This window comes from Mycobacterium sp. NGS57 (genome assembly GCF_059812405.1).
The window spans coordinates 171,833-282,042 of record NZ_JCALCP010000003.1 but is presented as its reverse complement, the minus strand read 5'-3'; the positions used below and the strand labels follow the sequence as shown (position 1 = coordinate 282,042).

115 protein-coding genes and 2 pseudogenes (2 of these 117 running past the window's edge) are annotated in these 110,210 nt (G+C 69.0%); 62 read left to right on the top strand and 55 right to left on the bottom strand.

Annotated features, from left to right (window positions below; translation table 11 throughout):
• Positions 1-497, bottom strand: partial view of a peroxiredoxin gene (locus tag AC5Y43_RS07755; protein ID WP_499971073.1) — the 5' portion only. 91 nt of this gene lie to the left of the window's left edge; the window shows 497 of its 588 coding nt (coding positions 1-497); it begins with the start codon at positions 495-497; its stop codon lies beyond the left edge, outside the window.
• A gap of 101 nt (positions 498-598) precedes the next feature.
• On the opposite strand from AC5Y43_RS07755, the gene AC5Y43_RS07750 reads away from it, so the two are divergent.
• Genes AC5Y43_RS07750 through AC5Y43_RS07735 form a run of 4 tightly spaced genes read left to right on the top strand, consistent with a single transcriptional unit; the run spans position 599 to position 3,477 of the window.
• Positions 599-1,534: a hydrogen peroxide-inducible genes activator gene (locus AC5Y43_RS07750; protein ID WP_499971071.1), complete on the top strand. Its 936-nt coding sequence runs from the start codon at positions 599-601 to the stop codon at positions 1,532-1,534.
• Between the two features lie 26 nt (positions 1,535-1,560).
• Entirely contained in the window at positions 1,561-2,265 is a 705-nt protein-coding gene (locus tag AC5Y43_RS07745) for an EthD domain-containing protein (protein ID WP_499971069.1), read from the top strand.
• Positions 2,262-2,705, top strand: a complete 444-nt coding sequence (locus AC5Y43_RS07740; protein WP_499971067.1) for a TIGR03618 family F420-dependent PPOX class oxidoreductase — start codon at positions 2,262-2,264, stop codon at positions 2,703-2,705. The genes AC5Y43_RS07745 and AC5Y43_RS07740 overlap by 4 nt, the downstream gene beginning before the upstream one ends.
• Before the next feature lie 22 nt (positions 2,706-2,727).
• Complete coding sequence (locus AC5Y43_RS07735; protein ID WP_499971064.1) at positions 2,728-3,477, top strand: enoyl-CoA hydratase/isomerase family protein; 750 nt, start codon at positions 2,728-2,730, stop codon at positions 3,475-3,477.
• Positions 3,478-3,569: 92 nt separating this feature from the next.
• Here the strand turns inward: AC5Y43_RS07735 and AC5Y43_RS07730 are convergent, their stop codons facing one another.
• Complete coding sequence (locus tag AC5Y43_RS07730; RefSeq protein WP_499971061.1) at positions 3,570-3,755, bottom strand: (2Fe-2S)-binding protein; 186 nt, start codon at positions 3,753-3,755, stop codon at positions 3,570-3,572.
• Positions 3,756-4,017: 262 nt separating this feature from the next.
• Between AC5Y43_RS07730 and bfr the strand changes: the two genes are divergently transcribed.
• From bfr to AC5Y43_RS07680, 10 genes are all read left to right on the top strand, one after another.
• Complete coding sequence (gene bfr / locus AC5Y43_RS07725) at positions 4,018-4,497, top strand: bacterioferritin (RefSeq protein ID WP_499971057.1); 480 nt, start codon at positions 4,018-4,020, stop codon at positions 4,495-4,497.
• Positions 4,498-4,545: 48 nt separating this feature from the next.
• The gene (locus AC5Y43_RS07720) at positions 4,546-6,639 is read left to right on the top strand and encodes an MDR family MFS transporter (protein ID WP_499971054.1); all 2,094 of its coding nucleotides are present in this window, start codon (positions 4,546-4,548) and stop codon (positions 6,637-6,639) included.
• Complete coding sequence (locus AC5Y43_RS07715) at positions 6,614-7,108, top strand: carboxymuconolactone decarboxylase family protein (protein WP_499971051.1); 495 nt, start codon at positions 6,614-6,616, stop codon at positions 7,106-7,108. The genes AC5Y43_RS07720 and AC5Y43_RS07715 overlap by 26 nt, the downstream gene beginning before the upstream one ends.
• Before the next feature lie 17 nt (positions 7,109-7,125).
• Positions 7,126-8,007 carry a TIGR03854 family LLM class F420-dependent oxidoreductase gene (locus AC5Y43_RS07710; RefSeq protein WP_499971046.1) on the top strand — a complete coding sequence of 294 codons (882 nt, stop codon included), beginning with the start codon at positions 7,126-7,128 and terminating at the stop codon, positions 8,005-8,007.
• 18 nt (positions 8,008-8,025) lie between these two features.
• Positions 8,026-9,378 (top strand): type I glutamate--ammonia ligase, encoded by a 1,353-nt coding sequence (locus AC5Y43_RS07705; protein WP_499971043.1) that lies wholly within the window; start codon positions 8,026-8,028, stop codon positions 9,376-9,378.
• 5 nt (positions 9,379-9,383) lie between these two features.
• On the top strand, positions 9,384-10,493 hold the full coding sequence (locus AC5Y43_RS07700; RefSeq protein ID WP_499971536.1) for an amidohydrolase family protein: 1,110 nt from the start codon (positions 9,384-9,386) through the stop codon (positions 10,491-10,493).
• Positions 10,494-10,524: 31 nt separating this feature from the next.
• Positions 10,525-11,358, top strand: coding sequence for a lysophospholipid acyltransferase family protein (locus AC5Y43_RS07695; RefSeq protein ID WP_499971041.1), 834 nt, complete (start codon positions 10,525-10,527; stop codon positions 11,356-11,358).
• Positions 11,358-11,792, top strand: coding sequence for an SRPBCC family protein (locus AC5Y43_RS07690; RefSeq protein ID WP_499971038.1), 435 nt, complete (start codon positions 11,358-11,360; stop codon positions 11,790-11,792). Before AC5Y43_RS07695 ends, AC5Y43_RS07690 begins: the two co-directional genes overlap by 1 nt.
• A gap of 140 nt (positions 11,793-11,932) precedes the next feature.
• Positions 11,933-13,537, top strand: coding sequence for a putative alpha/beta hydrolase (locus AC5Y43_RS07685; protein WP_499971036.1), 1,605 nt, complete (start codon positions 11,933-11,935; stop codon positions 13,535-13,537).
• 10 nt (positions 13,538-13,547) lie between these two features.
• Positions 13,548-14,057, top strand: coding sequence for a hypothetical protein (locus AC5Y43_RS07680; RefSeq protein ID WP_499971034.1), 510 nt, complete (start codon positions 13,548-13,550; stop codon positions 14,055-14,057).
• 239 nt (positions 14,058-14,296) lie between these two features.
• Here the strand turns inward: AC5Y43_RS07680 and AC5Y43_RS07675 are convergent, their stop codons facing one another.
• The 8 genes and pseudogenes from AC5Y43_RS07675 to ag85B form a co-directional block, all read right to left on the bottom strand.
• On the bottom strand, positions 14,297-14,746 hold the full coding sequence (locus AC5Y43_RS07675; protein ID WP_499971032.1) for a VOC family protein: 450 nt from the start codon (positions 14,744-14,746) through the stop codon (positions 14,297-14,299).
• Positions 14,747-14,768: 22 nt separating this feature from the next.
• A complete protein-coding gene (locus AC5Y43_RS07670; protein ID WP_499971030.1) occupies positions 14,769-15,227 on the bottom strand; it encodes a nuclear transport factor 2 family protein in 459 nt (152 codons plus the stop codon).
• An 89-nt stretch (positions 15,228-15,316) separates the two neighbouring features.
• Positions 15,317-16,648: a cytochrome P450 gene (locus AC5Y43_RS07665; protein WP_499971028.1), complete on the bottom strand. Its 1,332-nt coding sequence runs from the start codon at positions 16,646-16,648 to the stop codon at positions 15,317-15,319.
• A gap of 8 nt (positions 16,649-16,656) precedes the next feature.
• Positions 16,657-17,076: a lipoprotein LpqH gene (locus AC5Y43_RS07660; protein ID WP_499971026.1), complete on the bottom strand. Its 420-nt coding sequence runs from the start codon at positions 17,074-17,076 to the stop codon at positions 16,657-16,659.
• A gap of 12 nt (positions 17,077-17,088) precedes the next feature.
• Positions 17,089-17,922, bottom strand: coding sequence for an SDR family oxidoreductase (locus AC5Y43_RS07655; RefSeq protein WP_499971024.1), 834 nt, complete (start codon positions 17,920-17,922; stop codon positions 17,089-17,091).
• Positions 17,923-17,928: 6 nt separating this feature from the next.
• Positions 17,929-18,400, bottom strand: a pseudogene (locus AC5Y43_RS07650) (SRPBCC family protein).
• A 37-nt stretch (positions 18,401-18,437) separates the two neighbouring features.
• A complete protein-coding gene (gene rpfC, locus AC5Y43_RS07645) occupies positions 18,438-18,851 on the bottom strand; it encodes a resuscitation-promoting factor RpfC (protein WP_499971021.1) in 414 nt (137 codons plus the stop codon).
• A 227-nt stretch (positions 18,852-19,078) separates the two neighbouring features.
• Positions 19,079-20,068, bottom strand: a complete 990-nt coding sequence (ag85B, locus tag AC5Y43_RS07640; protein WP_499971017.1) for a diacylglycerol acyltransferase/mycolyltransferase Ag85B — start codon at positions 20,066-20,068, stop codon at positions 19,079-19,081.
• Between the two features lie 652 nt (positions 20,069-20,720).
• Between ag85B and AC5Y43_RS07635 the strand changes: the two genes are divergently transcribed.
• The gene (locus tag AC5Y43_RS07635; protein ID WP_499971013.1) at positions 20,721-21,830 is read left to right on the top strand and encodes a DUF7159 family protein; all 1,110 of its coding nucleotides are present in this window, start codon (positions 20,721-20,723) and stop codon (positions 21,828-21,830) included.
• Here the strand turns inward: AC5Y43_RS07635 and AC5Y43_RS07630 are convergent.
• From AC5Y43_RS07630 to AC5Y43_RS07620, 3 genes are read right to left on the bottom strand one after another with little or no spacing between them, the layout of a single operon-like run.
• Entirely contained in the window at positions 21,827-22,375 is a 549-nt protein-coding gene (locus AC5Y43_RS07630; RefSeq protein WP_499971010.1) for a YceI family protein, read from the bottom strand. The genes AC5Y43_RS07635 and AC5Y43_RS07630 overlap by 4 nt on opposite strands.
• 12 nt (positions 22,376-22,387) lie before the next feature.
• Positions 22,388-23,401, bottom strand: coding sequence for an alcohol dehydrogenase catalytic domain-containing protein (locus AC5Y43_RS07625; protein WP_499971008.1), 1,014 nt, complete (start codon positions 23,399-23,401; stop codon positions 22,388-22,390).
• A 10-nt stretch (positions 23,402-23,411) separates the two neighbouring features.
• Entirely contained in the window at positions 23,412-24,695 is a 1,284-nt protein-coding gene (locus AC5Y43_RS07620; RefSeq protein WP_499971007.1) for a cytochrome P450, read from the bottom strand.
• Between the two features lie 208 nt (positions 24,696-24,903).
• Here AC5Y43_RS07620 and AC5Y43_RS07615 point away from each other — a divergent pair, with 208 nt between their 5' ends.
• From AC5Y43_RS07615 to AC5Y43_RS07605, 3 genes are read left to right on the top strand one after another with little or no spacing between them, the layout of a single operon-like run.
• On the top strand, positions 24,904-25,308 hold the full coding sequence (locus AC5Y43_RS07615) for a hypothetical protein (protein WP_499971005.1): 405 nt from the start codon (positions 24,904-24,906) through the stop codon (positions 25,306-25,308).
• Between the two features lie 12 nt (positions 25,309-25,320).
• On the top strand, positions 25,321-25,611 hold the full coding sequence (locus tag AC5Y43_RS07610; protein WP_499971003.1) for a hypothetical protein: 291 nt from the start codon (positions 25,321-25,323) through the stop codon (positions 25,609-25,611).
• A gap of 57 nt (positions 25,612-25,668) precedes the next feature.
• On the top strand, positions 25,669-25,902 hold the full coding sequence (locus AC5Y43_RS07605; protein ID WP_499970999.1) for an Rv1893 family protein: 234 nt from the start codon (positions 25,669-25,671) through the stop codon (positions 25,900-25,902).
• 8 nt (positions 25,903-25,910) lie between these two features.
• Here the strand turns inward: AC5Y43_RS07605 and AC5Y43_RS07600 are convergent, their stop codons facing one another.
• Positions 25,911-27,041, bottom strand: a complete 1,131-nt coding sequence (locus AC5Y43_RS07600) for a nitronate monooxygenase (protein ID WP_499970995.1) — start codon at positions 27,039-27,041, stop codon at positions 25,911-25,913.
• Between the two features lie 272 nt (positions 27,042-27,313).
• On the opposite strand from AC5Y43_RS07600, the gene AC5Y43_RS07595 reads away from it, so the two are divergent.
• The 3 genes from AC5Y43_RS07595 to AC5Y43_RS07585 all read left to right on the top strand — a co-directional run bounded on the left by AC5Y43_RS07595 (position 27,314) and on the right by AC5Y43_RS07585 (position 32,105).
• Positions 27,314-28,981 carry a PE family protein gene (locus AC5Y43_RS07595; protein WP_499970991.1) on the top strand — a complete coding sequence of 556 codons (1,668 nt, stop codon included), beginning with the start codon at positions 27,314-27,316 and terminating at the stop codon, positions 28,979-28,981.
• Positions 28,982-29,137: 156 nt separating this feature from the next.
• On the top strand, positions 29,138-31,069 hold the full coding sequence (locus tag AC5Y43_RS07590) for a flavin-containing monooxygenase (RefSeq protein ID WP_499970987.1): 1,932 nt from the start codon (positions 29,138-29,140) through the stop codon (positions 31,067-31,069).
• Positions 31,070-31,079: 10 nt separating this feature from the next.
• Entirely contained in the window at positions 31,080-32,105 is a 1,026-nt protein-coding gene (locus tag AC5Y43_RS07585; protein WP_499970984.1) for an alcohol dehydrogenase catalytic domain-containing protein, read from the top strand.
• Positions 32,106-32,111: 6 nt separating this feature from the next.
• Here AC5Y43_RS07585 and AC5Y43_RS07580 read toward each other — a convergent pair whose 3' ends face one another.
• Both AC5Y43_RS07580 and dtd read right to left on the bottom strand, forming a co-directional pair.
• Positions 32,112-33,026 carry a class I SAM-dependent methyltransferase gene (locus tag AC5Y43_RS07580; protein ID WP_499970979.1) on the bottom strand — a complete coding sequence of 305 codons (915 nt, stop codon included), beginning with the start codon at positions 33,024-33,026 and terminating at the stop codon, positions 32,112-32,114.
• Positions 33,027-33,037: 11 nt separating this feature from the next.
• Positions 33,038-33,472: a D-aminoacyl-tRNA deacylase gene (dtd, locus tag AC5Y43_RS07575; protein ID WP_499970974.1), complete on the bottom strand. Its 435-nt coding sequence runs from the start codon at positions 33,470-33,472 to the stop codon at positions 33,038-33,040.
• Between the two features lie 40 nt (positions 33,473-33,512).
• Between dtd and AC5Y43_RS07570 the strand changes: the two genes are divergently transcribed.
• Positions 33,513-33,815, top strand: a complete 303-nt coding sequence (locus AC5Y43_RS07570; protein WP_499970971.1) for an MTH1187 family thiamine-binding protein — start codon at positions 33,513-33,515, stop codon at positions 33,813-33,815.
• Here AC5Y43_RS07570 and AC5Y43_RS07565 read toward each other — a convergent pair.
• Positions 33,812-34,306 carry a macro domain-containing protein gene (locus AC5Y43_RS07565; protein WP_499970966.1) on the bottom strand — a complete coding sequence of 165 codons (495 nt, stop codon included), beginning with the start codon at positions 34,304-34,306 and terminating at the stop codon, positions 33,812-33,814. The two genes, AC5Y43_RS07570 and AC5Y43_RS07565, sit on opposite strands and share 4 nt — an antisense overlap.
• A gap of 83 nt (positions 34,307-34,389) precedes the next feature.
• Here AC5Y43_RS07565 and AC5Y43_RS07560 point away from each other — a divergent pair, with 83 nt between their 5' ends.
• Together AC5Y43_RS07560 and AC5Y43_RS07555 are read left to right on the top strand one after the other, a co-directional pair.
• On the top strand, positions 34,390-34,647 hold the full coding sequence (locus AC5Y43_RS07560; protein ID WP_499970962.1) for a hypothetical protein: 258 nt from the start codon (positions 34,390-34,392) through the stop codon (positions 34,645-34,647).
• A gap of 23 nt (positions 34,648-34,670) precedes the next feature.
• The gene (locus AC5Y43_RS07555) at positions 34,671-35,948 is read left to right on the top strand and encodes a competence/damage-inducible protein A (protein ID WP_499970956.1); all 1,278 of its coding nucleotides are present in this window, start codon (positions 34,671-34,673) and stop codon (positions 35,946-35,948) included.
• A 193-nt stretch (positions 35,949-36,141) separates the two neighbouring features.
• Here the strand turns inward: AC5Y43_RS07555 and AC5Y43_RS07550 are convergent, their stop codons facing one another.
• Positions 36,142-37,479, bottom strand: coding sequence for a sialate:H+ symport family MFS transporter (locus tag AC5Y43_RS07550; RefSeq protein ID WP_499970954.1), 1,338 nt, complete (start codon positions 37,477-37,479; stop codon positions 36,142-36,144).
• On the opposite strand from AC5Y43_RS07550, the gene AC5Y43_RS07545 reads away from it, so the two are divergent.
• Both AC5Y43_RS07545 and AC5Y43_RS07540 read left to right on the top strand, forming a co-directional pair.
• Entirely contained in the window at positions 37,469-38,533 is a 1,065-nt protein-coding gene (locus tag AC5Y43_RS07545) for an amidohydrolase family protein (protein ID WP_499970952.1), read from the top strand. The genes AC5Y43_RS07550 and AC5Y43_RS07545 overlap by 11 nt on opposite strands.
• A 423-nt stretch (positions 38,534-38,956) precedes the next feature.
• The gene (locus AC5Y43_RS07540; protein ID WP_499970950.1) at positions 38,957-39,346 is read left to right on the top strand and encodes a phage holin family protein; all 390 of its coding nucleotides are present in this window, start codon (positions 38,957-38,959) and stop codon (positions 39,344-39,346) included.
• Between the two features lie 4 nt (positions 39,347-39,350).
• On the opposite strand, the gene AC5Y43_RS07535 is transcribed toward AC5Y43_RS07540, so the two are convergent.
• From AC5Y43_RS07535 to AC5Y43_RS07525, 3 genes are read right to left on the bottom strand one after another with little or no spacing between them, the layout of a single operon-like run.
• Complete coding sequence (locus AC5Y43_RS07535; RefSeq protein WP_499970947.1) at positions 39,351-40,133, bottom strand: enoyl-CoA hydratase/isomerase family protein; 783 nt, start codon at positions 40,131-40,133, stop codon at positions 39,351-39,353.
• On the bottom strand, positions 40,130-41,107 hold the full coding sequence (locus tag AC5Y43_RS07530; protein WP_499970945.1) for an FAD-dependent oxidoreductase: 978 nt from the start codon (positions 41,105-41,107) through the stop codon (positions 40,130-40,132). Before AC5Y43_RS07530 ends, AC5Y43_RS07535 begins: the two co-directional genes overlap by 4 nt.
• 12 nt (positions 41,108-41,119) lie before the next feature.
• Positions 41,120-41,578, bottom strand: a complete 459-nt coding sequence (locus tag AC5Y43_RS07525; RefSeq protein ID WP_499970943.1) for an Rv1352/Rv1906c domain-containing protein — start codon at positions 41,576-41,578, stop codon at positions 41,120-41,122.
• Positions 41,579-41,683: 105 nt separating this feature from the next.
• Between AC5Y43_RS07525 and AC5Y43_RS07520 the strand changes: the two genes are divergently transcribed.
• Positions 41,684-42,007, top strand: coding sequence for a hypothetical protein (locus AC5Y43_RS07520; RefSeq protein ID WP_499970941.1), 324 nt, complete (start codon positions 41,684-41,686; stop codon positions 42,005-42,007).
• Here the strand turns inward: AC5Y43_RS07520 and AC5Y43_RS07515 are convergent.
• From AC5Y43_RS07515 to AC5Y43_RS07505, 3 genes are all read right to left on the bottom strand, one after another.
• Positions 42,004-42,471, bottom strand: a complete 468-nt coding sequence (locus tag AC5Y43_RS07515; protein WP_499970938.1) for a DUF4262 domain-containing protein — start codon at positions 42,469-42,471, stop codon at positions 42,004-42,006. The genes AC5Y43_RS07520 and AC5Y43_RS07515 overlap by 4 nt on opposite strands.
• A gap of 70 nt (positions 42,472-42,541) precedes the next feature.
• The gene (locus AC5Y43_RS07510) at positions 42,542-43,036 is read right to left on the bottom strand and encodes an SRPBCC family protein (protein WP_499970935.1); all 495 of its coding nucleotides are present in this window, start codon (positions 43,034-43,036) and stop codon (positions 42,542-42,544) included.
• Positions 43,037-43,053: 17 nt separating this feature from the next.
• On the bottom strand, positions 43,054-43,677 hold the full coding sequence (locus AC5Y43_RS07505) for a nitroreductase family protein (protein ID WP_499970932.1): 624 nt from the start codon (positions 43,675-43,677) through the stop codon (positions 43,054-43,056).
• Between the two features lie 174 nt (positions 43,678-43,851).
• On the opposite strand from AC5Y43_RS07505, the gene AC5Y43_RS07500 reads away from it, so the two are divergent.
• The 3 genes from AC5Y43_RS07500 to AC5Y43_RS07490 are packed head-to-tail and all read left to right on the top strand — an operon-like array spanning position 43,852 to position 46,759.
• On the top strand, positions 43,852-44,568 hold the full coding sequence (locus tag AC5Y43_RS07500; protein WP_499970930.1) for a hypothetical protein: 717 nt from the start codon (positions 43,852-43,854) through the stop codon (positions 44,566-44,568).
• A 4-nt stretch (positions 44,569-44,572) separates the two neighbouring features.
• Positions 44,573-46,030, top strand: a complete 1,458-nt coding sequence (locus AC5Y43_RS07495) for a class I adenylate-forming enzyme family protein (RefSeq protein ID WP_499970928.1) — start codon at positions 44,573-44,575, stop codon at positions 46,028-46,030.
• A gap of 15 nt (positions 46,031-46,045) precedes the next feature.
• Positions 46,046-46,759, top strand: coding sequence for a hypothetical protein (locus AC5Y43_RS07490; protein ID WP_499970926.1), 714 nt, complete (start codon positions 46,046-46,048; stop codon positions 46,757-46,759).
• A 5-nt stretch (positions 46,760-46,764) separates the two neighbouring features.
• On the opposite strand, the gene AC5Y43_RS07485 is transcribed toward AC5Y43_RS07490, so the two are convergent.
• Complete coding sequence (locus AC5Y43_RS07485) at positions 46,765-47,370, bottom strand: TetR/AcrR family transcriptional regulator (RefSeq protein WP_499970924.1); 606 nt, start codon at positions 47,368-47,370, stop codon at positions 46,765-46,767.
• A 59-nt stretch (positions 47,371-47,429) separates the two neighbouring features.
• Between AC5Y43_RS07485 and AC5Y43_RS07480 the strand changes: the two genes are divergently transcribed.
• Complete coding sequence (locus AC5Y43_RS07480; RefSeq protein ID WP_499970922.1) at positions 47,430-48,992, top strand: phytoene desaturase family protein; 1,563 nt, start codon at positions 47,430-47,432, stop codon at positions 48,990-48,992.
• Positions 48,993-48,998: 6 nt separating this feature from the next.
• On the opposite strand, the gene AC5Y43_RS07475 is transcribed toward AC5Y43_RS07480, so the two are convergent.
• The 4 genes from AC5Y43_RS07475 to AC5Y43_RS07460 are packed head-to-tail and all read right to left on the bottom strand — an operon-like array spanning position 48,999 to position 51,971.
• A complete protein-coding gene (locus AC5Y43_RS07475) occupies positions 48,999-49,856 on the bottom strand; it encodes a lipase family protein (RefSeq protein ID WP_499970920.1) in 858 nt (285 codons plus the stop codon).
• Entirely contained in the window at positions 49,856-50,446 is a 591-nt protein-coding gene (locus tag AC5Y43_RS07470) for a YbhB/YbcL family Raf kinase inhibitor-like protein (protein ID WP_499970918.1), read from the bottom strand. The genes AC5Y43_RS07475 and AC5Y43_RS07470 overlap by 1 nt, the downstream gene beginning before the upstream one ends.
• A 39-nt stretch (positions 50,447-50,485) precedes the next feature.
• Positions 50,486-50,929 carry an SRPBCC family protein gene (locus AC5Y43_RS07465; protein WP_499970916.1) on the bottom strand — a complete coding sequence of 148 codons (444 nt, stop codon included), beginning with the start codon at positions 50,927-50,929 and terminating at the stop codon, positions 50,486-50,488.
• A gap of 37 nt (positions 50,930-50,966) precedes the next feature.
• A complete protein-coding gene (locus AC5Y43_RS07460; RefSeq protein ID WP_499970914.1) occupies positions 50,967-51,971 on the bottom strand; it encodes a zinc-binding dehydrogenase in 1,005 nt (334 codons plus the stop codon).
• A gap of 165 nt (positions 51,972-52,136) precedes the next feature.
• On the opposite strand from AC5Y43_RS07460, the gene AC5Y43_RS07455 reads away from it, so the two are divergent.
• The 3 genes and pseudogenes from AC5Y43_RS07455 to aceA all read left to right on the top strand — a co-directional run bounded on the left by AC5Y43_RS07455 (position 52,137) and on the right by aceA (position 55,237).
• The gene (locus AC5Y43_RS07455; RefSeq protein ID WP_499970911.1) at positions 52,137-52,532 is read left to right on the top strand and encodes a limonene-1,2-epoxide hydrolase family protein; all 396 of its coding nucleotides are present in this window, start codon (positions 52,137-52,139) and stop codon (positions 52,530-52,532) included.
• Between the two features lie 58 nt (positions 52,533-52,590).
• Positions 52,591-52,761 (top strand): annotated as a pseudogene (locus AC5Y43_RS07450) (MBL fold metallo-hydrolase); the annotation flags it as partial.
• Between the two features lie 187 nt (positions 52,762-52,948).
• Positions 52,949-55,237, top strand: a complete 2,289-nt coding sequence (gene aceA / locus AC5Y43_RS07445; RefSeq protein WP_499970909.1) for an isocitrate lyase ICL2 — start codon at positions 52,949-52,951, stop codon at positions 55,235-55,237.
• A gap of 4 nt (positions 55,238-55,241) precedes the next feature.
• Here the strand turns inward: aceA and AC5Y43_RS07440 are convergent, their stop codons facing one another.
• Positions 55,242-58,172: a PPE domain-containing protein gene (locus AC5Y43_RS07440; RefSeq protein ID WP_499970907.1), complete on the bottom strand. Its 2,931-nt coding sequence runs from the start codon at positions 58,170-58,172 to the stop codon at positions 55,242-55,244.
• A gap of 399 nt (positions 58,173-58,571) precedes the next feature.
• On the opposite strand from AC5Y43_RS07440, the gene AC5Y43_RS07435 reads away from it, so the two are divergent.
• The 3 genes from AC5Y43_RS07435 to AC5Y43_RS07425 all read left to right on the top strand — a co-directional run bounded on the left by AC5Y43_RS07435 (position 58,572) and on the right by AC5Y43_RS07425 (position 60,577).
• Positions 58,572-58,985 carry a hypothetical protein gene (locus AC5Y43_RS07435; protein WP_499970905.1) on the top strand — a complete coding sequence of 138 codons (414 nt, stop codon included), beginning with the start codon at positions 58,572-58,574 and terminating at the stop codon, positions 58,983-58,985.
• Positions 58,986-59,098: 113 nt separating this feature from the next.
• Complete coding sequence (locus AC5Y43_RS07430) at positions 59,099-60,262, top strand: LLM class flavin-dependent oxidoreductase (RefSeq protein WP_499970903.1); 1,164 nt, start codon at positions 59,099-59,101, stop codon at positions 60,260-60,262.
• 63 nt (positions 60,263-60,325) lie between these two features.
• A complete protein-coding gene (locus AC5Y43_RS07425) occupies positions 60,326-60,577 on the top strand; it encodes a hypothetical protein (protein ID WP_499970901.1) in 252 nt (83 codons plus the stop codon).
• Between the two features lie 30 nt (positions 60,578-60,607).
• On the opposite strand, the gene AC5Y43_RS07420 is transcribed toward AC5Y43_RS07425, so the two are convergent.
• Complete coding sequence (locus AC5Y43_RS07420; protein ID WP_499970899.1) at positions 60,608-61,066, bottom strand: SRPBCC family protein; 459 nt, start codon at positions 61,064-61,066, stop codon at positions 60,608-60,610.
• Between the two features lie 116 nt (positions 61,067-61,182).
• Between AC5Y43_RS07420 and AC5Y43_RS07415 the strand changes: the two genes are divergently transcribed.
• Both AC5Y43_RS07415 and AC5Y43_RS07410 read left to right on the top strand, forming a co-directional pair.
• A complete protein-coding gene (locus tag AC5Y43_RS07415) occupies positions 61,183-63,018 on the top strand; it encodes a fatty acyl-AMP ligase (RefSeq protein ID WP_499970897.1) in 1,836 nt (611 codons plus the stop codon).
• Between the two features lie 19 nt (positions 63,019-63,037).
• Entirely contained in the window at positions 63,038-63,691 is a 654-nt protein-coding gene (locus AC5Y43_RS07410) for a hypothetical protein (protein WP_499970895.1), read from the top strand.
• A 5-nt stretch (positions 63,692-63,696) separates the two neighbouring features.
• Here AC5Y43_RS07410 and AC5Y43_RS07405 read toward each other — a convergent pair whose 3' ends face one another.
• Complete coding sequence (locus tag AC5Y43_RS07405) at positions 63,697-64,464, bottom strand: SDR family oxidoreductase (protein WP_499970893.1); 768 nt, start codon at positions 64,462-64,464, stop codon at positions 63,697-63,699.
• Positions 64,465-64,507: 43 nt separating this feature from the next.
• On the opposite strand from AC5Y43_RS07405, the gene AC5Y43_RS07400 reads away from it, so the two are divergent.
• Positions 64,508-64,984 (top strand): nuclear transport factor 2 family protein, encoded by a 477-nt coding sequence (locus tag AC5Y43_RS07400; RefSeq protein WP_499970890.1) that lies wholly within the window; start codon positions 64,508-64,510, stop codon positions 64,982-64,984.
• A gap of 75 nt (positions 64,985-65,059) precedes the next feature.
• On the opposite strand, the gene AC5Y43_RS07395 is transcribed toward AC5Y43_RS07400, so the two are convergent.
• Together AC5Y43_RS07395 and AC5Y43_RS07390 are read right to left on the bottom strand one after the other, a co-directional pair.
• A complete protein-coding gene (locus AC5Y43_RS07395) occupies positions 65,060-65,800 on the bottom strand; it encodes a DJ-1/PfpI family protein (protein WP_499970887.1) in 741 nt (246 codons plus the stop codon).
• Positions 65,801-65,817: 17 nt separating this feature from the next.
• Entirely contained in the window at positions 65,818-66,768 is a 951-nt protein-coding gene (locus AC5Y43_RS07390; protein WP_499970882.1) for a GlxA family transcriptional regulator, read from the bottom strand.
• 109 nt (positions 66,769-66,877) lie between these two features.
• Here AC5Y43_RS07390 and tpx point away from each other — a divergent pair, with 109 nt between their 5' ends.
• A complete protein-coding gene (tpx, locus tag AC5Y43_RS07385) occupies positions 66,878-67,372 on the top strand; it encodes a thiol peroxidase (protein ID WP_499970878.1) in 495 nt (164 codons plus the stop codon).
• On the opposite strand, the gene AC5Y43_RS07380 is transcribed toward tpx, so the two are convergent.
• Positions 67,369-68,304: an NAD(P)H-dependent flavin oxidoreductase gene (locus tag AC5Y43_RS07380; RefSeq protein ID WP_499970876.1), complete on the bottom strand. Its 936-nt coding sequence runs from the start codon at positions 68,302-68,304 to the stop codon at positions 67,369-67,371. The two genes, tpx and AC5Y43_RS07380, sit on opposite strands and share 4 nt — an antisense overlap.
• Positions 68,304-68,681: an NYN domain-containing protein gene (locus AC5Y43_RS07375; protein ID WP_499970871.1), complete on the bottom strand. Its 378-nt coding sequence runs from the start codon at positions 68,679-68,681 to the stop codon at positions 68,304-68,306. Before AC5Y43_RS07375 ends, AC5Y43_RS07380 begins: the two co-directional genes overlap by 1 nt.
• A gap of 46 nt (positions 68,682-68,727) precedes the next feature.
• Here AC5Y43_RS07375 and AC5Y43_RS07370 point away from each other — a divergent pair, with 46 nt between their 5' ends.
• The 4 genes from AC5Y43_RS07370 to AC5Y43_RS07355 are packed head-to-tail and all read left to right on the top strand — an operon-like array spanning position 68,728 to position 71,701.
• Positions 68,728-69,912, top strand: coding sequence for an acyl-CoA dehydrogenase family protein (locus tag AC5Y43_RS07370; RefSeq protein ID WP_499970869.1), 1,185 nt, complete (start codon positions 68,728-68,730; stop codon positions 69,910-69,912).
• Between the two features lie 17 nt (positions 69,913-69,929).
• Positions 69,930-70,832 (top strand): NAD-dependent epimerase/dehydratase family protein, encoded by a 903-nt coding sequence (locus AC5Y43_RS07365; protein ID WP_499970867.1) that lies wholly within the window; start codon positions 69,930-69,932, stop codon positions 70,830-70,832.
• 6 nt (positions 70,833-70,838) lie between these two features.
• Positions 70,839-71,285 carry a helix-turn-helix transcriptional regulator gene (locus tag AC5Y43_RS07360; RefSeq protein ID WP_499970864.1) on the top strand — a complete coding sequence of 149 codons (447 nt, stop codon included), beginning with the start codon at positions 70,839-70,841 and terminating at the stop codon, positions 71,283-71,285.
• Positions 71,286-71,290: 5 nt separating this feature from the next.
• A complete protein-coding gene (locus tag AC5Y43_RS07355) occupies positions 71,291-71,701 on the top strand; it encodes a VOC family protein (protein ID WP_499970862.1) in 411 nt (136 codons plus the stop codon).
• A 71-nt stretch (positions 71,702-71,772) separates the two neighbouring features.
• On the opposite strand, the gene AC5Y43_RS07350 is transcribed toward AC5Y43_RS07355, so the two are convergent.
• Positions 71,773-72,027, bottom strand: coding sequence for a hypothetical protein (locus tag AC5Y43_RS07350; protein WP_499970860.1), 255 nt, complete (start codon positions 72,025-72,027; stop codon positions 71,773-71,775).
• 125 nt (positions 72,028-72,152) lie between these two features.
• Here AC5Y43_RS07350 and AC5Y43_RS07345 point away from each other — a divergent pair, with 125 nt between their 5' ends.
• Entirely contained in the window at positions 72,153-72,509 is a 357-nt protein-coding gene (locus tag AC5Y43_RS07345; protein ID WP_499970858.1) for a limonene-1,2-epoxide hydrolase family protein, read from the top strand.
• On the opposite strand, the gene AC5Y43_RS07340 is transcribed toward AC5Y43_RS07345, so the two are convergent.
• Together AC5Y43_RS07340 and AC5Y43_RS07335 are read right to left on the bottom strand one after the other, a co-directional pair.
• Positions 72,479-73,909: an amino acid permease gene (locus AC5Y43_RS07340; RefSeq protein WP_499971534.1), complete on the bottom strand. Its 1,431-nt coding sequence runs from the start codon at positions 73,907-73,909 to the stop codon at positions 72,479-72,481. The genes AC5Y43_RS07345 and AC5Y43_RS07340 overlap by 31 nt on opposite strands.
• 3 nt (positions 73,910-73,912) lie before the next feature.
• On the bottom strand, positions 73,913-74,935 hold the full coding sequence (locus AC5Y43_RS07335) for an NADP-dependent oxidoreductase (RefSeq protein WP_499970856.1): 1,023 nt from the start codon (positions 74,933-74,935) through the stop codon (positions 73,913-73,915).
• Between the two features lie 58 nt (positions 74,936-74,993).
• Between AC5Y43_RS07335 and AC5Y43_RS07330 the strand changes: the two genes are divergently transcribed.
• The 3 genes from AC5Y43_RS07330 to AC5Y43_RS07320 are packed head-to-tail and all read left to right on the top strand — an operon-like array spanning position 74,994 to position 77,365.
• Positions 74,994-75,662 (top strand): hypothetical protein, encoded by a 669-nt coding sequence (locus AC5Y43_RS07330; protein ID WP_499970854.1) that lies wholly within the window; start codon positions 74,994-74,996, stop codon positions 75,660-75,662.
• Positions 75,663-75,680: 18 nt separating this feature from the next.
• The gene (locus AC5Y43_RS07325) at positions 75,681-76,526 is read left to right on the top strand and encodes a class I SAM-dependent methyltransferase (protein WP_499970849.1); all 846 of its coding nucleotides are present in this window, start codon (positions 75,681-75,683) and stop codon (positions 76,524-76,526) included.
• Positions 76,523-77,365, top strand: a complete 843-nt coding sequence (locus AC5Y43_RS07320; RefSeq protein WP_499970845.1) for a class I SAM-dependent methyltransferase — start codon at positions 76,523-76,525, stop codon at positions 77,363-77,365. The genes AC5Y43_RS07325 and AC5Y43_RS07320 overlap by 4 nt, the downstream gene beginning before the upstream one ends.
• Before the next feature lie 6 nt (positions 77,366-77,371).
• Here the strand turns inward: AC5Y43_RS07320 and AC5Y43_RS07315 are convergent, their stop codons facing one another.
• Complete coding sequence (locus AC5Y43_RS07315) at positions 77,372-78,196, bottom strand: glycoside hydrolase family 16 protein (protein ID WP_499970840.1); 825 nt, start codon at positions 78,194-78,196, stop codon at positions 77,372-77,374.
• 712 nt (positions 78,197-78,908) lie between these two features.
• Here AC5Y43_RS07315 and AC5Y43_RS07310 point away from each other — a divergent pair.
• The 5 genes from AC5Y43_RS07310 (at position 78,909) to AC5Y43_RS07290 (ending at position 86,176) form a co-directional block, all read left to right on the top strand.
• A complete protein-coding gene (locus AC5Y43_RS07310; RefSeq protein WP_499971532.1) occupies positions 78,909-80,108 on the top strand; it encodes an IS30 family transposase in 1,200 nt (399 codons plus the stop codon).
• A 148-nt stretch (positions 80,109-80,256) separates the two neighbouring features.
• Complete coding sequence (locus AC5Y43_RS07305) at positions 80,257-82,533, top strand: acyl-CoA dehydrogenase family protein (RefSeq protein WP_499970838.1); 2,277 nt, start codon at positions 80,257-80,259, stop codon at positions 82,531-82,533.
• Positions 82,534-82,551: 18 nt separating this feature from the next.
• Positions 82,552-83,922: a 4-hydroxyphenylacetate 3-hydroxylase N-terminal domain-containing protein gene (locus tag AC5Y43_RS07300; protein WP_499970834.1), complete on the top strand. Its 1,371-nt coding sequence runs from the start codon at positions 82,552-82,554 to the stop codon at positions 83,920-83,922.
• 116 nt (positions 83,923-84,038) lie between these two features.
• A complete protein-coding gene (locus AC5Y43_RS07295) occupies positions 84,039-85,238 on the top strand; it encodes an LLM class flavin-dependent oxidoreductase (RefSeq protein ID WP_499970832.1) in 1,200 nt (399 codons plus the stop codon).
• Entirely contained in the window at positions 85,235-86,176 is a 942-nt protein-coding gene (locus tag AC5Y43_RS07290; protein ID WP_499970830.1) for an LLM class flavin-dependent oxidoreductase, read from the top strand. Before AC5Y43_RS07295 ends, AC5Y43_RS07290 begins: the two co-directional genes overlap by 4 nt.
• Here the strand turns inward: AC5Y43_RS07290 and AC5Y43_RS07285 are convergent.
• The 5 genes from AC5Y43_RS07285 to AC5Y43_RS07265 all read right to left on the bottom strand — a co-directional run bounded on the left by AC5Y43_RS07285 (position 86,123) and on the right by AC5Y43_RS07265 (position 89,874).
• Entirely contained in the window at positions 86,123-86,881 is a 759-nt protein-coding gene (locus AC5Y43_RS07285; RefSeq protein ID WP_499970828.1) for an SDR family NAD(P)-dependent oxidoreductase, read from the bottom strand. The two genes, AC5Y43_RS07290 and AC5Y43_RS07285, sit on opposite strands and share 54 nt — an antisense overlap.
• Entirely contained in the window at positions 86,878-87,558 is a 681-nt protein-coding gene (locus AC5Y43_RS07280) for a GntR family transcriptional regulator (RefSeq protein ID WP_499970826.1), read from the bottom strand. Before AC5Y43_RS07280 ends, AC5Y43_RS07285 begins: the two co-directional genes overlap by 4 nt.
• A 10-nt stretch (positions 87,559-87,568) precedes the next feature.
• Entirely contained in the window at positions 87,569-88,210 is a 642-nt protein-coding gene (locus tag AC5Y43_RS07275; RefSeq protein ID WP_499970824.1) for a carboxymuconolactone decarboxylase family protein, read from the bottom strand.
• Positions 88,211-88,296: 86 nt separating this feature from the next.
• Positions 88,297-88,842: a TetR/AcrR family transcriptional regulator gene (locus AC5Y43_RS07270; protein WP_499971531.1), complete on the bottom strand. Its 546-nt coding sequence runs from the start codon at positions 88,840-88,842 to the stop codon at positions 88,297-88,299.
• A 258-nt stretch (positions 88,843-89,100) separates the two neighbouring features.
• On the bottom strand, positions 89,101-89,874 hold the full coding sequence (locus AC5Y43_RS07265) for an enoyl-CoA hydratase/isomerase family protein (RefSeq protein ID WP_499970819.1): 774 nt from the start codon (positions 89,872-89,874) through the stop codon (positions 89,101-89,103).
• Positions 89,875-89,930: 56 nt separating this feature from the next.
• On the opposite strand from AC5Y43_RS07265, the gene AC5Y43_RS07260 reads away from it, so the two are divergent.
• Positions 89,931-91,082 (top strand): LLM class flavin-dependent oxidoreductase, encoded by a 1,152-nt coding sequence (locus AC5Y43_RS07260; protein WP_499970816.1) that lies wholly within the window; start codon positions 89,931-89,933, stop codon positions 91,080-91,082.
• A gap of 79 nt (positions 91,083-91,161) precedes the next feature.
• Here the strand turns inward: AC5Y43_RS07260 and AC5Y43_RS07255 are convergent, their stop codons facing one another.
• Positions 91,162-91,821: a cutinase family protein gene (locus tag AC5Y43_RS07255; RefSeq protein ID WP_499970814.1), complete on the bottom strand. Its 660-nt coding sequence runs from the start codon at positions 91,819-91,821 to the stop codon at positions 91,162-91,164.
• A gap of 75 nt (positions 91,822-91,896) precedes the next feature.
• Between AC5Y43_RS07255 and AC5Y43_RS07250 the strand changes: the two genes are divergently transcribed.
• Positions 91,897-92,544: a class I SAM-dependent methyltransferase gene (locus tag AC5Y43_RS07250; RefSeq protein WP_499970811.1), complete on the top strand. Its 648-nt coding sequence runs from the start codon at positions 91,897-91,899 to the stop codon at positions 92,542-92,544.
• Here AC5Y43_RS07250 and mmpH read toward each other — a convergent pair.
• From mmpH to AC5Y43_RS07230, 4 genes are all read right to left on the bottom strand, one after another.
• A complete protein-coding gene (gene mmpH, locus AC5Y43_RS07245; RefSeq protein WP_499970809.1) occupies positions 92,531-93,601 on the bottom strand; it encodes an MMP endo-(1,4)-3-O-methyl-alpha-D-mannosidase in 1,071 nt (356 codons plus the stop codon). The genes AC5Y43_RS07250 and mmpH overlap by 14 nt on opposite strands.
• Positions 93,588-94,346: a class I SAM-dependent methyltransferase gene (locus AC5Y43_RS07240; protein ID WP_499970807.1), complete on the bottom strand. Its 759-nt coding sequence runs from the start codon at positions 94,344-94,346 to the stop codon at positions 93,588-93,590. The genes mmpH and AC5Y43_RS07240 overlap by 14 nt, the downstream gene beginning before the upstream one ends.
• A complete protein-coding gene (gene manT, locus AC5Y43_RS07235; protein WP_499970805.1) occupies positions 94,340-95,569 on the bottom strand; it encodes an MMP alpha-(1->4)-mannosyltransferase in 1,230 nt (409 codons plus the stop codon). Before manT ends, AC5Y43_RS07240 begins: the two co-directional genes overlap by 7 nt.
• Positions 95,570-95,729: 160 nt before the next feature.
• Positions 95,730-96,356 carry a TetR/AcrR family transcriptional regulator gene (locus AC5Y43_RS07230; RefSeq protein WP_499970803.1) on the bottom strand — a complete coding sequence of 209 codons (627 nt, stop codon included), beginning with the start codon at positions 96,354-96,356 and terminating at the stop codon, positions 95,730-95,732.
• Between the two features lie 107 nt (positions 96,357-96,463).
• On the opposite strand from AC5Y43_RS07230, the gene AC5Y43_RS07225 reads away from it, so the two are divergent.
• Genes AC5Y43_RS07225 through AC5Y43_RS07215 form a run of 3 tightly spaced genes read left to right on the top strand, consistent with a single transcriptional unit; the run spans position 96,464 to position 99,602 of the window.
• Positions 96,464-97,453 (top strand): hypothetical protein, encoded by a 990-nt coding sequence (locus AC5Y43_RS07225; protein WP_499970801.1) that lies wholly within the window; start codon positions 96,464-96,466, stop codon positions 97,451-97,453.
• A 5-nt stretch (positions 97,454-97,458) separates the two neighbouring features.
• Entirely contained in the window at positions 97,459-98,574 is a 1,116-nt protein-coding gene (locus AC5Y43_RS07220) for an ABC transporter substrate-binding protein (protein ID WP_499970799.1), read from the top strand.
• Entirely contained in the window at positions 98,571-99,602 is a 1,032-nt protein-coding gene (locus AC5Y43_RS07215; protein ID WP_499970796.1) for an NAD(P)H-dependent amine dehydrogenase family protein, read from the top strand. The genes AC5Y43_RS07220 and AC5Y43_RS07215 overlap by 4 nt, the downstream gene beginning before the upstream one ends.
• Before the next feature lie 7 nt (positions 99,603-99,609).
• Here AC5Y43_RS07215 and AC5Y43_RS07210 read toward each other — a convergent pair whose 3' ends face one another.
• A complete protein-coding gene (locus AC5Y43_RS07210; RefSeq protein WP_499970795.1) occupies positions 99,610-102,285 on the bottom strand; it encodes an ATP-binding protein in 2,676 nt (891 codons plus the stop codon).
• Between the two features lie 9 nt (positions 102,286-102,294).
• On the opposite strand from AC5Y43_RS07210, the gene AC5Y43_RS07205 reads away from it, so the two are divergent.
• A complete protein-coding gene (locus AC5Y43_RS07205) occupies positions 102,295-103,101 on the top strand; it encodes a DUF1906 domain-containing protein (protein WP_499970793.1) in 807 nt (268 codons plus the stop codon).
• Positions 103,102-103,236: 135 nt separating this feature from the next.
• Here AC5Y43_RS07205 and katG read toward each other — a convergent pair whose 3' ends face one another.
• The 3 genes from katG to AC5Y43_RS07190 are packed head-to-tail and all read right to left on the bottom strand — an operon-like array spanning position 103,237 to position 107,200.
• Positions 103,237-105,456 (bottom strand): catalase/peroxidase HPI, encoded by a 2,220-nt coding sequence (gene katG / locus AC5Y43_RS07200; RefSeq protein WP_499971529.1) that lies wholly within the window; start codon positions 105,454-105,456, stop codon positions 103,237-103,239.
• A 31-nt stretch (positions 105,457-105,487) separates the two neighbouring features.
• Positions 105,488-105,928 (bottom strand): Fur family transcriptional regulator, encoded by a 441-nt coding sequence (locus tag AC5Y43_RS07195; protein WP_499970789.1) that lies wholly within the window; start codon positions 105,926-105,928, stop codon positions 105,488-105,490.
• A 54-nt stretch (positions 105,929-105,982) separates the two neighbouring features.
• Positions 105,983-107,200, bottom strand: coding sequence for a L,D-transpeptidase (locus AC5Y43_RS07190; protein ID WP_499970787.1), 1,218 nt, complete (start codon positions 107,198-107,200; stop codon positions 105,983-105,985).
• A gap of 56 nt (positions 107,201-107,256) precedes the next feature.
• Between AC5Y43_RS07190 and AC5Y43_RS07185 the strand changes: the two genes are divergently transcribed.
• The gene (locus tag AC5Y43_RS07185) at positions 107,257-107,973 is read left to right on the top strand and encodes a hypothetical protein (protein WP_499970785.1); all 717 of its coding nucleotides are present in this window, start codon (positions 107,257-107,259) and stop codon (positions 107,971-107,973) included.
• A gap of 63 nt (positions 107,974-108,036) precedes the next feature.
• Complete coding sequence (locus AC5Y43_RS07180; protein WP_499971528.1) at positions 108,037-109,527, top strand: FAD-dependent oxidoreductase; 1,491 nt, start codon at positions 108,037-108,039, stop codon at positions 109,525-109,527.
• A gap of 88 nt (positions 109,528-109,615) precedes the next feature.
• Here the strand turns inward: AC5Y43_RS07180 and AC5Y43_RS07175 are convergent, their stop codons facing one another.
• Positions 109,616-110,210, bottom strand: the 3' portion of a protein-coding gene (locus AC5Y43_RS07175; RefSeq protein WP_499970783.1) for a class I SAM-dependent methyltransferase. Its footprint extends 446 nt past the window's final position; only the last 595 of its 1,041 coding nucleotides appear in the window; its start codon lies off the right edge, out of view; the stop codon is at positions 109,616-109,618.

Sequence of the window (110,210 nt, the reverse complement as noted above, 5' to 3'; positions counted from 1 at the left end):
TCCAGGACCCGCAGCACCTCGTCGACATTACGCCCCACCGATCCGGCGGTGGCCGAGACGAATTGGATTTCGTTGTTGGGGTCGACGATGAAGGTCACCCGGTCCGCGACGCCCTCGTCGTTCAGCACGCCGGTCGCCAGCGCAAGCTCCCGCTTGATGTCCGAGAGCATCGGGAACGGCAGCTTCTTGAGGTCTTCGTGCTGCGCGCGCCACTGGAAGTGGACGAACTCGCTGTCGATCGAGACGCCGAGCACCTGCGTGTCGCGGTCGGAGAACTCGTCGTTCAGCTTGCCGAACGCGGCGATCTCCGTCGGGCACACGAACGTGAAGTCCTTGGGCCAGAAGAAGACCACGCGCCACTTGCCGGGGTGGTCCTCGTCGGTGATGGTGGTGAAGTAGTCACCGGGTTGCTGGGCGTCGACCTTCGACAGGTCGCCACCGATCAGCGCGGTGAGCTGGTAGGCGGGGAATTGGTCGCCGATGGTCAGCAGGGACATGACACTCCTTTTTTGGATCTATTCCAGTTTAGCCTTCTGCTCCCATGATGCCTCGCGCGTGACTTGAAGTAAAGGTGATATATGGCACTATACTTATAGGTATGTCCGATAAGAATTATCAGCCCACCCTCGCTGGGCTGCGCGCGTTCGTCGCGGTGGCCGAGAGGCAACACTTCAGCGGCGCCGCAACCACTCTCGGTGTCAGCCAGTCGACGCTGTCGCAGGCGCTGGCGGCGCTGGAGAGCGGTCTCGGCACGCAGCTGATCGAGCGCTCGACGCGGCGTGTCTTCTTGACGGCCGAGGGCGCGCAGCTCCTGCCGCACGCGCTCGCCGTCGTCGAGGCCGTCGACGCGTTCACCGCCGCCGCCGCGGGGACGTCGGATCCGCTGCAGGCCACCGTGCGGCTCGGCCTGATTCCCACCGTGGCGCCCTACGTGCTGCCGACGGTGCTGGCCGGGCTGGCCGAACGACTGCCCGCGCTGACCCTGCGGGTGATCGAGGACCAGACGGAACGGCTGCTCAGGATGCTGCGCGAAGGAGCGCTGGACGCCGCGCTGATCGCCCTGCCCGCCGACGCACCGGGGATGACCGCAATCCCGATCTACGACGAGGATTTCGTGCTCGCCCTGCCACCCGGGCACAAGCTGGCGGGCAAGCGCCGGGTGCCGGCGACGGCGCTGGCCGAGTTGCCGCTGCTGCTCCTCGACGAGGGCCACTGCCTGCGCGACCAGGCGCTCGACGTCTGCCAGAGCGCCGGCGTGCGGGCGGCGCTGGCCAACACCCGCGCGGCGTCACTGGCGACCGCGGTGCAGTGCGTGACCGGCGGACTGGGGGTGACGCTCATACCGCAGAGCGCGGTGCCGGTGGAGTCCGCGCGTAGCCGGCTGGGGCTCGCGCACTTCGCCGCGCCCCGCCCCGGCCGGCGAATCGGGCTGGTGTTCCGCTCCTCGAGCGGCCGCGAGCAGTCCTACCGCCGGCTGGCCGAGACGGTCGGCACGCTGATTGCCGCCGAACATCACGTGCGTCCCGTCAAATAGCCGGGCGCCGGCGGTAGGTTCCACGTATGGAAAAGGTGATCGCCGTGCTGAGGCGTGCCGACTCGACCGACGACTGGTGCGCGCGGCAAAGGGGTCCGGTCGCCGACGCGCTGCTGGAATTGGGCCTGCCGGGCCTTGCCGTCAATGTCCGCGACGGCGCGGTGCGCCACTCGCTGATGACGCTGACGACGCTGGACCCGCCGGTCGTCGCGGTGGTGAGCCTGTGGACCCAGCAGTGCTACGGCGAACAGGCGACGGCCGCGCTGGCGCTGCTCGAGGCCGAATGCGAACACCTCGCCGCATACCTGGTGACCGAGTCGGTCCCGCTCGCCGCGCCACTCGAGCTCGGTTGCCGCACAACGGGTCTGGCCAACATCGCGCTGCTGCGCCGGCCCAAAGACATGGACCAGGCGACCTGGCTGACCCGCTGGCAGCACAACCACACCGCGGTGGCCATCGAAACGCAGTCGACGTTCGGTTACACCCAGAACTGGGTGGTGCGACGGCTGACCCCGGACGCCCCGGAAATCGCCGGCATCGTCGAGGAGTTGTTCCCCGCCGAGGCGATCACCGACCTCAAGGCCTTCTTCGGCGCCGCCGACGACAACGACCTGCAGCACCGGATCGGCCAGATGGTCGCCAGTACAACGGCATTCGGCGCCAACGAGAACATCGACACCGTGCCGACCAGCCGCTACGTCGTCAGGACGCCGTTTGGGGGACAACCATGACGACACTGAGCGAGGCCGTGGCGCTGGCCGCCGCCGACCACGGGCTGGCCGTGGTGTCCACCGTGCGCGCCGACGCGACGGTGCAGGCGTCACTGGTCAACGTGGGCCAACTGCCGCACCCGGCGACGGGCGAGCCGGTCCTGGGGTTCACCACCTACGGCAAGGTCAAGCTGGCCAACCTGCGGCAGCGGCCGCAACTGGCCGTCACGTTCCGCAACGGCTGGCAGTGGGCCACCGTGGAGGGCCGCGCCGAGCTCGTCGGCCCCGACGATCCGCAACCCTGGCTGGACGACCCCGACCGGCTGCGGCTGTTGTTGCGCGAGGTCTTCACCGCCGCGGGCGGCACCCATGACGACTGGGACACCTACGACCGGGTGATGGCCACCGAGCGGCGCGCGGTGGTGCTGATCGCCCCGACCCGCGTCTACAGCAACGGCTGAACCCAACCGTTACGCTGCACCGGTGACGCTGCAGATCGACGACCAAAACCGGGTGCGCACCCTCACCCTGAACCGGCCCGAGGCGCTCAATGCGTTCAACGAGGCCCTCTACGACGCCACCGCCGACGCGCTGCTGGCCGCCGCCGAGGACCCCGAGATCGCCGTCGTCCTGCTGACCGGCGCGGGGCGCGGGTTCAGCGCGGGCACCGATCTCGCCGAGATGCAGGCAATGGTCACCGACCCCGACTTCACGCCCGGCAAGCATGGCTTCCGTGGCCTCATCGACGCGCTCGCCGCGTTCCCCAAGCCGCTGATCTGCGCCGTCAACGGCGTCGGCGTGGGGATCGGCGCCACCATCCTCGGCTATGCCGACCTGGCGTTCATGTCGTCGACGGCCCGGCTGAAGTGCCCGTTCACCAGCCTGGGCGTCGCCCCCGAGGCGGCGTCGTCGTATCTGCTGCCGCAATTGGTGGGCCGGCAAAACGCCGCCTGGCTGTTGATGTCCTCGGAATGGGTCGGCGCGGACGAGGCGCTGCGCATGGGCCTGGTCTGGCGGGTCTGCGACCCCGAGGAGCTGCTACCCGAGGCGCGACGGCACGCCGAAGTGCTTGCCTCCCGGCCGATTTCGAGCCTGATGGCCGTCAAGCACACGATGCTGGAACCGGTCCGTCCCGAGATCGTCGCCGCCAGCGCGCGGGAGAACGCTCACTTCGCCGAGCTGCTGGGCACCCAGACCAACGCCGCCGCGCTGGCGGACTTCAACAAGCGCTAACGGGGACCCATTCGCCGCGAGCCGAACCACACCGCGAAATCCCGAGCGCAGATTCGCAGTGACGTTGGGTTCGCGAACTCGCGGCGAGAAAGCTAGCGCGACCGGACGGGCTGGCGGTCGTGCTCGGCGGCGAGGATCGCGCGCAGCGTGCGACGGCAGCGCCCGCAGTCACCGCCGGCCCCGCAGGCCTCGGCGATCTCCTTGGACGTGGACGCGCCCCGGGCGACGACGTCGCAGACGGTCTGATTGGTGGCCCCGACACAGAGGCATACGTACATCAGCACACCCCCGCATCAGCCGAGTGAAACCACCGCATATTAGTGGAGTCTAACCTAACTTCCTTTGGCGAGTCTAACCTAACTAAGAGTGATGTAAGTCATTCCTAACCTCACTGAGCCCAGCCAAACCTTGCTGGAAGATTCGATATTTGCGTGGCAAAGTGCTGGTCGTAACCCCGAACGCCCCGGACCGGTGCGCTCCAGCCCAGCCACCTTCGGTGCCGTCTGGGGCCAGCCGATGCCTCACACCCTAGGAGTGATCATGCAAGGTGACCCGGACGTTTTGCGCCTGCTCAATGAGCAACTGACCAGCGAGCTCACCGCGATCAACCAATATTTCCTGCACGCCAAGATGCAGGAAAACTGGGGTTTCACCGAGCTGGCCGCGCACACGCGCGCGGAGTCGTTCGACGAAATGCACCACGCCGAGGAGCTCACCGACCGCATCCTGCTGCTCGACGGGCTGCCCAACTACCAGCGCCTCTTCTCCTTGCGGATCGGCCAGACGCTGCGTGAGCAGTTCGAGGCCGACCTGGCCATCGAATACGAGGTGATGGACCGGCTCAGGCCCGGCATCATCATGTGCCGCGAGAAGCAGGACAGCACCAGCGCCACCCTGCTGGAGAAGATCGTGGCCGACGAGGAAAAGCACATCGACTACCTCGAGACCCAGCTGGAGTTGATGGAAAAGCTGGGCGAGGAGCTGTACTCGGCCCAGTGCGTCTCGCGGCCCCCCAGCTGACGGCCGCGTTCCGAGCGGTGAGCTCCTGCCCGCAGTAGAAAGGCAGGCATGACAGGCTCGGACACCGCGACCCAGCCACGACCCGCCGCCGAGCTGGGCAACGCGCCGCTCAGCCCGCAGCGGCGCAACCTGATCTTCGCCGCCATCGTGCTCGGCATGCTGCTCGCGGCGCTGGACCAGACCATCGTCGCGACCGCGCTGCCGACGATCGTCGCCGACCTGGGCGACGCCGGGCACCAATCCTGGGTGGTCACCAGCTACCTGCTCGCGTCGACGATCGTCACGGCGCTGGTCGGCAAGCTCGGAGACCTGTTCGGGCGCAAGCGCGTATTCCAGGCAGCCGTGGTCTTCTTCGTCGCCGGATCCGTGTTGTGCGGGCTGGCGCAGTCGATGACCATGCTGGTGGCGGCGCGCGCGCTGCAGGGGATCGGGGGCGGCGGCATCACCGTCACGGCCAGCGCGCTGATCGGCGAGGTCGTCCCGCTGCGCGAGCGGGGACGCTACCAGGGCATCCTGGGCGCGGTCTTCGGCGTCACGACGGTCATCGGCCCGCTGCTGGGTGGCTACTTCACCGACTACCTCACCTGGCGGTGGGCGTTCTGGGTGAACGTACCGATCTCGGTGGCCGTCATTGCCGTTGCGGCCGTGGCCATCCCGTCGCTTGCCGCTGCGACAAAGCCGGCCATCGACTACGCCGGCATCGCGTTCGTCGGCCTCGGCGCCGCCGCACTCACACTCGCCACCAGCTGGGGCGGCACGCTGTACCCCTGGGGATCGGCGACGATCATCGGGCTGTTCGTCGGCGCCGTGGCCGCGCTGGGCGCGTTCGTGTGGGTGGAAAGCCGTGCCGCCGAACCGATCCTGCCGATCAGGTTGTTCGGCATCCCGGTGTTCGCCGTGTGCTGCGTGCTGTCCTTCGTGGTGGGTTTCGCGATGTTGGGCGCCATGACGTTCCTGCCGACGTACATGCAGTACGTCAACGGCGTCTCGGCGACCACTTCGGGGCTGCGGACGCTGCCGATGGTCATCGGAATGCTGATCACCTCGACGGGCAGCGGCACCATCGTCGGCCGCACCGGCCGCTACAAGGTCTTCCCGGTGGCCGGCACGGCGCTGATGGCGATCGCGTTCCTGCTGATGTCGCGGATGGAACCGTCGACGTCGGCGCTGGTGCAGTCGATCTACCTGCTCGTCCTCGGCGCCGGCATCGGGCTGTCGATGCAGGTGCTGGTCCTGATCGTGCAGAACACGTCGCATTTCGAGGATCTCGGCGTGGCCACCTCGGGGGTGACGTTCTTTCGCACCATCGGAAGTTCCTTTGGCGCGGCGATATTCGGCTCGCTGTTCGTGAACTTCCTGAACGCCCGGTTGGGTCCGGCGCTGGCGGCCAGCGGCGTACCGCCCTCCGCCGTCAGCGCACCCGGGGAGCTGCACCGGCAGCCGCACGACGTGGCCGCGCCGATCGTGGCGGCCTACGCCGACTCGCTCACCCAGGTGTTCTTCTGGGCGGCGCCGGTCGCGGTGCTCGGGTTCGTGCTGGCGCTGTTCCTGCGCGAGGTCCCGCTGCGCGACATCCACAGCAGCGCCGTCGATCTCGGCGACGGGTTCGGGATGCCGACCACCGACAGCTCGGAAGTGTTGTTGGAGAACGCCGTTGCGCGGGTGCTGCGCGGCGATGCGGGCATGCGGCTGCGCAGCATCTCGATGCGACCCGACTGCCGGCTCGACGTGGCCGGGCTGTGGGGCGTGCTGCGGATCAACCGTTACCGGCAGATGTACGGCGTGGCCCGCCTCACTGATATGGGTGAGTACCTGCGCATCCCGTTCGAGGTGCTCGAGCCCACGTTTTCGCGTCTGGTCGCCGCCGGCTACGCGCAGGGTGACGGCGACGAGATGTGGCTGACACCGGCCGGGGCTCAACAGGTCGAGTACGTGCATTCGCTGCTGCTGGCCTGGCTGGTCGACAAGTTGGCCCGCTCACCCGGCTTCGAGGGCCGGCCCGACCATCGCCAGGTGCAGGCGGCGCTCGAACGCGTCGCGCATCGGGTTCTGGCCCAACGCGACTGGCACGACGAGGCCCCGACGGCCGCCGTCACCGCGGGCGTACCATCACGCCATGAGCCGAATCGGAACATTCGCTGACGACGACATCTACGGCTGGGCCGCCAAGTCCCCGGACCTCGGCGGCGCGATCGCCAACTTCAGCCAGGCGGTCTACACCAAGAACCGGCTGCCCATGCGCACCCGCGAGCTCGCCCGCGCGGTGATCGCCCACGACAACGAATGCACCGTCTGCCAGAACACCCGTGACGCCGACGGGCCCGCGGAGGGCGTCGACGAGGAGCTCTACGAGCACGCGCTGGAGTGGCGCACCTGGCCCGGGTACAGCGAACAGGAGCGCCTGGCCGCCGAATTCGCGCACCGCTTCGGCACCGAGCACACCAAACTGCGCGACGACGAAGACTTCTGGAGCCGCGCCGGCGAGCACTTCTCCGAGGAGCTGCTCGCCGACCTCGCCATGTCCTGCGCCCTGTGGGTCGGCATGGGACGGATGCTGCGGACCCTCGACATCGGCCAGGCCTGCAAGCTCACCCTGCCCAGCCGCGCGTAGCCGACCGCGTCCGCCCGGTGAAAATCCGCTTCGGTGTCGGGCTGGGCGCCGACACCGCGCCGGATCGGCTCGCCGGCATCGTCGATCACCTGGAAAGCAGCGGGGTCGATTCGCTGTGGTTCTCCGAACTCGTCTACTCGACGGCCGTCGATCCCGTCGTCGGCATGGCCTACACGCTGGCCCGGACCACCCGGTTGAAGGCGGGCACCTCGGTGGCCGTGCTGCCGGGGCGGCACCCGGTGCTGGTGGCCAAGCAGCTGGCGTCGCTCGCGGCCGTCGCGCCCAAGCGGGTCCTGCCCGTCTTCGGCCTGCGGTCGGCGATCCCGGCCGAGCGTGAGGTGTTCGTCGTTCCCGACGGGCAGCGCGCGGCGGTGTTCGACGAGTCGCTGCGGGTGCTGCGCGCGGCGCTGGTCGACGACGACGCCACCTACCGCGGCCGGTATTTCACCGTCAGCGGCGCCGCGGTCGCACCCCGGCCCGTACCGCCGCTGGACATCTGGCTGGGCGGCTCGGCGCCGGCGGCGTTTCGGCGCATCGGTGCGCTGGCCGACGGCTGGCTCGGCAGCTTCCTCACCCCGGCCGAGGCGCGGGCGGGGCGCGAGGCGATCGAGCGGGCCGCCGAAAACGCCGGCCGCAGCATCGAACCCGACCACTTCGGCATCTCGCTCGCGGTGGTCGACGGCGAGCTGCCCGACGAGCTGGCCGTAGCGGTCCGGCGGCGCCGGCCGGACCTCGATCCCGGCGACCTCGTCGCCGCCGGCTGGGATCGGCTGCACCGCCAGCTCGACGCCTACCTCGACGCGGGGCTGACGAAGTTCGTCATCCGGCCGGCCGGCAACGCGCCGCTGGAAGCCTTCATCGAGCGGTTCGTCACCGAGCTCGTCGCCCGCCAGAACTGAACCTGCACAATTACTGCCATGGCCGCCACGCCCCTCGCCGCCGCCGCCATCGCCCAGCTGGAGGCCGAAGGCGTCGACACCGTCATCGGGACCGTCGTGAACCCCGCCGGCCTCACCCAGGCCAAGACCGTCCCCATCCGGCGCACCAATACTTTCGCCGACCCCGGCCTGGGCGCCAGCCCCTCGTGGCATGCCTTCGCCATCGACCAGACCGGCATCGCGTTCACCGACGACGCCGGAGTGGTCGGCGACCAGCGCCTGCGCATCGACCTGTCGGCGCTGCGGATCGTCGGTGACGGGCTGGCCTGGGCGCCCGCCTCGTTTTTCGAGCAGGACGGCACCCCGGTGGCGGTGTGCGCCCGCGGCACGCTGGGCCGGATCGAGGCCGCGCTGCGGGAAGCCGGCATCGAGGCCGCGATCGGCCACGAAATCGAATTCCTGCTGGTGGGCCCGGACGGGGCCCGGCTGCCGGCCGCGCTGTGGGCGCAGTACGGGCTGGCCGGTGTGCTCGAGCACGAGAGCTTCGTGCGCGACGTCAACGCCGCGGCAACGACGGCCGGCATCGGCATCGAACAGTTCCATCCCGAGTACGGCGCCAACCAGTTCGAGATCTCGCTGTCGCCGTTGCCGCCGGTGGCCGCCGCCGATCACCTGGCGTTGATCCGGCTCATCGTCGGCCGCGCCGCCCGCCGCCACGGGCTGCGCGTCAGCCTGTCGCCGGCACCCTTCGCGGATAGCGTCGGATCCGGTGCGCACCAACACTTCTCGCTGACACGCGCGGACGGCCCGCTGTTTTCCGGAGGGACCGGCCCGACCGGCATGACCCCGGCGGGGGAGAGCGCCGTCGCGGGCGTCATCGCCGGCCTGCCCGACGCCCAGGGCATCCTGTGCGGGTCGATCGTGTCCGGTCTGCGGATGCGGCCCGGCAACTGGGCCGGGGCCTACGCGTGCTGGGGCACCGAGAACCGGGAGGCGGCGGTGCGCTTCGTCGTCGGCGGTCCGGGCGCCCCGTACGGCGGCAACGTCGAGGTCAAGATCGTCGACCCGTCGGCGAACCCCTATCTGGCGTCGGCCGCGATCCTCGGCCTTGCGCTGGACGGGATCAAGCGCGAAGCGGCGCTGCCGCCGGAGGTCACGGTGGACCCCGCGCAGCTGTCCGAATCGGCTCGCCACGACGCCGGCGTCGTGCGCCTACCCGAGGCCCAGCCCGAAGCGATTGCCGCGCTTGACGGTTCGGCGTTGTTGCGGCGCATCCTGGGTGACCCCGTGGTCGACATGGTGGTCGCGGTGCGCCGCCTGGAGCAGGACCGCTACGGCGACCTGGACTCCGAGCAACTGGCCGACCGGTTTCGCATGGCGTGGAGCCTGTGACGGGCATGTCGTCCGAGCCGTCGGCGCTGGCGCACCACATCGCCGGCGTGGCGCTGATCGATCAGCACGCGCACGGCTGCTGGTTGATGGCGGGCGACCGGGCGCGGTTCGAGAACGCGCTCAACGAGGCCAACACCGAGCCGCCGGTGGACTCGGGTTTCGACTCCCAGCTCGGCTTCGCCGTGCGCGCCCACTGTGCTCCCGTCCTGGGCCTGCCCAAACACGTTGAGCCCCAAGACTACTGGGAGCGTCGGACGCAAGACGGCGAAGCCGAACTGGCTCGGCTTTTCTTGGCGGCGGCCAACGTCAGCGACTGGCTGATCGACACCGGCATCGACGGCGACACGGCCGGCACCGATGCGATGGCCGAGCTGTCCGGCAACCGCGCCCACGAAATCGTGCGTCTCGAGCAGGTGGCCGAGCAGGCCGCGCAGGTGCCGGGCGACTACGCGTCGGCGTTCGAGGAGATCCTGCAGCGACGCGCGGCCACCGCGGTCGGCACCAAGTCCATCCTGGCCTACCGCGGCGGGTTCGAGGGCGACCTTTCCGAGCCGTCAGCTTCGGAGGTGGCCGAGGCCGCCGGCCGGTGGCGCGACGCCGGCGGCACCCGGCTACGGGACCGGGTGCTGCTGCGGTTCGGGCTGCACCGGGCGCTGCGGCTGGGCAAGCCGCTGCAATTCCACGTCGGCTTCGGCGACCGCGACTGCGATTTGGCCAAGGCCAATCCGCTGCTGCTCCTGGATTTTCTGCGGCAATCGGGCGGCACGCCGATCGTGCTGCTGCACTGCTATCCCTACGAGCGCGACGCCGGGTATCTGGCGCAGGCCTTCAACAACGTCTACCTCGACGGCGGGCTGAGCGTGAACTACCTGGGCGCCCGGGCGCCCGCGTTCGTCGCCCGGCTGCTGGAGATGGCACCCTTCCGCCGGATCCTGTACTCGTCGGACGGGTTCGGCCCCGCCGAGTTGCATTTTCTCGGTGCGGCGCTGTGGCGCAACGGCATTCACCGCGTGCTGCGCGAATTCGTCGCCGTCGGTGACTGGAGCGAGGGCGACGCCATCCGGGTGGTCGACCTGATCGCCCGCGAGAACGCCGCCCGCATCTACGGCGTTTGACGGCGGGGGACACCCGGGTATACGGCCGGTTATGCCGACGGTAGGTGGCGTATTGGAGTGGGCCCGCGACCAGGTCGTGTCGCGGGTGCCCAAGGCCGACCTCGATCAGCGCGATCCGGACTACATTCGCGACCAGCTTCCCGGCACCTGGCTGCTGGCGTCGCTGTACTTCCGGGCCGACGTGCGCGGCCTCGACCGGATTCCCGCGGAGGGGCCGGTGCTGATGGTCGGCAACCACAGCGGCGGCAACGTCCCGCCCGACACCTTCGTGTTCACGCTCGCATTTTGCTCCTACTTCGGCGTCGAGCGGCCCTTCTACCAGCTGGCCCACAACCTCGTCGTCTCCGCGCCGCCGCTGCGCGCGCTGCGCAAGTTCGGCACCGTCGCCGCCAACCCCGAAAACGCCCGGCTGGCACTGGATTCCGGCGCGGCGCTGCTGGTCTACCCCGGCGGCGACTACGAGGTCTTCCGCCCCAGCTGGGAACGCCACAAGGTCGACTTCGGCGGGCGCATGGGCTACGTGCGGCTGGCCCGCGAGGCGGGGGTGCCGATCGTGCCCGTCGCCAGCGTCGGGGGCCAGGAGAGCGCGCTGTTCCTGAACCGCGGCCAGTGGCTGGCCAAGCTGCTGATGGCGGATAAGTTGCTGCGGCTCAAGAGCATCCCGATTTCGCTGGCCCTGCCGTGGGGCCTCAACATCAGCGACCTGGCCGGCCACATCCCGTTGCCGACCAAGATCGCGATCGAGGTGCAGGACCCGATCGAGGTCGACGGTGACGATCAGGCCGTGCACGACAAGGTGATGGCCAGCCTGCAGGGCGGCGTCGACCGCCTGGCCGCGCGACGCCGCTTCCCGGTGATCGGCTGATGCGCGTCGAACGCCGCTGCGTCATCAACGCCGACCGCGACGCGGTCTGGAAGATCGTCAGCGACCCCGACTGCTACCCGTCGTTCATGACGAACCTGGAGCGCTGGGAGTCGTCCAACGACATCGATCGCGGCGTCGGGGCCCGCTACACCGTGCACTGGAAGATCGGCTCGGTGCCGGTGGGTGGGCTGATCGAGGTGGTCGAGTTCGACGACCGCCGCGACGTGGCCTGGGTGGGCATCACGGGTGTCACGCTGCGCGGGCGCATCCGGCTGCGCGACGGGGCCGAGGGCAAGACGAAGGCGACGTTCCGGCTGTCGTATCAGGCGCCCGGCGGAATTCTCGGCTACATCGCCGACCGCATCGCCGTGCGCCAGGTCGGCCGCACCCTGTCCGGCACCCTGAAGTGCCTCAAGGCGCTCGCCGAGTCGTGACCATCCACCGCTACAGCAGAACGTGCCACTGAGCTTTGCTGGGCTCCGGCTACAGCGTGGCTTGACCGGCGATTCCGCGCCTGTAGTCTTGTCCCGGAAGGGGCAGGGATGCTGGTCAATTCCGGTTTGCTGGGCGCGCGGTGCAACTCAAGTACATAAGCATCGCAGCGCTGATCGCCGCGGCGGGTGGTGACCCGTGGGCGATCAATCGAAGCCTGCAGTCCGGCAGTCCCGCGCAGATCTCCGGTCTGGCCGAGGCCTTCCACAACGCGGGCCGATGCACGACGGAGTCCGGCGACGCGTTCGCCCAAGCCCGCAAGCGCTTCGACGCGGCGTGGAACCGCGAGAACGGCGATCATCCGATCAACGACTCCGCCGAGGTGCAGCGGGTGGCCAAGGCCCTGGGCGCGCAGTCGCTGCAGTTGCCCAAGATCGGCGTCGACCTGGAGAACATCGCCGCGGCGCTGGCCGAGGCGCAAAAGGCCGGTGCCGGGCAGATCGCCGCCCTGGAAGGCCAGCTGCAGCAGCTCGACGACCTGATCGGGCAGGCGGTGGAGATGGAGAAGGATCCCAAGCTCACCGCCGAGGACAGGGCCGCCCTGGATGCGTTCATCCGGACCTGCGAGGACGACGCGATCGCCGACACCAAGGCCGCGCTGGGCCAGCTGCGATCGACGCGCAACGGCTACGCGGCCACGTTGCAGAAGGCGCTGGCGGGCCTGCGCACCGACGGCTACGACCCGCCGGCCACTCTGGAGGACTGGGCCGAGGGCCCGCTAAACCGGGGCGAGGCAAGGGATTTGGGCCCGGTCGCCGGCACCGGCGCCAGCCCGGGCATCCCGGGGATCGGCGCAGCAGACCTGGGCGAAGTGGTGCGGCTGCCCGACGGCAGCTACGTCGCCATCTTCGGGGATTCGTTCGCCGGTGACCAGATGGGCGCCGGGACCCACTACCCGTCGGTGGCCGTGCCGGTCACCTTCGACGAAGACGGCCGGCCCCATTTCGGCGCGCCGTTGACCGGGCCCGACGGCAGCCCCAACGTCCTGTTCCCGCCGCCCCCGCAGGCGGCCGGCAAAAACACGCTGCCCGCCGGCAGCATCCAGATGCTCGACGGCACCACGTACATGATGGCCGCGGGCACAACCAAATTGAACCCCGACGGTGGGTCGTGGCTGGTGCAGGTCACCAACGACCCCGCCCGCGGCTGGCAGCCCATCCAGGGCTCGTGGCGCGCGCAGGGCGCCGCGCCGACGCAGATCAGCGGGTTCCAGGCCAAAGACGGGACCGTGTATATCGCCGCCGACTCGTTCGACCGCAGCCAAGGGGTCAGCATGTACCGGGTCGATCCCGCCCACGTCACCGACCGCTCCGCCTGGCAGCCGTGGACCGGAAACGGTTGGGGCACACCCCAACAGGCCGCCGCACCGATCAGCCGCACCCCGTTCGGTGAGCTCAGCTTCCGGGAGGTCGGCGGCCAGCCGGTGCTGTCCGGGTTCAACCAGGGCACCGGGAACCTCGAGGTCCGGGTGGGCAGCGACCCCACCAAACTCTTCGGCGGCGCCCCGATGACCGTCGTTGCGCAGCAAAGCAATCCGCAGGGCCCCAACTTCGTCCCGCAGAATTACGGCGGATTCATCCTCCCCGGGTCCACACTGGATAATCTGAAACTGTTCGTCAGCCAATGGAACACCACCACCAACATCCCGTACAACACGCAGGAATTCCAGGTCAATGCGAACCGATAGGGAGACGAACATGATCGCCAAGACGCTGGCCGTTGCCGCCGGGATCGTCGGCGCCGCCGTGACGAGCGCGTGTGCCGCCCATGCCGACACACCCGCCTTTCCCGACATCAGCGGCTACGCGCCGGTCAACGTGCAGGACTACACGATCGGCCTGCCCAACACCGGACGCGCGCCGCTGAACACGGTGTACTTCCTCACCCCAGACGGCATCACGTGCGACTTCTTCTCCGGCGAAGCGCAATGCACCGGCAACAATTTCCCGGCCATTCCTCCCGCGTCCGGGGCGGCCAGCGTGAACTCGATCGGAACCGCATCGGGGCTGGGGCAGACCAATGACCCGATCGCTCCCAACGGCCAGACCTACGGGCATCCGTTGGCCACCCTGCCACCGATGCACTCGATCACAGTCAACGGTGTGATCTGCGGTGTCGACAACGCCGGCACCACCGCGTGCAAAGACCCCCAGGGCCGCGGGTTCGTCCTGTCGCCGCACGGGTCCGGCTGGCTGCCGCACGTATAAGACATGGCGCTCGTGTTGCTGGTCCTCAAAATCGCGCTGATCGCACTTATCGCCGGGGGCATTGGCGCTCTGCTCGTCCGCGGAATCAGGCGCGCACGAGCGAACAGATCGGACCCGCAGTGGACAGGGCGCGGCCAGCCCGGATACGAGGCGTCCGCCCGCGGGGCTATGCCCAACACACCGCGTCCCGAATGGGCCTTCTGGGATGACGAGGGCGACGAGCCACAGCGGCCGTCACTCTAGGACTGCGTCGCCTCGTTGAGAGAGCTGTCGATGCTGTCCGAATATCCGCCCATGAACTCAATCGGCACTCCGCCCACAGTGCAGAAGAACAGCTCGTAGCCGGGCACTCCGATATCGATCGACCGCGTCTCGTGTGCCGACGAGTCGGCACGCTCGCGCGCTCCGCGCGGATCCTCGGACAGAAACGACAGCCCTGCAAGGCCTTCGGGCACGGCTTCCCGGAGCGGCGCGGGCACATCGAGCACCTCGATGAGGCCGCAGTCCCCGGCACCCACCATGGTCACCTGCGTCCCGGTCGAGGGCGGCCACCCCAAGGTCGATTCGAGCAGGTTGCCCGGCACATGGAATTGCTGCTGGATCGTCATTCCGACGACTCCGGTGAGGAACGCGACGAAGTCGTCGGCGGCATGGCTGCACATGACGACGTGGTGGAGCCGACTCGACATCGCGGTCCTCTGGAACGGACTGTCAGACCAACGCCGACGCGTCGAATATCCAGCTGGTGTCCGCGTTCGCCAGGTTCTCGAAATGGTTCGGCGGAGCGAAGGACACCAGGCTGTTCATGTCCCAATAGTCTTTCCAGACCGTGATCTTGCCGCCTTCGACCTTGTGCACGGTGACGAACCGCAGCACGCCCCGCTCGCCGGACGCGAAAGTCCAAGTCTCCGAGTGCTCGTAGATCACGTCGACGCCGTTGGACACCAGTACGCCGTCGTGGTTCTCGTAGCCGGCCAGCGACTCGAGCCCCATTCTGAGCCGCTTGACGATGTCGTCGGGACCGCGCGCCGATAACGCGGGGACCGGCATGTCGACGTAGAGGCAGTCGTCGGCCAAGAACGTCTTGAGCGCATCCCAGTCCCGTCGCGACAGGGCCTGCCACATCCCGGTGACGACGTCCTCCACGGCAACCTCAGAAACCTGTGTCATAGCGGCCAATAAACCCGGTTGTCGGACACGTGTCAACCACCGCGAGCCGAACGCCACTGCGAAAACCCGGGCGCGGATTCGCAGTGCGGTCAGGCTCGCGACGCCGCGGCCGCCGAAACCAGCGCCGGCGGCCCCAGGGCGATCGGCAGCGTCGACCACCCGCGCAGCACCCGGGTCGCGCGCCTGCTCCCGGTCCCGGCCGCCCGCGCCTCGGGAAACCGTTCGAAGAACGCGCGCAGCCCGACTTCCCCCTCGGCGCGCGCGAGCGCCGCCCCCAGGCAGAAGTGCCGGCCCCCGGAGAACGCGAGATGCCTTCCCGCGTTTGGTCTTTCGATGTCGAAGCGGTGCGGTTCGGCAAATACCGCCGGGTCCCGGTTAGCGGCCGCCAGGTAGATCACCACCAACTCGTCACGTTGGATCCGCATGCCGGCCACGTCGACGTCGTTGACCGCCACCCGCGCGGTGAGCTGCACCGGCGAATCGAGCCGCAGGATCTCTTCCACCGCGTTGGGCCACAATTCGGGTCGGCGGCGCAGCGTGTCCAGATGGTCGGGCGTGTCCAGCAGCATGCGAATCCCGTTGCCCAACAGGTTCACCGTGGTCTCGAACCCGGCGGCCAACACCAGGCCGGCGATCGCCTGCAGTTCGTGACTGTCGAGACGCGTTTCGGGAGAACCGCTTTCGGCCGTCTGGATCAGCTGGCTCATCAAGCTGTCGCTCGGGGTACGGCGCAATTCGCGCAGGTGGCCGTCGAGCCAGGAGTCGAACCCTGCGATTCCCCGCTGCACGCTCAGGTATTGGCGCCACGGCAGGCCGATGTCCAGACTGGGCGCGCCGAGTTCGCCGAACTCCAGCACCCGCGCCCGGTCCCGCTCGGGCACCCCCAAAATGTCGCTGATGATCGCGACCGGAAGCTGCGAGCAATACCGCCCGACGACGTCCACCACACCGGCCCCCACCGCCAGCCCGTCCAGCAGGTTGGCCGCGATCCGCTCCACACCCTCGCGCAACGCGGCGACCGCCCGGGGAGTGAACACCGCCGACACCGTCTTGCGGTAGCGGGTGTGATCGGGAGGCTCGACAGCCAGCAGCGACGGCGCACGCAGCGGGTGCAACAGATCGTCGCGCGTGCGGCGCTCCAGCCAGCGCAGCGGCGCCGGCAGGTTGGAGCCCATGTTCACCACGCGGAAGTCGTCGGAGCGCAGCAATTCGTGGGCCGGGGCGTGGTCGGTCGTCAGGTAGTTGACGCGGCCCTTCACCAACGGACCCAGCGCGCGCAGTTCCTCGTAGAACGGCACCGGATCCTCGGCCACCGACGGGTCGGCGATCAGCCTGGCCTGCAGGTCACCCCGCCGCGCGCCGATCGCGGCGACGCCCCGGATGAAGCCGTGCATCGCGAGCCAGTGCAGCCTCTTTTTCACCGCTCAGCTCAGCACTCGGCGGTGATCTTGAAGTCCGTGGTGATCACCTTGTTGGGGTTGCTGTCGCTGATGCCGTAGGCGCTGCCGGCGATGGTGTAGGAGTTGCGGTTGACGTCGGCGCGCGCGTCGCCGACGCCGCCCTGGTAAAAGCTGCCGGTGAATCCGCCGACGTTGCGGATCTTCACCCACTGCGGCATGACCCGGTAACCGCTGAGCAACACCGTCGCCTCGACGTGCCCGTTCGCGTCGGCGATGTCGAGCGTGCGGTACGACTGCATCTGGCTGCACGCGGCCGGGCGCGCCGTATGGGTGGCCCCGTCGATGGTCACGTGGGCGGGCTTGCGCGGCGTCGTCTGCGGCTGACCGCAACCCGCGACGGCGGCCCCAGTGATCAAGACGAAAGCGATTGTGAGCAAACGGTTTTGCACCGAGACCCCTCCTTACGGCCGCTTCGGCATCATCGCCGGCAGGGACTTGACGATGCGGCCCCGCACGAATTCCGGGCTCAGGCCCTTGAGCAGGTCGACCACCCGAATGCCCTTGGGCACATACCAATGCAGCCGCTTCGGGTTGTGGTAGGCCTGCCACGCGGCCTCAGCCACGCTGCTGGCGGGCATCATCCGGAACAGGCCCTTCTTGGGCGCGGCGGCGCGAAGCTCCTCCGCGGACATCGTCGACGCGGCGTCGTCGGAGTGGTTGGTGGTCGTGGTGAGGATGGCGGTGTCGATCAGGCCCGGCAGCACGTCGGCGACCCGCACACCGTGCCGCTGCCATTCCACGCTCAGCGCCTCCGTCAACCCCTTAACCGCGTGCTTGGTCGACGAGTACACCGCGATGCGCGGCATCCCGTAGGTGCCCGACGACGACGACGTCGAAAACATCAGGCTGCCCGGCGTTTTCCTCAGGTAGGGGAGCGAGGCATAGGCGCCGGTCAACACCGCCTTGAAGTTCACCTCGACGACGCGCATGGCGGCCTCGTAGGGCACGTCCTCGAACCAGCCCGATTCGCCGATGCCGGCGTTGTTCCACATCATGTCGAGGCCGCCGCCGTCGTTGCGGGCGCAGAAGTCGGCCAGCGCGCCGTCCAGCGCGGCCTTGTCGGTCACATCGACCGGCCTCGTCCACAGCCGGTCCTCACCCAACTCCTGCCGCAGCGTCGCCAGTCCGTCCGCGTTGCGGTCCACGGCGCCGACGCGCCACCCGTTGGCATGAAACAACTTCGCGCCCTCGCGGCCCATGCCGCTGCCCGCGCCGGTGATGAAGACCGACTGCACGACGCCTCAGCCCTCGGCCAAGTCTTTGATGCGGTTGAGCGTCTTGGTCATATCGCGGACGTTCCGCCGCTTGCGCAGAAAGCCGCCGAACAACCAGTAGACGCCCAGCCACGGCGCGGGGTTGAGCCGAAACGACTCCGTCACGTCGGTGCCGCCGTCACTGGGCGCCAACCGATAGTGCCAGTTGTTCACCACCCGGTCACCGAGCAGCACCGCGAAACCGAACTCGCGGCCGGGTTCGCACGCGGTGACCTCGCACGTCGTCCAATACACCGGCCCGATCTCGTTGCGCCGCACATGGCCCCGGAATTTGGCGCCCAGCGCGGGCCCGGTCGCGTCACCCAGCCATTCCGCCTCGAAGACCTCGGGGGAGAACCGCCCGGTGTTGCGGACATCCGCGATCAAATCCCAGATCTTGTCCGCGGGCGCGGCCATGTGAACCGTCGACGAACCTTCCATGGGCTTGATCCAAACACAGCTTCGCGTTCGGTCATAGAGCCCTGACGGCCGAATCGTCAGTGCGGGATGGCCGCCTGGATGAGGCCGTTGATGATCTGCTTGATGCCCTGCGCGGGATGCGTATACATCCCGATCGGAAGGCCCGACTGGGCACCGCACTTCGGCCAGGGGTCGAGTCCGTCTTCTGCGAAAACCCGGTTGGCCACCGCGATCTGCTGCTCCCGGGATGCGGCCGCCGGATTGCCGACGCCGCCGTAGCGGGCCCAGGTGCCCGGCTTGAATTGCAGCCCACCGTATTCGCCGTTGCCGGTGTTGGCGTGCCAGTTGCCGCCGGACTCGCATTGCGCGACCGCGTCCCAGTTGGGGGCCGTGGGAGCCGCGTGCGCCACTCCGGCTGAGGAGGTCAGCAACGCTGCAACGAACCCGCCGACCATCGTGGACTTGACGAGAGGCTTGCAGTGTTTTCTCATGCCAGGAATTTCGCGGGGCGTGTCCGAAGCGTTACCGATTCGAAAATGCCGCGAGATAGGCCCTCTAGCAGGGTAATTGGGCCTTTCACCAGCCGAAACGCAGCTTTAGAAATTGGTGAGAAATGGATAAATTAGCCCTGGCAACACGCGTCGATAAAGGCCCCATAACGCGCTACTGCGCCCGACGAGGTCGTCGGGCGCAGTAGCGGATCGAGAAGATCAGGCGGTTATCCACCACCGCCGGTCGCGCCCAGGGCGCCCTGCAGGTCGGGCTTCATGGCGTTGAGCTGCGCTCCCCAGTACTCCCAGCTGTGGGTGCCGTTGGCGTTGAAGTTGAACACGGCGTTGTGGCCGCCGGCCGCGTTGTAGGCGTCCTGGAACTTCAGGTTGCTGCTGCGCACGAAGTTCTCCAGGAACTCGGCGGGCATGTTGGCCCCGCCCAGCTCCGACGGTGTGCCGTTACCGCAGTAGATCCACAGCCGGGTGTTGTTACCGACCAGCTTGCCGACCTGAATCGTCGGGTCGTTGCGCTGCCACGCCGGGTCACTCGACGGGCCCCACATCGCATCCGGCTTGTAGCCGCCGGCATCACCCATGGCGAGACCGATCAGCGACGGGCCCATGCCCTGCGACGGGTCCATGAGCGCCGACAGCGAGCCGGCGTAGATGAACTGTGCCGGGTGGTAGGCGGCCAGGATCAGCGCGGAGGAGCCGGACATCGAGATTCCGATCGCGGCGCTGCCGTTGGACTTGACGCCCTTGTTGGAAGCGAGATACCCGGGCAGCTCGCTGGTCAGGAAGGTCTCCCACTTGTAGGTCGAGCAGCCGGCCTTGCCACACGCCGGGCCGTACCAGTCGGCGTAGAAGCTGGACTGCCCGCCGACCGGCATCACGACCGAGAGGCCCGACTTGTAGTACCACTCGAACGCCGGGGTGTTGATGTCCCAGCCGTTGTAGTCGTCCTGGGCCCGCAACCCGTCGAGCAGGTACACCGCCGGTGAACCGTCGCCGCCGCTCTGAAACTGGACCTTGATGTTGCGGCCCATGCCGGCGGACGGCACCTGCAGGTATTCGACCGGCAGCCCGGGGCGCGAGAATGCCCCTGCGGTCGGCGCACCCCCGGCCAGACCGATCAGCCCCGGCAGGGTGGCAGCCGCCGCTGCACCGATCAACAGCCGACGCCCCCAGGCCCGCACCTTCTCGCTCACGTCTGTCATACCTGCCCCTTGTCCGTATGTGATGGCGGTCTCAGCAGGAATTTACCGGGTGATTCGGCCAAATGTCGATCAGGACGCGAACGCGTCTCGGTTTTATATCGGTTTTTTTGCACGGAATTCGCGATGTGGATAAGCACAGCGCAGCGGTCGCCGGTCGCGCGAGCCACCGATTGCCCATCACGAAGCCCGAGGCAGCGACCCGTTTTGGCGTAGCGACCCAGGCCGGGGGCGGTATGCGACTTCGGCGGGCCGGGCGCGCGGCGAAATGGCGGCACCGTTTTCGCCGAACCGCGTGCCCCACATACCGGCGCGCCGCCCGCGGAACGAAGTCGCGGTGGAAGTTGGTCGCCCACGCGTTCGATTGCCGCGGAACGAATGATCGGTAAAACATAGCCTATGAAATCGGCGTGCGACCTGCCGTTTTGCGCTCGCCTACGCGGCGCTCCGCGGCGTGCGGACCGTGAGCTTGACGGGGATTTCGAACCGGGGCAGCCGAACTTGCGAAGACCGCGTAGGCTCTCACGGAGCAAGCCGATGGAGACCACGCGATCCCGGTCCGTTCCGGCTCTCAAGAACCGCCACACCAGCGGCCTTTGTGCTGCGTGAGGGTGATTGGGAGCACCGGATGTCCGGGACTGATTGAGGTGCAGATTTGGATACGGTACTGGGGCTATCGCTGACGCCGACCACCGTCGGGTGGGTCCTCGCTGACGGACACGGCGCCGACGGCACCATCCTGGACCACCAGGAGTTGGCTCTGCCCTCCGGCCGCGGGGTGCGCGCCCTCAATACCGCAGAGCAGGTGGCCGACGAGGTGCTGCGCGTGGACGCGCTGGCGACCGCGAGCGAGCGCCGGCTCCGTGTCATCGGGCTGACCTGGAACGACGACGCATCCGCGCAGGCCGCGTTGGTGTTGGAGGCGTTGACCGACGCCGGTTTCGACAACGTGGTGCCGGTTCGGCTGCTCGAAGCGGTCGAGACCCTGGCCCGCGCGATCGCACCCGTCATCGGCTACGAACAGACCGCGGTCTGCGTCCTCGAGCACGACGGGGCGACCGTCGTCATGGTCGACACCCACGACGGCGAGACGCAGACGGCCGTCAAGCAGGTCCGCGGCGGCTTCGACGGACTGAGGTCCTGGCTGCGCGGGATGTTCGACCGGCGCACCGGGTGGCGACCCGGCGGGGTGGTCGTCGTCGGCGCGGACAGCGACATCAACGGGTTTTCCTGGCAGCTCGAAAAGGCGCTGCCCGTACCGGTTTTCGCGCAGACCATGGCCCAGGTGACAATCTCCCGCGGCGCGGCACTGGCCGCGGCCCGAAGCACCGAGTTCACCGACGAGCAGCTGGTGGCGTACGTCGGCGAGCCCGTCGCCGCGGCCCCGGCGCCGCGCCGGAGGTTCTCCCATGCCGGGGCGGCGGCCGCCCTGGCCGCAGGCGCGGTGACGTTCGTCGCCTCGCTGTCGCTCGCGGTCGGCATTCAACTGGCTCCGGACAGCCAGCCCGCCCCGGCCAGGCACGAGGTGCACGAGCCGGCGCCGCAACTCGCCCAGGCCATCGCGCCGCCGCCGGCCGCCGCGCCGATCGCGCCCCAGCCGAAGTCCGTCGCCGCCGAAACGGCACCGGACGCGGGGCCGCCGCGCGAGCAGAACGCGGTGCCCGCCGAGCAGCCTCCGGATCCGGGCGCCCGTGGCCCCTACCTGACCCGCGTGCTCGAGCACATCCCCGGCGACGCCGGTGACGCGGCGCCGCCCGCGCCTTAGTTGCCCTTGGCCCGCACCGCGGCGAACGCGACCGACACCTCGTCGGCGACCTTCACCGAGCCCATCAACAACGAGTAGGGCTTGACGCCGAAATCGGTTTGCCGAACGGTGGATTCGGCTGTCATCCGCCACGCGTCGCCGAGATCTTCTGTGCGCAGGTCGATTACGTGCTTGCGGGACTTTCCGTGGATGTGCAGCTTCCCGGTGAGCCGGTAGCCGCCGTCCGCCTCGTCGATCGAGTCCGCGGCGAAGCGGATCTTCGGATAGCGGTTGGCGTCCAGCGACTTCAGCGCGTTCGAGCGCACCAGCGCCTTCTCCGGCGCGGACAGGCCCTTGACCCCGCCCTCGCCGCGCAGCACGTCCAGCGAGTCGACCTCGACGGTGAGCTCCGCGGTGACCGGCTCGCCGCCGGCCCAGGCCACCGTGGCCGCCCAGCGGCTCATCGCGATGGTGAGGCGATGCCCCATCCGCGGTGCCCTGCCCGCGACGCCGGTGCGGATCAGCAGCTCACCGTCTGATGCGTCGATGGTCCACCGGTCGGTCACAAACCGACTGTGTCACGTGGTCAAAACAGTGCGGTAGTGCGCCCGGCCCCGCTGCAGCGTGGCGTAGCCCTCGGCGGCCTGCGCCAGCGGTAGCTCCTCGATCCACGCGCGCACACCGGACAGCAGCGCGAAGTGCATGGTGTCCTCGACGTCCTTGGCCGTGCCGGACGGATGCCCGACGATGCTCAGGCCTGGGTTGATCAGCTGCACGGGGCTGATGGGCAGGGGCTCGGGGGTCACGCCGATGGTGACCAACTCACCCTGGGGCACCAGGCCGCCGATCGTGTCCGCCATGGCCTGGGAGTTGCCGGCGGTGCCAAGCACGACGGACACCCCGCCCAGCGCCCGCAACGCCTCCGAGACGTCGGCCGCGGTGGAGTCGATGTAGTGATGGGCGCCGAGTTTCTTGGCGTCGTCGGCCTTGCCGGTGCCGCGCGCGATCGCGATCGTTTCGAAACCCATTGCGCGGGCGAACTGCACGCCGAGGTGACCGAGCCCGCCGACACCGAGGATCGCCACCCGGTCGCCGGGCAGCGCCCGGGTGTGGCGCAGCGCGTTGTAGGTGGTGACGCCGGCGCAGCCCATCGGCGCGGCCTCGGCGTCGGACAGCCCGTCGGGAATCCGGGCCAGGGCGCTGACCGGCACGGTCACCGACTCGGCGTAACCGCCGGGGTACTGCCAACTGGGCACCTTGCCGTTGGCGCAGTGAATGAAAACGCCCTTGCGGCACGGGTCGCAGCGGTAGCAGCACCCACCGAACCAGCCGACCGCGACCCGGTCACCGACCGCGAAGCCCTCGACGCCGTCGCCGAGTTCCGCTATCTTCCCGGCGATCTCGTGGCCGGGCGTCAGCGGCCACGACATCCCGGGAAACCCACCGGAGACGAAATTGGCGTCGGTGCCGCAGATGCCGCACGCGGACACCGTCAGCCGTACCTCGTCGCGGCCCGGTGACACCGTATCGACGTCGACGAGCTCCAGCGGTGCGCCGGCGGATTTCACATGAACAGCACGATGGGTCGTCATGCGGCTGGTCCTACTGCGCCACAGTGCCTTTCGCCGCGTCGGTGTGATAGTCGACCTGCCAGTGCTTGATGCCGTTGAGCCAACCCGACCGCAGCCGCTCCGGCTTGCCGATCGATTCGAGGTCCGGGATGCCATCGGCGATCGCGTTGAACATCAGGTCGATGGTCATCCGCGCCAGGTTGGCGCCGATGCAGTAGTGCGCGCCGGTGCCGCCGAAGCCGACGTGCGGGTTGGGATCGCGCAGGATGTTGAAGGTGAACGGGTCGTCGAAGACGTCCTCGTCGAAATTGGCCGAGCGGTAGACCATTACGACGCGCTGGCCCTTCTTGATCGTCACGCCGGACAGCTCGTAGTCCTCCAGCGCGGTGCGCTGGAAGGACGTGACCGGGGTGGCCCAGCGGACGATCTCGTCGGCCGCGGTAGCCGGACGCTCCCGCTTGAACAGCTCCCACTGGTCGGGAAAGTCGGTGAAGGCCATCATGCCCTGGGTGATGGAGTTGCGGGTCGTCTCGTTGCCGGCCACCGCCAACAGGATCACGAAGAAGCCGAACTCGTCGTCGGAGAGCTTGTGGCCGTCGATGTCGGCCTGGACCAGCTTGGTGACGAGATCTTCGCCCGGATTGGCCGCCCGGTCGGCGGCCATCTGCATGCCGTACATGATGAGTTCGACCGAGGCGGTGATGGCGTCGTTACCGGCGAATTCGGGGTCCTGGTCGCCGACCATCTCGTTGGACCAGTGGAAGAGCTTCTTGCGTTCGTCCTGCGGCACACCCATCAACCCGGCGATGGCCTGCAGCGGCAGCTCGCACGACACCTGTTCGACGAAGTCGCCGCGCCCCTCGGCGGCCGCTTCCTCGACGATGCGCCGGGCGCGCTCGGCGAGGTCTCCGCGCAGGCGCTCGATGGCGCGTGGGGTGAAGGCCCGCGAGATGATCTTGCGCAGCCGAGTGTGCTGCGGCGCATCCATGTTGAGCAGCACGAACTTGCCACGCTCGACCTGCTCGCCGACCGTGCCGTCCTTGTAGCGGGGCAGCGCGGTCTTCTCCAGGCTGGAGAAGACGTCGCTGCGCAGTGAGACCTCTTTGACGTCCTTGTGTTTGGACACCACCCAGAAGCCGCCATCGTCGAAACCGCCCGCCCCGATGGGTTGTTCGTTCCACCAGATCGGCGCCGTGCGGCGCAGCTCGGCCAGTTCTTCGACCGGCAATCGCTCGGCGTGGATGTCCGGATCGGTGAAGTCGAAGCCCGGAGGCAGATTGGGAACCGGCTTGGCCGTCGACTCGGCAGTTGACATGGCGCGCTCCTCGATACGAATTCGTCTAGGCGTCCTGCTGCAAGGAAACCATTGCCGCACCACGGTTGGGAAGCATTGCGGCGATATCGCCGCCCGGAATTGCAACACGTTCTATCGGAGTCGGTGAGGTCCGCCCCGAACGATCTTGTGGCCGGCGGCGCAACCGATATGCTTTTGTCCAGGTCACCGGCGACAGGCGGGGTGGAACATGATTCGGGAATTGCTGAGCGCCGCTTCCATGGCGGGCATCACGATCGGAATGGCGCCGTGCGCGGCCGCCAATCCGCACTACGACGGCGACGTGCCGGGGATGAACTACGACGCGTCACTGGGCGCGCCGTGCGACAACTACGAAAGCTTCATTTTCGGACGCGGCCCCAGCGGGCAGGCCGAGGCCTGCCACTTCCCGCCGCCCAACCAGTTCCCCGCGGCCACCACCGGCTACTGGGTCATCTCCTACCCGCTGTACGGGGTGCAGCAGGCGGGCGCGAAATGCCCGGGCCCCCAGGCGGCGGCGCAGTCGGACCGGGGGCTGCCCATGCTCTGCCTGGGGGACCGCGGGTGGCAAGAGGGCTGGTTCACCGGTGCGGGATTCTTCCCGCCGTCGGAATGACCGGCTGAGCCGATGAACGCGGCCCGGCCCGCACAAGCGCCGGTCCCACGCTGGCTGCGCTTCGTCCTAGCGTCGGATCGCGCCGGCTCCGCCTGGTACATCGGGGCGGGCTTCTTCTTCGCGCCGGTGCTCGCGGTGCTGTCGCCCTGGCCGACGGTCACCGCCGTGCTCTGGGGCGTCATCGGCGTGGCCGGCCTGTGGCTGGGCCTGCTCGGCGTCGCCATGGCCGTCGGCCTGGCGCGAATCTTGCGCTCGGGAGCCGAGATTCCCGAAGACTACTGGCGCACGCTGGTCGACTACTGACGGCCGCCCGCCGCGGCTACAGTCGTGTCCAAGATGGTGCAATGAAGGGAGACTCCGATGGGCTTCAATCCCAAAGACGCCGTAGACGCGGCCCGGGACATCGCGACCAACGCCGTCGAAAAGGCCTCGGACATCGTCGAAAACGCCGGCGACATAATCCGCGGTGACATCGCGGGCGGCGCCAGCGGCATCGTGCAGAGCTCCATCGACATCGCGACTCACGCCGTCGACCGGGCCAAGGAAGTGTTCACCGGCCGAGACGACTTCGTGGAAGACCTCGACGACGAGTAGCCCGGTCGTCAGCCGCCGGCGGCCTCGTTGAGCTCGTCCAGCCGGCTGGTCGCCTCCAGGTACTCCTGCACCCAGCGTTCGATGACGGTCGACGTCTTCTCCACCTTGGTGAACTGGCCCACGACCTGACCGACCGGGTTGAACGCGACGTCGACGGACTCGTTGGGGTACCTGTTGGTGGCCCGCACCGCCATGCCGGAAACCATGTACTGCAAGGGCATTCCGAGCGGCTTGGGGTTGTCCGGTCGCTCCCAGGCTTCCGTCCAGTCGTTGCGCAGCATCCGCGCCGGCTTGCCGGTGAACGAGCGGCTGCGGACCGTGTCGCGGCTGCCCGCCTTGACGTAGGCCTGCTGCTGCACCGGCGTGTTCGAGGATTCCTCGACCATCAGCCACTGCGAGCCGGTCCACGCGCCCTGGGCGCCCAGCGCCAGCGCGGCCGCGATCTGCTGGCCACTGCCGATGCCGCCCGCGGCGAGAACCGGGACCGGCGCCACTTCCTTGACGACCTGCGGCCACAACACAATCGAGCCCACCTCGCCGCAGTGCCCACCGGCCTCGCCGCCCTGGGCGATGACGATGTCCACGCCCGCGTCGGCGTGCTTGCGGGCCTGCGAGGGGGAGCCGCACAGCGCGGCCACCTTGAGCCCGGCGTCGTGGATGTGCTTGATCATCTCGGCCGGCGGCGTGCCGAGCGCGTTGGCGATCATCTTGACCTTGGGGTGCTTCAGCGCCACTTCGACCTGCGGGGTGGCCGTCGCCTCGGTCCAGCCGAGCAGTTGCAGGCTGTCGCCGTCGCTGTCCTCGATCGGCACCCCGTGGTCGGCGAGGATCTTCTTGCCGAAGTCCAGGTGCTCCTGGGGCACCATTTTGCGCAGCGTCTCGGTCAGCTCCTCGGCCGAGAGGTGCGAGTCCATGCCCTCGTATTTGTTGGGGATGACGATGTCGACGCCGTAGGGGTGGTCGCCGATGTTCTCGTCGATCCAGTTGAGCTCGATCTCCAGCTGCTCGGGGGTGAAGCCGACGGCGCCCAGCACGCCGAACCCGCCGGCCTTGCTGACGGCGACCACGACGTCGCGGCAGTGGGTGAAGGCGAAGATCGGGAACTCGATACCGAGGTCGTCGCAGATCGGGGTGTGCATGCCTACTCCTGGAAGCTTGACCGACGCTGGGAAATGCTGGGGAAATTGGAACGTGTTCTAGTTTAGTACGCGCGGCGTTGACGTGGCCAGCGGCCCTTCGTCGGAGCGCCGGCACTACGAGGTTTCACAATGCCGGAGAGCCCCGGCCAAACCTGAGAAACGGCTGACCGATTGTTGTAAATGCGTCTAATTCACAGCACGCACCGCTAGCATCCCGCTCATCGTTGATTGCTCGAAAATGGCCCATCGGGCGGGTTATTGGAGGTTGTCAGATGTCGTTTATGGCTGCAGTTCCGGACGTCGTGGCCACGGCCGCCGAGCATCTGGCGGGCATCGGGTCCTCGCTGAGCGAAGCCAATTCGGCGGCGGCGGCCCCGACGACCGGCTTGGTGGCCGCTGCCGAGGATGAGGTGTCGGCGGCGATCGCGTCCCTGCTTTCCAGCCATGGCGCGCAATTTCAAGCGGTCAGCGCCCAGGCCTCCGCGTTTCACGCGCAATTCGTCTCGGCCCTGGCGAACGCCGGCGGCGCCTATGCGGCCGCCGAAGCCGCCAACGCATCGCCATTGCAGACCCTCGAACAAGACCTGCTCGGGGCCATCAATACCCCGACTCAGCTGCTGTTGGGGCGTCCGCTGATCGGTCCCGGAACCAACGGGGCCGCGGGGACGGGCCAGAACGGCGGGGCCGGCGGCCTGTTGTGGGGAACCGGGGGCTCCGGCGGCTCGGGTGCGCCCGGTCAGGCCGGTGGTGCCGGCGGGGCCGCCGGTCTCTTCGGTTGGGGCGGCACCGGCGGGGCCGGGGGAGCCGGCGCGGCGGGCGGCCAGGGCGGCACCGGTGGGTGGCTGTGGGGCAACGGCGGCGCCGGCGGCGCCGGTGGGGCCGGCGGCGGGGCCGGCGGTGCAGGCGGCAATGCGCTGCTGGCGGGGCTCGGTGGGGCCGGCGGGGCCGGCGCGGCCGCCGCCGCGGGCGGTAACGGTGGGGCCGGCGGGGCCGGCGGCGCCGCCGGGTTCCTCGAGGGGATCGGCGGGGTCGGTGGGGCCGGCGGCGACGCCACGACCGGGACCGGCGGGGCCGGCGGGGCCGGCGGCAACGGGCAGGGCCTCTTCCTCGGCTTCGGCGGGGCCGGCGGCCACGGCGGTGCCGCCACCACCGGTACGGGCGGGGTTGGCGGAGCCGGCGGGAACGGCTTCGCCCGCAGCCCGTTCGGGATCGACTTGAGCCTCGGCGGCAACGGCGGCGCCGGCGGGAACGCGACCGCGGCCCTGGGTACCGGCGGCGCCGGCGGCGCGGGCGGCGCCGGGGCTTCCAGCGGGTTCTTCGGAATCGACTTGGCCCAGGGCGGCGCCGGCGGCGTGGGCGGCACCACCATCACCGGAACCGCCGGGGCGGGCGGGGCCGGCGGCCTCGCCGCCGCCCCCGACTTCGTCGGTTGGGGCGCTGCCATTGGCGGCAACGGTGGGGCCGGCGGTGCCGCCAGCGGAGTAGCCGGAACCGGCGGTGTCGGCGGCATCGGCGGCGAGGCCGCGACGCTGGTCGGCATCGGCGGCGGCGGTGCGGGCGGGGCCGGCGGCGCGTCGGCGCTCGGCACTGGCGGCTCGGGCGGGACCGGTGGGCTGGGCGCCGGGCTGCAGGCCGGCCTGGGCGGTAACGGCGGGGCCGGTGGCAACGCTCCCCTCGGCCTCGGCGGAAACAACGGCGGTGACGGCGGCGCGGGCCTCGGGTTCTTCGGCTACGGCGGCGCCGGCGGCGACGCCGGCACCGGCGCCGGACCCGCCAACGGCGGCAACGGCGGCAACGCCGGCCTGATCATGAACGGCACCTACACCCCGTCGATCTTCGGTCTCGGCGGCAACGGCGGCAACGGAGTCGGCCTCGGGCACGGCGGCACCGGCGGCCTCGCCGGCACGATCGGCGCTCCCGGGATCAACGGCAAGCCGTAGCGGCTCAAAGCGTTTCGCTACCCCCAAGCGCCGGACCGACGAGCTCTTGATCCCTTCCGGCGCGGCGGGGTAGCGTTGTGCTGCCAATTACGAAACTGTCCGTAGCGTAATTGCTCCGATTGGTCTGGAGCCCCACCTAGCGGAAGGATCGGCCCGATGCGCAGCCGTTACGCCGGCCATCCTTTCACCACGCCGACGGCCGAGATCGCGACCGCGCTCGAGGATGTCAGCATTCCGACGCTGCTGCTCTCCCTCGTGCACATCACCGGCGACCCGCGGTTCATCCGGGACTTCAAGCCGATGGGCATCTTCCTCAACGAGGTGCAGGGGTTCATGTCGGAGGAGGACAAGGCGCGCGCCCGCGCGGTGGCGTTGCCGGTGCTCGCCGGCTACCGGGACCGCGGCTGTCCCGAACCCGAACCGCTGAGCATCGAGCTCATCCGGGAGATGATGGACTGGGCCGCCTGCGAACACGTGACCGACGACTACCTGCCCTTGATTTTGGAGGAGATGGATCTCGACGGCACCGACCCGCGCCGCCCGCCGGCCCTGCCGACCGAATCCGCCGCCGGGCTGCCGGTCCTGGTGGTCGGCTGCGGCGAATCCGGCCTGCTGGCCGGTGTGCGCCTCAAGCAAGCCAACATCCCGTTCACCATCGTCGAAAAGAACCCCGGCCCCGGCGGAACATGGTGGGAGAACAGCTATCCCGGCGCCCGCGTCGACGTCGCGAACCATTTCTATTGCTACAGCTTCGAACCCAACAACGACTGGACCCACTTCTTCGCCGAGCAGTACGAGCTGCGGGACTACTTCACCCGGGTGATGAACAAGCACGGGCTGGCCGAGCGCGTCCGCTGGAACACCGAAGTCGTTGCGGCCGAATGGAACGACGCCGACGGCAGCTGGAGCGTGTCGCTGCGCGGCGCCGACGGGCGGACCGACACGCTCACCGCGCGGGCCGTCATCACCGCGGTCGGTCAGCTCAACCGGCCCAACGTCCCGGAATTCGACGGCGCCGACACCTTCGCGGGGCCCGCGTTTCACTCCGCGGCCTGGGATCACTCGGTCGACCTGACGGGCAAGCGGGTCGCGCTGATCGGGGCCGGCGCCAGCGGTTTTCAGATCGCGCCCGCGATCGCCGGCAGGGTCGAGCGGCTCACGGTGTTCCAGCGCACCGCGCAGTGGATGTTCCCCAACCCGATGTATCACGACGAGGTCGGCGACGGCGTGCGCTGGGCGATGCGCCATCTACCGTTCTACGGCCGGTGGTACCGGTTCCTCGTCCTGTGGCCCGGCGCCGACAAGGGACTCGACGCCGCCGAGGGCGACCCGGGCTACGCCGACTCCGACCATGCCGTCAGCGACATCAACGCCGCCGCCGCGATGATGTTCTCGCAGTGGATCACCGGTCAGGTCGGCGACGACGACGAGCTGTTGGCCAAGGTGATGCCGGACTATCCCGCCTGCGGCAAGCGGACCCTGCAGGACAACGGCAGTTGGCTGCAGACGCTGCAGCGCGACAACGTCGAGCTGGTCCGCACCCCGATCCGGCAGATCACCCCGCACGGCGTGGTGACCGAGGACGGCGCGACGTACGACGCCGACGTCCTCGTCTATGCCACCGGGTTCCGGCACACCGACGTGCTATGGCCGCTGAACATCCGCGGCCGCAACGGGGTTGACCTGCACCAGATGTGGGGGAGTCGTCCATACGCCCACCTGGGCATCACGGTCCCGGGGTTCCCGAACTTGTTCGTCATCTATGGGCCCGGTACGCATCTCGCCCACGGGGGCAGCCTGATCTTTCAGTCCGAACTCCAGATGCGCTACATCGACCAGTGCCTGCGGCGGCTGGCCGAGGACAGGCTGCACTCGGTGGAGCCCAGGCCCGAGCCCGCCGAGGAGTGGCATCGGCGGACGCAGACCCAGATCAAGAAGATGGTGTGGTCGCACCCCGCGGTCAAGCACTCCTACTTCAAGAACGCCGACGGCGAAATCCACACCGTCAGCCCGTGGCGGCTCAACGAGTACTGGGCCGCGATACGCGAGCCCGACTGGTCACAATTCGTAGTGCGACAAGGAAAGTGAGCACAGCTGCATGCGAACCGTAGTCGTCGATGGGCCCCGCAGCATCCGGGTCGACACCCGCCCCGACCCGGCGCTTCCCGGCGCCGACGGCGCGATCGTCGAAGTCACCGCGGCCGGGATCTGCGGATCCGACCTGCACTTCTACGAGGCCGACTTCCCGCTCGCCGAACCCATCACGCTCGGCCATGAGGCGGTGGGCACCGTCGTCGAGACCGGCCCGGAGACGCGCACCGTCAAGGTGGGCGATCGGGTGATGGTGTCGTCAGTGACCGGCTGCGGCGCCTGCCCGGGCTGTGCCACCCGCGACCCGGTCATGTGCCACAACGGCTTTCAGATCTTCGGCGGCGGTGTGCTGGGCGGTGCCCAGGCCGATCTGCTGGCGGTGCCCGCCGCCGACTTCCAGCTGCTCAAGATGCCCGACGGGATCAGCACCGAGCAGGCGCTACTGCTCACCGACAACCTCGCCACCGGCTGGGCGGCGGCGCAGCGCGCCGACATTCCCTACGGGGGGACTGTGGCGGTCATCGGGCTGGGGGCTGTCGGCTTGTGCTCGCTGCGCAGCGCGCTCTTCCAGGGTGCGGCAACGGTTTTCGCCGTCGACCGCGTCGATGGGCGGCTCGACCGTGCGGCGCGCTGGGGAGCCACGCCGGTCAAGGCGCCGGCGGTCGAGGCCATCCTCGCCGCGACGGGCGGGCGGGGCGCCGATGCCGTGATCGACGCCGTCGCCACCGACGCCTCGCTGACCGACGCGCTCAACACGGTGCGGCCCGGCGGCACCGTCTCGGTCGTCGGTGTGCACGACATGAACCCGTATCCACTCAACGCGCTGGGCTGCCTGATCCGCAGCACCACGCTGCGCATGACCACCGCGCCGGTGCAGCGCACCTGGCCGGAGCTGGTCCCGCTGCTGCAGTCCGGCCGCCTCGACGTCGACGGCATCTTCACCACGACCCTGCCGTTGGACGAGGCGGCCAAGGGCTACGCGACCGCCGAGTCGCGGTCGGGCGACGACGTCAAGGTCCTGCTGACGCCGTAGTCCCGCTCAGCCCGACCGGGTCGCGGTGATGTATTGCGAGTTCATGAAAGCGTCGATCTTCACGTCGACCCCCGGCGGCGTCATCCCGTAGCCGGCCTGCAGATCCAGCGTGTTGCGGACCGGCTCGACGGCCCACCCGTGCGCGGCCAGCGCTTCCGCGGGATCGGTCTTGGGCTCGTAGGTCAGCGCGGAGAAGTCCACGTCGCCGGACATGTTGACGCCGGGGTGGTCGGTTTCCAGGGCGCTGAGCTGCTCACGGTCCAGCCGCGAACCCAGCGCGCCGATGGCGATCCGGCTGCCCGGCGCGCTGAGCCCGCTGATCCGGGTGAACAGCGCGTTCTGCGCCTCGTCGGTCAGGTAGGGCAGCACGCCCTCCACCGACCAGGCGCTGGAGGCTTCGGTGTCGAAGCCGGCCGCTTCCAGCGTCCGCGACCACTCGGTGCGCAGGTCGGCGGCGACCTCGATCCTGCGGGCCTTCGGCGTCGCGCCCCGTTCGCCGAGCACGCGCGCCTTGAATTCCAGGACTTTCGGTAGGTCGACTTCGAAAACTGTTGTGCCGGAGGGCCAGTCAAGCCGGTACGCCCGGGAATCCAGTCCCGCCGCGACAATGACGGCCTGCCTTATCCCTGCGGCGCCTGCGGCGTCGAAGAAGTCGTCGAAGAACCGGGTCTGCACCCCGTACAGGCGCGGAAAGGCCGTCTCGTCCTCGGAAGTTCCCGGGTTGGCCAGCGCATCCGCCAGATATTGGTCGCGCGACGCGTCGATGAACACCTTGGCGTATTCGTCGCGCACCAGCGGCTGCGGGCTCACGGCGTGCAGTGCCCGCCATCCCGCCACCAGCAGCGCGGTGTAGCCCACGCTGCTCACGATGTCCCACTGGTCGTCGTCGGATCGTTGCGACCCGAACTCAGGTGTCCCCATAGCAGCCCAAGCTACCCAAGCTCCAGCATCACGGTCACCGGGCCGTCGTTGACCAGCTCGACTTGCATGTGCGCGCCGAACACACCGGTCCGTACGTCGGCGCCCAGTGCGCGCAACGTCTCGCCGAATGCGGTGACCAGCGGTTCGGCCAGCGCGGCGGGGGCGGCCGCGTTCCAGGACGGCCGGCGGCCCTTGGCGGTGTCGGCGTACAGGGTGAACTGGCTGACGACCAAGACGGGCGCGTGGACGTCGGCCGCGGACCGTTCGTCGGCGAGAATGCGGAGATGCCATAGCTTTTCGGCCAACCTCCGCGCAGTGTCGGGGTCGTCGCTGTGGGTGACGCCGACCAACGCCAGCAAGCCCTGGCCGTCCGGCCGGATGGCACCCACCACCTGGCCGTCGACCGATACCGACGCCGAGGAGACTCGTTGCACCAAGACCCGCATGGCCCTCGATGCTGCCAGGCGTTCTCGGTAGGCTCGTCACGTGTCTGTGCTCGTCGCGTTTTCGGTCACCCCGCTGGGCGTCGGTGAGGGGGTCGGTGAGATCGTTGCCGACGCGGTCCGCGTGGTCCGCGAGTCCGGGCTGCCCAACAAGACCGATTCGATGTTCACCGTGATCGAGGGCGACACGTGGGAAGAGGTGATGGCCGTCGTGCAGCGCGCGGTCGAGGCCGTGGCGGCGCGCGCGCCCAGGGTCAGCACGGTGATCAAGGCCGATTGGCGAGCCGGGACCCACGATGCGATGACGCAGAAGGTCGCCTCGGTCGAGCGCCACCTGTCCGGCTAGTCGCTCACCGCGTCCCGGAACGCCCGTTCCGCGGCGGCGCCGTGGACCGCGAACACCACCTTCTGCAACGAGTTCGCTCGGTGTCGGCGCACGGCATCGACCATCAACCGCGCCGCGTCCTCGAGCGGAAACCCGCCCACACCGGTGCCGAACGCCACCAGCGCCAATGACCGGCAGCCGAGTTCGTCGGCTCTGCGAAGCGTCGAAGCGGTTGCGCGCGCGATGACCTCGGCGGAGGTGGGGCCGCCTGGCTCCATCGTGGCCGCGTGAATGACGTAGCGCGCCGGCATGTCGCCCGCGGTGGTCTCGACCGCGTCCCCGAGGCCGATCGGCGCCTTCTCGGTCGACTCGCGCTGCACCTCGGGCCCGCCCGCGCGGGAGACCGCCGCGGCGACACCTCCGCCGTGCCGCAGCTCAGTATTGGCCGCGTTGGCGATGGCGTCGACTTCGAGCTTGGTGACGTCGGCCTGCAGGACCTCTAGCTCGATCATCGGCTCATTGTCGCGCACACCTAGCCACATGCCGGCCGGTTGATTAGCGTGGCGCGCATGGAGAAGGTCATGGTGCGAATCGCATGACCGGCGGCCAGGGCGGGGCCGGCGGTCAGGGCGGGGCCGGCGGCCGCGGGGGCGCCGGCGGACGCGGCGGCGCCGGCGGACGCGGCGGCGACGGCGGACGCGGCGGCGACGCCGGCCCCGGCGGCCAGCCCGGCGAGGGCGGCGAAGGCGGCGCCGGCGGCGCACCCGGCCCGGACGGAACTCCCGGCCAGCCCGGCCAACCGGGCCAGCCCGGGCAACCCGGCCAGCCGGGTCAGCCCGGTCAGCGGACGTAAACGCCGCCAGTAGGCTCATCCCGGTGAGCGCACGCGCAGGCATCGTCGTCACCGGAACCGAAGTCCTCACCGGACGAGTCCAAGACGCCAACGGGCCCTGGATCGCCGATCGCCTGCTGGAACTCGGCGTGGAGCTGGCCCACATCACCATCTGCGGCGACCGCGCGAAAGACATCGAAGCGCAGCTGCGCTTCATGGCCGACCAGGGTGTCGACCTGATCATCACCAGCGGTGGCCTCGGGCCGACGGCCGACGACATGACCGTCGAGGTGGTGGCTCGCTTCTGCGGGCGCGAATTGGTGCTCGACGCCGAGGTCGAGGAAAAGATCGCGAACATCCTCAGGAAGCTGATGGGTCGCAATCCCGCTTTCGACGCAAGCGATTTCGACTCGATCAGGGCCGCCAACCGCAAGCAGGCCATGGTCCCGGCCGGCGCGCAGGTGCTCGACCCGGTGGGCACCGCGCCGGGCGTGGTGGTGCCGGGCAAGCCGACGGTGATCGTGCTTCCCGGGCCGCCGCGTGAGCTGCAGCCCATGTGGTACACGGCGATTGAGACGCCCGCCGCGCAGGAGGCGATCGCCGGCCGAACCACTTACGAGCAGAAGATGATTCGGATGTTCGGGTTGCCGGAGTCCGGGCTCGCCGAAACGCTGCGCGACGCCGAACAGAGCGTCCCCGGCTTCGCGGCGCTGGAGATCACCACCTGCCTGCGCCGCGGCGAGATCGAAATGGTCACGCGCTACGAACCCGACGCCGCCGATGCCTATGCGCAGCTGACCAAGCTGCTGCGCGACCGGCACGCCCAGCAGCTCTACTCCGAGGACGGCTCGAGGGTGGACGATCTGGTCGCGGCATTGCTCACCGGCCGGCGGATCGCGACGGCGGAATCGTGCACCGCGGGCCTGCTGGCGGCGCGGCTGACCGATCGGCCCGGGTCGTCGGATTACGTGGCGGGCGGCGTGGTGTCCTATTCCAACGAGGCGAAGGTGCAGCTCCTCGGCGTGGACCCGGCCCTGATCGACGAGCACGGCGCGGTATCCGAACCGGTGGCCGAGGCGATGGCGGCGGGTGCGCTGCGGCGCTTCGGCGCCGACACCGCTGTCGCGATCACCGGCATTGCCGGCCCGGGCGGGGGGACCCCCGAAAAGCCCGTCGGGACAGTCTGTTTCACGGTGGCGCTCGATGACGGCGGGACCGACTCCCGCACGCTGCGCATGCCCGGGAATCGCTCGGACATCCGCGACCGGTCGACGACGGTGGCGATGCACCTATTGCGCCGCATGCTGAGCGGCAGGCACTGACGCCGAGCGTCACGCCGGCAGATGACGCTAAGCTGTCATCATGCGCAGGATGATTCGACGGGCGGGTCGCTACGTGGTTCGGGCGATGGGCAGGGGAGGCCTTCGTCCCGGTGTAGATCTCTCATCCAAAGCCTCTGTCGCCGAGGCGATGGACGAGGGCACACCTATCGCAGCCATGCGCTGACGTCGACATTCACGCCATTTCGGTTGGCAGAAAGCTACTTTCGGCGGTGCCGAAGCGAATCCCGGTGGCGTCCTTACCGATCAGCGTGAGCACCGCCACCGCGATCAGCACCGGCACGATCGTCGCCGCCAGCGCAAACGGATACCCGTGCGATTCGGCCAGGCGTTCCTGGATGGGCAAATTGAACGCAGCCAGCAGGTTACCGAGTTGGTAGGTCACGCCGGGATACAGGCCGCGGATGGCGTCCGGCGACATCTCGGTCAGGTGGGCGGGAATCACGCCCCACGCGCCCTGCACGCACAGCTGCATAAAAAACGAGCCGAGGCACAGCATCGCCGCCGTGCGCGAATAGGCGAACAACGGCACGATCGGCAGGCCCAGCAGCGCGCAGAACACGACGGTGTAGCGGCGGCTGAACCGCTGTGACAGCGTCCCGAAGAGCAGCCCGCCGACGATGGCGCCGACGTTGTAGACCACCACGATCCACTTGACGGTCGTGCTGGACAGCCCCGCGCCATGGTTGGCGGTCGCCCCCAAAAAGGTCGGGTAGACGTCCTGGGTGCCGTGGCTCATCCAGTTGAACGCGGTCATCAGCAGCACCAGGTAGACGAAACGCCGGACGATCGCGGCGTCGCGCAGCACGTCGCGAATCCTGGTGCTGGTCAGCCGCATTCGGTCCTGGGCGGCCTCCCACACCTCCGATTCCTCGACCCGGTAGCGGATGATCAGGCTGATCAGCGCCGGGACGATGCTCAGGCCGAACAGCCAGCGCCACGACAGCCCCAGCCAATCCATCACCACCAGTGACGCGATGCTGGCCAGCAGATAACCGAACGCGTAACCCTCCTGCAGCAATCCGGAGAAAAACCCGCGACGCTCGACGGGGACCTTCTCCATGGCCAGCGCGGCGCCCAGCCCCCACTCACCGCCCATGCCGATGCCGTACAGCAGCCGCAAAATCACCAGGACGGTGAAGTTGGGCGCGAACGCGCACAGGAACCCCACCACGGAGTAGAACATCACGTCGACCATCAGCGGCAGCCGCCGGCCGACCCGGTCGGCCCACAGCCCGAACAACAGCGCGCCGACGGGCCGCATGACCAGGGTGGCCGTGGTGACGAACGCGACCTCGGCCTTGCTGTGGTGAAACGTCTTTGCGATGTCGGCGTAGACGAGCACGACGATGAAGTAGTCGAACGCGTCCATCGTCCAGCCCAGCAACGCCGCGACGAAGGAATTGCGTTGGTCGGCCGTCAGCTTCTGCCGGGGACGGGGTGTGGTCACGTCAGCATCGTGCAGTACCGGGTGGCATTGCGCGAGAGTAAGTTGCCGATACATGCGAATCATCGACGCCGACGGGCACGTCGCCGAGAACTCCTCGCTGGCGGTCGAGGCGATCAAGCGCTGGCCCGATCACGTCAAGCCGGCGGCCGACGGGAGCCGGATGACGTTCGAAGGCCGCAACTACCCGCAGGACGAGGGCCCGGGCGCGGGTTGCCCGCCCGCGCACGGGATCAGCAACGCGCCCGACATCAACTGCCGCTCACCCGAGGGCGTGCTGGGCGACGCCGATCGCGACCACATCGACACGATGGTGCTGTATCCGAGCCTCGGGCTGTGCGCACCCAGCCTGGAAGACCCCGGGTTCGCCGCAGGGTTCTCGCGCCTGTACAACGAGTGGATCGCGGATTTCTGCGCCTCGTCGGGCGGCCGGCTGCGCGGTGTCGCGGTCACGCCCGTCGAGCACGGCCAAGCGGCCATCGACGTGATGACCGAGGCCAAAGACCTCGGGCTGGTGGCCGCGCTGGTCCCGCCGGCGCTGAAGACCCGCAACCTCGACCACCCCGACCTCGACCGGTTCTACGCCGCCGCAGTGGACCTGCAGATGCCGCTGGGCATTCACGGCGCGCCCGGCATCCATCTGCCCAAAATCGGCGTGGACCGGTTCACCAATTACATTCAGGTGCACTGCATCAGCTTTCCGTTCGACCAGATGACGGCGATGACGGCGATGGTCTCCGGCGGCGTCTTCGAGCGTCATCCGCGGCTGCGGGTGGCCTTCCTGGAGGCAGGGGCGGGCTGGGTGCCGTTCTTCATCGACCGCCTGCACGAGCACTACGAGAAGCGCGGCGACTGGGTCGAGCGGGGGTGGCGCCGCGATCCGCACGAATATCTCAAGGCGGGCAACATCTTTGTGACCTGTGAGCCCGAGGAACCGATCCTGCCCGGCGTGATCGATGTGCTCGGCGCCGACTTCATCATGTTCGCCAGCGACTACCCGCACTGGGACGGCGAATGGCCCGAAAGCACCAAGCACCTGCGCACCCGCGCGGACATCAGTGAGGAGGCGCGCGAAAAGATCGGCGCGCTCAACGCGCAACGCTTCTACAACCTGAACTGAACTCTGGGCGCTTGGTGCTGATCGTGTTACCAACCCCACTCGTCATCGCCCAGGACGTCTACGGTGACTCCGTTGTCGGCAGGCCGTTCCGTCCCGTAGAGAAAGGTGAGCAGAGTGCGGTCCTCGCCCAGGGACTCGGTCCCCACGACCGTAGCGTGCCCGACCTTCATGCGGATCCTGTCTCCGGGCTTCAATTCGTCAATACGTTTAAGGGGCACGCTCACCCATCAATGCCGGTGAAACTGCTGCCGTCTCGTGGACACACGGCGTCATAGAGATTGATGATTCGCCCGTCCGCCACCGCGTCGCAACCCTCGGTGTACCTGGGGCTGGTCGTGGCTTGGGCAGCTCCCGACGCCGAAAGACATACAACCTGAACTAAGCCGGGGACTTCCTAAGACTTCCAATGGCAGGATCTTCCGCATGGGCCCTTTTCTGCTGCGCGCGGTACTGACCGGATTGGCACTGTGGTTAGTCACCAAGTTCGTCCATGGCATCAATTTCGTGGGCGGCGACACCAGGCTCCAACAGGTTGGCATCATCTTCGTCGTCGCCGTGATCTTCGGTCTGGTCAACGCGTTCATCAAACCGATCGTCCAGATCCTGTCGATCCCGCTCTACATCCTGACGCTCGGCCTGATCCACATCGTGATCAACGCCCTGATGTTGTGGATCACCGCACGGATCACCGAGCACACGACGCACTGGGGTCTGCAAATCGATCACTTCTGGTGGACGGCGATCAAGGCGGCCATCGTGTTGTCGATCGTGAGCTGGGTGCTGTCGCTGGTGGTGCGCCGCGCCCGCGCCTGACGGCTCACCGCGCCTGCCACCGCGGCGGCCGCTTTTCGGCGAAGGCGCGCGGACCCTCTTTGGCGTCCTCGGTCTCGAAAATGCGGTCGCTGTGCCGGGTTTCGTTGTCGTAGGCCGACGCCAGGTCGAACGCAAGGCCTTCGACGGCCGACTGCTTGGTCGCGGAGACCGCGAGGGGCGCGTTCGCCGCGACGCGCTCGGCGTAGTCGTACGCGGTGTGCATCAGCTCCTCCGCCGCGACCACCCGGTTGACCAGTCCCATGGCCAGGGCCCGCTCCGCGTCGATCATGTCGGCCGTCAGCAGCAGCTCCATCGCCAGCGGGTAGGGCATCTGGCGAGGCAGCCGGACGGTGGTTCCGCCGCCGGCGAACAGGCCGCGCTTGGGTTCCATCACCGCGAACCGCGCCCCGGGGACGGCCACGCGAATGTCGGTGGAGGTCAACATCTCGAAGCCGCCCGCGACGCACGTGCCGTTGACGGCCGCGACGATCGGCTTGTACACCGGGAACCGGTGCAGGACGGCGTGAATGGCGTCGTCCTTGTTCCAGCCGTCGGGCCGGGGCAGGTCGCCGGTGAGCTCCGGGATGAATTTCTTGAGGTCGGCTCCCGTGCAGAAGTCGCGGCCGACGCCGGTGACGACCGCGACCCACGCGCTGTCGTCGTCGCGGAACGCCGCCCACGCGCGGGCCAGGTCGCGGAAATGCTCCATGTCCAGCGAATTGCGCGTCTCGGGGCGGTTGATCGTGATCGTCGCGATGTGGCCGTCGAGCGAGTAGTCGATGCTCACCGGACCGCCAGACCCGCATCGACCAGGCGCACGACGTCGCGCGCGCAACCCCACGACAGCGTGACGCCGTTGCTGCTGTGGCCGTAGTTGTGGACGCACAGCGCCCGCCCGAGGGGCTCGGCCTCGACCCGCACCGACGGCCGATCGGGACGCAGCCCGGTGATGACCTCGATGACGTCGGCGTCGTGCAACCGCGGCTCGATGCGGCGGCATTGCTGCAGGATCCGGTCGGTCACCGCGGGCTCCGCGGCGGTGTCCCAGCGGCCGGGGATGCTGATGCCGCCGCAGACCACCCGCTGCGGGTGCGGGAAGTAGCAGGTCCATTCCGGGGCCTGGTTGATCTCGATAAACAGCTGCCGCAGACCGGGATTTGTCAGGATGACGTGCTGGCCGAAGAGCGGGCGCACCGTGTCGTCGCCCGTTAGGGCCGCGGCGCCGAGGCCCGCGCAGTTGACGACGATCGGCGCCGCGTCGGCGGCTTCGGCCAGCGACCGCACCGGGCGCACCTCGATGTCGCAGCCGGCCGCGGCCAGCCGCCGGGTCAGGTAGTCGAGGTGGTGTGGCATGTCGATCATCGGCACCGTGGCGCGAAACCCGAGGCCGAATCCGTCGGGCACGTCGGCGGGGTCGGCCGGGCGCAAGTCGGGGATCAAGGCAGCCGCCGACGACATCGCCTCAGCCGCGGTGAGTTCGCCGACGGCCAGCGCCGGTGCCATCTGCACGCCCGAGTCGGGGTCGCGGGCCAGTTCGCGGAACACTTCCAGGGAATGCTCGGTCCATGCCAGCGTCTGGTCCGCCCGTTCGGCCGGGCGCGGCGGCGCCCAGACCGCGCCGGCCACGGCCGAAGTCGTCTGGTGCGGCGGCGCGGCCGCCCACACGCGCACCGGCCAGCCCGCTTCGGCCAGGCATATCGCCGAGGTCAAACCGCTGACGCCGGCGCCGACGACAACGACCTGTTGCGGCTCGCCCGACACGGCCGGCTCCCGTCAGGAATGGGGGGGTTGCTGGCCGTTCTGGCCGCCGAGCAGCCCGTTGAGGATGCCGAGCGTGCCCTGCACGCCGGGCGGCGGGGCGGTGGGCGGGGGAGTCGCGTCGGGGGTCAGCTGCCACGGCTGGCAGCCCGACGTCTTGAACGACTTGTCGGTCGGATCGATCTGCACGACCTGCGGCTTCTTGCTCAGGGAGTTGTCGATGAGGTTGCCGTCGGGGTTGCCCGTCCGCTTCCAGTAGCAGGTGCCGTTCTCGAGGGGCCCCGGCGAGCTGTAGATGCCCGGCGCGATGTCGGACCCCACCGCGTAGGTGCCGTCTTTGTCGATGCTCGTCTTCGGGCCGGGCGGCGGTGACGGCTCCGGATCGGCGCCGGCGATACCCACCGACGCCGCCCAGCCCGCCAGCAGCAGGCCGGCGGCGACGAATCGTGTCGCGACCGGTGCGTTGAAACCCATGTCAAGCAGCGTACCGGGGTCTTGAGCCAAGGTGCACGTTCCGCCAAGCCGGGGCGCCACGGCCCGCCACGCCGGGGGCGTTTTCGCGCCGGGCGGGGCGGGTATTTGAGCGGAGTGTTTTGGGTCGCCGCGGTGCTCGCCGTCCTTGGCGTCGCGTTGTTCGCCGTCGGATTCATCCTCTTCGCGAACGGCACCGGGGCGGCGCCGCGGCGCCGGACCGAGGAAGACCCCACCGGAGTCAAACGGGCCGGTGCGCGAGTGAAGTGGTCGGACGTGTTTCGCCGCATGCCGAGCAGCGTGGGCGTCCTGCTCGACAAGGACGCCGAACGCGGTCAGCAGCTGGCCGGGCTGGGGTCGTTGTTCGTTTTGGCCGCGGTGTTGGCGGGCCTCGGCGCCATCCTGGCGCTGATCGCGGGCCTGGTTTCCTAGTTGATCGAGGCCCGAACACCGAGGACCGCCTGGGTGCCGCGCCCGCCGTCGAAGTTCGCAACCCAGGGCCAGTGGCCCTGCGAATCAACCCACACGGCCTGCAGGGCCGTCATCTCGTCGCCAAACATCGCATCCGCAAAGACGAGGTGCGCGTCCGGGTGCTCCACCTCGACCATTTCGACGAGCGGTCCGGCCGGAACGACGATCCGCATGCCGGGCGCCTGCCGCTCGCCGTCGACGGCTCGCCGGCCCAGAGCGTTCAACATCTTTGCCGCCCGCCGCGGTGCGACGCCGGTGACCAGCAGTTCGGGCAGCCCGTAGCGGGTCAGGCCGATCGTGTACGCGAAGGGCATCCGATCGCCCTCCACGTACTGCACCGCCCAGCCGTTCTCGAGCATCGTCCGGCGCAGTTCGGCGAGGTAGTCCTCTGTGGTGCTGCCCGGGTGGTCGCATTGCCAGCACATCGCGATCCCCTTTCATCGTGCTTGCCGCCACGATGCACGGGGCGTCTGACAAGTGGGCCGGTTGAAGGCGCTACGCCAGCCGGCGAACCTTGCCGGCGTAGCCGAGTGCGTGCTCGTACGTCTGGAGGTTGTCGCGCGAGATCTTGGCGTGCACGGGGCGCTCGAGGAAGAAGCGCAGCACCGGGTTGTACGCGTGGTAGGTCTCGTGGAAGGTCAGCACGGTGGTGCCGTCGGGCTGCTCCTCGAGCTCGTGATAGCCCTCGGCGCGCGACCACAACGGCGCGCCGACGGCCACGTAGCGCGACAGCTTGTTGAGCTCGGCCTCGGTGACGGTCTCCCAGGACCGCGCCCGGCCCCGGGACAGCAGGTACTTGGGCACTTCGAAGATGCAGGTACGGACCAGGCCCTCGCCGGCCTCGTTGCCCTCGTTGAGGATTTCCATGCTGCCGGTGGGCCACTTGAGGACTCGCGGTCGCGGCGCGTTCGGCGGGGCCGGGGGGTGCAGCACCCGCCACACCTTCCGCGGCGGCGCGTCGATGTGGAATCGCACGGTGTAGGACCGCATCAGCTATCTCCTCGCAGCTATCCCCAGCTATCCCAATACGTGACGGTCTCCGGGGGTGGCCGCGAGGCCGGCCGGAAGTCGGTGCCGATGGTGTAGGCGACCGGGAAGAGCGCGGCCTGGGTGGCCGTGGGCGGGATGCCGAGCAAGTCGGCCACCTCGCGTTCCCTGGCCAGATGCATCGTCGTCCACACCGATCCCAGCCCGCGCGATCGCAGGGCGAGCAGGAAGCTCCAGCCGGCCGGGATGATCGACGCCCACGCCGACGCGGCGGTCAGCAGGTTCGAGTTGTCGATGCGGTTGTCCAGGCAGGGGATGACATGCACGGGCACCCGGGCCAGCGTGTCGGTGAGCGCGAACGCGCTGGCGTACACGCGTTGGGTCTGCGGGTCGGACGCATCCTTGGCGGCCTGCGCCAGGTATTGGGCGCCCACGCTGCGGTAGATGTCGGCGATGGCGGCGCGCTTGTCGGCGTCGGTGATCACCAGCCACCGCCAGTCCTGGGTGTTGCTCGCCGTGGGCGCCTGCATGGCCAGCCGGATGCACTCGAGGATCACGTCGCGACCGACCGGACGGTTCAGGTCCAGGCGTTTGCGCACCGACCGCGTGGTGGTCAGCAGCTCGTCGACCGAGGCTAGGTCCATCGCAGTCCGTCGAAATCCATTGCCGTCGAACTCCTGCCCGGTCAAGATCGTTACCGGGTTGAGCAAACCAGATTCTCAACTCGGCTGTCCAGGTCGAACGCAGGCCCGGCGTAGACCCGGGAAACCGGGCGGGCTACGGTCCGTTGAACGACGGCGTTCAAGGCAGAGCGCCCCGTGTTTGGAGGTCTCGGCGTGCTGTTCATGCACGAGGTGCACACGGTGCGCGGCCGCCTCGAGGACGACTTCGAGGCCGCGTTCCGGACGGGCTGGATGCCCATGCTGGCCGCCGGCGACGACGCCCGGCTGCTGTGGTACGCCAACCAGGCGCACGGCAGCGGCCCCGCCTACACGGTCATCACCATCACCGCGGTTCGCGACGGGGCCGCCTGGGAGCGCCTGACCGAGCGGGTCCAGAAGGGCGATCTTCAGGAGTGGATGCGCCACGTGGACGAGTTGCGCCACGAGGTCGACGCCAAGCTGCTGGTGCCGCTGCCATGGTCGCCCCTACCCGAGGTGTCGTTCGACGACGTGCCGGTCGACGGGCGAGAGCACGAGATGAGCCTCTACATGGAAGACACCATGTGGCCGTATGAGGACAAGTTCGAGGAATACATCGTCCAGTGCGGCGAGGTGTACGCGCGAAGCCTCGAGCAGCCGTCGTCCATGCTGACCATGCACGCCGCGTTCCAGCCCGCCCTCGGCAGCCACGTACGCCGCGAGGTGATCCTGATGCAGCGCATCAGCCGGCCCGAGGCCCTGCTCGATCTGCTGCGCACCCACATTCCCGCCGAGTACCGCGCGCCGGGAACCTGGATGCACGACGCCCTGGACCTGCGCGACCAGTGGACCACCCGGCTGCTGCGCACCTCCGAGTGGTCGCCCTTGCATTAGGTACATGAGGCCGCTGATGAACATCGGGACGACCCTCGACGCCGCCGCGACCGGCGAGCCGGACCGGGTCGCTCTGATCATCGACGGGCGCGCCATCAGTTACGACGAGCTGGCGGCCACGGTGCGGCGCTGCGCCGCGTGCCTGGCTGAGCGGGGCGTGGCGGCCGGCCAACGCGTCGCGGTCGTCGACTACGGCGGCCTGCACTCGATCGCCACGATGCTCGCGGCGGCGCGCCTCGGCGCCGCGGCCGCGCTGATGAATCCCGCGCTGACGCCCGGCGAGCTGCGCGGGCTGCTGACGAACGCCGGCTGCGCCGACGTGGCCGTGGCGGGGGAGCAGTACGCGCAGCGGCTGCGCGACGCGGGCGCGGCGACGGTGCTGACGGCGCCGGACCTCGACCAGACCGAGGGCCCCGCCCTCGACGTGCCAGTCGACCCGGCCGACGACCGCGACGCCTTGGTCCTATTCACCAGCGGCACAACGGGATTGCCGAAGGCCATCGGGGTTCCCGGTCGCCGGCTCGCCGACCGGATCAGGGGAATGACACCGCCGTTCCGGCCGGGCACCGAACCCGCGGTGGGGATGATGTGCGTCCCGTTCTTCCACGTCGGGGGCGCGCTGGGCACGCTGGGCAGTTTGTACTCGGGCCACACGTTGGTGGTGCAGCCGCGCTTCGACGCCGGTGAATGGCTGCGGCTGGTGGCACGGCACCGGGTGGCGACCACCTTCATGGTGCCGACAATGCTGCAGCGCGTCCTCGATCACCCGGACTTCGCCGGCACCGACCTGACGTCGCTGGTGGCCATCGCCTACGGCGCCGCCGCCGCGCCAATCACGTTGGTGCGCAGGGCAATGGCGGCGCTGCCGCACGTCGCGTTGGCCAACGTGTTCGGCCAGACCGAGACGCTGGGCGCGTACACGACGCTGCTGCCCGGCGATCACCGCGACCCCACGCGCGCCGGGTCGGTCGGCCGGGCGCTTCCCGGGGTCGACGTGCGCGTGGTGGACCCCGCCACCGGCGACGACGTCGCGCAAGGCGCGGTCGGCGAGCTGTGGGTGAACACCACCCAGAACGTCGCCGAGGGCTGGTTGCGCACCGGCGATCTCGCGCGGGTGGACTCCGACGGCTACATCTTCCCCAGCGGCCGGCTGAGCGACACGATCAACCGCGGGGGAGAGAAGTTCGGGCCGATCGAGGTGGAGGAGGCGCTGCGCAGCCATCCGGCGGTGGCCGACGTCGCGGTCGCCGGCGTCGCCGACGACGAACTCGGCCAGCGGGTCGGTGCCGCCGTAGTGGCCTGCGCGCCAGTGACACTCGAGCAGTTGCGCTCGCATTGCCGCGAGTTGATCGCCTACTTCAAGCTCCCCGAGCGGCTGGCGATGGTAGACCAGATCCCCTACAACGCGACCGGCAAGGTCAGCCGGCGCCAGATCGCCGCGCTCATCGTGGACGAGACCTGAGCCCAGGGCGCCGCAATGCTGTTTCTGCACGAGACCCACCAGGTGGTCGGAGCGCGCGAGGAAGAGTTCGAGGCCGCCTACCGCGACGGCTGGATGCCCACGCTGGCGCAGGACGACGACGCCAGGCTGCTGTGGTACGCCAACCACGCTCACGGCTCCGGGCTTGCCTACAACGTCGTCACCATCACCGCAATCAGCGACGGCGCGGCCTGGGAACGCCTGGCCCGACGGGCCCAGACCGGGGACCTGAAGCCGTGGCTGCGCGAGCTGGACCACCTACGCCACAACGTGTCCGGAAAGATCCTGCTGCCCGTCGATTGGTCGCCGCTACAGACCGTCGACCTGACCGGCGTGCCATCCAGCGGCGCAACCCATCCGCCGAGCCTGTTCATGGAGGACACCGGGTGGCCCTACGCCCCGCTCGACGACTACATCCGGATGTGGGACGAGATCTACTACCGGGTACTTTCCCGGGCCCCCAAAGAGCGGCGAATCCTCGATATCCAGGCCTGCTTTCAGGTCGCGCACGGCAGCCACCGGCGGCGAGAAGCGGTGCTGTGGCAGAAGATCGAGAATTTCGACAACTATGCCGCGCTCGTGCGTCTGCTGACCACCGAGACCGCGCCCGAGCACCGCGCGCCCGGCAGCTACATGGTCGAGGCGCTTAAGTATCGCGACCAGTGGCAGAGCCGCCTGCTGCGCACGTCAGACTGGTCACCCCTGTACTGAGCGCCCTAGGCCAGAGCCGCCAGGCCCGAGCGAACCAGGTCCAGGCTGGCGGCGACCATCTCGCCGAGGTCGCCCGTACAGCCGTTGCGGCCCCAATTCTCCACCGCCACAACCAAAGCCGCGGCCAGGGTCGAGCCGGCGACCTCGGCGGCGAGATCGACGTCCGCGACGTCCGGGTTGCGGCTTTTGACAAACTCGGTCAGCACCCCGGCGAACGACGCCTGCACAACCCGCAGGTGGCCCGCGATGCGCTCGGCGCTGATCAGCTCCGCGCGCGCCGTCGCGGCCTGGCGGACCACTTCGAGGTCGTGCGGGAAGGCCGCGACGCTCGCCAGGACCGCGTCGAACAACGACTCGGCGGGCGGCCGCTGCGCCAGCGCCTCGGCCAGCCATTCCAGCTGCGTCTCGTAGTCCTGGAACAGCACGGCCTCCTTGGTCGGGAAGTGCCGGAAGAACGTGCGCTCGGTGACGCCGGCCTCGGCGGCCAGCTCGGTCACGGTTACGTTGGCAAACCCCTTGCGGGCGAAGCACTTCAGCGCCGCGCGGCGCAGCGCCTCATGCGTCGACCGGCGGCGCTGCTCGTGGCCGTTCGGGGGCCTGGGAACTGGCATCTTCCAATTATGTCAGTACTGACATATTCTTGTCACGCGCCGAGCCGAGGAGGACATCGATGAGCGACTATGACGCGATCGTCGTGGGAGCCGGGCACAACGGACTGACCGCGGCCGCGATATTGCAGCGAGCCGGCCTGCGCACGCTGTGCCTGGAATCCAACACCTACGCGGGCGGCATGGCGGCGACCGTCGAACTGATCGACGGGTTCCGCTACGAGATCGCCGGGTCGGTGCAATTCCCCACGGCCAGCCAGATCACCAAGGACCTCGGCCTCGACACCCTGCCCACGGTTGAGCCGGACGTGATGTCGACCAACATCGGCGAAGCCGGCGAGGAGCCGATGGTCTTCTACCGCGACCCGATCCAGCTGATGACGCACCTCGGCGAGAAACACGGCATCGAGGCAGTCACCGGCATGGCCGAGCTGATCGCCTGGAGCCAGGGGCCGGCAAAGGCCCTCGGCCGCTTCGACGTTCGCCAGCCGCCCAAGACCTTCGACGAGATGTACGCCTGCGCGGCCAGCGACGCCGAGCGCCGCGCCATTCACGAGATGCTGTTCGGCTCCGCGATGGACGTGATCGACCGCTATCTGCCCGACCGGGACAAGCACGCGGTGATGCGCGGGATGCTGGCGTTTTTGGCGGTCAACTCCACCTACCGCGGCCCCTATACGCCGGGTAGCGCGACGTGTTTGGCGTTCGCGCTGGCGGTGCCGGACGACGCCACCGCGATGATGACCAAGCTCAAGGGCGGCATCGGCGCGCTGACCGAGCACCTGCGCGAGTTGTTCGTCTCCCACGGCGGCGAGATCAGGTTCCGGGCCAAAGTCGAGCAGATCCTGGTCGGGCGCGGCGCGGTGACCGGGGTGCGACTGCGCGACGGCTCCACCATCACCGCCCCAATCGTGGTGTCCAACCTGTCGCCCGACCTCACCCTCACCGGGCTCATCGCGCCCGAACACGTTCCCGCAGAAGTCGTCTCGCGTGTCGCGGACCGCGATCACCGCGCCTCGTTCGTCCAGCTGCACTTCGCCCTCGACGGGCTGCCCGAGTTCGCGCCGCCGTACGAGTTCTTGAACGAAGAAGGCATGCAGCAGTCCGTCGGCATCTTCGGCTCGCCCGAAGAGCAACAGCTGCAATGGGAGACCTGCCGTCGGGGCCTGATCCCGGACAACCCGTCGCTCGGGCTGCAGATCCCCTCGGTGCACGACCCCGCCATGGCGCCGCCCGGCAAGCACGCCGCCAGCGCCTTCGCCTACGCCTTCCCGGTGGAGGTCGACCGCGAACAGCACGGCCAGCTGAAAAGCGAGATGGCGCAGCGGGTCGTCGCCAAGATCACCAGGTTCGCCCCGAACTTCAAGGACATCGTGATCCGCCACATCACGTTCGCGCCCTACCACATGAACACGATGTTCGCCGCGCCCGACGGCGACTTCTGCCACGGGCTATTGCACCCGGACCTGATGGGCCCCAACCGCCCGGGCCCCAAGGGCTTTCTGGATTGCCCGATCCCGATCCAAGGGCTCTACCTCGGCGGCGCGGGATGCCATGGCGGGCCGGGCATCACGTTCACCCCCGGCTACAACGCCGCCTACCAGGCGCTCGACGACGTGGCCTGACCCGTTTCAGGGTTGGCAGGCGGGTTCCAGCGGGAGGATCGGGCCGCCGGATTGCAGCGACAGCAGATGCAGGTAGGTGGCGAGCGAATGCTCGCACGCCACACTGTATTTGACCAGCACCTGCGGCGGCAGCGGCACCAGCCGGACCGGGTTCAGCTCGTACGGGTTGAGCACGTGTTCGTAGTCCAGCGGCGGGGGCAGCGCGGGGACGATGTCCAGGCGATTGGCGATGCGATACGAGTTCGTGACCACCTGGTCGTAGGTGCCGGCAAACAGCGAATCCCCGGTACGCGGGCTACCGTAGGTGTACACGGCCGGGTGCGTGAACGTCGTGTTCGCCGCCACGTCGAGGGCGAGCAGCGTCGCCAGGGCTCCGCCCAGGCTGTGCCCGCATAGCGTCAGAGAGTTGATCGCTTGGGGGAACTTGAGTTTCGTCAGCGCCGCGGCCACGGTCGGCGAGCCCGGCTGCGTTCCGGTGCGCAGCGAGTCGTACATGATGGTGAAGCCCTCCTCGGTGTGGCCGGCGCCGGCCAGGAACGGGCAGGGCACCTGGAAGAAGTCGGCGTCGTGGATCCACTCGAGGATTCCCTCGGTCCCGCGGAGCGCGACCGCCACGTCGCCGGTCTTGTCCGCCTGGCAGATCAGCCCGATGGACACCTCGTCGTCGGCCCGGGCCGGGTTCATGTCGGTGGCCAGGTCGTTGGCGTAGATCGTCGTGACGACGGTGTAGTCGATGCCGCCGGCGATCAGGGCCTTGCCGGCCGCGTTGGTCAGATCGCCGGGCGACGTCGCGTAGGTGGCATCGACCAGCTGGGCGAATTGTATTGCCCGCGTTATATTTAACGCCGGCGTGGTCGCCGGCATCAGGCGCCGAACGTTCCGGTGTAGCGCGCCCGCCCGGTCGCGGCGCGCGTAATCGCCTGTGCGGCTTGGGCCCCGGCGAGCCCGGCGGGCAGCTGGAAGGTGGCGGGCAGCTGATACAGGGTGAACCGGTAGTGGTGCACCCCCGTCCCCGCTGGCGGGCAGGGCCCGCTGTACTCGGCCCGGCCGGCCGAGTTCGGCAGGCTGCTCGCGCCGGGCGGGGTCTGACCCTCGGCGGTGCTTCCCGGGCCGGGCGGGATTCCCGCCACGATCCAGTGCACGTAGGGCCCGCGCGGGGCGTCCGGGTCATCGACGACGAGCGCCGCGCCCTGCGGCGCCGACCACGTCAACGGCGGTGCGGCGTCGGCGCCCTTGCAGGTGTACTGCGCCGGGATCGGGGCGCCGTCGGAAAACGCGGGACTGCTGATGGTCAGCGGGCCGCCGGCGGGCGCCGCGGGGACGCTGCGGCCCAGGGTCGTCACCTTCGGCGTCTGCGGGGCCGTCATGTGGCCGCCACCGCCGCCCCCGCAGCCGGCCAGCGCCCCCAGCAGCGCCAGTCCGCCCACGACCGCCGCGATTCGTGTCCGTTCCATACACGAAGTGTCGCGCGCGAAACCCGACTCGGGAAGCGTCTACTTTCCGCCCTTGACCTTGAGCACACGCTTGCGCAGGCCGTCGGTCGCCGTTTCCATCAGCCCCTTGGCGCCCCGTTTGACCAGGAATCCGGGAACCGGCGCCGAGGGCTCCACGGTGAGCTCGAAATTGACCCGGGTGGAATCGCCTTCGGGCGTGAGACGGTAGCGGCCTTCCTGCGCGCGTTGCTGTTTGGCGCTCACCAGCGTCCAGCCCACGCCGTCGTCGTACACGGTGTAGTCCAGCACCTGCTCGTCGGTGACGCCCACGATCTTGACCGACTGCCGGGATTTGGTGGGGTGGCCGTCGTCGTCGCGCTCCAGGATTTCGACCTTCTTGTGGAACGAGGACCACTGGGTCAGCGACTCGAGGTCGAACAACACGTCCATGATCTGGTCGGGCGTCGCGTCGATGACGACTTCGCGGGTTTCGGTGATAGCCATGGGGGAACTAGTAGCCGTTGCCGCGATGCTAAAAACCTCAAGGCACCAGCACGACCTTGCCGACGTTCTCGCGGGCGGCCAGGATCCGGTGCGCCTCGGGCGCCTCGGCGAACGGCACCGCCGCATGCACGACGGGAGAGATGGTGCCGTCGTCGAGCGCCGCGGCCAGGGGCGTGATCCAGGGCTCGAGCGTGCCGCGGTCGTCCCACAGCCGCAGCATGTTGAGGCCGATCACGGCCTTCGATTCGGAGAGCTGGTCGATCAGGTTGAAGCCGCGCAGCATGGTCAGTGCGTGCGGCGCAGCGGCGCGCAGGGAGCGCTTCTCGCCGTGCTGCAGGTTCGAAATGCCGTAGCCCACAAGCCTTCCGCCCGGGCGCAGCAGGGCATAGGAGCGGCGCAGCGACGTGCCGCCCAGCGCGTCGAGCACCAGGTCGTACGGGTCGAGGCCCTTCCACCAGCCGTCGCGGCGGTAGTCGATCGTCCGGTCCACGCCCAGCTCGGCCAGCTTCGCGTGCTTGCCGGGCGACGCGGTGCCGTGCACCTCGGCCCCGGCGGCCTTCGCGAACTGGACCGCCGCGATGCCGACGCCGCCCGCCGCGGCGTGCACCAGAACCCGCTCGCCGGCGCGCAGCGACCCGTAGCCGTGCAGCGCCGCCCAGGCGGTCGCGTAGTTGACCGGGACGGCGGCGCCCTGCTCGAAGCTCAGCGCGTCGGGTAGCGACACCGAATCGCTCGCCGCGACGTTGACGGTCTCGGCGTAGCCGCCGAATCGGGTGCCGGCCAGCACCCGTTCGCCGACGCGCCCGGCGTCCACGCCGTCTCCGACGGCCTCGACCGTGCCGGCGACCTCGTAGCCCACCACCGCCGGGAGTTTCGGCGCGTCGGGATACAGGCCGACGCGGGCCATGTGGTCGGCGAAGTTGACCCCGGCCGCGCGCACCGCGACGCGCAGCTGTCCCGGGCCCGGGGGCGGCGGGTCGGGACGCTCCTCGACCTTCAACACGGACGGGTCGCCGTGCTTGGTGATGACGACTGCTCGCATCGTGTTCTCCTTAGTCCTGATCAACACTCTGCGCAAGCCGTCATCAACGGAGCCGATTTGCGGTGGTCCGCAGCCGCCGACCGCTAGCCAAAGGGACGGCGTTTTCGCGCCAACTGCTCTAAGCTCCCTGTCAGAACGTCAAGAAGCCTGGTCAGAGGAGCATCCGTGACAGATTCAGCAGAGTCAGTGGTTCGGAAGTTCTTGGCCTGCTTTCCAACATCGGACGTCGACGAGGTGATCGGCTTCTTTAGTGACGATGCGGTATACATCGACGGTCCGCGGGGAGTCCACAAGGGCGTCGATGCCGTCAGAACGGAATTGCAGGCGCAGTTGAGGTTAGTTCCGAACACCTCGGTCGACATCAAGAGTCTCGCAGCGAATGGGGGCACGGTTCTGACCGAACGAGTCGACAGTTGTGAGATCGCCGGTAAAACCGTCGGTTTTGAATGCGTGGGCGTCTTCGACGTCGATTCTGATGGTCGCATCACACGTTGGCGAGACTATTACGACCTCTCGACGTTCGCGGAGCAGATGATGGCGGCAACCGCATCGCCGAGTTGACCTTTCGCGTTTTGATTTAGTCCAGCTCCTCGGCCAGCCTCTCAGCTACGGAACCGGCCCCGCCATCGACTCCGATTCCGACGTGGCGGCCTGGCCGGCAACCCTTGAGCGAGTGCTCAGGATCGGTGGGGCCCAAGCCATCTATGTCCCGGGCCACGGCAAAACCGTCGACGCGGGCTTCGTCGGCCGGCAGCGGGACTGGCTGAGCGCCCGCGGCGCGCGGGTGTGAACACTAAAAACGTTGCGGCGCAACGTACCCGGGCATCCGTTGCCAACCGCCCGCCGGATGCCGCAAAACGGCATGACAACGGTTTCGGCTCGGCTGCATCGACCCCTGATTGAACAGCCGGTTCCGGGGATAAACTCACGTGCAGCGCAAAATCGTGCTGCAGAGTACCGCGGAGGAGCGTAACCCCATGGCCATCATCGAGACGGACAACGAGATCCGTATACCGTTCGACCAGGACGTTGAGGCTACGCAGCGATACTTCGACAGCTCGCGCTTCAACGGGATCATCCGCCTGTACACCGCCCGGCAGGTCGCCGAGCAACGCGGCACCATTCCGGCCGACTACATCGTGGCGCGCGAGGCGGCGGCGGCCTTCTACGAGCGGCTGCGCGAGCTGTTCGCGGCGAAGAAGAGCATCACCACGTTCGGCCCGTACTCGCCCGGGCAGGCCGTCAGCATGAAGCGGATGGGCATCGAGGGGATCTACCTCGGCGGCTGGGCGACCTCGGCCAAGGGCTCCACCACCGAAGACCCCGGGCCCGACCTCGCCAGCTACCCGCTGAGCCAGGTGCCCGACGACGCGGCGGTGCTGGTGCGTGCCTTGCTCACGGCCGACCGGAACCAGGAGTACCAGCGGCGGCAGATGAGCGAGCAGAAGCGCGCCGCGACGCCGGCCTACGACTTCCGCCCGTTCATCATCGCCGACGCCGACACCGGCCACGGCGGCGATCCGCACGTGCGCAACCTGATCCGCCGCTTCGTCGAGGTCGGCGTGCCGGGCTACCACATCGAGGACCAGCGGCCGGGCACCAAGAAGTGCGGCCACCAGGGCGGCAAGGTGCTGGTTCCGTCGGACGAACAGATCAAGCGCCTCAACGCGGCCCGCTTCCAGCTCGACGTCATGCGGGTGCCCGGCATCATCGTCGCGCGCACCGACGCCGAGGCGGCCAACCTGCTCGACAGCCGCGCCGACGAGCGCGACCAGCCGTTCCTGCTCGGCGCCACCAACCTCGACATCCCGTCGTACAAGGCGTGCTTCCTGGCGCTGGTCCGGCGGTTCTACGAGTTGGGCGTCAAGGAACTCAACGGTCACCTGCTCTACGCGATGTCCGACGCCGAGTACGCCGGGGCCACCGCGTGGCTGGAGCGGCAGGGCATCCAGGGCCTGGTCTCCGACGCCGTCAATGCCTGGCGGGAGGACGGCAACACCTCGATCGACGACCTCTTCGACCAGGTCGAGTCGCGATTCGTGGCGGCCTGGGAGGACGACGCCGGGCTGATGACCTACGGCGAGGCGGTGGCCGAGGTGCTCGCCTTCGGCGAGAGCGAGGACGAGCCGGTCGCTATGAGCCCCGAAGAGTGGCGGCGGTTCGCCCAGCGGGCGTCGCTGTATGCCGCGACGACCAGGGCCAAGGAGTTGGGCGTCGATGCCAGCTGGGATTGCGAGCTCGCCAAGACCCCGGAGGGCTACTACCAGATTCGCGGCGGCATCCCGTATGCCATCGCCAAGTCGCTGGCGGCGGCGCCGTTCGCCGACATCCTATGGATGGAGACCAAGACGGCGGATCTCGCCGACGCCCGGGAGTTCGCCGAGGCGATCCACGCCGAATTCCCCGACCAGATGCTGGCCTACAACCTGTCGCCGTCGTTCAACTGGGACACCACCGGGATGACCGACGAGGAGATGAAGGCTTTCCCCGAGGAGCTGGGCAAGATGGGCTTCGTCTTCAACTTCATCACCTACGGCGGGCACCAGATCGACGGCGTGGCCGCCGAGGAGTTCGCCGGCTCCCTCAAGCAGGACGGCATGCTGGCGCTGGCCCGCCTGCAGCGCAAGATGCGCCTGGTCGAGTCGCCCTACCGCACGCCGCAAACCCTGGTCGGCGGGCCGCGCAGCGACGCCGCGCTGGCCGCCTCCTCCGGCCGCACGGCAACCACCAAGGCCATGGGCAAGGGCTCGACCCAGCACCAGCACCTGGTGCAGACCGAGGTGCCCAAGAAGCTGCTCGAGGAATGGCTGACGCTGTGGAGCGAGCACTACCACCTCGGCGAGAAGCTGCGCGCGCAACTGCGGCCCCGCCGCCCGGGATCGGATGTGCTCGAGCTCGGGATCTACGGCAACGATGACGAGCAACTGGCCAACGTCGTCGTCGACCCGATCAAGGACCGCCACGGCCGCAGCATCCTGACGGTGCGCGACCAGAACACCTTCGCCGAGAAGCTGCGGCAGAAGCGGCTGATGACGTTGATCCACCTCTGGCTGGTGCACCGCTTCAAGGCCGACGCGGTGTACTACGTGACGCCGACCGAGGACAACCAGTACCAGACCTCGAAGATGAAGTCGCACGGCATCTTCAGCGAGGTCTACCAGGAGGTCGGCGAGATCATCGTGGCCGAGGTGAACAAGCCGCGCATCGCCGAGTTGCTCACGCCCGACCGGGTCGCGCTGCGCAAGCTGATCACCAAGGAAGGCTGATCGCTCAGTCGGCGAAGAAGAAGCCGGACAGCTCGGAGCCGGCGTTTTCCGCGCCGGAGACCAGGCTGGCCACCGAGAACGGCAACGCGCCCACGTTGAGGAAGCCGGACACGCCGCCGCCCAGATTGCCGAAGCCCGATATCAGGCCGCCGTAGTTCTGGTAGCCGGAGCCGGCGATGAGCCCGCCCAAGGGGTTGGTGTTGAACCAGCCGGAAAGCCCGGCCCCGTTGTTGCCGAAGCCCGAGCTGCCCCCGGCGCCGGTGTTGAAGAACCCCGACGACGGGCCGGTGCTCGAGTTGAAAATGCCCGGCGCCGAAGGGATGTCGAACCCGGCGACCGTGGAGCTGGGCAAGTGGATGCTCGGGATGGCGAGCGCCGGCGTGGTGAAGCTGCCGAGCCCGATGGGCGGGATGGTGACGGGCAAGGTGGTGATGGGAGGGGCGCTGACCTGGGGGAGCGTGAACGCTCCCACCTCGATGGGCGGCAACGTGAACGGCGACGTCGTCACCGCGGGTGTGCTCACCTGCGGCAGCGTGAACCCGCCCAGCCCGATCGACGGCAGCGTGAACGGCGAGGTCGTCACCGCGGGCGTGCTCACCTGCGGCAGCGTGAACCCACCGAGCTCGATCGAGGGCAGCGTGTACGGCGACGTCGTCACCGCGGGCGTGGACACCTGCGGCAGCGTGAACCCACCGAGCTCGATCGAGGGCAGCGTGTACGGCGACGTCGTCACCGCGGGCGTGGACACCTGCGGAAGCGTGAAGCCGCTCAGGGCGATGGGGTCGATCGTGACGCCGGGGATGGTGATGGCGGGCAGGTTCAATGCGGGGAACGTGAACGACTCAATGGCCAGCGGGAAATAAAAGCCGCTGATGTGACCGCCACCGATCGTGATATAGGCGTCGGGTGCACCCGAATAAATGGGATTTCCGTGGATGTCGAAGCCAGAGATGTAGTTCCCGCCGATCATCGGGTACAGCCCGCTGACCCCTGTCTGCAGAAAAGTAATGTTATTGGGGATGAAGACATGAATATTGTCGATTTCGATCTCCGGCAGCCCGAGGTAACCGATGGTAATGGTCGTGAGTATTCTCGGGGTGGTAAATGCGACCGTGCTGATGCTGTTTATCGTGATGGACGGCGTTTGTATCGTCGGCAGGCTGAATCCGCCCACCGTCACGTCGGACGGCGAGGTCAGCGCCGGGAACGTGAACGACGGCACCGTGATCTCCGGCAGACCGAAGCCGCCCACCGTCACATTCGTCGGCGACGTCAGCGCCGGGAAAAGGAACGACGGCACCGTGATCTCCGGCAGACTAAAGCCGCCCACCGTCACATTCGTCGGCGACGTCAGCGCCGGGAAAAGGAACGACGGAATCGTAATCTCCGGCAGACTAAAGCCGCCCACCGTCACATTCGTCGGCGACGTCAGCGCCGGGAAAAGGAACGACGGAATCGTAATCTCCGGCAGGCTGAACCCACCCACCGCGACATTGGCCGGTGACGTCAACGCCGGAATGGAAATTGCCGGAATGTTGATCGGCGGCAGGCTGAATGCGGGAATTGGTATTCCGGGGACATCGATCGGCGGCAACGTCAGGTCGGGCGTCCCGATCTCGAAGTGGAGGCTGCCCTGCGCCACGCCGCGGTAGAGGACGCCGGTGTTCAGTTCGCCCCCGTTGAACAGGCCGTTGTTCATGTTGCCGACGTTGAAGGCGCCCGTGTTGAGGTCGCCGGTGTTGAAGAAGCCGGTGTTCGCGCTGCCCGTGTTGAAGCCGCCGGTGTTGGACGCCCCCGGGTTGTAGTTGCCGGTGTTGTAGTTGCCGGCGTCCAGGCTGCCGGTGTTGGCGAGGCCCGCGTCGAACATGCCCGTGTTGAACGAACCGGTGTTGAAGAGGCCGGTGTTCGCGACGCCCGAGTTCCCGATGCCGGTGTTGTAGCTGCCGGAGTTTCCGATGCCGAAGTTTCCGGTGCCGGAGTTGAAGAAGCCGACGTTGCCGGTGCCGGAGTTGAACAAACCGAGATTGCCGCTGCCCGAATTCAGCCCGCCGATGCTGACCTGGCTGATGCCGTTCGGCCCGAGGGTGAAGTAGGTGCCGCCGACACCGATTTGGTTGTTGCCGGTCAGCGCGATGCCGACGTTGTTGTTGCCGCTGTTCGCGATGCCGATGTTGGTGGCGCCCGCGTTACCGAGACCGACGTTGCCGCTGCCCGCGTTGCCCAGGCCGACGTTGTTGGCACCCAGGTTTCCCAAGCCGGCATTAGAGCTACCGGAGTTGCCGAGGCCCACGTTGGAGTTGCCCAGGTTCCCGCCGCCGAGGTTGCCGAGGCCCACATTCCCGTTGCCCACGTTGCCGCCGCCGACGTTGGCGAGGCCCACGTTGAGGGTGGTCGTTTTGGTGGCAGCAGCACTGGCGCCGGCCGGCTGGGTAAACGGCGTCAGGGCCGTGACGGCCGCCGAGGCCCCCGAATAGTAGGTAGACATCGTGGACACGGCCTGCGCCCACATCAGCTCGTATTCGCCTTCCGCGGCCGCGATGGCGTGGGCGTTCTGTCCGAACAGGTTGGACAGCACCAGCGACACCACCTGAGAACGGTTGGCCGCCACCAAAACTGGCTGCACCATCGCCGCCTGTGCCGACTCGAAGGTGCTCGCGGCCGCCCGGGCCTGCGCGGCCGCCTGCTGGGCCTCGCTTGCCGCCGCGGTGAGCCATTCCGCGTAGGGGGTCGCGGCGGCGCTCATCGCCGCCGCTGCCGCCCCCTGCCATGCCGCGCCCGCAAGGTCGGACGTTATCCCACCGAAAGCAACCCCGGCGGAGGCCAGTTCGGCGGCCACTCCGTCCCACGCCGTCGCCGCCGCCAACATCGGCGCCGACCCCGTACCGGTGAATATGTTGGTCGAGTTGATCTCTGGCGGCAGCACTAAAAAGCTCATTTGCATAACCCTTCTCGGCGATCTACGGCCAATAAGGCTCACGACAATATGGCAACGCGCGAGCCTCGCCGGTGTCATCGAGTTTTTTCGTAGCGCATAAGCTACGCGACGTTCTCCGTGGTAAAGCCCGTAAGTTATTAAATCAATACCGAACCGTTATATACTTGTGATCACCACTCCATGGATTTGTACAAGTTGTTTACACCGGTCCCCATATATTGTTCTCCGGCAATCAATGTCAAGCATCAGATAAATGACGTCGGCGCAGATTTACCGCGCACGGACACCCCCGCCCCGGTCCGCCCCGGGCCCCTCGAACCCTTGTTTGCGGCGCCGCATCCGGGGGTACGGAGAACTGGTCCGCGTCAAGACCGGTGCGAGTGAAAGTGGGGATCGGCGATGAGATCTGGAGCCAGGAATACCGTCGCGGTGTTCGGCGGGGCGGCCATGCTCGTGTTAGCTGTCGGATGCGGCGGCGGCGGCAACAAGGGGCCGAGCAGCAGCACGACGCCGTCGACCACCACTCCTTCGTCCAGCGTGGCGCCCGCGCCGTCGACCGAACCCGGCGGAGGCGGCGGCGCCCCCGGCGGCCCGACCGGCGGTGGCGGCCCCGGCGGCGGGGGCGGCGGCGTCCCCGGCGGCCCGACCGGCGGCGGTGGTCCCGGCGGCGGCGGTGGCAGCGTCCCCGGCGGCCCGACCGGCGGTGGCGGTCCCGGCGGCGGCAGTGGCAGCATCCCCGGCGTCGGTGGTGGCGGCGGCGGGCCGGGTGGCGGCGGCGGCTGCGTCGGCAACATATGCGGCGGCTACCCGTAAACCGCCGCTGCGCGTAGAGCTTGCTCCCGAGCCGGTGGGGCCAGATGCATCTGGCCCCACCGGCTGAGCAGTCTTGTTATGGTTCTCCGCAACTCGACTGCAAGGGGAGCCCCATGGCCAGGCTCAGGTTTGGATATTTCATCGCCCCGTTCCACCGGGCCGGCACGAATCCCACGCTCGCCCTGCAACGCGATCTCGAGTTCATCGAACACCTCGACGCCGTCGGCTTCGACGAAGTCTGGCTGGGTGAGCATCACTCCGCGGGCAGCGAGATCATCAGCTCCCCGGAGATCTTCATCGGCGCCGCGGCCGAACGCGCCAAGCGGATTCGGTTCGGCACCGGGGTCGTCTCGCTGGCCTATCACAACCCACTGTGGGTCGCCGACCGGTTGATGCTGCTGGACCACCTCACCCACGGTCGCGTGATCGGCGGCATGGGTCCGGGCTCGCTGCCCACGGATTCGTCGATGATCGGGCTCAACCCGACCGACACCCGCGAGTTGCTGGAGACCAACCTCGACATCCTCGTCCGGCTGCTGGCGGGGGAGACGGTCAGCGCTAAGACGGCGACGCACCAGTTGTTCGACGCCAAATTGCAGCTCGCCCCGTACTCCGAGGGCGGGATCCCGCTGGCGGTCGCGGCGGTCGCCTCACCGACCGGTGCCCGGCTGGCGGGCAAGCACGGTATCGGCCTGCTCTCCATCGGGGCGACTCTGACGGTCGAAGGCTTCGACGCGCTGCAGTATCACTGGGGCATCGTCGAGGAGCGCGCGGCGGCCTTCGGCACGCAGGTCGACCGCAGGAACTGGAGCCTGGTCGGGCCGATGCACATCGCCGAGACCGACGAACAGGCCCGCGCCGACGTGAAATTCGGCATCGAGTCGTGGTTCAACTACTTCCAGAAGGTGGCCGCCTTCCCGCAGATGACCATGCCCGGCGAGCAGCTCGACGAGATGATCAACATCATCAACGAGAGCGGGGCGGGGGTCATCGGGACGCCGGAGCGGGCGCGGGCGCAGGTGCAGCGGCTGTGGGATCAGTCCGGCGGGTTCGGCTGCTTCCTGCAGATGGGCCACGAGTGGGCCAACCCCGCGGCCACCAAGCGGTCGGCCGAACTGTTCGCCGCCGAGGTGATCCCGCATTTCCAGGGCCAAGCACAGCCGACGCTGGACGCCGCAGCGCGCGCCGGTCAGGTGCGCGAGGGCTTCGCCCAAAGCCAGCTGCAGGCCGTCGAGCACATGACCAAGAAGTATCAGGACGAAATCGCCTCGACATAGCGTCATATCCGTCCGACAGCCCCTTCTCAGCGTGCGGCTAACGACGGGGCGCACACCTGAGGGATGACCTCCACCACGCAACTGATCCGGCTGGCCTTCGCCGGCGCCACTACCGTCGCCATGATCGCGTTCGGATCGGGATCGGCGGCCGCCGATGACTCCGACGACCAGGCCCAACTTCAGCAACAGCTGGCGCAGCAGGAAATACAGCAGTCCATGCAGCAGGCCGAACAGCAAAACGAACAGGCCGAGCAACAATTCGAACAGGGCATGCAGCAGGCTCAGCTGGACGACCAGCAGGCCAACAACCCTTAGTCCCGAAAAGCCCTGGGCGCCAACGCAATCTCAGCCATTCGCCTCGCGTTCGGCCGTCTTCAGCAGCCGACCCGCGAAGAACCGGACCGCCCCGCCCATCGCGGCCCGCATCACCGGGCCCGTCCCGCGCACACCTTCGACGAAGGCACCGGTCCAACGGATGTCGGTGCCGCCGGCCGCGTTCGGGGTGAGGATCACCTCGCCGACGTAGTCCTTGGCCGGGCTCGGCCCGACCAGCTTGTAGGCGTGGCGGCGGTCCTGCTCGTACGCGGTGGTTTCCTCCTGCACCAGCACAGGCCACATGCCGATCCGGCGGACGGCGCCGACGCCGCCCGGCGCGGGATCGCCCTGACGCGCCCAACTCGACTGCAGCACGATCGGCTTGGCCCACTTCGACCAGTTGGCGCCGTCGGCCACCAGCCGGAACAACGTCGCCGCGGGGGCGCTGCTGGTGCGGTTGACCTCGAACGTGAACTTGCGACCCGACATGTCGCGTACCCTACCGCGGACCGGATGGCCCGTCGGTCCGCGTTGTGCGCTTCACCACCCCCGCAGAGGCCCCGGGCAACCCGAATCGACGCCGCGGGCCACCTAGACTGCCCTTTATGGATTGCGGTTCCCGACCCAGCGCCGCGGCCCCAAAAGGCTTGCTACTGATAGAGGACTGCCTGGACGCCGACGGCAACATCGCGCTTCCGCCGGGCACCACCCTGATCTCGCTCATCGAGCGCAACGTCGCCAACGTCGGTGACGCCGTGGCGTATCGCTACCTCGACTACGCCCGCAGCGAGGGGCAGGCCGTGGAGGTGACCTGGGCCCGTCTCGGCGTCCGCCTCAAGGCCATCGCCGCGCAGGTGCAGAAGCTCGTGGGCGAGGGCGACCGGGTGGCGATCCTGGCGCCGCAGGGCATCGACTATGTCGCCGGCTTCTACGCGGCGATCAAGGCCGGGGCCATCGCGGTGCCGCTGTTCGCGCCCGAGCTGCCCGGCCACGCCGAACGGCTGGAGACCGCGTTGCGCGACTCGCAGCCCGCCGCGGTGCTCACCACGGCGTCGGCGAAGGACGCCGTCGAGAGCTTTCTGGCCGGCCTGCCGGGCCTGCGCAGGCCCCACCTGATCGTCATCGACGAGATCCCCGACTCGGCGGGGGAGCTGTTCGTCCCGGTCGAGGTGGACGTCGACAGCGTGTCGCACCTGCAGTACACCTCGGGCGCCACGCGACCGCCCGTCGGCGTGGAGATCACCCACCGGGCGGTCGGCACCAACCTCGTGCAGATGATCCTGTCGATCGACCTACTGGACCGAAACACCCACGGCGTCAGCTGGTTACCGCTTTACCACGACATGGGCCTGTCGATGATCGGCTTTCCCGCGGTCTACGGCGGGCACTCCACCCTGATGTCGCCCACCGCGTTCATCCGCAGGCCGCTGCGCTGGATCCAGGCCCTGTCCGCCGGGTCGAAGCAGGGCCGGGTGGTGACCGCCGCACCGAACTTCGCCTACGAGTGGACCGCCCAGCGCGGCCTGCCCGGCCCCGGCGACGACGTCGACCTGCGCAACGTGGTGATGATCATCGGTTCCGAACCGGTCAGCATCGACGCGATCCGGACCTTCAACAAGGCGTTTGCGCCATATGGGTTGCCGCGCACCGCGTTCAAGCCCTCATACGGCATCGCCGAGGCCACCCTGATGATCGCGACCATCGACCCATCGGCCGAGGCGTCCGTCGTCTACCTCGACCGCGAACAGCTCAGCGCCGGCCACGCGGTGCGCACCGAGGCGGACCAGCCCAACGCCGTGGCGCAGGTGTCCTGCGGCCGGGTCGCCCGCAGCCTGCGCGCGGTCATCGTCGATCCCGACACCGGAGCCGAGCTGCCCGACGGGGAGGTCGGCGAGATCTGGCTGCAGGGCGACAACGTCGGTCGCGGATATTGGGGGCTGCCGGAGGAGACGCGCCGGGCGTTCGGCGCCGAGCTGCAATCGCGCCTCGCCCAAGGCAGCCACGCCGAGGGCTCGACGATCGATCGGAGCTGGCTACGCACGGGGGACCTCGGCGTGTACCTCGACGGCGAGCTCTACGTCACCGGCCGCATCGCCGACCTGGTCACCGTCGCGGGCCGCGACCACTACCCGCACGACATCGAGGCCACCGCCGCGGAAGCGTCGCCGATGGTGCGCCGCGGGTACGTGACGGCGTTCTCCGCGCCGGCAGCCGGCGGCGAGCAACTAGTGATCGTCGCCGAACGTGCGGCCGGCACCAGCCGCGACGACCCGGCCCCGGCGATCGAGGCGATCGAGAACGCGGTGTCGCGCCGCCACGGCGTGACCGTCGCCGACGTGGTGTTCCTGCCGGCCGGCGCCATCCCGCGCACCACCAGCGGCAAGCTGGCCCGGCGGGCGTGTCGTGCCGAATACCTCGCCGCCACCCTGGGGGTGCACTAGTTGGTGGCATCCTGGCCGGGTGGGCTTGCTTTTCCGGTTGGCGGAGCTGCTGATCGTGATCCTGCCGCTGGCGGGCGTGGCCGTGGCGGCGGTCAAGACGTTCACGGCCAACAAGCGCCGCGCCGAGCAACCGCCAGCGACCGCCGAACCCCCCGAGCCCGGCCCCACTAGCCAAGCGGCGCAATGGCGTTCGCTGCGCCGCGTGATCGAGGAGCACCGCCGCACCGACGCGCGATGGCTCGACTACGAGCTCGACGTCGCCAAGCTGCTCGACTTCCCGCTGATGACCGACATGCGCGACCCGCTCACGGTCGGCTTCCACAAGGCCAAGCTGCGGGCCGACTTCCTGCGCCCGGTCCAGGCCGAGGAGCTGCTGGACGACAGCCAAGCGGCGGCGCGGTATCAGTCCGCGGTCGAGGAATACGTGACCGCATTCGACGTCGCCGAGGCCGAGGCGACGCGCCGGCGCCGCGGCGACTTCTCCCGCACCGACCAGCAGCGGATCGCGCGCGCCCAGAGCCTGTTGCGGGTGGCGTCGGACCCGGCTGCGACACCGCAGGAACGTCAGCAGGCCTTCGACGTGGCCCGCAAGGAACTCGACGGGCTCATCGTGTTGCCGGCGACGACGCAGGCCGCCGTCGAGCGGGGGATTTCCGGTCAGCTCGAGGGGTAGGTCCGTCACGGGCAGGAATAGCCGCCGTCGATGACGATGTCGGAGCCGGTCATGTAGCTGGACGCCGCGCTGGCCAGATACACGTACATGCCGGTGAGCTCGTCGGGCCGGCCCAGGCGGCGCATCGGGATCTTCGGCTCCCACAGCGCGTGATACTCCGCCAGCGGCTCGACGAGTTCGGTCAGGATGTAGCCGGGACTGACGCTGTTGACCCGGATGCCGTGCGGCGCGAACTCGACGGCCATGGCCTTGGTCAGGTGGATGACCGCGGCCTTGGAGGCGCAGTAGTGGCCGACCTGCTGCGGGACGTTGATGATGTGGCCCGACATCGAGGCGGTGGTGATGATGGTGCCCCCGTGCCCCTGCCGGACCATCGCCCGCGCGGCGGCCCGCGCGGTGAGGAATACGCCCGTCACGTTGGTGTCCTGGATGCGCTGAAATTCCTCGGGCGGCATGTCCAGCATCGGGGTGTCGGAGATGATCCCGGCATTGCAGACCGCGATGTCGACGCCGCCCAGCTCCGCGGTCACCCGGTCCAGCATCTCGTCGACCTGTTCGGCCCGGGTCACGTCGCAGCGCACCGGCAGGACCCGGCCCCCCGCGCCGGCGAGGTCTCTCGCGACGGCGTCCAGGGCCTCGAATTTCCGCGCCGCGACGGCGACTTCGGCGCCCGCATGCACGTATGCCCGCGCCACCTCCTTGCCGATGCCGCTGGACGCTCCGGTCACCAGGGCCCGCTTGCCGCGCAAGTCGAACAGGTCGAGCACGTTCATTTGAGGTCTCCATTCCGGCGGAACACGTTCTAGTGTGTCCGACATGGGCAAATTCAGCAGGACCGAAATCGAGCGAGCCGTCGCAAACTACACGGCCGTCGTCGAGGGGTGCAGCTCCTCGGGCGACTGGCGACCGTTCGCGGACCTGTTCACCGAGGACGTCGTCTACACCGAACATCACTACGGCGTCTTCCACGGCCGCGAGGCGGTGCGGGACTGGATCGTCGCCGTGATGGCGCCGTTCCCGCACATGCGCTTTCCCAACGACTGGATCGCCTACGACGACGACAACGACGCCGTCGTCGTCATGATCAGGAACCTGCTCGACCACCCGAGCGACCCGAACGGCGAGCCGTTCTGGTTCCCCAACTGGACCCGGCTCGTCTACGCGGGCGACGGCCTGTTCTCCAGCGAGGAGGACATCTACAACCCCGGCCGGGACGCGCCGCGGGTTGTCGCCGCGTGGATGCAGGCCGGCGGACAGCTGGCGTCGGACCAGATTCTGCAGCCCCAGGCATAGCCCGTTCCGCCGAGTGTGCAATCTACGACGCTCCACCGGCGTGTCGCGTCGCGAATTTCACACTCGGCGTTGGGGTTACCGCGCGGCCACCGCGCGCCGCCCCCGCCGGCGCGACCGGACCGCCGCCAGCGCCTGATCCCAGGCCAGCCGGGCGGTGGCCTTCATGTTGGCCGGCGTCACGCTGTCCCTGGACAGCAGGGCGGTGGCGGCGGCCTTCGTGCCGGGCGACGCCTTGGACATGTGGCCCGAGTCGAACGGTGGCTGCGGGTCGTATTCGAGCGCGAGCTGGATTGCCTTGGCGCGGTTTTCGCCGGCGAGCTGCCCGGCCAGCCACAGGGCAAGGTCGAGGCCCGCGGACACGCCCGCACTGGTGACGACGTCGCCCGACCGCACGATCCGCTCGTCGGCGACCGGGGTGACGCCGAACGCCTTCAGCGCGGCGAGGCTCACCCAGTGTGACGTCGCCCGTTGGTCCCGAAGCAAACCGGCGGCCGCCAAGATCACCGATCCCGAACACACCGACGTCGTCCAGCTCGCGGTGCGGTGCACATCGCGCAGCCACTCCAGCAGCGCCTCGTCCCGCGCGTGCACCGGGGTCGACGGGCCGCCCGGCACCAAAACCACGTCGGGGGAAGGGGTTTCGGCCAGCGAGTGGGTGGCGCCGATGACCAGCACCCCGGAGTCGGCGGTGATCGGCCCCGGTTCGTGCCACACGAACCGCACCTCGGCGCCGGGAAGGTTGCGCAGCACCTCGTAGGGCCCGATCATGTCGAGCGCGGTGAATCCCGGGTAAGCCACGATGGCGATTTGAGTCATTTGCGACATCCTTTCCACTATGCGAAGGCCTTGCGGTACTGATCCGGTGAGATGCCCATGCGTCGAACGAAGTTGCGCCGCATGGTTTCCGCTGTGCCGAACCCGCACCGGGCGGCGATCGCGACCACGGTGTCGTCGGTCTCCTCCAACTGCCGGCGCGCGGCTTCGGTGCGGATGCGTTCGACGTAATGCCCGGGCGCCTCACCGATCTCGTCGGTGAACACCCGGGTGAAATGGCGTGGGCTCATCGCCGCGCGGCGGGCCAGGTCGTCGACGCTGTGCTGGCCGCCCGGCTCGGCCTCGATGGCCTCCTGCGCGTCGCGGATGGGAGCGCGCTTGGCGCGCGGCATCCACACCGGCGCCGCGAACTGGGTCTGCCCGCCGGGACGGCGCAGGTACAGGACGAGCCAGCGCGCGACCGTCTGCGCGACCTCGGTGCCGTGGTCGTCCTCGACCAGGGACAGCGCCAGGTCGATGCCCGCGGTGACGCCCGCGGCCGTCCAGAGTGTGTCCGAGCTGCGCACGAAGATCGGGTCGGGATCGACGTCGACGGCGGGGAAGTCGCGGGCCAACCTCCCGGCGAAGGCCCAGTGCGTGGTCACCCGCCGCCCGTCGAGCAGTCCGGCCTCGGCGGCCAAAAACGCGCCCGTGCACACGGTGACGACGCGGCGGGCGCTGCCGGCGACCCTCTTGATCCAGCCCACCAACTCGGGATCGCGGCGCGCCCCGTCGACGCCGCCGCCGCCGGGCAGCACGACGGTGTCGATGGGTTCGCTCGGGTCGGGCAGCGGCCCCGCCAGGAAGCCCAGCCCGGTCGCGGTGGTCACGGGCCGGCCACCGACGGAGGACACGGCGACGTCGTAGCCGCCGCCGGTCAGCAGCGCGGCGCCGGTGAACACGTCGTGGGGTCCCACGATGTCGAGTGCCTGGACGCCGGGAAAGCCGACGATCACCACCTTGCGAGGCATCCACTCAGTGTTCGCCAGACCGGCGATGGCGTCTACGCCATGCACCCCACCAATTAGGACATGTCGACCTGACCCGAGGCGGTCGCATCGGCCTTGGCAGACTGTGGCCATGGCACAGATAACCTTGCGTGGAAATCCGATCAACACCGCCGGCGAGCTTCCCGCCGTCGGATCCCCGGCCCCGGCCTTCAGCCTGACCGGCACGGACCTGGGCGCGCTCAGCAGCGACCAGTTCGGCGGTAAGCCCGTCGTGCTGAACATCTTTCCGTCCATCGACACCCCGGTGTGCGCGAACAGCGTGAGGGCCTTCAACGAGCGCGCGGCCGCCACCGGCGCGTCGGTGCTGTGCGTGTCGAACGACCTGCCGTTCGCCCAGGCGCGGTTCTGCGGCGCCGAGGGCATCGAGAACGTCAAGACCGGGTCGGCCTTCCGCGACGACTTCGGCCAGAGCTACGGCGTCACCATCACCGACGGTCCGATGGCCGGGCTGCTGGCGCGCGCCGTGGTCGTGGTCGGCGCCGACGGCAACGTCGCGTACACGGAGCTGGTGCCCGAGATCGCGCAGGAGCCCGACTACGACGCGGCGCTGGCCGCGGTGAGCTAACCCGCCTGCCCCAGCCGTTCGGCCGTGGCGGCCAGCACCCGCCGGCAGCCGGTCCACATCCGTTCGATGATGTCGGCGGCCGGCGGGACGTCGTCGATCCGGCCGGCCACCTGACCGGTGTTGGCGACGCTGGCGTCCATGTCGCCGTCGAAGTAGAGCCGCTGCACGCGTTGCAGCGCCGCGCCGCCGTCCTCGAAAGACCCAGTGCGGTCCAGCCTTTCGGCGGCGGAAGTGCGGATCACGCGCATCATCCGCTTCCCGTCGAGGGGCAGCAACACCGTCGCCGTCTCGTCGGCGCCGGCGACGGCCCGCTTGAGGTTGCCGTGCACCGGTGATTCCGCCGAGGCCATCAGCCGGGTGCCCATCTGCACGCCCTCGGCGCCCAGCACCAGGGCGGCGGCCATGGACGGGGCGTCGCAGATCCCACCCGCCGCCACAATGGGCACGTCGACGTGGGCGGCGACCAACGGCAGCAGCACCATGGTCGAGGCGCCGAACCGGTTCTTGAACCCGCCGCCCTCGACTCCCTCGACCACCAGCCCGTCCACGCCGGCGTCGACGGCCTTCTGCGCGGCGGCCAGCGTGCCCACCACATGGAACACGGTCAGACCGGCGTCGTGCAGCCGGTCGGTGAACAGCGACGGGTCGCCGGCCGAGGTGGTCACGAACCGGATCCCGTTGGCGACGAGCAGATCGATCACGGCCGGGTCGCGGTTGAACAGCAGCGCGATGTTGGCGCCCACCGGGCGATCGGTGAGCTCGCGCACCCGGCGCAGGTCGGCCCGGCCCTGCTCGGATGTCGTTTCGATGATCCCCAGCGCGCCGGCTTTCGAGACCGCCGCGGCCAGCTGGGCGCCGGCGATGTAGGTCATGGGCGCCTGGATGATCGGGATGTCGATCCCGGCGAGTGCGCAGACGCGGTTGCCGGCCATCAGCCGCGCGGATCGATCAGGTCGCGGAAGCCGGCCGCCGGCTCGACGGAGGCGCCCAGCGCGGCGACGCGGCTGGCCAGCCCCTTGTCCGAGGTGACGACCCGGATCTCGTGCGGCCGTGCGTCGGCCTGCACCAGCCGGACGATCTCGTCGTCGGCCGAATTGGCCGCCGCCTTCGGCGCATACGCGATCTCGACCACCGACGCGGCGATCGCGGTCGACGGCGGCTTCTCGAACACCACGGTCACTTGGCCTCCTTGGGTTGGCGCCCACCGGTCGAGCCGGTCGACCAGCGTCAGCATGGCGCGGCCGCGGTCCTTCCACCAGCCGTCGGGGCGACTCCCGATCACGTTCATGCCGTCGACAATCCAGCGCACAAGCACACCGTAGAGTGATCGGACCGCCGATTGGAGGAGGACGCCGATGACGTCGTTAGCCGACACCGAGGACCGGGTGGTCTCGCTGGCCCGCGGGATGCGCGAGCTGGTGCGCGCCGAGGCCGCCGACTCCGAGCGGGCGCGCACCCTGACCCCGGCGATCGTCGACGAGATGTGGGCCAGCGGCCTGATGTCGGCGTTCAACCCGATCCCGGCCGGCGGCGTGGAGCCCTCGTTCGCCGAGATGATCGAGGCGTGGATCGAAATGGCTTGGCAGGACGGGTCGTTCGGGTGGGTCGGGATCGCCAACCTGCCGTCGTCGTTCGCCGCGGCGGCCTATCTGCCCGACGACGGGTTCGCCGAGGTGTTCACCGCGCACGACAACCGCGTCACGATGGGCGGCCAGTTCTTCCCCAACGGGCAGGGCACCGTGGTCGACGGCGGCTACGTGGTGAGCGGCGCGTGGAACTTCGGCTCGGGCATCGGTCACTCGCAGTACGTGGCGGCCGGGTTCTTCCCGATGGACAACGGCGAGATGCGCTGGATCAGCGAGGGATTCCCCGAGATGCGGGTCGCCGTGGTGCCGCGGGAGCAGATCAGTTTCGACGACGGCTGGTACGTGCAGGGGCTCAAGGGAACCGGCTCCTACGACTACAGCGCCACAGAGGTTTTCGTGCCCGACGGCCGCACCTTCGAGCTGTTCGTCCGCGAGCCCTACCGCGGCACGTCGCCGGCCACGCGCATGGGGCTGATGCCGGTCACCGCGGCGGGCCACGCGTCGTGGGCGCTGGGCGTGGCCAAGAGCATGCTCGACGACGTCCAGGAGTTGGCGGCGACCAAGTTCCGGATGAGCGACATGGCGGCGCTGGCCAGCCGCCCGACGTTCCAGAAGGGGCTGGCCCATCACCGGGCGGCCTGGCGGGCCGCGCGTCTGCTGGTGCTCGACGCGTTCACCACCGCCGAGGCCGCCGTCGCCGCCGGGGCAGACCTGACCCCGGCGCTGCGCGCGGACATGCGGGTGGCCGCGGTGTACGCCACCGACACGGCCCGGGCCTGCGCCGAGTGGGCGCACCTGGTCGCCGGCACCAGCTCGATCCGCGAGGGCAGCCGACTCGAGCGCGCGTTCCGCGACATCTACACCGGCACCCAGCACGCCTTCATCAGCGAGAAGGTCGCGATCGACGTCGCGCAGATCTGGCTGGGCATCATCGAAGATCAGCCCGGCCTGTGAACGCCTACGATCAGCTCATGCGCGACGCCAAAATCCTGATCACCGGTCCGACCGGTCAAATCGCCACCCCCATCGCCCTGGCGCTGGCGGCCGACAACGAGGTGTGGGGCATCGCCCGCTTCACCGACTCCGCGGCGCGGGAAGGCTTGGAGCGGGCGGGGATTCGCTGCCAGACGGTCAACCTCGCGGCCGGCAACTTCACCGGGCTGCCAACCGATTTCGACTACGTCCTGAATCTGGCGGTGGCCAAGAGCGGCAGCTGGGACAAGGACCTCAAGGCCAACGCCGAGTCGGTCGGCCCGCTGATGGCGCATTGCCGCGGCGCGAAGGCGTTCCTGCACTGCTCGTCCGGGGCCGTGTACGACCCGCCGGGCGACGAAGTCCGGACCGAGTCCGCCGCGCTGGGCGACAACCACAAGCCGTTGTTTCCCACCTATTCCATCTCCAAGATCGCCGGCGAGGTCGTCGCCCGGTCGATGGCACGCGTTCTCGACGTGCCCACGATCATCGCCCGGCTCAACGTCCCCTACGGCGACAACGGCGGGTGGCCGTTCTACCACATGGAGATGATGCTGGCCGGCATCCCGATCCCGGTCCCGCCCGGCGGGCCGGCGTGCTACAACCCGATCCACGAGGACGACATCATCGCGACCATCCCGAAGCTGCTCGAGGCGGCGACGGTCCCGGCGACCACGGTCAACTGGTGCGGCCACCAGACGGTCAGCCTGCAGGAATGGTGCGGCTATCTGGGTTCGCTGGTCGGCAGGGAGCCGGTGTTCGAGGAGAGCGAGCAGGCGCTGCGCGGCAATCCCACCGACGTCACCCGGATGCACGAGCTCGTCGGCGGCACGACGGTCGACTGGCGAGACGGCCTGCGCCGCATGGCCGCCAAGTTCCATCCCGAGCTCGTCGGCGCCTGAGGCCTGATGACCGGTAGCTCCGGCCAGCAGCAACTGCGCGATCTCGCGTTGCTGCGCCGCGTCCGCGATCGGATCGACCGGGACTACGCCCAGCCGCTGGACGTCGAAGCCCTCGCCCGAGGGGTGCACATGTCCGCCGGGCACCTCAGTCGCGAATTTCGGTGCGCCTACGGCGAATCGCCCTACTCGTACCTGATGACGCGGCGCATCGAGCGCGCGATGGCGCTGCTGCGTCGCGGTGATCTCAGTGTCACCGAGGTGTGTTTCGCGGTGGGCTGCTCGTCGCTGGGCACCTTCAGCACCCGGTTCACCGAACTGGTCGGCATGCCCCCCAGCACGTATCGGCGCCGGGCGGCCGACGCGACCGCGGGGATACCGCCGTGCGTCGCCAAGCAGGTGACCAGACCGATCAGGAATCGAGAAGCGAGCGTCACCGGGCCGCACCTAGCCTGACGTTCATGGACATCACGATTCATTCGAGCTTCCTGCCCCACCAGGACCCGGAAGCCTCCCTGGCCTTCTATCGCGACACCCTCGGCTTCGAGGTGCGCCTCGACGTCGGAAAGGGTGCGATGCGCTGGATCACCGTCGGCCCTCCGAATCAGCCCGGCACGTCGATCGTGTTGAACCCGCCGGCCGCCAACCCGGGCACCACCGACGACGAGCGCCGCACCATCGCGGAGATGATGGCCAAGGGCACCTACGCGATGCTGCTTTTGGCAACCAAGGACCTCGATGGGGCCTTCGAGCGGCTGCAGGCCGCCGATGCCGAAATCGTCCAGGAGCCAACCGAGCAGCCATACGGGCTCCGCGACTGCGCCGTGCGCGACCCCGCCGGGAACCTGATCCGCATCCAGCAACTGCGCTGAGCGACAACGGGAAAAGTCCCGAACCCTCCCAGCAGGTTCGGGACTTCCCCGGCGCGCACAGCGCGCCAGGTTCACGACCCCTTGGAGTAGCGAGTCAGGAACCCGACGGCCGCGATCCCAGCGACCGCACCGATTGCCCCCCACAGCACCAGCTGGAAGGCCATCGCCCCGAAGAACCAGCCGAACGTCAATCCGAGGTACAGCACCCAGATCAGGCGGAACGCGCTCCACGCCGCGACCAGGCCGGCGCTGATCCCGAAGTACAGGCTGCGCTGACGGTCGACACGGTTGATCTGCTCTTCGATGCTGGTGGGCACGATCTTCATTTCTCTGGCTTCCTTTCATGAGGCGCCGCCGGGATGGCGTCGTCACTGCGACAAGTACAAAGCGGGGCATCGGCTACCGATCCCAATAACGTGCACGCGGTTTCGCGGTGCATTACTGTCGCCCCATGAGTCCCGAAGACGTCGTCCGCGCCGAACTCGACACCTGGAGTCGACTCGACGTCGACGAGATCGTCAGCCACTTCGCCGACGACGCCGTATGGGACAACGTGCCCCTCGGCGCCGTCTCGGGGCGCGACGAAATCCGCAAGGCCGTACAGGGATACGTCGACCGCACGTCGGAAGGCAACATCGAGATCTTGAATCTGGCCGTCGCGGGCAACGTGGTGTTGACCGAGCGCCTCGACCACTTCGTCTACGACGGCAGATCCATCCATGCCCGGGTGATGGGAGCCTTCGAAGTCGACGGCGACAAGATCACCGCCTGGCGCGACTACTTCGACGTGCCCAACGCCGCGTCGTAGCCCATCTCGGCCCTGAACCGGCGATACTTCTCGACGCGGTCGGGCCGGCGCCGCACCACAAGCCACCCGACGGCCAGGACCACGAACCACACCGGAAAGCAGGCCAGGGCGATCGCGGTCTCGCGCTGGGTGCACAAGGTCCACACCACGAACGCGAAAAACCCGAGGACGGTCCAGCACATCACGACACCGGCGGGCATCCGGTACGACGAATCGGCGTGACGCTGCGGGTGCTTCCGCCGGTAGACGAGGTAGCTGACGACGATCATCGCCCACACGAACAGGAACAGCAGCGAGGCGATGGTCGTCACGAGCGTGAACGCCTCTAGTACCGAACCGCCGAGGTAGATCAGCGGAATCGAGGTCAGCAGCAGCGTCGCGGTGAGGAACAGGGCGGTCGCCGGAACGCCGCCGCGGTTCAGGCGGCAGAATACCGCCGGGGCGCTGCCCTCGTCGGCCAGGCCGAAAAGCATGCGGCCGGTGGAGAAGACCCCGGAATTGGCCGCGGACGCCGCGGCGGTCGTCACCACGAAATTGACCACCGATGCCGCGGCGGCCAGCCCGGCCAGGGAGAACATCGTCACGAACGGCGATTCGCCGCTGGGAAACTCGCGCCACGGCACGACGGTCAGCATCGCCAGCAGCGCCCCGACGTAGAAGATCGCCACTCGGACCGGGACGGCGTTGATCGCGCGGGGGAGGGTGCGGCCCGGGTCGGCCGACTCGGCCGCGGCGGCGCCGACGAGCTCCACACCCACGAACGCGAAAAACGCGATCTGGAACCCGCCCGCCGCGCCCATGAAACCCGTGGCGAAGAATCCGCCGTCGTTCCAGAGGTTCTCGACCGCCGCCCGATGTCCTTGCGGCGAAACGAAATTTGTCGCCACCAAAGCGAAGCCGACGATAATGAAGCCAACGATCGCGGCCACCTTGATCAAGGCGAACCAGAACTCGACCTCGCCGAAGTTGCGGACATTGACCAGGTTGACCGCGAGGATCGCCCCGGTGGTCACAACCGCCACCAGCCACGCCGGCACGCCGGGCCACCAGAACTTCGAATAGCCGGTGATCGCAACGATTTCCGCGATGCCGGTCACCATCCAGGCGAACCAGTACGACCAGCCGACGAAGAACCCGGCCGCCGGGCCCAGCAGGTCGGCCGCGAAGTCGACGAACGATTTGTAGTTCAGGTTCGACAGCAGCAGCTCGCCCATCGCGCGCAGCACGAAAAACACGAAGAAGCCGATGACCGCGTACACCAGCACGACCGCCGGGCCCGCGTGGGCGATCGTCCGCCCCGACCCCATGAACAGGCCGGTGCCGATCGCCCCGCCGATCGCGATCAGTTGGATGTGACGGTTCCCCAGGCGCCTCTGCAGTCCTGGCCGCGGCTGCGCAATCGTCTATGCCCCGTCGTCGCGAAGCTTGACCACGAGTTTGCCGACGTTGGCTCCGTCGAACAGCATGTTGATCGCCGTCGGCAGCTGCTCGAAGCCCTCGACCACGGTCTCGAGCGGCGTGAGCCTGCCGTCGGCGATCAGGCCCGCGATGCCGGTGGCTGCCTCCGCCGCGCGGCCCAGGTGATCGAGGACGATGAAGCCCTGCACCGTCGCGCGCTGGATGAGCAAATTGCCGAACGCGCGCGGTCCCGGCGGTGGGTCGGCGGCGTTGTAGCCGGAGATCAGGCCGCAAAGGGCAACGCGCGCACCGATGTTCAGCCGGGCGAAGACCGCGTCCATGATGTCGCCGCCGACGTTCTCGAAGTCCACGTCGATGCCGTCGGGGGTGGCCGCGGCCAGCCGCGCGACCCAGTCGTCGGCGCGGTAGTCGACGGCCGCATCGAAGCCGAGCCGCTCGGTGAGCAGGGCGCATTTCTTGGGGCCGCCGGCGATCCCGACGACGCGCGCGCCGTCGGCCTTGGCGAGCTGCCCGGCCACCGACCCGACCGCGCCCGCCGCCGCCGAGACGACGACCGTCTCGCCCCGCTTGGGCTTGCCGATGTCGCGGATCCCGATCCACGCCGTCAGCCCGGTCGTGCCCAGCGCGCCCAGGTACGCGCTCGGCGCGACCCCCTCGGCGAGCTCGAGCGGCATGACCAGCGACGTGTCCGAGAGGACGGCGTATTCCTGCCAGCCGAGCAGGCCCTGCACGACCTGCCCGACCGCATACCGCGGACTCTTCGACGCGACGACCTCACCCAGGCCGCCCGCGCGCATGACCTCGCCGATGGCCACCGGCGGCAGGTACGTCGGGGTGTCGTTGATCCACATGCGGTTGGTCGGGTCGAGCGAGATCCAATCGACGCGCACCAGGGCCTCGCCGTCGCTGATCTCGGGCACGGCGCCCTCGCTCAACTGGAAGGTGTCGGGGCCGATGCGCCCGGTGGGGCGCTTGCTCAGCAGAAAGCGGCGGTTTCGCTCGGACATATGCGCACCGTACTGGACCGGGAGGTCGCCGGACAGGAAGATCAGGATGGTGAATGTGATGTCGCGAATGGCCCTGATCGCCATCGCCGTGCTGACGGCGGGCGTCTGCTCATCGGCGGTGCCCGCGGGCGCCGACCCGCCGCCGACCCAGGTGATCACCACCGTCGCCGTCGGCCCCGCCGGCCAGCCGATCAACGGCTACCGCGAGGCGACGGGACCGGGCAATGTCGGCCGGGCCGGCGACTGCTCGACCCCGTCGCCGTCGGCGGTCGCCGACGACGTCTACTACTGCTCACCGACCGCGGCCGGCGCCAACGCCTGCTGGCCGTCGACGCCGGGATCGCTGCTGTGCGTGGACAATCCGTGGACCATGAGCATGCACCGCGTGACTTACGACGGCCCGCTGCCGCCGGTGCGCGCGAACGCCAACCCGGACCCGTTCGCGCTGACGCTCGACGACGGCACCCAGTGCCTGTTCCGTAACGGCGGCGCCTGGGGCGGCCGCGCGGACGGGTACGTCGGCGTCTACGGATGCGGCAGCCCGCCCGGCGCGAACCCCGCGGTGCTGTGGCTGCCCGACTCGGGTCCCGGCACCTGCATCGACCGCTCGTCGCCGGTGTGGACGGTCAAGGTCGGCCGGCTGGGCGAACCGGGCGCCGTCTTCCCGCCGCCGCAGACCCGCGCGGTGACCGCCGTGTGGCTCGCCGGCGCCAAGGCCGGCCAGTAGGCCTGCTATAACGCTGATATGCCAAGCTCCGCGCACACGATCACCCACGTTTCCGACACCGCCCGGTGGACGGCCCTGCACCGGGCGACCGAATCGGCCCGCCCCGACGCGTTGTTCAGCGATCCGCTGGCCGGGCTGCTGGCCGGCGAACACGGCCGCGCCATCGTCGCGCGGGTGCCGCGCTCGACCCGCAACGGGTGGTGGCTGGTGGCGCGGACCAAGATCATCGACGACGCCATCGCCGACGCGATCGCCAACGGCTGCGACCGGGTGCTGAACCTGGCCGCCGGCCTGGACACCCGGCCGTACCGGCTGGACCTGCCGGCCGATTTCACCTGGGTGGAGGCCGACCTGCCGAAGCTGCTCGAGGAGAAGACCCGGCTGTTGGCCGACCAGACGCCGCGCTGCCGGCTGACCCATACGGCCGTCGACCTCGCCGACGCGCGGGCCCGCGGCGCCTTCCTCGACGACGCCCTGCGCGGCGCGACCAAGGCCCTGGTGCTCACCGAGGGCCTGTCGATGTACCTGGACGACGGCGACATCGCCTCGCTGTCGGCGGCGTTCAAGCGCCCCGAGGTGGCCTGGTGGATGCTCGACTTCGCCGGGCCCGGCCTGCGGCAGATGATGAACAAGAAGATGGCCGGCATGCTGCAAAACGCGCCGTTCAAGTTCGCCCCCGCGAACGGGCTGGCCTTCTTCGAGGACCTGGGCTGGCGCGTCGTGGACGTGCAGGCGCTGTATCTGGCCGCCCACAAATTGCATCGGCTGCCGCTGTACATGCGTCCGCTGACCTGGCTGCCGCAGCCGGACCCGCGAAACCCGGGTCGCAGGGTCTGGAGCGCGACCGCGCTGCTCACCCATTGAGCGCCGGTGACGGCACCCCCGACAAGGTGGATGCCAGCCTGCTGACCGGCGTCTCGGAGACCGCGCTGCTCACCCTGTACGGCAGGGCCGACCAGGCCGCCCACCCGGACCCGATCATCGACGACCCGATGGCGATCAAGCTCGTCGAGTCGATCGACTTCGACTTCGAGAAATTCGGGCGCAAGGGCCAGGAGATGGCGTTGCGCTCGCTGGCCGTCGACCGGTGCGCCATCGCGTACCTCACCGAGCATCCTGAGGCGACGGTCGTCGCGCTCGCGGAGGGGTTCCAAACCAGCTTCTGGCGGCTGAACAGCGCGCTGCCGAACGCGCGATTCCGTTGGGTGTCAGTGGATCTGCCGCCGGTCATCCAGCTTCGCCGGCGGCTGCTGCCGGTATCGCCGCGGATCACCGAGCTCGCCCAGTCGGCGCTGGACTACGGCTGGATGCCCGAGATCGACGGCAGCCGGGGGGCATTCATCACCGCCGAGGGGCTGCTGATGTACCTGCAGCCGCACGAGGCCATAGGGCTGATCGCCGAATGCGCCCAACGGTTTCCGGGCGGGCAGATGTTCTTCGACCTGCCGCCGATCTTCGTCAAGAAGCTGGCGCCGCGGGGGATGCTGTCGTCGCGGCGCTACCGGGTGCCGCCGATGCCCTTCAGCCTCTCAGTGAATCAACTGGCGGACCTGGCCAACACCATGCCCGGAGTCACAGCGGTGCACGACGTGCCGATGCCGAAGGGTCGCGGCGTGATCTTCGGGAAACTGTTCCCCGCGTTCTGGCACTTCGGCCCGACCAAGCCGTTCCGCGGGGCCTACACCCTGCTCGAATTCGGCTGAGCGCCTTTACCAGACGCGGATCCAGTCGACGAGCATGTCCGCGGGATAGCTGCCCGGCCCCGGATCGCCGCCGCCGGAGCCGGCGACCGCGAGGTTGAACACCGGGAACACGGTGTAGCCGGGCCCGTTGAAGGGCCAGTCCGGCAGCGAGCTGGCCGGCACGTCGAAGTACGGCTGCGCGCCGTCGGAATAGTCCTTCCAAAAGCGGATGCCGGCCTCGTCCCACTGGCATCGCCAGGTGTGCCAGGCGCCGTCCACCGCAATGTTGTGGGTCTTCCATTCGCCGCCGTTCGCCTTGGCGTGGACGGTGGTGGCCGACGGCCAGCTGCCGTTGCCGTACCACTCGACGACGTCGATTTCGCCCTGGTCGTCATTGCCCAGCCAGTAGGCGGGCCAGGCGCCGGCGGTCAGGCAATTGAGCTTGATCCGCGCCTCCCAGGTGTGGCCGACGCCGCCGCGCCACAGGCTTTGGACCTTGCCGCTGAAGTACGTGGGACCATCCTTCGCGGCGTGCAAAACGAGGTTGGAGTTGCCGTCGACGAACACGTTGCGGCGGTCGTCGCGGTATTGCCCGATGTTTTCCGGCCGCTCCCAGTACGTCGGGTCCTTGATCGTCTCGCGGGCCTTGGCCACCGCCCACTTCGACGCGTCAGGGGCCGAGCCTGCCGGGCCGTCGAATTCGTCGTGGAAGATGTAGTTCCCGGCCTGGCCGCTGGGCGCCCCGGGCGCCGGTCGGGGCGGGTTAGCGCGGGCCTTCGGGGCGGGCAGCGCGACTGCCAGCGCGCCGATCCCGGCGGTCAACATCATGCGGCGGCGATCCATCTCCGGCATAAGCACCGCACCATAGCAGCGGCACCGGCTCGACGCGAAACCGTGGATGTCGGTGTCCGCCGCTAGAGTCCGCAGCACCGGGTTTTCGGGATGACGCCGAAATTCATGGCTAATTCTCATCCCGGCGCAGGGTTTGGTCACAGTATTGCCGGGGCATTCTGGATCACGAACCCATAAACCGCCGCGGTGGTTATTGCGGGTTGATCGGGAGGAGTTGGAATCGTGGCGAATGCGTCAGAGGCTCAGGTTATCCACCTTCGGTCGCATCCGGCATGGGTCGCGGCGCGGCAGCGGGAACGCGAGCGGCGAGCAGCGATGCGCCGTCATCCGTCCTATCTCGCCCGTAAATACGCGGCGGGCGACGTCATTCGCAATTTCACCGTCTACTCGAGCGGCGATACCCCAGCCTGACTAAATCGGCGACCTTTGCCGAGTGTGTAGCTGCTGCGGGATTTTCCCGCTCAGCCTCAAGTGATCGCTGCAACACCTGATTCGTTGAAGGGTGTTGCTCGTGGGATCTCAGACGGGGTTTCGTGGTCATGGTGTGAAGCTGGACGTCGAGTTGGCGGCGTCGGTGCGCGAAGTGTTCTGGAGGGCGGTTAGGTCGGGGTTGTCGCCGACGGCGGCGGCGACGGTGGCTGGGGTGTCGGGCGCGACGGGCCGCTCGTGGGCTCGAACTGCGGGCTATCAGACCAATACCAAGCACTACGGCATCCGGTATTCGCAGCAGGTTAAAAAGGCTTTCTGGGAGGCGTTGGACTCGGGGTTGACACCGACGCAGGCTGCGGTGAGTGTCGGCGTGTCGGAACACAGTGCTCGACGCTGGATTGAACAGGCTGGATACGTGCCAAAAACACCTATCCCCGCCGATGTCGATCTCGACGAAGAGCCCGACGCGCCACCGCGGGGCGCGTTGTCCTTTGTTGAGCGCTGCCGCCTAGAAGAACTGCTCGAAGCGCAGTATTGCCAGGCTGAGGCCGCCCGCCTGCTCAAGCGAAACCCGTCCACGATTAGCCGGGAATTAGCTCGGGGAGCCACCCGCTGTGGCTATCGCGCCCAGGTCGGCCAAGACGCCGCCGATGCGGCGCGGGCACGCCCCAAAGCGCGCAAGCTCGAAACCAACCCGGTCCTGCTCGCCGAGGTTGTGCAACGCTTAGAAAAGCGCCACAGCCCCGAGCAGATCGCGGGCCGGCTGCGCCAAGATTTCCCCGACGATCCGGAGATGTGGGTGTCTCACGAGACGATCTATCAGGCCATGTACGTTCAGCCGCGCGGTGAGCTGGCCCGGCTGGTCAACGCCGCGCTGCGCAGTGGGCGGACGCAACGAAAACATCAGGGCCGCAAGACAACCGACCCTCGTGGCCGAATCAAAGACATGATCAACATCAGCGAACGGCCGGCCGAAGCCGACGACCGTGCCATTCCAGGGCATTGGGAAGGTGATCTGATCATCGGCAAAAACCAGGCATCCCAGATCGCCACCCTCGTCGAGCGCACCACCGGATTCGTGGTGCTGTTGCACCTGCCCAACGATCGCACCGCGGCCACCGTTGCCGAGGCGATGACCGCCAAGATCCCCGAGATTCCCGAGGTGCTCCGCTTGTCGTTGACCTGGGATCAAGGCAAAGAGATGGCGCTACACACCAACATCACCGAGGCCACCGGCCTGCCGATCTACTTCTGCGACCCGCACAGTCCCTGGCAGCGCGGCACAAACGAAAACACCAACGGCTTGCTGCGCCAATACTTCCCCAAAGGCACCGACCTGTCCTTTCACGGGCCCGGCATCCTCGACAACGTCGCCGCCGAACTCAACGCCCGACCCCGCAAACGCTTCGGCTGGCGCACCCCCGCCGAAGAACTCCAACGACTACTGTCAGACCCGTCCACTTTTGTTGCGGCGACCGCCTGAATCCAAGCCGATTTTTTCGCGATAGCTGCACGCTCGGCGACCGGGGGCCTGAGTGCCAACCCCGCCACGAGACGCTCCGCTGGGATTGCATACAACCGGTCACAAAGCGGGGGTTGACACCTGTCAAAGCGGCCTTAATGTATACAAAATGGCTGTCTCCCTCGAGGCACACTCGCGCGCGTCCGAGCTCGACGAACTGCGCGACGTGGCGCGCCGGGTGGTGGCCAGACACCTGCCCTTGTCCGGGGCGCGGGACCCGCGCGCGGGCTGGGCGGCGCTGGCCGACACCGGCCTGCTCGGCATCGCCGTGCCCGAGCAGTACGGCGGCGTCGGGGCCGGCCTGACCGAACAGGCCATCGTCTGCGAGGAACTCGCGCGCGAGCTGGCGCCGGTGCCGTATTTCGCCACGGCCTGCCTGGCGGCCGCGGCGCTGGTGGCCTCCGGCGACGTCTCCGCCTGTGCCGAGCTCTTGCCCGGTCTGGTCTCCGGCGAGCGGACCGCCACCCTGGCCGACGGCACCGGCCGCGCCGAACGCGACGGGCAGGGCTGGGCCGTCAGCGGCGAATTCCACCACGTCCCCGACGGGGCCGACGCCGACGTCGTCCTCATCGCCGCCGAAACCGACTACGACACAACGCTTTTCGCCGTGACCGACGGACTGCACCGGGAGCGACTGTCCACTCTGGACGCGACGCGGCCGCTGGCCAACCTCCGCCTATCCGGTGCGCCGGCCCGGCTCGTCGGCGTCCCGGGCACCGCGGGGCCCGTCCTGGCCGCGGTGCGCCTGCGCGCGACCGCGCTGCTGGCCGCCGAACAGGCGGCGCTGGCCGAGCGGTGCGTTGCGCTCACCCGCCAATATCTGTTGGACCGCAGGCAGTTCGGCCGCCAGATCGGCGCGTTCCAGGCGCTCAAGCATCGGCTGGCCGACGCCGCCGTGCGCGCCGAGTTGGCGGCCGGCAGCGCCTGGTATGCGATCCGGCAGCTGGAGGCGGGCGCGCCCGACGCGGAGTTCGCCGCGGCCGTGGCGGCGGCCGCGTGCGGGGACACCGCGCTGCACAACGCTGCCGAGATGATCCAGTTGCACGGCGGCATCGGCTACACGTGGGAGCACGTCGCGCACCTGTACCTGCGCCGCGCCAAGGCCGACCAGTACCTGATCGATCACCCGTCGGCCCACCGCAACCGGCTCGGCGCCTGGGTGGCCGAGAACCAAACCACGTTCACTCCCGAAGCCGCCTCCGTGCCCCCGGCGGTCGAGGAGCTGCGCGCGTGGCTGGCCGGCAATCTCACCCCCGACGTCCAGGCCGACGACAACCCGCCCGCCGCCGGCGAGAAGTACTCGCCGGCGCGCCGCGATTGGTATCGCAGGCTCGGGGACGCCGGCTGGGCGACGCCGACCTGGCCGGCCGAACACGGCGGTCGCGGGCTGGGCCGCGACGAGGGCGGCGCCGTCGTCGAGGAACTGCGCCGCCGCGGCCTCGACCGGCCCGAGGAAGACTTCGTCGGCGTGTGGCTCGCCGGCCCGACGATCCTGCAGTGGGGCACCGACGCGCAGCGCGAGGCCCACCTGCGGCCGCTGGCGCGCGGTGAGCACCGGTGGTGCCAGCTGTTCAGTGAGCCCGGCGCTGGGTCCGATCTGGCGTCGCTGTCCACCGCGGCGGTGCGGATCGACGGCGACCGCTGGCTGGTCAACGGGCAAAAGGTGTGGAGCTCGTTCGCCGACACCGCCGACTTCGGGTTGCTGATGGCCCGCACCGACCCGACGCTGCCCAAACACGCGGGGATAACCTATTTCCTGCTGGACATGCGCACGCCGGGGGTCGAGGTGCGCCCGCTGCGCCAGATGACCGGCGACGCCGAATTCAACGAGGTCTTCCTGACCGACGTCGTGGTACCCGACTCCGCGCGCCTGGGACCGTTGAACGCCGGCTGGAAGGTCGGTATCAGCACGTTGATGCAGGAACGCAACAGCCTGACCGGGCCGCCGGTGGTCGGTCAGGGGGTGGCCGATCAGTTGATCGCCGAGGCGGTGGCCGGCGGGGCGTGGCACGACCCGGACATGCGAAACCGATTGCAGCACATGCTCGTTGACGAGCGCGCCCTGCAGGCCTCCGGCTTTCGCGCCAGCGTCACCCCGGGCCGGGATCCGGGCGCCATCGACTCCGTCCGCAAGCTGGTCAGCGCCGACCTGCACGAGCGCGCCGGCCGCATCCGCGTCGACCTGCGGCCCGATTTGACGCTCGGCTGGCCGGTGGACGCCGAAATGCCCGCCGGCGCAAGGTCTTTCCTGGAGATGAAAAAGTACTGCATCGCCGGCGGCACGTCGGAGATCCAGCGCAACATCATCGCCGAACGTGTGCTCGGGCTGCCCCGCGAGGCCGACCCCGACCGTGATAAGCCGTTTAATCAGCGGACCAGTCGATAAGCGAGGAGCGCAACACCGATGCTGACCGGCGAACAGTACAAGGAGTCGCTCCGCGACGGGCGGCGGATCTACCAGGACGGCAAGCTGGTGGTCGACCTGGACACCGACCCGTTGCTCGCCCCGGCCCTCAACGCGGTCGCCGCGGGCTACGACGAGTACTACCGGCCCGACGCCGACGCTGTGAACCCGCTCGTGGAGGCGCCGCGCAGCGTCGCCGAGCTGCGCGACCGGGCGCCGATCCTGACCACCATGGACCTGCTGCTCAACGTCACCTACCAGTCGCTGATGACGCTGGTGGTGGCCGCCGCGCGGCTGGGCGACGCGCACCCCGAGTTCGTCGGGCGCATCAATACCTATGTGGCACAGGCGCGTCGGGACGACATCCGCATCGCCGAGTGCATCACCGACTCCAAGGGCGACCGGTCTAAGGCGCCGGCCGCGCAGGAGGATGCCGACCAGTACGTGCGCGTGGTCGAGCGCCGCGACGGCGGCGTGGTGATCCGCGGCGCCAAGCTGCACATCAGCGCCGCGCCGTTCGCCCATCACCTGCTGGTGATGCCGACCAAGTCGATGAAGCCGGGGGAGGAGGACTACGCGCTCGCGTGTGCGGTGCCGGTCAACGCGCCGGGCGTGCACGTCGTCAGCCGGACCGTGCAGGCCCGCGGCGGGGACGATCGCGACTACCCGGTGAGCTCCGGGCGCAGCATGCCCGACGGGTTCGTCATCTTCGACGACGTGTTCGTGCCCGAGCAGCACGTGTTCCTCGACGGGGTCGCGGCGCAGGCCGGGATCTTCGCGCACTCGCTGGGCCTGTGGGAGCGCCTCGGCGGCACCGCGGTCATGGTGGAGCAGGCCGACGAGATGGTGGGCCTGGCGCAGCTGATCGCGGAAGCCAATGGGACGGCGCGGGTTTCACACGTCCGGGAAAAGATCGACGAGATGATGATCCATGCCACCATCCTGCGGGCCGGCATGGACGCCGCGATCGGCAACGCGCACACCACGCCCGAGGGTTACTACTATCCCGACGACCTCTACACCAACGCCACCAAATACCTCGGCGCGGCAAATTTCAACCTCATGGTGCGGCACCTGCACGACATCGCCGGTGGCGGCGTGATCACCACACCGTCGATGGCCGACCTGGACAACCCCGACATCGGCCCACAGCTGCGCAAGTACCTGACCGGGGCGCCCGAGGTGTCGGGTGACACCCGCGCCAAGCTCTTCCACGCCATCCGCGACGCCACCGCCGACGCCTACGGCGGCTGGCATCTGGTGACCAACGTGCAATCCGGCGGTGGGTTGTTCGCCCAGCGGCTGGTGACGCGCAAGCACTACGACCTGGAGCGGGCCAAGCGGCTGGCGCGGCGGGCCGCCCACCTCTGACCGCGAGAGTGCCACTACCGACACCGCTTCCTGGGCAAACGCGTCGGCAGCTGCACTCTCGCGGCCTGTAAGCCCCGGCCTTGCGTTGAACGTGAACGTAGACGTAGATTCAACTCATGCGCTTTGGAGTGTTCATCGCTCCCTACCACATGGTCGGGGAGAATCCGACGCTCGCGTTCGAGCGTGACCTGCAACTCGTCGAGGCCGCCGAGGACCTCGGCTACGAGGAAGCGTGGTTCGGCGAACACCATTCCGGCGGAACGGAAATCAGTGGCGCGCCGGACCTGATGATCGCGACGGCCGCCGCGCGCACCAAGCGGATCCGGCTGGGCACCGGCGTGGTCTCGCTGCCGTACTACCACCCGTTCATGTTCGCCGACCGCATGGTGCAACTCGACCACCTGACCAGGGGCCGGCTGATCGTGGGTGTCGGGCCGGGCGCCCTTCCGGGCGACGCGTACATGATGGGCATCGAAACCACTCGCCTGCGCGACAGGATGCTCGAGTCGCTGGACGCGGTGCTCGAGCTGTGGCGCGACGAGGCGCCCGTCAACCGCGAGACCGACTGGTTCACGTTGCGCGACGCCCGCCTGCAGTTGCGGCCGTACAGCAGGCCCGGCATCGAGGTGAGCGTGGCGGTGACGGCGTCGCCGTCCGGGCCGGTGGCGGCGGGCAGGTTCGGGATCGGGCTGTTGTCCATCGCCGCGACGCAACAGAAGGCGTTCGACGCGCTGGCGCGCAACTGGCGCACCGCGACCGAGACCGCGGCCGCGCACGGCACCACCGTCAGCCGCCAGGGCTGGCGCATGTGCGGACCGATGCACATCGCCGAATCCGAGGAGCAGGCGCGCCGGGACGTCGAGATCGGGCTGGCGCAATGGGTCGACTATTTCCAAAACGTCGGCGCTATACCGATTTTGGGCGACTTCGATCCGGGCGAGGACATCGTGGCGGCCGTCAACGAGACGGGCGTCGGCGTGATCGGCACCCCGGACATGGCGATCGACCAATTGCGCCGGCTGGAGAAGCAGTCCGGGGGTTTCGGCACTTATCTGCTGATGGCGCACGAGTGGGCCAACCGGGAGGCCACGCTGCGCTCCTACGAGCTGATCAGCCGGTACGTCACCCCGGTGTTCCAGGATTCGCTCGAACCGCTGGAGCGCAGCCGGGACTGGACGATCTTCCACCGCGAGACGCTGATGGGCAACATCACCAACGCGATCGTCGGCGCGACGCAGCAGTTCCTCGACGAGCGCGACGCGCGCCGCCGCGCGGCCGAACAAGAGCAAGCCGAAGCGCTGCACGCCCGTCAGTGACCGACTTCGGCGTCCTGCTGTTTCCCAACGCGGCGTGGCCGACGCTGGTGGACCGCTGCGAGCGCGCCGAGGAGTTGGGCTTCCGCAGCCTGTGGATCGACGACCACGGCGCCAATCCGCAAGCGCCGAGGTCGAATTGGCTGGAGGCCTTCACCACGCTGGCCGGCCTGGCCAGCTGCACGCGACGCATTCTGTTGGGTCCGTTGGTGTCCAACGTCATCCTGCGGCATCCGGTGCTGCTGGCGCGCCAGGCGATCACGCTGGAGAACATGTCGGGCGGGCGGCTGCAGCTGGGCATCGGCGCCGGGTATGCGCCCACCGACCACGCGCTCGTGGGCGCCGAGCCATGGCCGCAACAGGAGCGCGCCGAACGGTTCGCCGAGGCGGTCGAGCTGATCGACGCGCTGCTGCGCGCCGAGCCCGTCCACTACGCCGGGCGACACTATCGCGCTGACGGCATCCGGCTGCGCCCGCCGCCGATCCAGCGGCCCCGGCCGCCGCTGTGCGTTGCCGCCCACGACGTTTCGAGCCTGCGGCTGGCCGCCCGATTCGGCGACATCTGGAGTTCCTTCGGCGGCTGGGGGCTGTCGTCGCGGCGGCTGCTGGAGCTCACCACGAAGCGCTCGGCGCTGCTCGACGAGTTCTGCGCGGAGTTGGGCCGTGACCCGAACGGCATCCGCCGGCAGATCCTGGCGGGCAGCCCGGCCACCACCCCCGACCCGATCTGGTCGTCGGTGGCGGCGTTCGACGACTGGGTGGCGGGCTGGCGACGGGCCGGCATCGACGAGATCGTCTTGTATTTCCCGCCGGAACTGCTCTACGAGCCGGAGTTGATCGACCCCGCGGTGCTGGAGCACCTGCGCGGGTTGCTGTTGGCCCGGATGTCAGGTGAGCAGCGCGCCGCCGTCGACGGGCAGCACCGCGCCGCTGACGAATGACGCGGCCGGGCTGGCCAGAAACAGCACGGCGGCGGCCACCTCGTCGGGCTCGCCCAGCCGTGCGGCGGGCACCCGGGTGGCGACGAAGTCGTCGTTGAAGCCGTCCGGCGTGTGTTCGGTCAGGCCGGTCGACAGGAATCCGGGTGCCACGGCGTTGACCCGAATTCCCTTGCGGCCGGTCCACTGCCGGGCCAGGTCCCGGGTGAGGCCCAGCAGCCCGGCCTTGCTCGACACGTAGCCCGCCTGCGGCAGCCCCGTCGTGGTCAGCCCCAAAATGCTGCTGATCATCACGATCGCCGAGCCCGGCGGCATGACCCGACCGCACGCCTGGCTCATCCAGTAGGCGCCCATCAGGTTCACCTCGACGGTGCGCCGGAACTGCTCGGGATCCTCCCGGGTCGCGGGCGCGGCGGTGCCCACCCCGGCGTTGTTCACCAGGACGTCCACCCGGCCGAACCGGTCCACGACCGCACCCACCGCGGCCGTGCAGGATTCGGAATCGGCGACGTCGAGCTGAAAAGCCGCCGCGTCGATGCCGTCGGCGCGCAACGCGGCGCACCGCGCCTCGGCCTCGTCGACGCGGCGGCCCGCCAGCGCGATTCGCGCTCCGGCGGCCCCGAGCGCGCGGGCGATCGCCAGGCCCAGCTGCGACGTCGCCCCGGTGACCACCGCGACGCGGCCGTCGAGGCGGAACCGCTCCCTCACGAAGCGTGCGTCTCGGTTTCGCGCCGCGATTGCAGGGCCAGCAGTGAGTCGCGGCCCTGCAGAATGTGCTCGGCCATCAGCGCGCCGGCGCGCTCGGGCTCGCGGGCCGCGATGGCGTCGCGCACCATGCGGTGGAACAGGTTCGACCGCTCGCTTTCGGCGCGGGTCTGATGCCGAAAGACCTGGTACACCAGCGGGATGTCGACGGCGTGCTCCAGCAGCGCCGAGAGCCTCCGGTGTTGCGCCCCCTCGACGATGGCCCGGTGAAAGGCGCTGTTGGCAGCCGTGATTCGGCGCAGGCCCGCGTCGGCTGAACCGCCCGACGCGAGCTCGATCCCGGCGTCGAAGTCGGCGATCGCCGCGTCCAGCGCCGCGATGCCCTCGGCGCCCATCCGGACCGCGGCGCGTTCGGCCGCCAGCGATTCGAGCCGCGCCCGCAGTTCGTACTGGTCGCGGATGTCGGTCTCCGACATCGTCGCGACGATGGCGCCGCGGTTGCGTTCGATGACGACCAGGCCGTCGGCCGCCAAGGCGCGCAACGCTTCCCGCACCGGCGTGCGGGACAGGTCGAACATCTCGCCGATGCGCTGCTCGACCAGCCGCGAACCCGGCTCGAAGTCGCCCTCGGCGATGGCGCGCCGGATGAGCCGGTAGGCCAGCTGTGACCGGCCGTCCATCTCGGTCACCTCAGTCCCGCCCCGACGTCGCCGCGCCGATGTCCAGCACGCCGCCGCCGTCGGGGTCCTCGACCTCCACGACCGGATCGTCGGCGTCGTCGAATTCCAGCCGCAGCGCCCGCGACATGATCGCATGCATCACGTACATCGTTGTGGTGTAGGTGAATTCGAGGATCTCGGTGTCGGTGAACACCTCGCGCATCTGGTCGAACAGCCGCTCGGGCACCCGGCCGTGTTGGCCCGCAAGGCAATCCGCGTAGGCCAGCAGCAGCCGCTCGGTGTGGTCGAAGCAGTCGGCGGTCTGCCAGGACGGGATCGCGGCGATCTTCTCCTCGGACAATCCCGCCGACCGGCAGGCCTTGCAGTGCTGGGAGAACACGAATTGGCTGCCCACCACCCAGCCGGCCCGGATCTGGCCCAGCTCGCGGTGATCGGGCCGGATCGAGACCTCCTCGCGGTAGAGGCGGAACCCGCGCACGGCGTGGCGCAGGGCGGCGGGGGATTGGGCCATCACCGTCCACCAGTTGCCGGGGGTCCCGCCGACGGTGCCCGGTTCGGCCACCGGATCGCGGTCGCCGAACATGAAGTCGTACATCTTCAGCGTGAAGTCGTCGGTGACCTCAGCGCGGGGGATTGGCGTCAAGCGTGGCATGATTGCATTCAATCCCAGCCCCGGGCGGCGCGTCAACGCAGTTCAATCCAAACTTGACCCCCAGATTGCGTACAGTCCGGGCGTATTCAGGGACGAAGGCCGGTCAGCACCATCGCCGCGAACGCGTCGCCGATCTCGTTGAGCGTGTTGCGCCCGCCGGGGACATACCAGCGGTGAATCCAGTTGTGCATGCCCAGCACGCCGAGCATCACCAGCCGCGGGTCGAGGTCCTTGCGAAAGACACCCGACGCCACGCCCTCCTCGACGATCGCCAGCAGCGTCTTGCCGTACGCGTCGGCGTTGGCGACGATGTCGGCCGCCTCGGGGATGGCCGCGATGTGCTGGCTTTCGTTGAACAGCAGGAAGACCTCGGGGTAGGTGGCGAGGTCTTCGATGTACGCCTGCAGCGCGCGGCGCAGCTTCTCGTCGGCCGGCGCGTCGGCGTCGAGCGCCGCACGGCAGTGGCGGGTCATCGCGTAGGCCGGCTCCTCGATCAGCGCGACCAGCAGCTCCTCCTTCGTCCCCACGTAGTAGTAGAGCGAGGCGCGGTTGATACCCACCTCGACGGCGACGTCCTCGAGCCGGGCCCGGGCGTAGCCCTCGCGGCGAAAGACCTCCGCGGCGCCCTTCAGGATGGTCTGCCACCGCTCGCCGGAGGCGCGGCGATCGGCGTTACGCCGTTCCTGGCGGCGGCGTGCGTTGTCGCTCGGTTCGCCGCGCTGTTGGCGTGTGGCTGGAATCGTCGGCCTCCCTCGTGCACCCGTCGGTTTGCCAAAATACGCGATCGACCCGGCGACCTGCGAATTGCCAGTTTATCAACATGAACGTTGACGTTGACAAAAGTCGGAAGGGCGTCGTAGCGTTCGGAGTTGATGCCCGGTCAGTCCCGCTCACTCGCGGCCCAGCTTCGCCATCGCGGCGCGGAAGTCGGCGTGTTCCATGGCCGCGGCCTCCAGCGCGAGCGACAACGGCAGCACGGCGCCGGACGCCAGCGCCAGCAGCCGGTTGATCGCCGCCTTCGTGCCCTGCACGGCCTGCGGGGCCAGCGCGGCCAAGCGCTCGGCCATCGCCATGGCCGAGGGCAGCACGTCGGGCGCCGCGACGACGCGGGTGATCAGCCCGAAGCGTTCCGCCTCTGCGGCGGTGAGGATTTCGCCGGTCATCAGCAGGTGCTTGGCCCGGTTGAGCCCGACCAGCAGCGGCCAGATCACCGCGGCCCCGTTGCCGGCCGGCAACGCCGCATGCACGTGCAGGTCGCCGAGCTTGGCCGCCTCGGCCATGTACGAGACGTCGGCCAGGGTGGCCAGCACCGCGCCCAGCCCGATCGCGTGTCCGTTGACGGCGGCCACCAGGGGCTTGGTCAGCCCGACGATGTCGTCAAAGATGTGGCGCGCCTCCTCGATCGGGGTGCGCCCGGTCGTCGTCGCGTACCGGCGGGTGGCGGATTCGTCGCCCCCGGCGGAGAAGGCCCGGCCCGCGCCGGTCAGCACCACCGCGCGCACGCGGGCGTCGTCCTGGGCCGCGGCGAACACGGTCGAGAGCTCCGAATGCATCACGTCGTCAACGGCATTGGCCTTGTCGGGCCGGTTCAGGGTCAACACCGCGACGCCGGTCTCGGAATGCACCGCGACGTCGACGGTGCGGTAGGCGGCCGGGTCGAGCATGGCGCGCGTCCTTTCTTCAACGTGAACGTTGACGTAGAGCATAGGAGCAGGATGGCATGTTGAGGTTCGGGACTTTCATCGCGCCGTATCACCCTGTGCGGGAGAGCCCGCTGACCACCTACGAACGCGATCTCGAGCTGATCGAGTGGTGCGACAGGTGGGGGTTCGACGAGGCCTGGGTGGGCGAACATCATTCGGCGGCTTGGGAGAACATCGCCGATCCCGCGATGTTCCTGGCCGTGGCCGGGCAGCGGACCACGCGGATCCGGCTCGGCTCCGGGGTGGTCAGCCTGCCGTACCACCACCCGATGATGGTGGCCGACCAGTTCGTGCAGCTGGACTACCTCACCCGCGGCCGCGCGATGCTCGGCGTGGGCCCCGGCGCGCTGATCTCGGACGCGACGATGATGGGCATCGACCCGGTGACCCAGCGGCCGCGCATGAACGAGGCGCTGGGCGTCATCATCCGGCTGCTGGCCGGCGAGACCGTCACCCATCACAGCGACTGGTTCACGCTGGAAGAGGCCCGGCTGCAACTACTTCCGGTCAACGGCTCGATGCCGATCGCGGTCGCCTCGAGCACGTCGCCGTCGGGCATGACGGCCGCGGGCACCCACGGGGTCGGCGTGCTGTCGCTCGGGGCGGGCCTGATCGGTGGCAAGAAGGATCTCGCGGCGCACTGGGCGTTGGGGGAGAAGGCCGCCGCGGAGAGCGGCAAGCAGCTGCGGCGCGAGGAATGGCGCCTGGTCATCCGGGCCCACCTGGCCGACACGCGCGAGCAGGCCATGGCCGAGGTCCGGGACGGGCGGGAGGCCGAGCGCATCGGTTACTTCAAGCGCGTCGCGGGACTGAAGAACGACTACACGCTGGAGCAGGAGATCGCGGAGGACGCCGCGATCGTGGGCACGCCCGACGACATGATCGAGGCATTGCACCGATTGCAGAGCGCCACAGGCGGATTCGGCGGGTTCTTGGTGCTGGCCGGCGATTGGGCCGACCGCGCGGCGACGCTGCGCAGCTACGAATTGATGGGCCGCTACGTGATTCCCGAGTTCCGCGGCCACCTGGATCCGCTGCGGGCCAGCTACGACACGGTGGTGGCCAAGAAGCGCGACTTCGGCGCGCCGGCGATGGCCGCGATCAAGAAGGCCTACGAGGACGCCGGCCAGCAGATGCCCGAGGATCTGAACCCAACGAATTTGCGTTAGCCCCCCGCGAGGCTGTAAGTGCCGACACCCCTTCTCGGGCGATGCGTCGACAGTTACAGTCTCGCGAACGAATCGGATGCTAGAGCTTGCCCGCGACGAAGTCGGCGGCCTGGTTGGCCATGCCCGCGTCGATGTACGCGCCTGCGAGGTGCTGCGGCCAGTTCTCTTTCCAGGTGTTCGGGTCGGCCGGGTTGCAGATGGGGTCGGCGCCGTGGCACAGCTCGATGGTCCGGTCGTCGTAGATCGGGCTGAACCTCGTGATCGGGCCCGCCCACGCGCTTCCGTTGCCGAACAGCGCGACGGCGGCGATGTGCTGATCGGTGCCCGGCGGTAGCGGGCTGTCGAAGCCGAAGGCGGAGACGGGCGCCGCGAGCACCACGTCGGTGACCGCCGCGCCCAGCGAGTAGCCGCCCAGCACCAGTCGGGTGTCGGGACAGCTGTTGACCACGTCCTGGATGTGGCGGCTCATGTCGTTGGCGCCCTGGGCGACTTCGGTGTCGGCGGGGTACTGCACGGCATAGCTGCTGACGTTCCTCGACACCTTGGATCGGAGGGCGCTGATGAACGCGTTGCCCAGTACCCCCGGGCCGGGTGATTCCTTGCGGCCGCGGGCGAACACGACCTGCACGGGGGAACAGCCGGCGGCGACGGCCTTCGGCGCGGTTGCCGGCGCCCCGAGGGGAAGCACCGCAGCGGCGACCGACAGCCCGGCCGTGACGAGGATAGGTAATGCGCGCACAGCACGATGTTAGAGCGATTGCGCCCGCGCCGCTCGCCGGCCCGAACGGGAGTGCGCGCCTGATAGGTTCGGCTGATGAGCCGCGCCGATGTCAGTTCGCCCGAGCGCCTGTTCGCGATGGCCGAGCAGGTGCAGGGTTTCATGCCGCCCGACGAGGGCCGCGCGCTGTATGACGCCGCGCTGCGCTACCTCGGCGGCGGCGTCGGCGTCGAGATCGGCACCTACTGCGGCAAATCCACCCTGTTGCTCGGCGCGGCGGCGCAACAAACCGGCGGCGTGCTCTACACCGTCGACCACCACCACGGCTCCGAAGAGCACCAGGCCGGCTGGGAGTACCACGACGCGTCGCTGGTCGACGAGGTCACCGGCCTGTTCGACACGCTGCCGTCCTTCCGTCGCACGCTCGACGCCGCAGGGCTCGACGACCACGTCGTCGCCGTCGTCGGCCGCTCGCCGGTCGTGGCTCGGGGCTGGGGATCGCCGCTGCGATTCTTGTTCATCGACGGCGGCCACTCCGAGCAGGCCGCGAACGAGGACTTCGAGGGCTGGGCGAAGTGGGTGGAGGTCGGCGGTGCGCTGCTCATCCACGACGTGTTCCCCGATCCGAAGGACGGGGGGCGCCCGCCGTACCACATCTACCGGCGTGCGATGGATTCCGGTCAGTTCGAAGAGGTTTCGGCGATCGGGTCGCTGCGGGTGCTGGAACGGATCAGCGGCCCGTAGCCACGCATTCGCAGTCGAAGTCGGTCTGCAGGCCCATCGGTAGCGCGTCGCCGCGGAAGATCCCGCCGCCCGCGGTGGTGTCCGACAGCGCGTCGGCCGCCAGGATCATCGCCGCGCCGGTCCACGTGGTGCGCTCCTCGGGCCAGCGCTTCCCGTCGGCGAATACCAGGCCGGTCCAATAGGATCCGTCCTCTTCGCGCAGGTGCTGCATCGCGGCGAACTGCCGGTGCGCGGCCGACCGGTGGCCGATGGCGTCGAGTGCCATCACCAGCTCGCACGTCTCGGCGCCGGTGACCCAGGGCCGGTCGCCGACGCAGCGGATGCCCAGACCGTCGACGACGAAGTCGTTCCAGCGCTGATTGATCCGCTCGGCGGCCGCCGGCCCGCGCAGGGCACCGCCGAGGATGGGGTAGTACCAGTCCATCGAGTAGCGGTCCTTTTCGGTGAACGCCTCCGGATGCGCAGCGATCGCGTGGCCCAGCCTGCCGAGCGCCAGTTCCCATTCCGGCTGCGGGTCGTCGACGAGCGCGGCCAGCGCCAGCGCGCAGCGGATACTGTGGAACACGCTGGCGCACCCGGTCAGCAGCGCTTCCTGCTGGGGCCCGGCTTCGCTTCGGGCCCAGGCGATCTCGCCGTAGCCGAACTGCAGGTCGATGACAAAGTCGATCGCCTTGTGGACCACCGGCCACATCGTCGCCGCGAACGACTCGTCGCCGGTGATCAGCGCGTGGTGCCACACGCCGGTGGCGATGTAGGCGCAGAAGTTGCTGTCGCTGTTGGCGTCCTCGACGACGCCGGCGCGGGTTTGGATGGCCCAGGAACCGTCGGTCCGCTGCGTGCGGCGGCTCCACTCGAACGCCGCGCGCGCCGACTCCAGCAGCCCGGCCGCGGTGAGCGCCATCGCGCATTCGATGTGATCCCAGGGATCGGTGTGACCACCGGCGAACCAGGGGATGGCGCCCGAGGACTCCTGCTCGGCGGCTATCGACAGCGCGGTCTGGCGGCACTGACCGGGGGTGAGAACGCCCGGGACGGCCGGCGCGCTAACCCGACGCAACGGAATACCCCGGAGCGGCTTCACTTTCGGTCGCGTGCGACTTGGTGAAATACATGACGACGCTCTTGCCCACGAGCGGGTCGAGCAGGGACTCCGCGAGCCGCGTCACCTTCGGCCGCTGCATGAGGTCCCACACCAGGAGCTTGTGGTAGGCGGCCACCGCGGGATGATCCGGCTTGGAGACGCCCACCGCGCATTTCAGCCACCAGAACGGCGAGTGCAGCGCGTGCGCGTGATGGGTGTGCATCAATTCCATTGTGCCACTGCGGATCTTGTCGCGCAGGTTGCTAGCCCGGTAGATGCGCACGTGGCCACCCTCGTTGGCGTGGTATTCGTCGGACAGCGCCCAGCACACCCGTTCGGGCAGCCAGCGTGGGACGCTGACCGCCAGCGTGCCACCGACTTTGAGGACCCGCACCAGTTCGGCGATGGCGGCGTCGTCGGCGGGAATGTGTTCGAGGATCTCGGATGCGATGACGCAGTCGAACGTCTCGTCGGCATACGGCAGGTTCAGCGCGTCGCCGACGACCACCTCCGCCGACGCCGCCGCCGGCGCCTCGCCGGTCTCGGCCATCGCCCGCAAAATGGTGTCGACGGAACGCAATTCGGCTTCGTCGCGGTCGAAGGCGACGACGTCGGCGCCGCGACGGTAGGCTTCGAACGCGTGCCGTCCGGCCCCACAGCCGACGTCGATGACCTTGATGGCCGGCCCGATGCCGAGCCGGTCGAAGTCCACGGTCAGCATCGCGCGATCGCCCGCTCGTAGACGCCGACGGTCTGGGCGGCGACGGCTTCCCAGCTGAACACGTTGACGGCGCGCTCGCGGCCGGCCTTGCCCATGGTGCGCCGCTTTTCGGGGGAGTCGAGCAGCTCGCCGAGCGCGCCGGTGAGCGCGTCGACGTCGGCGGGCGGCACCAGCTCGGCGCAGGCGCCGTCGGTCCCCAGCACCTCGGGCAGCGCGCCGACCCGGCTGGCCACGATGGGCGTGCCGCTGGACATGGCCTCCACCGCGGGCAGCGAAAACCCTTCGTAGAGCGAGGGAATGCAGGCGACCTCGGCCGAGGCGAACAGCGCGGCCAGCTCGGAATCGGAAAGACCGCTGGTGATGTGGACGATGTCGGAGATGCCCAGTTCGGCGATGAGCTTATGGGTGGGACCGTGCGGCTCGACCTTGGCGACCAGTCGCAGCTCGACGTCGCGGCGCGTGCGCAGCCTGGCGACGGCCTGCAGCAGGGTGCGAACGCCCTTCAGCGGGGTGTCGGCGCTGGCGATCGCGATGATCCGGCCGGGATGGCGAGGTTGCGTTCCCGGCTGGAACAGCTCGGTGTTCACCCCCAGCGGCACCACGTGCAGCTGATCCCGCGCGACACCGAAGTCGGCGACAATGTCCGCGGCCGACGACGACGACACCGTCAGCAGGTCGGGGATCTGGCGTGCCACCTCTTCCTGCATCTTGGAAAAGCCATACCAGCGATGCACCAACGGCTTTCGCCACCACCGCGCGGCGGCGACGTCGAGCACCCGGTCGCGGGTGATGGGGTGGTGCACGGTCGCCACCACCGGCAGCCCCGCGCCGGCGATCGCGAGCAGTCCGGTGCCCAGGCTCTGGTTGTCGTGCACGACGTCGAAGTCCCCGGGCCGCTCGGCCAGCAGCCGCGCGACGCGCATGGTGAACGTTCGTGGTTCGGGAAAGCCCGCGGTCCAGACGGTGAGCAGTTCCAGCAGATCGATCGAGTCGCGGATCTCGCCGGGCCGCGGCACCCGGAACGGGTCGGGCTCGCGGTAGAGGTCGAGGCTGGGCACCTTGGTCAGCCGCACCCGCGGGTCGAGCAGCTCCGGATAGGGCTGGCCGGAAAACACTTCGACGTCGTGACCGAGTTCCACCAGACCGTGGCTGAGATGGCGCACGTAGACGCCCTGTCCGCCGCAATGGGTCTTACTGCGGTAGGACAGCAGGGCAATTCGCATACTTAACTCTTATCCGCCGGAGAATGAGCGCGGACGGCCGCCCCCGAATCCATCGCGATCAACGGACTCCCGAACCCCGTGACAGCAAACTGGACATGTGTCCAGACTATAGTTCGCCCACCTAAATGACGCAACGCGGCGGGGTGCCGTCGCGCGGGACTCACCGGCCGGCGGGCAGGCTCGTTGTCAGCGCGTGCAGGAGCCGATCCAGCACCTCGGCCGCCTGCATGCGCGCCGTGTCGGGATTCGGCGAGTGCGCGACCAACAGCGCCGCCTCTTCCAGCGCCGCCACCAGCATGTGGGTGAACTCGCGCACCGGCTGAGGCTCGATGGAACCCTCGGCGATCGCGCGATGGACGAGCACCTCGATCGCGGCCATGCTGCCGGCCTCCTGGATGGCGCGCAGGGTCTGCCAGCCCAGAATCACCGGGCCGTCGACGAGGATGATCCGCTGCACCTCGGGTTCGGCGGCGGCGTCGAGGAATCCACGCAGCCCGCTGACCAGGCGCTCCCACGCGTTGTGGCCGGGCGGGGGATGGGCCAGCGATCGCAGCATCAGGTCCCGTTCGACCTCCTGGAACACCGCGTGGAACAGCTCCGCCTTGTTCTCGAAGTGGTGGTAGAACGCCCCTCGGGTGCCCACACCGGACCGCGTCACCAGGTCGCCGATGGACGCCTGGAAAAATCCCGGGTCGACGAACAGGGCACGCCCGGCGGCGATGAGGTCGCGGCGCGTCCGGTCCCCGCGGGCGCGCCGGTCTTCGTCGGTCCCACCTCGCCTGGCCACCCAGCGATGGTAGCAACATGCGCCGCGCAGGTTGCGTTTTCCGGTCGCCGACCTGCGGAGCCCGGTAACTAGGTGCTTAATCAACCATCACGCGATAGGTTGATCGGGTGCTGGATCGAGTTGACTTCGAGGTAACGCGCGAGACGCCGTCGCTGGATCACTACCGGCGGAGTTGGGCGCCCGGCGACGGCGTGGGCCTGGCCGGCATCTGGCTGGGAGCGGTCCTCTCGGACGCGTCCGGTCAGGACTACTGGGGGCTGCGGGGGACCGACGACTTCCTGGTCGGCATGACCCACGTCGTCTCGCCCATCTGCGGGTTCCGGGCCCTGCGCAAAGGCCTCGATCCCGACGCGCCGCATCTGTTCGACGAGTACGCCTCGATCGACTGGTTCGAGCCGATGGAGTACACCGACAGCGGCGATCGGCTGCAGACCAATTACTCCAGCGGCCGCCTCGAACGCGGCGCGGATGGCTTGCACTGGTATGACGCGAGCGAGCGCTGGCAACTGCACGCCCGGACGGTCAGCGACGTCGTGGTGACCCACGTCCCGGCCCAGGACGGCGTCGACCACGAGGTCTACTACCGCCACGAGCTGATGTATGCGACCGGGGTGGTCGCCGGCATCGAGGTGTCGGGATATGCGCATCAGGATTTCGCCTACGGACCGCCGGGGATGGCGTACACCGAGCTGCCGATCGCGCGTCACCTGCAGGGCATGTGGGTGTCCTGGTTGCACGAGTACGGCGACGGATCCCTTGGCGGCGGCAGCTTCTGGCAGGGCCGCGACGACGTGGCCTTCGGGCCGGGCTACCAGCTCAAGGACGGCGTCACCACCGTGCACGACGACATCGTGGCCCGGCCGAGCTTCGACGGCGACGGCAAGCTGGTCGCCCTCGACGCGTCGATCGGCACCGATTCGTACTCGTTCGCCTTCGACACCGCCGGCAGCCCGTTGCATTACTTCGGGCGCCTGACCGGCGGTTCGTCCGGGACAGCGGCCCGAAGCTGGTGCTGGGTCGAGTACGCCGGGGGCATGCTGACCCCCGAGCTGCTGGACCTGATGATGCAGCGCTTCACCCTGGCCCGGGGACGCTGATCGCTATGAGCACCATCGAGCCCGCCCGCATCGGGCTGCTGTTCGACTACGTCGACGGGGACGGCGGCTTCGACGAGAACATCCTTCCCGCTTTGCAATTGGTCGCCGACGACTACGTGGCGCGCGGCGCGCTGGAGCGGCCGGTCGAATTTGTCGTGCGCGCGGTGCAGGGCCTGCCGAACGGCTCCTTCCGCGCGGTGCGCGACGCGTTCTTCGAACTGGTAGAGCACGACGTGCAGGTGATCTTCGGCCCGTGGGTGTCCGAGAACGCCGTCGCGTTGCGGCGCCATGTCGAAGACCTCGCCGAGGTGCCGATCATCACGATGGGCGCCTCCGAGAACATCCTGGGCGAATGGTCGTTCGGATTGCCCGCGGGCTCGATGGAAGAGGAGCCCATCATCATGGCGACCGTCGCGAGGCTGGACGGCCGCCAGACGGCGGGTATCGCGTTCGAGTCGTCACTGATCGGCGACGAGTACCTGCGCACGGCGCGGGTGGCGTGCAAGGCCGCGGGGCTGACCATCACGGCGGAGGTGGCGATCCCGCAGGTGCAGGCCGACAAGCGAAAGGCCATGGCGGAGCTGGCCGTTCGTCAGCCCGATGCGATACTGCACGTCGGGTTCGGGCTGGGCATTCCCGGAATGAACGACGCGCTGACCGAAATCGGCTGGATGCCACCGCGATACACGACCACCGCCTTCGAGTTCGCGGCGCTCAGCCAGTGGTGGCGCGAGCAGCTGGCCGGTTGGGTCGGGCTGGATCAGTACGACGAACGCAACCCGGTCGGCCAGGAATTCCTCGACCGATTCGAGGCGCGTCACGGGCGCCGCCCGGCGTACTACTTTCCGCTCTACTGCTGCGATGTCGGGCGCGTGATGATGACGGCCCTGGCCACCGCGCGGCCGCTGACCGGCGCCGGCGTCAAGGACGCGCTGGAAAAGATCAAGATGATGCCGGCGGCGACGGGAGCACCGGGCACGCGCATCGGCTTCGGCAAGTTCATCCGGCGCGGCTGGATGGGCAGCGAGTTCCTGGTGGCCCGCCGGGTGCTGCCGGACGCCAGCGGCACCGTCATGCACGGGACCATCGAGGGCCTCGTCGATCCTGTTGGGGCGCAATGAAACCCGTTCGCGTCATCCAATGGGCCACCGGGCCGGTCGGCGCCGCGCAGCTACGCGAGGTCATCGACAACCCGTCGTTCGAGCTCGCCGGCGTGTTCGCGTACGACCCGGCCAAGGTCGGGGTCGACGCCGGCGTCCTGGTCGACCGGCCTCCGACCGGCGTCCTCGCCTGCAACGACAAGGCGGCGATGTTCGCGCTGGACGCGGACGTCGTGCTGCACGCCGCCAGCAAGGCCGGGGCCGACAACACCAACACCGACGACATCGTGGCGCTGCTGGAGTCCGGCAAGGACGTGATCACGACGACGTCGTACAACCACCTGCCCACCTACGATCGCGACACCCGTCGGCGCATCGCCGAGGCGTGCGAGCGCGGCGGCTCCCGGTTTCACGCCGCGGGCGAGCACCCGGGGTTCATGTTCGAGCGCCTCGCGGTGGGGCTCACGGCGCTGTCGCAGCGCGTCGACCGGATCACCGTGCAGGAGTTCGTCGACTGCTCGGCGATCTCGGAGCGCCGGATGCTGGTCGATCTCATGGGCATGGGCAAGAGGCCCGAAGAGATCACCACCGATTCGCCGATGTTTCGGGCCGTGTCCCTGCAATACGAGCAGGCGCTCGGCGCCGCCGCGGACGTCCTCGGGCTGCGGCTCGACGAGATCCGCTCGAACATCGAAACCACTATGGGCACAGCCGATGTCGAGGTCGCGTGCGGTGTCATCCCGGCGGGGACGGTGGTCGCGCAGACGCTGTCGTGGAGCGGTTATCACGGCGGCCGGCCGGTGTTGGTCGCCGAGGAATTCTGGTCCGTCGGTGACGCGCTCGACGACCAGTTCCTGGTCCGGGTGATCGTCGACGGGGTCCCGCCGCTGCGCGTCGACCTACGGATCGGCGACGAACCCGACGGTGGCGCCGGCGGCCAACTCGCGGTGGCGATGACGGCGGTGCGCGCCATTCCCTACGTCCGGCAGTCGCCGCCGGGGGTGGTGGTCGCGCCGGTGTTCGGCGCCTATCGCTGGCCCGCCGGATAGGGGCGATCTATTCCGGGACGGCGTTCAGTTCCTTTCGGGCCAGGCCGATTTGCTCGTAAGCATAGGTCGCGATGGCGGCGATGGTCATCGCCTGTCCCTTGCGGGCGAGCGATTCGTAGGTCTGGTCGCCAAGGACCTCGCGGAGGCGGGCAACTGCTGTGCCGAGTTCGGGCTGGGTTGCGGCGGCCATCGGATTGACCGCGGCGAAACCCGCGATGGTGGCCGCCGGTTCGTAGCGGCCAAGGCGCACCAGGACGACGGCCAGGATAGCCAGCGGGTTATGCAACATGCCGATATTGCCCGACTCGTGGTCCTTGCGGATGGCCACGGCCAGGCCGTCCAACGCCGCCGACCGGTCTCCGAACTCGGCCTCCAGTCCGGACTGCCAGTACGCCAGTTGCGCCTCGAAGAACCGGTTGCCGCTGTCCCGCGCGACGAGCACGCCGCGGCGCAACGCCGCGAGCGCGCGGCCTGGATCGCCGTAGCGGTACGCAAACCCACACGCGAAAAGTGCGTAGGCAAGCACCCACGGATTGCCGGTCGCCTCGGAGGCTTCGATGAGCCCCTCGGCGGTCACCATCGCGTCGTCGATCGAGCCCGCGACGGCTAAGGCGAACACGAGATTCGCCCTGGCGAATGTATTGGTGCCGCCGCTGCGCGCCAGCTGGGCGCGGCACATCTCGGCATACCGGTCGGGCCGACCGACGAACAAATACGCACTGCCGAGCCAGGGCTCACCGAAGTACGACACCTTATCGCCGGCGGCGGCGATAACTCTCTGCCCGATCTCGCTGTAGCGCACCGCCTCTGCGAAGCGCCCGAGGAGCACGCACAGCGACGCTCCCACGCATACGGCGGCGAGCCGAGGATGTTCGGCGGCGCGGAGGGGTTCTATCAGTTCTTCGGCCCACGTTGTCGGCTCGTAGTACTCCAGAAAGGGGCCAAGGAGTCCGGCATACGCGGCGATCGCGGCGCCCGTGTCCAGATCGCCGTGGTCGGCGGCCCAGCGGAATGCGGTGCGCAGGTTTGTCATCTCGCCGGTGAGCCAGTCGTAGGCCTCGCGCTGGCGCGGGCCGTCCCACAGGTCCATGATGTCGGATTCGCGCCCGGCGAAGTAGTGGGAATGCGCCGTCCGGACCCCTTCTGCCGCACCGGATGTGACGAGTTGTTCCTCGGCGAACTGACGGATCGTCTCCAGCATCGAATACCGGGTCCGGCCCGAAGACCTGTCAGCGAGCAGCAGCGACTTGCGCACCAGCGCATCCAGTACGTCGAGCACGGCGTACTCGTCGCAATCACCCGATCCAGCTACGGCAGAAGCGCTTTGGAGATCGAACCCGCCGGCGAAGACCGAGGCGCGTTCCAGCACGGCCTTTTCGGTGCCATCCAGCAGGTCGTAGGACCAGGCCACCGCGTGGCGCAGCGTGTGGTGGCGTTCCAGGCCGCGCCGCGCGCCGACCAGCAGCCGGAACCGGTGGTCGAGACGATCACGCATTTCAGCGGCGGTCATCGACGCCATCCGGGACGCGGCCAGTTCGATGGCCAGCGGAATCCCGTCCAGTCGCTGACAAATCTCGGTCACCGCGGCGGCTTCGCCGGCGTCGGCCAGCGAGAAGCCCGGCGCAATGCCGTGGGCGCGTTCGGCGAACAGACTCACCGCCGCGGAGTCGACCCCCGCCGCGGCGTCCAGCGAGCGCACCGGCCACACGCGCTCGTCGGGCACTCCGAGCCCCTCGCGGCTGGTGGCCAGGATCCGCACCGTCGCCGAGTACGCGAGTATCGCCTCGATCAGGTCGGCGGCGGCGCCGAGAACGTGCTCGCAATTGTCGATCACCAACAGCCGGACCCGGCCCTCCAGCGCGGCGGCCACCGACTCGCCGACGGTCTTACCGGGCTGCTGGGTGATGCCCAGCACCGCCGCCACCGCGTCGGGCACGGCCGCCGGATCGGTCACCGCTGCCAACTCGAAAAGCCAAGCGCCGTCCGGAAACTCATCGGCCAAAAGCACCGCGACTTCCACAGCCAGGCGGGTCTTGCCGACCCCACCCACGCCGGTCAGCGTCACGAACCGATGCGCCTTTACCGCCGCCTCGATCTGGGCCACCTCCGACTCGCGCCCGATCAGCCGCGTGGTCGCGCGCCGCAGGTTTCCCGGCGTCGTATCGAGCGCCCGCAACGGGGGAAACTCCGTCGAAAGGCCCGGCGCGCGCACTTGAAACAGCCCGACGGGCATCGGAACGCCGCGCAGCCGTCGCGGCCCGAGGTTGACGAGGTCCACCCCGCCGAGCAGCCCCGCCGTCGACTCGGCCACCAGAATCTGGCCCCCGTGCCCGGCGGCCATCACCCGCGCCGCGCGATTGAGCACCGCACCGAAGTAGTCACCGTCGCGCAGTTCGGCTTCGCCCGTGGCGATTCCCATCCGCACCGGCAACCGCAACGAACGTTGCGCGGCCACCGCCGCGGCGACCGCCGACCCGGGTGAGGCGAACGCCGCGCAGACCCCGTCGCCGGTGTGCTTGAACAACCAGCCCGCATGCGCCTCGATCGCCTCACGCAACACCTGATCGTGGGCGGCCAGCGCCGCGCGCATCTCGTCGGCGTCTGCCTCCCACCGACGGGTCGAACCCTCCACGTCGGTGAAAAGAAAGGTCACCACCCCCGCAGGGGGCGCCCCGGTAGGCACCCGCAAAGGATGTCACACAAAACCCTGCTCAGCCCGCGACTTTGTTACCATCGCGCGGTGCGCGGACTCTCCAGACGCGACGTCCTGAAATATGCCCCGGCCCTGCTGGGCCTCGGGGCGATGATGGCCTACGAGCCCAGGGCAGCGGCCACCGACATCAAGCTGATCGACTTCGCCGAGAAGAGGATCGCGCCGGAGGAGATCAAGGCCGCGGGCTACGCCGGCGTGGTCAACTACGTCTCGGAGTCGCGGCCCGGCGCGAACTTCGAGGCCAAGCCCATCACCCGGCAGTACGCCGACTCGCTGCGCGCGGCGGGCCTGCAGATCGTCAGCAACTTCCAGTACGGCAAGCCGGGCTGGCCCGACCCGTCGGATTACACCCGCGGGTACGACGGCGGCGTGGCCGACGCCCACACGGCGATGCGGCTGCACTCCGCGGCCGGCGGCCCGGATTCGGCGCCGATCTTCTTCAGCATCGACGACAACATCGACGTCGACACCTGGAATAGCGTTGCGGTGCAATGGTTCCGGGGGATCAACTCGGTGCTGGGTGTGCCCCGCTCCGGCATCTACGGGCATGCCAAGGCGTGCGGGTGGGCGATCCGCGACGGCGTCATCGGTAACTCGAGCACACCCGGGCACCGCTGGGCGTGGCAGACGAGGTCGTGGTCCAACGGGGAGCGCGAGCCCGCGGCTGTGCTCTACCAGACGGTGGTCAACAGCCCGTCGAACCCGAGCCCGCTGCTCGGCGGCATCAACGTCGACATCGACGACGTCCTCGCGCCCGACTACGGCCAGTGGGATCTCGCGCGCTGAGCCTCGCGTCGACCGTGGGCTCTACGCACGAAAATCGGCGGCCCGCGCCCGTGCGTAGGCCCCACACTCGATGACCCAAACCGAACGACACCCCGCGAGCCGAAAGCCCGCGGGGCGTCGCCTAGCGACCGACAGTTACTTCAGGTCGAACCGGTCGTTGTTCATGACCTTGACCCAGGCCGCGACGAAGTCCTCGACGAACTTCCCGTGGTTGTCGTCCTGGGCGTAGACCTCGACCAGCCCGCGCAGCACCGAGTTTGACCCGAACACCAGGTCGTTGGCGGTGGCCGTCCACTTGCGCTGACCCGAGGCGCGGTCGAACCCTTCGTAGACGTTCTCCGCCGACTCCGACGCCTTCCACTCCGTGCCCATGTCGAGCAGGTTGACGAAGAAGTCGTTGGTCAGCGTGCCCGGCCTGTCGGTGAACACGCCGTGCTTGCTGCCGCCGTGGTTGGCGCCGAGCGCGCGCAGGCCACCGACGAGCACCGTCATCTCCGGACCGGTCACGCCCAACAGGTACGCCCGCTCCACCAGCAGCTGCTCCAGCGGCGCCTTCTCGCCGGCCCGCATGTAGTTGCGGAACCCGTCGGCCCGCGGCTCGAGCACCGCGAACGACTCCACGTCGGTGCTCTCCTGCGTGGCGTCGGTGCGACCCGGCGCGAAATGCACCGAGATCTCGTACCCCGCGTCCTTGGCCGCCTTCTCGACCGCCGCCGAACCCGCCAGCACGATCACGTCGGCCAGCGAGATCTTCTTGCCGCCCGAGGCCGAGCCGTTGAAGTCCTGCTGGATCTTCTCGAGGACCGGCAGCACCTTGTCCAGCTCGGACGGCTCGTTGACCTCCCAGTTGCGCTGCGGCTCGAGGCGCAGCCGACCGCCGTTCGCGCCGCCGCGCTTGTCGGTGTTGCGATAGCTCGCCGCTGCCGACCATGCCGTCTTGACCAGCTGCTGAACGGACAGACCCGAGTCGAGCACCGTTTTCTTCAGCGCCGCGACGTCCTTGTCGTCGACCAGCTTGTGGTCGACGGCGGGAACGGGGTCCTGCCACAACTGCGGCTCGCCGACCCACGGCCCCAGGTAGCGGCTGATCGGACCCATGTCGCGGTGCAGCAGCTTGTACCACGCCTTGGCGAACGCGTCGGCCAGCTCCTCGGGGTGGTCCAGCCAGCGCCGCGTGATGTCGGCGTAGATCGGGCTCTCCCGCAGCGAGATGTCGGTGACCAGCATCGTCGGGTTGCGACCCTTCCCGCCGAACGGATCGGGAATCGTGCCGGCACCCGAACCGTCCTTGGCGGTGAACTGCCAGGCGCCGGCGGGGCTCTTGGTCAGCTCCCACTCATGGCCGTACAGCGTCTCCAGGAAGCTGTTGTCCCACTTCGTCGGCGTGGGCGTCCAGACGACCTCCAGGCCGCTGGTGATGGCGTCCTTGCCCGAACCGCTGCCGTAGGAGCTCTTCCAACCGAGCCCCTGCTGCTCGATCGGGGCGGCCTCCGGCTCGGGACCGACCAGCTCGGCGTCGCCGGCGCCGTGGGTCTTGCCGAAGCTGTGCCCGCCGACGATCAGCGCGGCCGTCTCCTCGTCGTTCATGGCCATCCGGCCGAACGTCTCGCGGATATCGATCGCCGCGGCGATCGGGTCCGGTTTGCCCTCGGGGCCTTCGGGATTCACGTAGATCAGGCCCATGGTCGTCGCCCCATACGGTTGCGCGAGATCGCGCTTACCGGAGTAGCGCTTGTCGGTGCCCAGCCATTCGCCCTCTTCCCCCCAGAGGATCTCTTCGGGCTCCCAGACGTCCTCGCGGCCGAACGCGAAGCCGAAGGTCTTGAACCCCATCGACTCCAGGGCCACGTTGCCGGCGTAGGTAATAAGGTCGGCCCAGGAGAGCTTGTTGCCGTACTTCTTCTTGATCGGCCAGAGCAGCCGGCGGGCCTTGTCCAGGCTCGCGTTGTCAGGCCAGCTGTTCAGCGGGGCGAAACGCTGCATGCCCTGCCCGGCGCCGCCGCGGCCGTCGTGAATGCGGTACGTGCCCGCGGCGTGCCAGCTCATCCGGATGAACAGGCCGCCGTAGTGGCCGTAGTCGGCGGGCCACCAGTCCTGCGACGTGGTCATCAGCGAGATCATGTCGGCCTTGAGCGCGTCGACGTCGAGCTTGGCGAACTCCGCGGCGTAGTCGAAGTCATCGCCGAGCGGGTTGGACTGGGGCGCGTGCGGGTGCAGCCTCGAGATATCGACCTGGTCGGGCCACCAGTCCTGGTTGGTCAGCGGGGCGTGGGCCTTCGGCGTCGGGGCCGGGATGGCCGGGTTTTCGCTCTCGCTGGTGCTAGAGGTATCGGATGACACAGCGTTCCTTTCCAGTGGTGATGCGGGTTGCGATCACGGGAAGTGATCAGGACTCAGCGGTCGAGCAGTCGGGGCACACGCCCCAATAGATGACTTCGGCCTCGTCGAGGACGAACCCATCCAGAACGTCATTGTCGTCGGACGGGGTCAGACACGGCGCGTCGCCGACCGCGCAGTCGACGTCGCCGATGATCCCGCAGGTCCGGCACACCACGTGGTGGTGGTTGTCGCCGACACGGGACTCGTAGCGGGCGACCATGCCCAACGGCTGGATGCGCCGCACCAGCCCGACGACGGTCAGCGCGTTCAGCACGTCGTAGACGGCCTGGCGGGATACGTCGGGCAGGCCCTCGCGCACCGCGGTGAAGATCGTCTCGGTGTCGGCGTGGGCGTTGGCGTGCACGGCCTCGAGGACGGCGACCCGGGGCCGGGTCACGCGCAGGTCGGCGCTGCGCAGCCGGTCCGCGGAACTCGCCGATGAGGACACCCTGCCAATAAGACTCCGCTATTTGGAATCAGTCAAGAGTTTCCGGGGGGCGTTTCAGGAGGCCGGCTTCAGCGCGCTGCCCTGGCGCCATTGCTCCCAGCTCAGCGTCCAGTCACCGTTCTGGGCCACCGTCAGCGGCGGCCCACCACTGTTGCGGACCTCGACCACGTCGCCCGGCACCGAGAAGTCGTAGAACCACTTTGCGTTGTCGGCGTTGAGGTTCAGGCAGCCGTGCGAGGTGTCCTGGTGGCCCTGGGCCCACACCGTCGCGTCGAGCTCGTGCAGATAGATGCCGTCGCTGCTGATCTTGGTGGCCCAGTTGATGGTTTCGCGGTAGCCGAGGCGCGAGTTCTTGGGCAGCCCGAACGTCGAGGAATCCATCACGACCGGGTTGCCCTTGTCCAGCACGGTGTAGACGCCCGGCGGGGTCCACAGCGAGATCTTGCGTCCGGCGACGTCCTCGATGCCGCCCATCCCCATCGACGTCGGCATGGTGCGCACCAGCTTCCCGTTGTCGAAGACGCTGACCTGATGGGTCGCGTCGTCGGCGATCGACACGTGCGCGTCGCCGATACGGAACGACGCCCGGCTGTCGTCCTGGCCGAAAAGGCCGTCGCCCAAGCCGATTCCGTAGATCTTGGCCTCGGCGGTGACGGTCGTTCCGGGCGCGTAGTAGCGCTCGGGACGCCAGTGGGCGTTTTGGTTGTCGACCCAGAACCAGGAACCCTGCACCGGCGGGTTGGTGGTCACGTTCAGGCGCCGCTCGGCGGCGGCCCGGTCGGGGATCTCCTCGTCGAAGTGGGCGACGACGACGGTGCCGACGCCGTAGGTGCCGCCGTCGTGCAGCGGGGCCTCGGCCGTCGTGGTGAAGGACACCTTGGTCTGGTTGGACGGCTGCAGCGTCGAGAACGACGAAACCTGCGTGGCCGCAACGCCATTGGGGCCGCGGCCGGTGACCGTCAGCGTGTAGGTGCGCCCGTAACCCAGGGGCACGGTGGGCTTCCAGACGGTGTTGTCCGGCGTCATGACACCCTCGACGGCTTTGCCGCTCTCGTTGACCATGCGCACGTCGGTCAGCGTTCCCGCGTCGGCCTGCACCGTCACCGGGGCGACCGGGTCGACGTCGCGCGCATCCGGGCCGGGGGTGATGGTGATCCGCGCCGCTTCAGGCGCTTTCGGGGCCGCGGCCGGGTTGTGGTGGCACGCGCCGGCCACGAGGCTGAGGGTGACGAACACCGCCGATAGGGCCCGGCGCGGCCGCGTGATTGTCATGGTGGGCACCGAATAGCCCGCGGCGTGCGCGCGGAAACAAGTACATGATTTAGGTCATGGGCGACGAACTCGACAGTCTGTACGCGGCGGCGCCGGATGCGTTCACCGCGCGGCGCACCGAATTAGCCGCGGCGGCCAAGGGGCGCGGCGACGACGCGGCCGCCAAACGGATCTCCGCGGCGCGCAAACCCACGACGGCGGCCTGGGTGGTCAACCGGCTCGCGCTGCGGCACCAGGACACCACCAAACGCCTGGCCGAGCTGGGTGACCGGCTGCGGGCCGCGCACGCCGAGATGGACGGCGAGCGCATCCGCGAGTTGTCCGCCGAGCAACACCGCCTCATCGCCGACCTCACCCGCGCCGCCTTCGACGCGGCCGGCATCAGGCCGTCGGCGTCGGTGCGCGAGGACGTGACCGGCACGCTGCAGGCCGCCATCGCCGACCCCGACGTCGCCAAGCGGCTCGGCCGGCTCACCAAGCCCGAGCAGTGGTCGGGTTTCGGCTTCGGCGAAGCGGCGCCGGCCGAGGCGCCGTCCGGGCCGAAGGCGAAGGCGCGGCAACCGGCGCGCGACACGGCCGCGACGCGGCGGCGGGAAAAGCTGGAGGCCGCGCTTGCCGACGCCGAACGGGGCGAGGCCGACGCGCGCGCCGCGCTTCGCGCGGCCGAGCGCGAGTACAAGGAGGCCGAGGCCCGCTACGACGAGGCCAAGCGGGCCGCCCGCGCCGCCGCCGACGCCGTCAAAAGGACAAAGGCACAGCTCAAGCGGGCGTGACCGGGCCGGGAAGGTTTCCGTGCGCGCTGCCGGGGTATCAGCACCGCCGTGACTTCTTTATGGATGGCCGAACGAGCCGAGCAGCCGTGGACCGCAAGCCAGCTCGAGGACGGCCCCCGCTCCGCCGAAGTCATCGTCGTGGGCGCGGGGATCACCGGGCTGACGACCGCGGTGCTGTTGGCCCGCGCCGGCAAGGACGTGTTACTGCTCGAGGCTCGCACCGTGGGAGCCTGCGCCACCGGCAACACCACCGCCAAGATCAGCCTGCTGCAGGGCAGCCAGCTCTCGAAGGTCCTGCCCCGGCACGGCAAGGACGTGGCGCGCGCCTACGTCGACGGCAACCGCGAGGGCCAGAAGTGGATCGTGGCGCACTGCGAATCCAACGGCATCGCGGTGCAGCGCGAGGACGCCTACACCTACGCCCAATCCGCCAAGGGCGTCCTGTCCGCGCGCGCGGAGCTGAAGGCCTGCCAGGCCGTTGGCCTGCCCGCGGTATGGGACGACGACGCCGACGTGCCGTTCCCGTACCACGGCGGCGTGCGGCTGCCCGACCAGGCGCAGTTCGACCCGATGCCGTTTCTGGATTCGCTGGCCAAAGAGCTGCTTGACCGCGGCGGGCGCCTCGTCGAGCACACCCGGGTGCGCAAGGTGTCGCAGCGCGGCAACGGGGTGCGGGTCCACGTCAACGACGCCGCGCAGCAGGACGTCGAGCTCACCGCCGGACAGCTGGTGCTGGCCACCGGGATCCCGATCCTGGACCGCGGCGGCTATTTCGCGCGGGTCAAGCCGAGCAGGTCGTACTGCCTGGCCTTCAAGGTCCCCGGCACCATCACCCGGCCGATGATGATTTCCACCGATTCGCCGACGCGTTCGGTGCGCTATGCGCCCGTCGCGGGCGGCGAGCTGCTGATCGTCGGCGGGGCCGGCCACACGGTGGGCCGCGAGAAGAGCCCGTCGCGATCGCTGGAGGAGCTCTCGTCGTGGGCGCGGATGCACTTCCCGGGGGCGGTGGAGACTCACTTCTGGTCGGCGCAGGACTACACGCCGATCGACCACCTGCCATACGTGGGGCCCATCCTGCCGAACAACGAAACCATCTACGTCGCAACGGGTTTCAACAAGTGGGGCATGACCAACGGCGTGGCGGCGGCGCTGCTGCTGTCCAGCAGGATGCTGGGCGGCCGGATGGACTGGTCGAACGCATTCGCCAGCTGGAGCCCGCACGAGCTGACCGGCCTGCTCACGGCCATGCAGGCCAACCTCGAGGTCGGCTTCAACCTGACCAAGGGCTGGATCACCCCGGCGATCCGCACCGGTCGCCGCAGCCCCGTGAACGGCGAGGGCGGCGTGGTGAGCGGGCCGCCGTGGCATCTCGAGGCGCGTTGCCGCGTCGACGGCACGGAACACATCGTTTCGCCGGTGTGCCCGCACCTGGGCGGGATCGTGAACTGGAACGACGCCGACCAGGCGTGGGAGTGCCCGCTGCACGGGTCGCGCTTCGCCCCCGACGGCACCCTGCTGGAGGGACCGGCCACCCGCGACCTGACGGCCTGAAAACCGCGCGCCGAGCGTGACGTCAGGGCGAAAAAATCGTGAATCCACCACCAAATCCTCGCCACCAGTTCACGTTCGGCGACGGGGATCAGCGCGTCTTCTCGTAGACGAGCCAGCGCAGTTCGATCGGGGACTCCTCGCGCGTCATGTCGAAGATGTCGAGGCCGCTGGCCCAGCCCTCGAACCAGCCCGTCGGGGGCCAGGCGCCGGGCGGCAGGTGGGCCTTCTCGTAGTCGTAGGCCGAGTCGTCGGCGACGAGTCCGAACGGCAGTCCCGCGACGGCGGCGGTCACCTCGCCGCGGGTGAAGATCATCGTGTTGCACTGCTGGCCGAGTTCGCGCGCGGCGTCGTCGGGGGTGTAGCCCGGCCGCGGCAAGAAGGTGTTGAACACCAGGCGACCGCCGGGCGCCAGGCACTCGGCGGCGAGCTCGAACAGGCCACGCAGCTCGCGCGCCGTCCGGAAGTCGGGCACCACCTCGGAGAGCACCATCAGCTGGTACTCCTCGCGCACACCCTCCATCGCGGTGAAGACGTCGCTCTGGATGACGCGCACGCCCAGCGCATCGGCCTCCGCCTCCGCGCGCATCACCGCGGCGAACTTCGGGGCCATCTCCACCGCGTCCACCGGGTGCCCGCGCCGGGCCAGGGCCAGCGCGTTGCGGCCGGTCCCGGCGCCGACGTCC

Bases quoted from the DNA above. Each gene is read 5' to 3' on its own strand.
- AC5Y43_RS07510 (WP_499970935.1), bottom strand. From the start codon at position 43,036: ATGCGGTCCTACACCGTGCGATTCCACATCGACGCGCCGCCGCGGAAG.
- AC5Y43_RS07360 (WP_499970864.1), top strand. From the start codon at position 70,839: ATGACCGGTAGCTCCGGCCAGCAGCAACTGCGCGATCTCGCGTTGCTG.
- AC5Y43_RS07400 (WP_499970890.1), top strand. From the start codon at position 64,508: ATGGGCAAATTCAGCAGGACCGAAATCGAGCGAGCCGTCGCAAACTAC.
- aceA (WP_499970909.1), top strand. From the start codon at position 52,949: ATGGCCATCATCGAGACGGACAACGAGATCCGTATACCGTTCGACCAG.
- AC5Y43_RS07390 (WP_499970882.1), bottom strand. From the start codon at position 66,768: ATGCCTCGCAAGGTGGTGATCGTCGGCTTTCCCGGCGTCCAGGCACTC.
- AC5Y43_RS07605 (WP_499970999.1), top strand. From the start codon at position 25,669: ATGGGCTTCAATCCCAAAGACGCCGTAGACGCGGCCCGGGACATCGCG.
- AC5Y43_RS07560 (WP_499970962.1), top strand. From the start codon at position 34,390: ATGACCGGCGGCCAGGGCGGGGCCGGCGGTCAGGGCGGGGCCGGCGGC.
- AC5Y43_RS07420 (WP_499970899.1), bottom strand. From the start codon at position 61,066: ATGTCGGGTCGCAAGTTCACGTTCGAGGTCAACCGCACCAGCAGCGCC.
- AC5Y43_RS07745 (WP_499971069.1), top strand. From the start codon at position 1,561: ATGGAAAAGGTGATCGCCGTGCTGAGGCGTGCCGACTCGACCGACGAC.
- AC5Y43_RS07305 (WP_499970838.1), top strand. From the start codon at position 80,257: ATGGCTGTCTCCCTCGAGGCACACTCGCGCGCGTCCGAGCTCGACGAA.
- AC5Y43_RS07180 (WP_499971528.1), top strand. From the start codon at position 108,037: ATGGCCGAACGAGCCGAGCAGCCGTGGACCGCAAGCCAGCTCGAGGAC.
- AC5Y43_RS07705 (WP_499971043.1), top strand. From the start codon at position 8,026: ATGGCCGCCACGCCCCTCGCCGCCGCCGCCATCGCCCAGCTGGAGGCC.
- AC5Y43_RS07595 (WP_499970991.1), top strand. From the start codon at position 27,314: ATGTCGTTTATGGCTGCAGTTCCGGACGTCGTGGCCACGGCCGCCGAG.
- AC5Y43_RS07215 (WP_499970796.1), top strand. From the start codon at position 98,571: ATGAAACCCGTTCGCGTCATCCAATGGGCCACCGGGCCGGTCGGCGCC.
- AC5Y43_RS07220 (WP_499970799.1), top strand. From the start codon at position 97,459: ATGAGCACCATCGAGCCCGCCCGCATCGGGCTGCTGTTCGACTACGTC.
- AC5Y43_RS07335 (WP_499970856.1), bottom strand. From the start codon at position 74,935: ATGTCCGAGCGAAACCGCCGCTTTCTGCTGAGCAAGCGCCCCACCGGG.
- AC5Y43_RS07620 (WP_499971007.1), bottom strand. From the start codon at position 24,695: ATGTCAACTGCCGAGTCGACGGCCAAGCCGGTTCCCAATCTGCCTCCG.
- AC5Y43_RS07490 (WP_499970926.1), top strand. From the start codon at position 46,046: ATGCTGTTTCTGCACGAGACCCACCAGGTGGTCGGAGCGCGCGAGGAA.
- tpx (WP_499970878.1), top strand. From the start codon at position 66,878: ATGGCACAGATAACCTTGCGTGGAAATCCGATCAACACCGCCGGCGAG.
- AC5Y43_RS07610 (WP_499971003.1), top strand. From the start codon at position 25,321: ATGAACGCGGCCCGGCCCGCACAAGCGCCGGTCCCACGCTGGCTGCGC.
- AC5Y43_RS07405 (WP_499970893.1), bottom strand. From the start codon at position 64,464: ATGAACGTGCTCGACCTGTTCGACTTGCGCGGCAAGCGGGCCCTGGTG.
- AC5Y43_RS07495 (WP_499970928.1), top strand. From the start codon at position 44,573: ATGAGGCCGCTGATGAACATCGGGACGACCCTCGACGCCGCCGCGACC.
- AC5Y43_RS07715 (WP_499971051.1), top strand. From the start codon at position 6,614: ATGAGCCGAATCGGAACATTCGCTGACGACGACATCTACGGCTGGGCC.
- AC5Y43_RS07365 (WP_499970867.1), top strand. From the start codon at position 69,930: ATGCGCGACGCCAAAATCCTGATCACCGGTCCGACCGGTCAAATCGCC.
- AC5Y43_RS07475 (WP_499970920.1), bottom strand. From the start codon at position 49,856: ATGCCGGCGACCACGCCGGCGTTAAATATAACGCGGGCAATACAATTC.
- AC5Y43_RS07720 (WP_499971054.1), top strand. From the start codon at position 4,546: ATGACAGGCTCGGACACCGCGACCCAGCCACGACCCGCCGCCGAGCTG.
- AC5Y43_RS07260 (WP_499970816.1), top strand. From the start codon at position 89,931: ATGTTGAGGTTCGGGACTTTCATCGCGCCGTATCACCCTGTGCGGGAG.
- AC5Y43_RS07580 (WP_499970979.1), bottom strand. From the start codon at position 33,026: ATGGGGACACCTGAGTTCGGGTCGCAACGATCCGACGACGACCAGTGG.
- AC5Y43_RS07675 (WP_499971032.1), bottom strand. From the start codon at position 14,746: ATGTCGAGTCGGCTCCACCACGTCGTCATGTGCAGCCATGCCGCCGAC.
- AC5Y43_RS07750 (WP_499971071.1), top strand. From the start codon at position 599: ATGTCCGATAAGAATTATCAGCCCACCCTCGCTGGGCTGCGCGCGTTC.
- AC5Y43_RS07680 (WP_499971034.1), top strand. From the start codon at position 13,548: ATGATCGCCAAGACGCTGGCCGTTGCCGCCGGGATCGTCGGCGCCGCC.
- AC5Y43_RS07395 (WP_499970887.1), bottom strand. From the start codon at position 65,800: ATGACTCAAATCGCCATCGTGGCTTACCCGGGATTCACCGCGCTCGAC.
- AC5Y43_RS07425 (WP_499970901.1), top strand. From the start codon at position 60,326: ATGACCTCCACCACGCAACTGATCCGGCTGGCCTTCGCCGGCGCCACT.
- AC5Y43_RS07240 (WP_499970807.1), bottom strand. From the start codon at position 94,346: ATGCTGACCGTGGACTTCGACCGGCTCGGCATCGGGCCGGCCATCAAG.
- AC5Y43_RS07480 (WP_499970922.1), top strand. From the start codon at position 47,430: ATGAGCGACTATGACGCGATCGTCGTGGGAGCCGGGCACAACGGACTG.
- AC5Y43_RS07470 (WP_499970918.1), bottom strand. From the start codon at position 50,446: ATGGAACGGACACGAATCGCGGCGGTCGTGGGCGGACTGGCGCTGCTG.
- AC5Y43_RS07190 (WP_499970787.1), bottom strand. From the start codon at position 107,200: ATGACAATCACGCGGCCGCGCCGGGCCCTATCGGCGGTGTTCGTCACC.
- AC5Y43_RS07625 (WP_499971008.1), bottom strand. From the start codon at position 23,401: ATGACGACCCATCGTGCTGTTCATGTGAAATCCGCCGGCGCACCGCTG.
- AC5Y43_RS07205 (WP_499970793.1), top strand. From the start codon at position 102,295: ATGTCACACAAAACCCTGCTCAGCCCGCGACTTTGTTACCATCGCGCG.
- AC5Y43_RS07730 (WP_499971061.1), bottom strand. From the start codon at position 3,755: ATGTACGTATGCCTCTGTGTCGGGGCCACCAATCAGACCGTCTGCGAC.
- AC5Y43_RS07415 (WP_499970897.1), top strand. From the start codon at position 61,183: ATGGATTGCGGTTCCCGACCCAGCGCCGCGGCCCCAAAAGGCTTGCTA.
- AC5Y43_RS07380 (WP_499970876.1), bottom strand. From the start codon at position 68,304: ATGGCCGGCAACCGCGTCTGCGCACTCGCCGGGATCGACATCCCGATC.
- AC5Y43_RS07740 (WP_499971067.1), top strand. From the start codon at position 2,262: ATGACGACACTGAGCGAGGCCGTGGCGCTGGCCGCCGCCGACCACGGG.
- AC5Y43_RS07670 (WP_499971030.1), bottom strand. From the start codon at position 15,227: ATGACACAGGTTTCTGAGGTTGCCGTGGAGGACGTCGTCACCGGGATG.
- AC5Y43_RS07350 (WP_499970860.1), bottom strand. From the start codon at position 72,027: ATGAAGATCGTGCCCACCAGCATCGAAGAGCAGATCAACCGTGTCGAC.
- AC5Y43_RS07370 (WP_499970869.1), top strand. From the start codon at position 68,728: ATGACGTCGTTAGCCGACACCGAGGACCGGGTGGTCTCGCTGGCCCGC.
- AC5Y43_RS07600 (WP_499970995.1), bottom strand. From the start codon at position 27,041: ATGCACACCCCGATCTGCGACGACCTCGGTATCGAGTTCCCGATCTTC.
- AC5Y43_RS07355 (WP_499970862.1), top strand. From the start codon at position 71,291: ATGGACATCACGATTCATTCGAGCTTCCTGCCCCACCAGGACCCGGAA.
- AC5Y43_RS07295 (WP_499970832.1), top strand. From the start codon at position 84,039: ATGCGCTTTGGAGTGTTCATCGCTCCCTACCACATGGTCGGGGAGAAT.
- AC5Y43_RS07540 (WP_499970950.1), top strand. From the start codon at position 38,957: ATGGGCCCTTTTCTGCTGCGCGCGGTACTGACCGGATTGGCACTGTGG.
- rpfC (WP_499971021.1), bottom strand. From the start codon at position 18,851: ATGAGAAAACACTGCAAGCCTCTCGTCAAGTCCACGATGGTCGGCGGG.
- bfr (WP_499971057.1), top strand. From the start codon at position 4,018: ATGCAAGGTGACCCGGACGTTTTGCGCCTGCTCAATGAGCAACTGACC.
- AC5Y43_RS07300 (WP_499970834.1), top strand. From the start codon at position 82,552: ATGCTGACCGGCGAACAGTACAAGGAGTCGCTCCGCGACGGGCGGCGG.
- AC5Y43_RS07330 (WP_499970854.1), top strand. From the start codon at position 74,994: ATGTCGCGAATGGCCCTGATCGCCATCGCCGTGCTGACGGCGGGCGTC.
- dtd (WP_499970974.1), bottom strand. From the start codon at position 33,472: ATGCGGGTCTTGGTGCAACGAGTCTCCTCGGCGTCGGTATCGGTCGAC.
- AC5Y43_RS07435 (WP_499970905.1), top strand. From the start codon at position 58,572: ATGAGATCTGGAGCCAGGAATACCGTCGCGGTGTTCGGCGGGGCGGCC.
- AC5Y43_RS07585 (WP_499970984.1), top strand. From the start codon at position 31,080: ATGCGAACCGTAGTCGTCGATGGGCCCCGCAGCATCCGGGTCGACACC.
- AC5Y43_RS07440 (WP_499970907.1), bottom strand. From the start codon at position 58,172: ATGAGCTTTTTAGTGCTGCCGCCAGAGATCAACTCGACCAACATATTC.
- AC5Y43_RS07275 (WP_499970824.1), bottom strand. From the start codon at position 88,210: ATGCCACGCTTGACGCCAATCCCCCGCGCTGAGGTCACCGACGACTTC.
- AC5Y43_RS07615 (WP_499971005.1), top strand. From the start codon at position 24,904: ATGATTCGGGAATTGCTGAGCGCCGCTTCCATGGCGGGCATCACGATC.
- AC5Y43_RS07265 (WP_499970819.1), bottom strand. From the start codon at position 89,874: ATGCTCGACCCGGCCGCCTACCGCACCGTCGACGTCGCGGTGCATTCC.
- AC5Y43_RS07485 (WP_499970924.1), bottom strand. From the start codon at position 47,370: ATGCCAGTTCCCAGGCCCCCGAACGGCCACGAGCAGCGCCGCCGGTCG.
- AC5Y43_RS07565 (WP_499970966.1), bottom strand. From the start codon at position 34,306: ATGATCGAGCTAGAGGTCCTGCAGGCCGACGTCACCAAGCTCGAAGTC.
- AC5Y43_RS07515 (WP_499970938.1), bottom strand. From the start codon at position 42,471: ATGTGCTGGCAATGCGACCACCCGGGCAGCACCACAGAGGACTACCTC.
- ag85B (WP_499971017.1), bottom strand. From the start codon at position 20,068: ATGACAGACGTGAGCGAGAAGGTGCGGGCCTGGGGGCGTCGGCTGTTG.
- AC5Y43_RS07550 (WP_499970954.1), bottom strand. From the start codon at position 37,479: ATGATTCGCATGTATCGGCAACTTACTCTCGCGCAATGCCACCCGGTA.
- AC5Y43_RS07250 (WP_499970811.1), top strand. From the start codon at position 91,897: ATGAGCCGCGCCGATGTCAGTTCGCCCGAGCGCCTGTTCGCGATGGCC.
- AC5Y43_RS07460 (WP_499970914.1), bottom strand. From the start codon at position 51,971: ATGCGAGCAGTCGTCATCACCAAGCACGGCGACCCGTCCGTGTTGAAG.
- AC5Y43_RS07280 (WP_499970826.1), bottom strand. From the start codon at position 87,558: ATGGACGGCCGGTCACAGCTGGCCTACCGGCTCATCCGGCGCGCCATC.
- AC5Y43_RS07465 (WP_499970916.1), bottom strand. From the start codon at position 50,929: ATGGCTATCACCGAAACCCGCGAAGTCGTCATCGACGCGACGCCCGAC.
- AC5Y43_RS07315 (WP_499970840.1), bottom strand. From the start codon at position 78,196: ATGCCGGAGATGGATCGCCGCCGCATGATGTTGACCGCCGGGATCGGC.
- AC5Y43_RS07525 (WP_499970943.1), bottom strand. From the start codon at position 41,578: ATGGGTTTCAACGCACCGGTCGCGACACGATTCGTCGCCGCCGGCCTG.
- AC5Y43_RS07690 (WP_499971038.1), top strand. From the start codon at position 11,358: ATGCGCGTCGAACGCCGCTGCGTCATCAACGCCGACCGCGACGCGGTC.
- AC5Y43_RS07325 (WP_499970849.1), top strand. From the start codon at position 75,681: ATGCCAAGCTCCGCGCACACGATCACCCACGTTTCCGACACCGCCCGG.
- AC5Y43_RS07505 (WP_499970932.1), bottom strand. From the start codon at position 43,677: ATGGACCTAGCCTCGGTCGACGAGCTGCTGACCACCACGCGGTCGGTG.
- manT (WP_499970805.1), bottom strand. From the start codon at position 95,569: ATGCGAATTGCCCTGCTGTCCTACCGCAGTAAGACCCATTGCGGCGGA.
- AC5Y43_RS07185 (WP_499970785.1), top strand. From the start codon at position 107,257: ATGGGCGACGAACTCGACAGTCTGTACGCGGCGGCGCCGGATGCGTTC.
- AC5Y43_RS07430 (WP_499970903.1), top strand. From the start codon at position 59,099: ATGGCCAGGCTCAGGTTTGGATATTTCATCGCCCCGTTCCACCGGGCC.
- AC5Y43_RS07700 (WP_499971536.1), top strand. From the start codon at position 9,384: ATGTCGTCCGAGCCGTCGGCGCTGGCGCACCACATCGCCGGCGTGGCG.
- AC5Y43_RS07590 (WP_499970987.1), top strand. From the start codon at position 29,138: ATGCGCAGCCGTTACGCCGGCCATCCTTTCACCACGCCGACGGCCGAG.
- AC5Y43_RS07695 (WP_499971041.1), top strand. From the start codon at position 10,525: ATGCCGACGGTAGGTGGCGTATTGGAGTGGGCCCGCGACCAGGTCGTG.
- AC5Y43_RS07345 (WP_499970858.1), top strand. From the start codon at position 72,153: ATGAGTCCCGAAGACGTCGTCCGCGCCGAACTCGACACCTGGAGTCGA.
- AC5Y43_RS07545 (WP_499970952.1), top strand. From the start codon at position 37,469: ATGCGAATCATCGACGCCGACGGGCACGTCGCCGAGAACTCCTCGCTG.